This window comes from Microbacterium pollutisoli, assembly GCF_053586795.1.
The window spans coordinates 909,374-999,916 of sequence record NZ_JBNYWT010000001.1; the positions used below are offsets into that span (position 1 = coordinate 909,374).

87 protein-coding genes, 2 tRNA genes and 3 pseudogenes (1 of these 92 running past the window's edge) are annotated in these 90,543 nt (G+C 69.5%); 47 read left to right on the forward strand and 45 right to left on the reverse strand.

Annotated features, from left to right (window positions below):
- Together hutU and hutH are read right to left on the reverse strand one after the other, a co-directional pair.
- Positions 1 to 427, reverse strand: the beginning of a protein-coding gene (hutU, locus tag ACQ143_RS04380; RefSeq protein WP_449569472.1) for a urocanate hydratase. The gene continues 1,295 nt to the left of window position 1, outside the view; only the first 427 of its 1,722 coding nucleotides appear in the window; the start codon lies at positions 425 to 427; its stop codon lies beyond the left edge, outside the window.
- Positions 424 to 1,995 carry a histidine ammonia-lyase gene (gene hutH / locus ACQ143_RS04385; RefSeq protein WP_449569473.1) on the reverse strand — a complete coding sequence of 524 codons (1,572 nt, stop codon included), beginning with the start codon at positions 1,993 to 1,995 and terminating at the stop codon, positions 424 to 426. Before hutH ends, hutU begins: the two co-directional genes overlap by 4 nt.
- Positions 1,996 to 2,167: 172 nt before the next feature.
- Here hutH and ACQ143_RS04390 point away from each other — a divergent pair, with 172 nt between their 5' ends.
- Complete coding sequence (locus ACQ143_RS04390) at positions 2,168 to 2,911, forward strand: IclR family transcriptional regulator (RefSeq protein WP_449569594.1); 744 nt, start codon at positions 2,168 to 2,170, stop codon at positions 2,909 to 2,911.
- Between the two features lie 26 nt (positions 2,912 to 2,937).
- Here the strand turns inward: ACQ143_RS04390 and ACQ143_RS04395 are convergent, their stop codons facing one another.
- On the reverse strand, positions 2,938 to 3,570 hold the full coding sequence (locus tag ACQ143_RS04395; RefSeq protein ID WP_449569474.1) for a hypothetical protein: 633 nt from the start codon (positions 3,568 to 3,570) through the stop codon (positions 2,938 to 2,940).
- 569 nt (positions 3,571 to 4,139) lie between these two features.
- On the opposite strand from ACQ143_RS04395, the gene ACQ143_RS04400 reads away from it, so the two are divergent.
- Together ACQ143_RS04400 and ACQ143_RS04405 are read left to right on the forward strand one after the other, a co-directional pair.
- Positions 4,140 to 4,364 carry a hypothetical protein gene (locus ACQ143_RS04400; protein ID WP_449569475.1) on the forward strand — a complete coding sequence of 75 codons (225 nt, stop codon included), beginning with the start codon at positions 4,140 to 4,142 and terminating at the stop codon, positions 4,362 to 4,364.
- 70 nt (positions 4,365 to 4,434) lie between these two features.
- Positions 4,435 to 5,553 carry a baeRF11 domain-containing protein gene (locus ACQ143_RS04405; RefSeq protein WP_449569476.1) on the forward strand — a complete coding sequence of 373 codons (1,119 nt, stop codon included), beginning with the start codon at positions 4,435 to 4,437 and terminating at the stop codon, positions 5,551 to 5,553.
- 146 nt (positions 5,554 to 5,699) lie between these two features.
- Here the strand turns inward: ACQ143_RS04405 and ACQ143_RS04410 are convergent, their stop codons facing one another.
- Positions 5,700 to 6,185 carry a YbaK/EbsC family protein gene (locus ACQ143_RS04410; protein ID WP_449569477.1) on the reverse strand — a complete coding sequence of 162 codons (486 nt, stop codon included), beginning with the start codon at positions 6,183 to 6,185 and terminating at the stop codon, positions 5,700 to 5,702.
- An 86-nt stretch (positions 6,186 to 6,271) separates the two neighbouring features.
- Here ACQ143_RS04410 and ACQ143_RS04415 point away from each other — a divergent pair, with 86 nt between their 5' ends.
- Positions 6,272 to 7,336, forward strand: coding sequence for a Glu/Leu/Phe/Val dehydrogenase dimerization domain-containing protein (locus tag ACQ143_RS04415; RefSeq protein WP_449569478.1), 1,065 nt, complete (start codon positions 6,272 to 6,274; stop codon positions 7,334 to 7,336).
- A 127-nt stretch (positions 7,337 to 7,463) separates the two neighbouring features.
- Positions 7,464 to 9,059 (forward strand): AMP-binding protein, encoded by a 1,596-nt coding sequence (locus ACQ143_RS04420; RefSeq protein ID WP_449569479.1) that lies wholly within the window; start codon positions 7,464 to 7,466, stop codon positions 9,057 to 9,059.
- 30 nt (positions 9,060 to 9,089) lie between these two features.
- Here ACQ143_RS04420 and ACQ143_RS04425 read toward each other — a convergent pair whose 3' ends face one another.
- From ACQ143_RS04425 to ACQ143_RS04445, 5 genes are all read right to left on the reverse strand, one after another.
- Entirely contained in the window at positions 9,090 to 10,319 is a 1,230-nt protein-coding gene (locus tag ACQ143_RS04425; RefSeq protein ID WP_449569480.1) for an MFS transporter, read from the reverse strand.
- Complete coding sequence (locus ACQ143_RS04430; protein WP_449569481.1) at positions 10,316 to 10,927, reverse strand: helix-turn-helix domain-containing protein; 612 nt, start codon at positions 10,925 to 10,927, stop codon at positions 10,316 to 10,318. The genes ACQ143_RS04425 and ACQ143_RS04430 overlap by 4 nt, the downstream gene beginning before the upstream one ends.
- 71 nt (positions 10,928 to 10,998) lie before the next feature.
- Positions 10,999 to 12,675 carry an ABC transporter permease gene (locus tag ACQ143_RS04435; protein WP_449569482.1) on the reverse strand — a complete coding sequence of 559 codons (1,677 nt, stop codon included), beginning with the start codon at positions 12,673 to 12,675 and terminating at the stop codon, positions 10,999 to 11,001.
- Positions 12,672 to 13,601, reverse strand: a complete 930-nt coding sequence (locus tag ACQ143_RS04440) for an ATP-binding cassette domain-containing protein (protein ID WP_449569483.1) — start codon at positions 13,599 to 13,601, stop codon at positions 12,672 to 12,674. The genes ACQ143_RS04435 and ACQ143_RS04440 overlap by 4 nt, the downstream gene beginning before the upstream one ends.
- On the reverse strand, positions 13,598 to 14,305 hold the full coding sequence (locus tag ACQ143_RS04445; RefSeq protein WP_449569484.1) for a TetR/AcrR family transcriptional regulator: 708 nt from the start codon (positions 14,303 to 14,305) through the stop codon (positions 13,598 to 13,600). The genes ACQ143_RS04440 and ACQ143_RS04445 overlap by 4 nt, the downstream gene beginning before the upstream one ends.
- 313 nt (positions 14,306 to 14,618) lie before the next feature.
- Between ACQ143_RS04445 and ACQ143_RS04450 the strand changes: the two genes are divergently transcribed.
- Complete coding sequence (locus ACQ143_RS04450; RefSeq protein ID WP_449569485.1) at positions 14,619 to 14,966, forward strand: hypothetical protein; 348 nt, start codon at positions 14,619 to 14,621, stop codon at positions 14,964 to 14,966.
- Between the two features lie 295 nt (positions 14,967 to 15,261).
- Here the strand turns inward: ACQ143_RS04450 and ACQ143_RS04455 are convergent.
- Positions 15,262 to 15,750: pseudogene (locus tag ACQ143_RS04455) on the reverse strand (class 1b ribonucleoside-diphosphate reductase subunit alpha); the annotation flags it as partial.
- Between ACQ143_RS04455 and ACQ143_RS04460 the strand changes: the two are divergent.
- The 16 genes and pseudogenes from ACQ143_RS04460 to ACQ143_RS04535 all read left to right on the forward strand — a co-directional run.
- Positions 15,742 to 16,122 (forward strand): annotated as a pseudogene (locus ACQ143_RS04460) (Glu/Leu/Phe/Val dehydrogenase family protein); the annotation flags it as partial. The pseudogenes ACQ143_RS04455 and ACQ143_RS04460 overlap by 9 nt on opposite strands.
- 211 nt (positions 16,123 to 16,333) lie before the next feature.
- Positions 16,334 to 17,140, forward strand: a complete 807-nt coding sequence (locus ACQ143_RS04465; protein ID WP_449569486.1) for an IclR family transcriptional regulator — start codon at positions 16,334 to 16,336, stop codon at positions 17,138 to 17,140.
- Complete coding sequence (locus ACQ143_RS04470; RefSeq protein ID WP_449569487.1) at positions 17,137 to 18,036, forward strand: amidohydrolase family protein; 900 nt, start codon at positions 17,137 to 17,139, stop codon at positions 18,034 to 18,036. The genes ACQ143_RS04465 and ACQ143_RS04470 overlap by 4 nt, the downstream gene beginning before the upstream one ends.
- A complete protein-coding gene (locus ACQ143_RS04475; RefSeq protein WP_449569488.1) occupies positions 18,033 to 19,358 on the forward strand; it encodes an aspartate aminotransferase family protein in 1,326 nt (441 codons plus the stop codon). Before ACQ143_RS04470 ends, ACQ143_RS04475 begins: the two co-directional genes overlap by 4 nt.
- A 1-nt stretch (position 19,359) precedes the next feature.
- Positions 19,360 to 20,931 carry an N-acyl-D-amino-acid deacylase family protein gene (locus ACQ143_RS04480; RefSeq protein ID WP_449569489.1) on the forward strand — a complete coding sequence of 524 codons (1,572 nt, stop codon included), beginning with the start codon at positions 19,360 to 19,362 and terminating at the stop codon, positions 20,929 to 20,931.
- The gene (locus tag ACQ143_RS04485; protein ID WP_449569490.1) at positions 20,928 to 21,944 is read left to right on the forward strand and encodes a Gfo/Idh/MocA family protein; all 1,017 of its coding nucleotides are present in this window, start codon (positions 20,928 to 20,930) and stop codon (positions 21,942 to 21,944) included. The genes ACQ143_RS04480 and ACQ143_RS04485 overlap by 4 nt, the downstream gene beginning before the upstream one ends.
- Positions 21,941 to 22,459, forward strand: coding sequence for a hypothetical protein (locus ACQ143_RS04490; protein ID WP_447950046.1), 519 nt, complete (start codon positions 21,941 to 21,943; stop codon positions 22,457 to 22,459). The genes ACQ143_RS04485 and ACQ143_RS04490 overlap by 4 nt, the downstream gene beginning before the upstream one ends.
- Before the next feature lie 25 nt (positions 22,460 to 22,484).
- Positions 22,485 to 23,336, forward strand: a complete 852-nt coding sequence (locus tag ACQ143_RS04495) for a fumarylacetoacetate hydrolase family protein (RefSeq protein WP_447950047.1) — start codon at positions 22,485 to 22,487, stop codon at positions 23,334 to 23,336.
- 54 nt (positions 23,337 to 23,390) lie between these two features.
- Positions 23,391 to 24,995: an ABC transporter substrate-binding protein gene (locus ACQ143_RS04500; RefSeq protein ID WP_447950048.1), complete on the forward strand. Its 1,605-nt coding sequence runs from the start codon at positions 23,391 to 23,393 to the stop codon at positions 24,993 to 24,995.
- Positions 24,996 to 24,999: 4 nt separating this feature from the next.
- Positions 25,000 to 25,959, forward strand: coding sequence for an ABC transporter permease (locus ACQ143_RS04505; RefSeq protein ID WP_447950049.1), 960 nt, complete (start codon positions 25,000 to 25,002; stop codon positions 25,957 to 25,959).
- Positions 25,956 to 26,864, forward strand: a complete 909-nt coding sequence (gene opp4C / locus ACQ143_RS04510) for an oligopeptide ABC transporter permease (protein WP_447950050.1) — start codon at positions 25,956 to 25,958, stop codon at positions 26,862 to 26,864. The genes ACQ143_RS04505 and opp4C overlap by 4 nt, the downstream gene beginning before the upstream one ends.
- Before the next feature lies 1 nt (position 26,865).
- Complete coding sequence (locus ACQ143_RS04515; RefSeq protein WP_449569491.1) at positions 26,866 to 28,527, forward strand: ABC transporter ATP-binding protein; 1,662 nt, start codon at positions 26,866 to 26,868, stop codon at positions 28,525 to 28,527.
- A gap of 54 nt (positions 28,528 to 28,581) precedes the next feature.
- Complete coding sequence (locus tag ACQ143_RS04520) at positions 28,582 to 29,427, forward strand: PIG-L deacetylase family protein (protein WP_449569492.1); 846 nt, start codon at positions 28,582 to 28,584, stop codon at positions 29,425 to 29,427.
- A gap of 80 nt (positions 29,428 to 29,507) precedes the next feature.
- Positions 29,508 to 30,614, forward strand: a complete 1,107-nt coding sequence (locus ACQ143_RS04525) for an alanine racemase (protein WP_449569493.1) — start codon at positions 29,508 to 29,510, stop codon at positions 30,612 to 30,614.
- A 24-nt stretch (positions 30,615 to 30,638) separates the two neighbouring features.
- Positions 30,639 to 31,016, forward strand: coding sequence for a RidA family protein (locus ACQ143_RS04530; protein WP_449569494.1), 378 nt, complete (start codon positions 30,639 to 30,641; stop codon positions 31,014 to 31,016).
- A gap of 5 nt (positions 31,017 to 31,021) precedes the next feature.
- Positions 31,022 to 31,879: a fumarylacetoacetate hydrolase family protein gene (locus ACQ143_RS04535; RefSeq protein ID WP_449569495.1), complete on the forward strand. Its 858-nt coding sequence runs from the start codon at positions 31,022 to 31,024 to the stop codon at positions 31,877 to 31,879.
- A 112-nt stretch (positions 31,880 to 31,991) separates the two neighbouring features.
- Here the strand turns inward: ACQ143_RS04535 and ACQ143_RS04540 are convergent, their stop codons facing one another.
- Positions 31,992 to 32,342 (reverse strand): magnesium transporter, encoded by a 351-nt coding sequence (locus tag ACQ143_RS04540; protein ID WP_447950056.1) that lies wholly within the window; start codon positions 32,340 to 32,342, stop codon positions 31,992 to 31,994.
- 15 nt (positions 32,343 to 32,357) lie between these two features.
- Positions 32,358 to 32,924: a CBS domain-containing protein gene (locus tag ACQ143_RS04545; protein WP_449569496.1), complete on the reverse strand. Its 567-nt coding sequence runs from the start codon at positions 32,922 to 32,924 to the stop codon at positions 32,358 to 32,360.
- A gap of 71 nt (positions 32,925 to 32,995) precedes the next feature.
- On the opposite strand from ACQ143_RS04545, the gene ACQ143_RS04550 reads away from it, so the two are divergent.
- Positions 32,996 to 33,457 (forward strand): integrase core domain-containing protein, encoded by a 462-nt coding sequence (locus ACQ143_RS04550; protein WP_449569497.1) that lies wholly within the window; start codon positions 32,996 to 32,998, stop codon positions 33,455 to 33,457.
- On the opposite strand, the gene ACQ143_RS04555 is transcribed toward ACQ143_RS04550, so the two are convergent.
- The 5 genes from ACQ143_RS04555 to galU all read right to left on the reverse strand — a co-directional run bounded on the left by ACQ143_RS04555 (position 33,391) and on the right by galU (position 36,945).
- Entirely contained in the window at positions 33,391 to 33,852 is a 462-nt protein-coding gene (locus ACQ143_RS04555; RefSeq protein WP_449569498.1) for a hypothetical protein, read from the reverse strand. The two genes, ACQ143_RS04550 and ACQ143_RS04555, sit on opposite strands and share 67 nt — an antisense overlap.
- 250 nt (positions 33,853 to 34,102) lie before the next feature.
- Positions 34,103 to 34,178: transfer RNA gene (locus ACQ143_RS04560), tRNA-Ala, on the reverse strand.
- A gap of 85 nt (positions 34,179 to 34,263) precedes the next feature.
- The gene (locus tag ACQ143_RS04565) at positions 34,264 to 35,325 is read right to left on the reverse strand and encodes a large exoprotein (RefSeq protein WP_449569499.1); all 1,062 of its coding nucleotides are present in this window, start codon (positions 35,323 to 35,325) and stop codon (positions 34,264 to 34,266) included.
- A gap of 86 nt (positions 35,326 to 35,411) precedes the next feature.
- The gene (locus ACQ143_RS04570; protein WP_449569500.1) at positions 35,412 to 36,041 is read right to left on the reverse strand and encodes a GNAT family N-acetyltransferase; all 630 of its coding nucleotides are present in this window, start codon (positions 36,039 to 36,041) and stop codon (positions 35,412 to 35,414) included.
- 25 nt (positions 36,042 to 36,066) lie between these two features.
- Positions 36,067 to 36,945, reverse strand: a complete 879-nt coding sequence (gene galU / locus ACQ143_RS04575; RefSeq protein ID WP_449569501.1) for a UTP--glucose-1-phosphate uridylyltransferase GalU — start codon at positions 36,943 to 36,945, stop codon at positions 36,067 to 36,069.
- Between the two features lie 67 nt (positions 36,946 to 37,012).
- Between galU and ACQ143_RS04580 the strand changes: the two genes are divergently transcribed.
- From ACQ143_RS04580 to mscL, 3 genes are read left to right on the forward strand one after another with little or no spacing between them, the layout of a single operon-like run.
- Complete coding sequence (locus tag ACQ143_RS04580) at positions 37,013 to 37,600, forward strand: 5-formyltetrahydrofolate cyclo-ligase (RefSeq protein ID WP_449569502.1); 588 nt, start codon at positions 37,013 to 37,015, stop codon at positions 37,598 to 37,600.
- 16 nt (positions 37,601 to 37,616) lie between these two features.
- A complete protein-coding gene (locus tag ACQ143_RS04585) occupies positions 37,617 to 37,922 on the forward strand; it encodes an FmdB family zinc ribbon protein (RefSeq protein WP_449569503.1) in 306 nt (101 codons plus the stop codon).
- 34 nt (positions 37,923 to 37,956) lie between these two features.
- Positions 37,957 to 38,370 (forward strand): large conductance mechanosensitive channel protein MscL, encoded by a 414-nt coding sequence (mscL, locus tag ACQ143_RS04590; protein ID WP_449569504.1) that lies wholly within the window; start codon positions 37,957 to 37,959, stop codon positions 38,368 to 38,370.
- Between the two features lie 26 nt (positions 38,371 to 38,396).
- On the opposite strand, the gene ACQ143_RS04595 is transcribed toward mscL, so the two are convergent.
- Together ACQ143_RS04595 and ACQ143_RS04600 are read right to left on the reverse strand one after the other, a co-directional pair.
- The gene (locus tag ACQ143_RS04595) at positions 38,397 to 38,603 is read right to left on the reverse strand and encodes a hypothetical protein (RefSeq protein WP_449569505.1); all 207 of its coding nucleotides are present in this window, start codon (positions 38,601 to 38,603) and stop codon (positions 38,397 to 38,399) included.
- On the reverse strand, positions 38,590 to 42,318 hold the full coding sequence (locus ACQ143_RS04600; protein ID WP_449569506.1) for an AAA family ATPase: 3,729 nt from the start codon (positions 42,316 to 42,318) through the stop codon (positions 38,590 to 38,592). Before ACQ143_RS04600 ends, ACQ143_RS04595 begins: the two co-directional genes overlap by 14 nt.
- A gap of 170 nt (positions 42,319 to 42,488) precedes the next feature.
- Here ACQ143_RS04600 and ACQ143_RS04605 point away from each other — a divergent pair, with 170 nt between their 5' ends.
- From ACQ143_RS04605 to ACQ143_RS04615, 3 genes are all read left to right on the forward strand, one after another.
- A complete protein-coding gene (locus ACQ143_RS04605; protein WP_449569507.1) occupies positions 42,489 to 43,028 on the forward strand; it encodes a methylated-DNA--[protein]-cysteine S-methyltransferase in 540 nt (179 codons plus the stop codon).
- Between the two features lie 336 nt (positions 43,029 to 43,364).
- Positions 43,365 to 44,219, forward strand: a complete 855-nt coding sequence (locus tag ACQ143_RS04610; protein ID WP_449569508.1) for a helix-turn-helix transcriptional regulator — start codon at positions 43,365 to 43,367, stop codon at positions 44,217 to 44,219.
- 59 nt (positions 44,220 to 44,278) lie between these two features.
- Positions 44,279 to 44,632 carry a histone-like nucleoid-structuring protein Lsr2 gene (locus ACQ143_RS04615; protein ID WP_449569509.1) on the forward strand — a complete coding sequence of 118 codons (354 nt, stop codon included), beginning with the start codon at positions 44,279 to 44,281 and terminating at the stop codon, positions 44,630 to 44,632.
- 7 nt (positions 44,633 to 44,639) lie between these two features.
- On the opposite strand, the gene poxB is transcribed toward ACQ143_RS04615, so the two are convergent.
- From poxB to ACQ143_RS04630, 3 genes are all read right to left on the reverse strand, one after another.
- The gene (gene poxB / locus ACQ143_RS04620; protein ID WP_449569510.1) at positions 44,640 to 46,370 is read right to left on the reverse strand and encodes a ubiquinone-dependent pyruvate dehydrogenase; all 1,731 of its coding nucleotides are present in this window, start codon (positions 46,368 to 46,370) and stop codon (positions 44,640 to 44,642) included.
- 92 nt (positions 46,371 to 46,462) lie between these two features.
- Positions 46,463 to 47,830: a serine/threonine-protein kinase gene (locus ACQ143_RS04625; RefSeq protein ID WP_449569511.1), complete on the reverse strand. Its 1,368-nt coding sequence runs from the start codon at positions 47,828 to 47,830 to the stop codon at positions 46,463 to 46,465.
- Between the two features lie 366 nt (positions 47,831 to 48,196).
- Positions 48,197 to 48,589: a VOC family protein gene (locus ACQ143_RS04630; RefSeq protein ID WP_449569512.1), complete on the reverse strand. Its 393-nt coding sequence runs from the start codon at positions 48,587 to 48,589 to the stop codon at positions 48,197 to 48,199.
- A gap of 111 nt (positions 48,590 to 48,700) precedes the next feature.
- On the opposite strand from ACQ143_RS04630, the gene ACQ143_RS04635 reads away from it, so the two are divergent.
- The gene (locus ACQ143_RS04635; protein ID WP_449569513.1) at positions 48,701 to 48,865 is read left to right on the forward strand and encodes a hypothetical protein; all 165 of its coding nucleotides are present in this window, start codon (positions 48,701 to 48,703) and stop codon (positions 48,863 to 48,865) included.
- Between the two features lie 47 nt (positions 48,866 to 48,912).
- On the opposite strand, the gene ACQ143_RS04640 is transcribed toward ACQ143_RS04635, so the two are convergent.
- The 3 genes from ACQ143_RS04640 to ACQ143_RS04650 are packed head-to-tail and all read right to left on the reverse strand — an operon-like array spanning position 48,913 to position 50,621.
- Positions 48,913 to 49,470, reverse strand: a complete 558-nt coding sequence (locus ACQ143_RS04640; protein WP_449569514.1) for an alpha/beta fold hydrolase — start codon at positions 49,468 to 49,470, stop codon at positions 48,913 to 48,915.
- Between the two features lie 48 nt (positions 49,471 to 49,518).
- Positions 49,519 to 49,920, reverse strand: coding sequence for a PIN-like domain-containing protein (locus ACQ143_RS04645; protein ID WP_449569515.1), 402 nt, complete (start codon positions 49,918 to 49,920; stop codon positions 49,519 to 49,521).
- Between the two features lie 20 nt (positions 49,921 to 49,940).
- Complete coding sequence (locus ACQ143_RS04650) at positions 49,941 to 50,621, reverse strand: DUF433 domain-containing protein (protein WP_449569516.1); 681 nt, start codon at positions 50,619 to 50,621, stop codon at positions 49,941 to 49,943.
- Between the two features lie 150 nt (positions 50,622 to 50,771).
- Here ACQ143_RS04650 and ACQ143_RS04655 point away from each other — a divergent pair, with 150 nt between their 5' ends.
- The 6 genes from ACQ143_RS04655 (at position 50,772) to ACQ143_RS04680 (ending at position 56,942) form a co-directional block, all read left to right on the forward strand.
- Positions 50,772 to 51,737: a TIGR03885 family FMN-dependent LLM class oxidoreductase gene (locus ACQ143_RS04655; protein ID WP_449569517.1), complete on the forward strand. Its 966-nt coding sequence runs from the start codon at positions 50,772 to 50,774 to the stop codon at positions 51,735 to 51,737.
- Entirely contained in the window at positions 51,734 to 53,395 is a 1,662-nt protein-coding gene (locus tag ACQ143_RS04660) for an alpha-amylase family protein (protein WP_449569518.1), read from the forward strand. Before ACQ143_RS04655 ends, ACQ143_RS04660 begins: the two co-directional genes overlap by 4 nt.
- A 2-nt stretch (positions 53,396 to 53,397) precedes the next feature.
- Positions 53,398 to 54,183 carry a glycosyltransferase family 2 protein gene (locus tag ACQ143_RS04665; RefSeq protein ID WP_449569519.1) on the forward strand — a complete coding sequence of 262 codons (786 nt, stop codon included), beginning with the start codon at positions 53,398 to 53,400 and terminating at the stop codon, positions 54,181 to 54,183.
- Positions 54,180 to 54,998 carry an endonuclease/exonuclease/phosphatase family protein gene (locus ACQ143_RS04670; protein WP_449569520.1) on the forward strand — a complete coding sequence of 273 codons (819 nt, stop codon included), beginning with the start codon at positions 54,180 to 54,182 and terminating at the stop codon, positions 54,996 to 54,998. Before ACQ143_RS04665 ends, ACQ143_RS04670 begins: the two co-directional genes overlap by 4 nt.
- The gene (locus tag ACQ143_RS04675; RefSeq protein WP_449569521.1) at positions 54,995 to 55,570 is read left to right on the forward strand and encodes a hypothetical protein; all 576 of its coding nucleotides are present in this window, start codon (positions 54,995 to 54,997) and stop codon (positions 55,568 to 55,570) included. Before ACQ143_RS04670 ends, ACQ143_RS04675 begins: the two co-directional genes overlap by 4 nt.
- Positions 55,571 to 56,039: 469 nt before the next feature.
- Positions 56,040 to 56,942, forward strand: coding sequence for a GIY-YIG nuclease family protein (locus tag ACQ143_RS04680; RefSeq protein WP_449569522.1), 903 nt, complete (start codon positions 56,040 to 56,042; stop codon positions 56,940 to 56,942).
- A gap of 182 nt (positions 56,943 to 57,124) precedes the next feature.
- Here ACQ143_RS04680 and ACQ143_RS04685 read toward each other — a convergent pair whose 3' ends face one another.
- The gene (locus ACQ143_RS04685) at positions 57,125 to 57,973 is read right to left on the reverse strand and encodes a hypothetical protein (protein WP_449569523.1); all 849 of its coding nucleotides are present in this window, start codon (positions 57,971 to 57,973) and stop codon (positions 57,125 to 57,127) included.
- Between the two features lie 15 nt (positions 57,974 to 57,988).
- Entirely contained in the window at positions 57,989 to 58,234 is a 246-nt protein-coding gene (locus tag ACQ143_RS04690; RefSeq protein ID WP_449569524.1) for a hypothetical protein, read from the reverse strand.
- 41 nt (positions 58,235 to 58,275) lie between these two features.
- On the opposite strand from ACQ143_RS04690, the gene ACQ143_RS04695 reads away from it, so the two are divergent.
- From ACQ143_RS04695 to ACQ143_RS04710, 4 genes and pseudogenes are all read left to right on the forward strand, one after another.
- Positions 58,276 to 58,629 carry a hypothetical protein gene (locus tag ACQ143_RS04695; protein ID WP_449569525.1) on the forward strand — a complete coding sequence of 118 codons (354 nt, stop codon included), beginning with the start codon at positions 58,276 to 58,278 and terminating at the stop codon, positions 58,627 to 58,629.
- Positions 58,630 to 58,640: 11 nt separating this feature from the next.
- Positions 58,641 to 59,435 carry a nitroreductase family protein gene (locus tag ACQ143_RS04700; RefSeq protein ID WP_449569526.1) on the forward strand — a complete coding sequence of 265 codons (795 nt, stop codon included), beginning with the start codon at positions 58,641 to 58,643 and terminating at the stop codon, positions 59,433 to 59,435.
- A gap of 233 nt (positions 59,436 to 59,668) precedes the next feature.
- Positions 59,669 to 59,941: pseudogene (locus ACQ143_RS04705) on the forward strand (MrcB family domain-containing protein); the annotation flags it as partial.
- A 39-nt stretch (positions 59,942 to 59,980) separates the two neighbouring features.
- On the forward strand, positions 59,981 to 60,469 hold the full coding sequence (locus tag ACQ143_RS04710) for a protein NO VEIN domain-containing protein (protein WP_449569595.1): 489 nt from the start codon (positions 59,981 to 59,983) through the stop codon (positions 60,467 to 60,469).
- A 137-nt stretch (positions 60,470 to 60,606) separates the two neighbouring features.
- Here the strand turns inward: ACQ143_RS04710 and ACQ143_RS04715 are convergent, their stop codons facing one another.
- From ACQ143_RS04715 to ACQ143_RS04750, 8 genes are all read right to left on the reverse strand, one after another.
- Complete coding sequence (locus ACQ143_RS04715) at positions 60,607 to 61,032, reverse strand: very short patch repair endonuclease (RefSeq protein ID WP_449569527.1); 426 nt, start codon at positions 61,030 to 61,032, stop codon at positions 60,607 to 60,609.
- 30 nt (positions 61,033 to 61,062) lie between these two features.
- On the reverse strand, positions 61,063 to 61,791 hold the full coding sequence (locus ACQ143_RS04720; RefSeq protein WP_449569528.1) for a hypothetical protein: 729 nt from the start codon (positions 61,789 to 61,791) through the stop codon (positions 61,063 to 61,065).
- Positions 61,788 to 62,690: a hypothetical protein gene (locus tag ACQ143_RS04725; RefSeq protein WP_449569529.1), complete on the reverse strand. Its 903-nt coding sequence runs from the start codon at positions 62,688 to 62,690 to the stop codon at positions 61,788 to 61,790. Before ACQ143_RS04725 ends, ACQ143_RS04720 begins: the two co-directional genes overlap by 4 nt.
- On the reverse strand, positions 62,677 to 64,581 hold the full coding sequence (locus ACQ143_RS04730; RefSeq protein ID WP_449569530.1) for a hypothetical protein: 1,905 nt from the start codon (positions 64,579 to 64,581) through the stop codon (positions 62,677 to 62,679). Before ACQ143_RS04730 ends, ACQ143_RS04725 begins: the two co-directional genes overlap by 14 nt.
- Entirely contained in the window at positions 64,578 to 65,552 is a 975-nt protein-coding gene (locus ACQ143_RS04735; protein WP_449569531.1) for a PD-(D/E)XK motif protein, read from the reverse strand. The genes ACQ143_RS04730 and ACQ143_RS04735 overlap by 4 nt, the downstream gene beginning before the upstream one ends.
- Complete coding sequence (locus ACQ143_RS04740; protein WP_449569532.1) at positions 65,549 to 68,260, reverse strand: Z1 domain-containing protein; 2,712 nt, start codon at positions 68,258 to 68,260, stop codon at positions 65,549 to 65,551. The genes ACQ143_RS04735 and ACQ143_RS04740 overlap by 4 nt, the downstream gene beginning before the upstream one ends.
- 61 nt (positions 68,261 to 68,321) lie before the next feature.
- A complete protein-coding gene (locus ACQ143_RS04745) occupies positions 68,322 to 69,428 on the reverse strand; it encodes a DNA cytosine methyltransferase (protein WP_449569533.1) in 1,107 nt (368 codons plus the stop codon).
- A 565-nt stretch (positions 69,429 to 69,993) separates the two neighbouring features.
- Positions 69,994 to 70,065: transfer RNA gene (locus tag ACQ143_RS04750), tRNA-Arg, on the reverse strand.
- A 75-nt stretch (positions 70,066 to 70,140) separates the two neighbouring features.
- Between ACQ143_RS04750 and ACQ143_RS04755 the strand changes: the two genes are divergently transcribed.
- Positions 70,141 to 71,877: a DUF222 domain-containing protein gene (locus ACQ143_RS04755; protein ID WP_449569534.1), complete on the forward strand. Its 1,737-nt coding sequence runs from the start codon at positions 70,141 to 70,143 to the stop codon at positions 71,875 to 71,877.
- 164 nt (positions 71,878 to 72,041) lie between these two features.
- Entirely contained in the window at positions 72,042 to 72,986 is a 945-nt protein-coding gene (locus ACQ143_RS04760) for an endo alpha-1,4 polygalactosaminidase (RefSeq protein ID WP_449569535.1), read from the forward strand.
- A gap of 16 nt (positions 72,987 to 73,002) precedes the next feature.
- Here the strand turns inward: ACQ143_RS04760 and ACQ143_RS04765 are convergent, their stop codons facing one another.
- On the reverse strand, positions 73,003 to 73,962 hold the full coding sequence (locus ACQ143_RS04765) for an NAD(P)-dependent alcohol dehydrogenase (RefSeq protein WP_449569536.1): 960 nt from the start codon (positions 73,960 to 73,962) through the stop codon (positions 73,003 to 73,005).
- A 157-nt stretch (positions 73,963 to 74,119) separates the two neighbouring features.
- Between ACQ143_RS04765 and ACQ143_RS04770 the strand changes: the two genes are divergently transcribed.
- Positions 74,120 to 74,335 carry a hypothetical protein gene (locus ACQ143_RS04770; protein ID WP_449569537.1) on the forward strand — a complete coding sequence of 72 codons (216 nt, stop codon included), beginning with the start codon at positions 74,120 to 74,122 and terminating at the stop codon, positions 74,333 to 74,335.
- Between the two features lie 91 nt (positions 74,336 to 74,426).
- On the opposite strand, the gene ACQ143_RS04775 is transcribed toward ACQ143_RS04770, so the two are convergent.
- The 7 genes from ACQ143_RS04775 to ACQ143_RS04805 all read right to left on the reverse strand — a co-directional run bounded on the left by ACQ143_RS04775 (position 74,427) and on the right by ACQ143_RS04805 (position 83,705).
- Positions 74,427 to 74,984 carry a hypothetical protein gene (locus tag ACQ143_RS04775; RefSeq protein ID WP_449569538.1) on the reverse strand — a complete coding sequence of 186 codons (558 nt, stop codon included), beginning with the start codon at positions 74,982 to 74,984 and terminating at the stop codon, positions 74,427 to 74,429.
- Between the two features lie 169 nt (positions 74,985 to 75,153).
- A complete protein-coding gene (locus ACQ143_RS04780) occupies positions 75,154 to 78,549 on the reverse strand; it encodes an error-prone DNA polymerase (RefSeq protein WP_449569539.1) in 3,396 nt (1,131 codons plus the stop codon).
- The gene (locus tag ACQ143_RS04785) at positions 78,549 to 80,168 is read right to left on the reverse strand and encodes a DNA polymerase Y family protein (protein ID WP_449569540.1); all 1,620 of its coding nucleotides are present in this window, start codon (positions 80,166 to 80,168) and stop codon (positions 78,549 to 78,551) included. The genes ACQ143_RS04780 and ACQ143_RS04785 overlap by 1 nt, the downstream gene beginning before the upstream one ends.
- A gap of 1 nt (position 80,169) precedes the next feature.
- Positions 80,170 to 80,901 carry a hypothetical protein gene (locus tag ACQ143_RS04790; RefSeq protein WP_449569541.1) on the reverse strand — a complete coding sequence of 244 codons (732 nt, stop codon included), beginning with the start codon at positions 80,899 to 80,901 and terminating at the stop codon, positions 80,170 to 80,172.
- Between the two features lie 91 nt (positions 80,902 to 80,992).
- A complete protein-coding gene (locus tag ACQ143_RS04795) occupies positions 80,993 to 81,490 on the reverse strand; it encodes an HNH endonuclease (RefSeq protein ID WP_449569542.1) in 498 nt (165 codons plus the stop codon).
- 311 nt (positions 81,491 to 81,801) lie between these two features.
- The gene (locus ACQ143_RS04800; RefSeq protein WP_449569543.1) at positions 81,802 to 82,494 is read right to left on the reverse strand and encodes a M23 family metallopeptidase; all 693 of its coding nucleotides are present in this window, start codon (positions 82,492 to 82,494) and stop codon (positions 81,802 to 81,804) included.
- A gap of 503 nt (positions 82,495 to 82,997) precedes the next feature.
- On the reverse strand, positions 82,998 to 83,705 hold the full coding sequence (locus ACQ143_RS04805; protein ID WP_449569544.1) for an iron dependent repressor, metal binding and dimerization domain protein: 708 nt from the start codon (positions 83,703 to 83,705) through the stop codon (positions 82,998 to 83,000).
- 99 nt (positions 83,706 to 83,804) lie between these two features.
- Between ACQ143_RS04805 and serC the strand changes: the two genes are divergently transcribed.
- Positions 83,805 to 84,923, forward strand: a complete 1,119-nt coding sequence (gene serC, locus ACQ143_RS04810; RefSeq protein ID WP_449569545.1) for a phosphoserine transaminase — start codon at positions 83,805 to 83,807, stop codon at positions 84,921 to 84,923.
- A 36-nt stretch (positions 84,924 to 84,959) separates the two neighbouring features.
- On the opposite strand, the gene ACQ143_RS04815 is transcribed toward serC, so the two are convergent.
- Both ACQ143_RS04815 and ACQ143_RS04820 read right to left on the reverse strand, forming a co-directional pair.
- On the reverse strand, positions 84,960 to 86,072 hold the full coding sequence (locus ACQ143_RS04815) for a DUF3027 domain-containing protein (RefSeq protein WP_449569546.1): 1,113 nt from the start codon (positions 86,070 to 86,072) through the stop codon (positions 84,960 to 84,962).
- A complete protein-coding gene (locus ACQ143_RS04820) occupies positions 86,056 to 86,439 on the reverse strand; it encodes a cold-shock protein (RefSeq protein ID WP_449569547.1) in 384 nt (127 codons plus the stop codon). The genes ACQ143_RS04815 and ACQ143_RS04820 overlap by 17 nt, the downstream gene beginning before the upstream one ends.
- A gap of 104 nt (positions 86,440 to 86,543) precedes the next feature.
- Between ACQ143_RS04820 and ACQ143_RS04825 the strand changes: the two genes are divergently transcribed.
- The 3 genes from ACQ143_RS04825 (at position 86,544) to ACQ143_RS04835 (ending at position 90,342) form a co-directional block, all read left to right on the forward strand.
- Positions 86,544 to 86,819: a multidrug ABC transporter ATPase gene (locus ACQ143_RS04825; protein ID WP_449569548.1), complete on the forward strand. Its 276-nt coding sequence runs from the start codon at positions 86,544 to 86,546 to the stop codon at positions 86,817 to 86,819.
- 1 nt (position 86,820) lies between these two features.
- Positions 86,821 to 88,536: a helicase-associated domain-containing protein gene (locus ACQ143_RS04830; RefSeq protein WP_449569549.1), complete on the forward strand. Its 1,716-nt coding sequence runs from the start codon at positions 86,821 to 86,823 to the stop codon at positions 88,534 to 88,536.
- A gap of 162 nt (positions 88,537 to 88,698) precedes the next feature.
- Positions 88,699 to 90,342, forward strand: a complete 1,644-nt coding sequence (locus tag ACQ143_RS04835; RefSeq protein ID WP_449569550.1) for a DNA repair helicase XPB — start codon at positions 88,699 to 88,701, stop codon at positions 90,340 to 90,342.
- Positions 90,343 to 90,543 lie beyond the last annotated feature (201 nt).

A 90,543-nucleotide genomic window follows, 5' to 3' on the forward strand; every position in this document is an offset into this window, starting at 1 on the left:
CCTGCAGGATGCCCTGCGTGCCGATGTAGATCCACGACCCGGCGGTCATCTGCCCGTACATGGTCAGACCCAGCTGCTCCAGGCGGCGGAACTCGGGCCACGTCGCCCAGTCACCCACGAGGTTCGAGTTGGCGATGAGCACGCGCGGGGCCCACTCGTGCGTGCGGAACACGCCCACGGGCTTGCCGGACTGCACCAGCAGCGTCTCATCCGGCTCGAGCTCGTCGAGGGTGCGCACGATCGCGTCGTAGGCCTCCCACGACCGGGCGGCGCGGCCGGTGCCGCCGTACACCACGAGGTCTTCGGGGTGCTCGGCGACCTCGGGGTCGAGGTTGTTCATGAGCATGCGCTTGGCGGCCTCGGCGCCCCAGCTCTTCGCGGTGCGCTGGGGGCCGCGCGGAGCGCGGACGGTGCGGGGTTCGGTCACAGCATCCTCCTCGATGCGGAATCGGTGGTCGCGGCGGTGTCCAGCACCGTGCGCACCACCTCGGCGACGGCGCCCGCGGCCACGAGGCCGGTCACAGCCTCGATGTCGGGCGAGACGAAGCGGTCCGGTCCGGGCCCGCCGGCCGCGCTGCGCACGAGGTCGCGCACGGCGCCGGTGCCCGGTCCGGGTTGCAGGGGCGCGCGCAGGTCGAGGGCGCGGCATCCGGTGATCAGTTCGATCGCGAGCACCCGGGCCAGCCCGTCGATCGCCCGGCGCAGCTTCCGGGCGGCGGCCCAGCCCATCGACACGTGGTCCTCCTGCATGGCCGACGACGGGATCGAGTCGACGGACGCAGGCACGGCGAGGCGCTTGAGCTCCGAGACGATGCCGGCCGCCGCATACTGGGCGATCATGAGCCCCGAGTCGACGCCCACTTCGTCGGCAAGGAACGGCGGCAGCCCCTGGCTGCGGCTGCGGTCGAGCGCCCGGTCGGTGCGGCGTTCGGCGATGGAGGCGAGGTCGGCGACGGCGATCGCGAGGAAGTCGAGCACGTAGCCGACCGGCGCACCGTGGAAGTTGCCGTTGGATTCGACGCGGCCGTCGGGTGTGATGACGGGGTTGTCGACGGTGGATGCCAGTTCGCGCGCCGCGATGGTCCGCGCGTGGTCGACGGTGTCCCTCGCCGCTCCGTGCACCTGGGGCGAGCAGCGCAGTGAGTATGCGTCCTGCACCCGGGTGCACACCGCGGGGTCGCGGTGGCTGGCCACGATCGGCGAGTCGGCCAGCAGTGCGCGCAGGTGCGCGGCCGAGGCGGCCTGGCCCACCTGGGGGCGCAGGGCCATGAGGTCGGCGGCGAACACCGCGTCGGTGCCCAGCTGGGACTCGACCGAGATGGCCGCGGCGGCATCGGCGGTCAGCAGCAGCGCGTCGAGGTCGCTGACGGCCAGGGCCAGCATGCCGAGCATGCCGTCGGTGCCGTTGATGAGGGCCAGGCCCTCCTTCTCTTCGAGCACGAGCGGGGTGATGCCTGCGGCTGCGAGGGCTTCGGCGGCGTCCGCTTCTTCGCCGTCGCGGGTGCGGACGCGGCCCTCGCCCATCGCGGCCAGTGCGACGTGCGACAGGGGGGCGAGGTCGCCCGAGCAGCCCAGCGACCCGTACTCGCGCACGATCGGGGTGATGCCGGCGTTGAGCATCGCCGCATAGGTGTCGACGACGACGGGACGCACGCCGGTGCGGCCGGATGCCAGGGTCTGCAGTCGCAGCAACTGCAGCGCCCGCACGACCTCGGTCTCGATCTCGGGCCCGGTGCCGGCGGCGTGTGAGCGGATGAGACTCGCCTGCAGCTGCCGGCGGCGTTCGGGGGCGATGAACGTCGTCGCGAGTGCACCGAACCCGGTGGAGATGCCGTAGTGCGGCTGCGGGTCGTCGGCGAGCTGCTCGACGAGGGCGCGGGAGGCGGCGACGCGGTCCCGGGCTTCAGGGGCGATCTCGACCCGGGCGCCGTGCCGCGCGACGGCGACGACGTCGGCGATTGAGAGGATGCCGGCGCCGACGATGATGGTGGTCATGCTCTGATTCCACCCGGCGCGGATGCCGGAGGCCAGGCGTCCGTGGGATCCTGTGTCTGTGATCCCAGACAGTGGTGGTGGTGGAACATCGCTGCCGCCCGCGCAGGTGCCGGCCGCGCGCCCGCAGGTGCCCGCCGCTGATGCCTCGGCGACGCTGGCCGACCGCCCGCAGGTGCCCGCCGCCGATCAGACGCTGCGGATCCTGTCGTTCCTGGCGCGGCAGCGCGGACCGGTGGCCGCCCGGACGCTCGCGACGGCGTTGGGGATCCCCCGCTCGAGCGTCTACCACCTGCTGGGCGTGCTCGCCGCGCACGACTTCGTGGTGCATCTGCCCGGCGAGCAGCGCTGGGGGCTCGGCGCGGCCGCGTTCGAACTCGCGGGCGGCTATGCACGGCAGGAGCCCCTGGCCCGGCTGGGCCGCCCCCTCATCGCCGCGCTGGCCGACCAGGCCGGCGAGAGCGCGCACCTGGCGGTCATTACCGGCCGGGACGTGCTCTACATCGTCGAGGAGCGCGCACCGCGCCGCCCGGCGTTGGTGACCGACGTCGGCGTCCGGCTGCCCGCGCACCTGACCGCGTCCGGCCGCGCGATGCTGGCCGCGCTCCCCCGCGAGCAGGTGCGGGCGCTGTTCCCGGATGCCGCGGCTTTCGCCGACCGCACCGGCCGAGGTCCGCGCACCCCGGCGCAACTGCGCGAAGTGCTGCGCGCCACCCGGGCCGACGGCTTCGCGCGCGAAGACGGCGAGGTGACCATCGGGTTGCGCTCGGTCGGCGTGGTCGTGCGCGACCATGCCGGGTGGCCCGCGGCCGCCATCGCGCTCACCTGGCCGGGCGACCTCGAGCGCGACGAATCCCCGCTGGTCGCGCTCGCGGCATCCACCGCTGCCGAGCTCGAACGTCGTATCGGGCGGCGCTGACGCGGCCGACCTGTGCGGCCGTGATGTCACCGGCCCGCCCACCGCCGTCGGAGACCGCGCACCGCGCTCAGCGGCCGCTCGGGGTGCCAGAACAGGTCCTCGGCGATGGCGCGATACGTCACGTACCCCGACCGAGCGGCTTCCTGGTCACGGCGCCTGTCCTCCTTCTGCTGCCGCCAACTGCTGTGGTGGGCCTCGCTGTCGCACTCGATGATGAGCCAGCCGTCGACCAGGAAGTCGACGCGTCCGACGCCGGGGATGTTCCGCTGGATCTCGATGCGGCATCCGAGCCGGCGCAGCATCAGCCGCATCAGGCTCTCGGCACCCGACTCGCACCGGCCGTCGAGGTGGCCGCGGAGCACCCGGAAGCGACGCGGCAGCGCGGCGAACACCTCGTTCAGTTCCGCTTCACCGATCAGCCGGAGGTGCAACGCCGAGTCGAGCGTGGCGATCGCCGCGCGCACCGTCTGGCACTGCACAGCGGCCACGACGGCATCGACGATGTCGACGCTCGCCCAACCATCCGGTCGCCGGTGAGACCAGTGCCGCCGCACATCGCGCGGCGCCGTCCGCAGCCTGGACCGGTTGTGCGGCAGCTCCACGTGCAACCGATCGCACCCGTCGAGCACGAACACACCCCACCGCGCGAGCTCCGACACACAAGTGAGCCGACCACCGACCCTACAGGCAGCCACGCAGTCTGCGTCCGCGTCCTCCGGGAGGTAGACGTCCTCCCGCGCCTGCACGAGTCGGCCGTCGGCGACGTCGGCGCTGATCCGCCGCGCCGTCCATCCGCCGGCTCGCAGATCCGACCGCCGGCACGTCGCCCACCGGCGCGGAACCGGCTTCTTCTCCCGCCTGCGACGGTCCCGGTACCCCCGAGGCACCGGACGTGACCAGGCGCGGTCACCGACGGGAAACTCCATCCCCTGACCGTGGCACTGTCGCCGCCGGTGGATGCCGGATTCCCACCGAATGTGGACAGCTCGGCCCCGCACCCGTGCTGGGGAGGAACCAGTGGCACTCGACCCGTTCGGTTCGGTTCGGTGCGGTTCGGTGCGGTGCGGTGCGGTTCGCAGGAGAGTTTCCGCCGCACGGCGTGTCCAGGCCGCGACACGCCCGGGATCCGGAAAATCCCCTGCGAACCGAACATCACAACCCCAGAACACCGATGGATGCCGGGGCTCTGTGCCGCGCGCGGCCACCGACGGGTCAGCCGCGGGAGAGCATGGCCCGCGCCGGCCTCCTGGACGAAGCCGCGCACGTCGTCGACGGCCTGCTCCCCGCCGCCGAGGGCTTCGCGTTCCGGATGCCGGAGCTGCACAGCGGCGACCCGCGCGGCACCGGACCCGACGCGCGACCGGCGCCGGTCCCCTATCCGGCGGCATGCCGACCGCAGGCGTGGAGCGCGAGCGCCGCGATCACGTGCTTCGAGATCATGCGGCGACGCTGACGGCTAACCGACACCTCACCGGCATGCAACCCCCTCGGCAAGCCGGCCGCCGCATGCCTATGGTCGCCGCATGTTCCCCGCAGACATCCCCGACACCGAACAACTGCTCGCGCTCGTGGATCACCGCGACCCGGCGAGCGTGACCATCACGATCGAGTCGTCGCCGCTGCCGAGCGAGCACGAGCGCATCCGTATCAGCCTGCGCAACGCGATCGACGAGGCCGAGCGCCAACTCGGCGAGAAGGACCTGCCGCACGGCGCGGCACGCGCGGTCATCGAGCCGCTGCGCGGTCTCCTCGACGACGACGAGTTCTGGCAGCACCAGTCCCGCTCCCTGGTGGTGGTGGCCGCCCCGGACCGGCTCGAGGCGTTCCGCCTGCCGAGCGTGCTCACCGAGCACGTGGCCGTCGGCGACCGCTTCGACACCGGCTCGCTGCTGCGCGCGATCGCGTTCGACCACCGCGCGTTCGTTGTCGAGCTCACGCGCAGCGACGCGCGGCTCATCGAGTACGGCGCCGACCACCGCCCCATCGAACACGACCTCGCGCTGCCCGACGACCATGCGCTCATGCTCAAGCACACCACCACCGGCGGCCGCTTCGACCGGCACCGCGCCGATGGCGCCACCGGCGACCGGCCCGAACGGGAGAAGTACGCCCGCGTCGTACAGGACGAGGTGGTCCGGGTCGTGCCCGACGACGTGCCGCTCATCCTCGCCGCCTCGGCCGACCTCGACCCTGCCTACCGCGCCGTCAACACCCACCCGCTGCTGCTGGCCGACGGCCTCGAGCCGCACCCCGGTTCGCTGGACGACCAGCGGCGCACGGCCGCCGTCCGCGAACTCCTCGACGCGCACTACGCGGCCGAGGTCGACGCCTGGCGCGAACGCTTCGGATCACTCCGCGCCGAAGGCCTCGCGACCACCCGCCTCAAGGAGGTCGCCGCCGCGTCGGCGTCGGCCGGCATCGCGGAACTCTATTTCGACATGGATGCCACGGACGAAGGCGTCATCGACGAGTTCGGCGTCGTTTCCCGGGTCGACGAGCCCGGCCCCGACACCTACGCCGTCGTGGACGAGATCGCCGCCCGGGTGCTGCGCAGCGGCGGAACCGTGCGCGCCGTGCGCAACCGCGACCTGCTCGACGGGTCGCCGGTCGCGGCCGTGCTGCGGTTCCCGCTCCCGTCCTGACGCCCGGATGTGGGCACACAGCCGAACCGCGGGCACCCGCCGTTCCGTTCGCAGGAACTTTTTCGCACGCCCGGCGTGTCACCCTGGCGACACGCCCGGGATCGCGATTCCGTCCTGCGAACCGAACACCCGCACCAACCCGCCGCTCAATCGACCCGGGCGACCGTGCCGCCGGTGAGCGCGACCAGCTCGGCGAAGGTGAGCGGGAACACCGTGTGCGGCGTGCCGCCGGCGGCCCAGATCTCGGGGTAGGCGGCCAGCGCCTCGTCGACGATCGTGGTCAGCGGGGCCGGGTGCCCGGTGGGGGCGACGCCGCCGATGGCCTGACCGGTGGCATCCCGCACCTGCTCGGGCGTCGCCCGCTGGATCTTTCCGCGTCCCAGGCGCTCGGCGAGCGCCGCGGTGTCGACCCGGTGCGCACCGCTGGTCATCACGAGGAGCGGCTCGCCGTCCGACCAGAACACGAGGCTGTTGGCGATCGCGCCGACCTCGACACCGAGGGCGGCGGCCGCCAGCGGTGCGGTGGCGGCGGCGTCGGGCAGGACGACGATGTCTCCGGTGATGCCCGCGGCGCGCAGGGCGTCATGCACGAGGCGGCTGCGGGTGGGCAGGTGGGCGGCTTGCTCGGTCATGGCCCCAGCCTAGAATGAGGGGGGATGCCGCAACGCCGCGACGTCCCCAGCGCAGCGCCCACAAGGCCGGCCGAAAGAGGAACGCGATGACGCACCTGCCCCTGCCCGAGTTCACCCACGAGCGCGTGGAGGTGATCACCGGACCCCGCAGCGGTCTGTTCATCGCCGTCGCGCTCCACTCCTCCGTTCTCGGCTCCGCGCTCGGCGGCGCCCGCCTGTGGACGTATCCGCACTACAGCGACGCCCTCGGCGATGTGCTGCGCCTGTCGGAGGCCATGACGCTCAAGAACGCGGCGGCCGGTCTGGATGCCGGTGGCGGTAAGTCCGTCATCCGGCTCGAACCCGGTCAGACCCTCGAGGGCGACCGGCGCCGCGCCGCGTTCCTCGACCTGGGCGATGCCGTCGAGATGCTCGGCGGCCTGTACCGCACCGCCGAGGACGTCGGCTCGACGACCGAGGACATGCTCGTGGTCAGTGAGCGCACCGCGCACGTGGTCGGCCTGCCCGACACGGTCGGCGGTTCCGGCGAGCCGGCCGGTCCCACCAGCATGGGTGTCTACGCCGCGTTGCGCGCCACCCTGGAGCGCGTCACCGGGTCGCCTGAGGTCGCCGGGCGGCGCATCACGGTGTCCGGTCTCGGCCAGGTGGGCAGCCGGCTCGCAGTGCGCCTGTCGGCCGAAGGCGCGGTGCTCACCGTCACCGACGTCAACCCCAGCAAGCTGAGCCTGGCCGCCGACCTCGGCGCGCAGTGGGTCACGCCCGGCACCGAGCACCTCGTGCCGGCCGACGTGTTCGTGCCCGCGGGCATCGGCGGCGTGCTCACCGACGAGGTGATCGACGACCTCGCCGCCGCCGCGGTGTGCGGCCCCGCCAACAACCCCCTCGCCGACCACTCCGGCGCGCAGCGGCTCGCCGACCGCGGCATCCTCTACGCCCCGGACTTCGTCGTCAACGCGGGCGGCGTCGTCTATCTCGACCTGGTGGCCAAGCAGTGGGGCACCCGCGACGAGATCATGGCGCGCGTGGACGCGATCGGCGACACCGTGCGCACCGTGTTCGACACCGCCCACGCGCGCGGCATCACTCCACTGGCCGCCGCCGAGGCTCTCGCCGCCGAACGCCTCGAGGCCGGGCGCCGCGTGACCGCCTGACCGCGGCCGCACGACCCCGGTACCCAGTCCCCGACATCCTGACACTGGGTTCCGACCGTCCGGTATGTCATGATGGTCGCACTCGGCGATGACGCCGAGGTCCAGCGATTCAAGGGAGAAGCGCCTCGTGTTCCACAGCCCGTTTCCGGACATCGAGATTCCAGACGTCAGCATCTACGACGACCTGTTCGGCACCCTGACCGCCGAAGACGCCGCGCGCGTCGCCCTGGTCGACCCTGCGACCGGGGCCGAGACGACGTACGGCGCGCTCAAGGCGCAGGTCGACGCGTTCGCCGGTGCGCTGGCGGCCCGCGGGGTCGGAACCGACACGGTGCTGGGTCTGCTGTGCCCGAACGTGCCCGCGTTCGCGACCGTGTTCCACGGCATCCTGCGTGCCGGCGCGACGGTGACCACGATCAACTCCCTCTACACCCCCGGCGAGATCGAGAAGCAACTGCAGGATGCCGGTGCCTCCTGGCTCATCACCGTCAGCCCCCTGCTCCCCCAGGCCGCAGTCGCGGCGGCCGCCGTCGGCATCCCCGCCGACCGCCTGATCGTGCTCGACGGCGCCGAGGGGCACCCGAACCTGCGCGAGCTGCTCACTGAGCAGCGCACCCCGCCGGAGGTGACCTTCGACCCCGCGACCCACGTGGCCGTGCTGCCCTACTCGTCGGGGACCACCGGCATCCCCAAGGGCGTCATGCTCAGTCACCGCAACCTCGTGGCCAACGTCGCCCAGTGCCGCGTCAACATCGACCTGCGCGAGACCGACCGCGTGCTGGCGGTGCTGCCGTTCTTCCACATCTACGGCATGACCGTGCTGCTCAACCTCGCGCTCAAGCAGCGCGCGAGCCTCGTGACGATGCCGAAGTTCGACCTGGTCGAGTTCCTCACCATCATCCAGAAGTTCGGGTGCACCTACCTGTACATCGCCCCGCCGATCGCGGTCGCCCTGGCCAAGCACCCCGTCGTCGACCAGTTCGACATCTCGACGGTGCACACCGTGTTCTCCGGTGCGGCCCCGCTCGACGGCGAGACGGCCGAGATCGCCGGCCGGCGGTTGAACACCCGCATGATGCAGGGCTACGGCATGAGCGAGCTCAGCCCCGTGTCGCACGCGATGCCGTACACGCGCGACGACATCCCGGTCAGCTCGGTGGGCTGTGCGCTGCCGAACATCGTGTGCAAGCTCGTCGACACCGCCACCGGCGAGGAGATCACCGAGTACGACGAGGACGGCAAGACGCGCCCGGGCGAGCTGTGGGTCAAGGGCCCCAACGTCATGCTCGGCTATCTGAACCAGCCCGAGGCGACGGCCGAGACCCTCGACGCCGACGGATTCCTGCACACCGGTGACATCGCCGTCGCGCACCGCGGCGACTACTTCTCGATCGTCGACCGGGTCAAGGAGCTCATCAAGTACAAGGGCTACCAGATCGCCCCGGCCGAACTCGAGGCGCTGCTGCTCGGGCACCCGAAGGTGATGGATGCCGCCGTCATCGGCGTACTGGACGACGACAAGCAGGAGATCCCCAAGGCATTCGTCGTGCCGGTGCCCGATTCGGGGCTGACCGAAGACGAGGTCATGGCGTTCGTGGCCGAGAACGTCGCCCCCCACAAGAAGGTGCGCCGGGTGGAGTTCATCGACCAGATCCCGAAGTCGTCGGCGGGCAAGATCCTCCGCAAGGACCTGCGGAGCCGGGAGGTCGTGGCCGCCGGCTGACCGCCGGGCCGGCATCCCCTGCCGAGATGCTCAGACCTGCGCGGGCGTCGGGGCGTCGGCGCGGTGCCGGGCGCCCAGCGCGAACACGGCCCCCACGAGCACGGCCGCGACGGTGATCCAGATGAGCACGCGGTAGTCGGTGACGGCCAGGAACCCCGCCCCGACCACCGAGATGACCGTCTGCGGGAGGTTGATGCTCACGTTGCCGGCCGCGGCGGTGCGCCCCTGCAGCGCGTCGGGGGTCAGCCGCTGGCGCATCGTGGCGAAGTCCACCACCGTCACGGGGATGCCCAGCCCCGCCACCACCATGCCGACCGAGGCGAGCGTGAGGGATCCGAAGGTCAGCAGCGCCGACCCGGTCGCCAGCAGCACGAGGCCGAGTGCGGCGGCCCGTCCCTCGCCGAGCCGGGTGACGACGGTGGCCGAGAGGATGCCGCCGACGAGCGCCCCGGCGCCCTGCAGCGGGACGAGCCAGCCGATCGTGGCCGGGTCGACCTGCATGGCCTCCAGGGCCGGGAAGATGATGATGTTCAGCAGCCCGGTCGCGCCGAATGCGATCGCGATGGCGAGGGTGATGCGGCGCAGCGCGACGACGCGGAACAGATGCTCGAACCCGGCGACCAGCTCGCGCAGGTAGCCGCGGCCGTCGGCGGCCGCGGCCGGGGCGTCGGCGGCCGGCAGCCACAGCAGCACGACCGCGGCCACGGCGAAGCACGACGCCGTCAGGACCACCACGGCGTGGGCGCCCAGACCCACGTACAGCGCGGTGCCGATCAGCGGCGAGACCAGTCGCAGGCCGTTGTCGATGGTGGAGAGCACCCCGTTGCCGCTGGCGAGCTGGTCGTCGCGCAGCATCCCCCGGATGATGCCGGACTGCGCCGCCGCGGTGACGTAGCCGCCGGCGCTGTACAGGAAGATCACCGTGTAGACCAGCCACAGTTGCCCGGGCCCGTGCACGAGCAGCAGGGAGAGCACGAGCGGCACGAGCACGACGTTGTTGCCGACCAGCAGCGCCTTGCGCGAGACCCGGTCGGCCAGCATGCCGATGAACGGCGCCAGCAGTGCCGGCAGGCCGAGCGCGACGAACACGAACGCCGCCGCGACATCCGACCCGGTGAACTCCTTCACCCAGACCGCGACCATGAGATACAGCGCACTGTCCCCCAGGTTCGTGAACACCCAGGCGGCCGACAGGCGGCGGAAGCCGGGTGCCTCGAACGCGACGGGGCCGCGGCGGTGGCGCGGGGCGGCGGTGGTCATTTCGGGTCCTCGGTGGGCGCGGTGGCGGGCTCGGCATCCGGGCCGGCGGGGTCGGGGTGGGCGAAGGCGGTCATGCGGGAGTAGCGGGCACCCTCGGGGCGCAGCGACGGGTCTCTGTGGCGGCCGGCGAACCGGTCGGTGATCTGCTGCAGATCGCGGCTGAGCTCGGCCAGCTCCTCCGCGGTGGCCCAGAACGTCGACCGGGTGAACGTGCTCGCCTGCACCCACTCGTCGGGCTCGGCGCCGATGCGCTCGAAGTACGCGCGGATGCGGGCCGCGTCGAGGTCGAGCCCGAGCAGGGCGATCTCGGCGACGGCGGTGAGGGATGCCGGTTGGCCGGCCTCGGGGCGCATGTCCCACGACGGGGCGCTCAGGCGCCAGGGCTTCTCCCGCCCGCGGGCCGCAGCCCGCTCGATGAAGCCGTACTTCTCGAGCATGCGGAGGTGGAACGAGCAGCTGGCCGGTGACTCCCCCACCAGCTGCGCGCACTCGCTGGCCGTGAGCTCGTCGTGGTCGTTGAGCAGGTCGAACAGGCGGATGCGCAGCGGGTGCGCGAGCGCGCGCAGCCGGGCGGGATCGGTCACGCGTTGCGACGTCCGGTCGGTCATGCCGATGACGCTACGCTATGAAAGGTTCCTTTCGCAAGACTTCTTTCATTTCCCTTTCGATGCGGCCGCCCTCACGCCGTGATCAGGTCGCGCCGGCGGAACCCCGCGACGCCGAGGGCGACCAGCAGGCCCGCGACGACGGTGAGCGCACCGACCGCCGGCCACGCGATGTCCTCGGCCGGGTGCTGGCCGACGTGCCGGAAGACCGAGGTGGCGAGCACCCCGTCCTCCAGTTGCAGCATGTCACCGAACAGGCTCACGACCGCCCCGTACCCGAACACGATCCAGAGCAGTCCGATCAGCCGCGGCGCGGCACCGTAGAGCGCGGCGGTGCCGGCGAGCAGGACCCACACTGCGGGCGCGTGGACGAGGTGCCCCCACAGCACCGGGCCGAACAGGTCCCCGTCACCGGTCGCGAGCGCGGCGCCCAACCCGGTGCCGAGTCCGGCGAGGGTCAGCAGCCACACGGCGCCGACCCCGGACACCAGCACCCACGAGAGCAGCCAGCCGCTGCGTGACACGGCGGCGGCGAGCACGGGCTCGGTGCGCACCTCCTGCTCCTCCCCCCGCAGTGCCTGCACCGCGAGGATCGCCTGGACGGCGACCATCATCGCGAAGTACACGCCCATGAACCCGAGATACCCGTCGATCATGCCCTCGGCGCCGCCGAAGGCCTGCAGGAACACCTCCGGCATCCCCGCCGCGTTCTCGGCCATCGGCTGGACGAAGGCGCCGAAGGTCAGTCCCGCCACCAGGAGGGCCAGTGACCACCAGGCCAACGCGGCGCGCTGCAGCCGGAACGCGAGGGAGACCGGGCCCCGCAGCCAGGCCGGCGCGGCGGCTCCTCCGAGGCGATCGGGGAGGATGCCCGCGGCCAGATCGCGCCGCGACTGCAGCGCGAACCCGGCGGCGGCGAGCACGACGAACGCCGTGAGGGAGATCAGCAGCGGCCACCATCGGTCGAGTGTGAGCGGGGCCGTCTGCTGTGACCACCCGAACGGCGACAGCCACGACAGCCACGCCAGGTCCCCGTCCTGCACTCTCGACATGTCCCCGAGCCCGCGCACGAGGAAGGCTCCCGCAAGCACGGCGCCCGCGATCCCCGATGCCGCGCGGGAGAACGGCGAGAACTGGACGGTGACGGCGGCCACGCCCGCGAAGACGAGGCCGACTGCACCGATGCTGCAGGCGAACAGCACGCCGGACGACAGCGGTCCCGCCGCCGGGGACACCTGGAAGGTGACGGCCATGAGCCCGGTCATCACCACGTTCATGCCGACGACGAGCACCAGGGCGGCGGCCAGCGGTGCGTGCCGGCCCACGACGTTCGCGCGCACCAGCTCGGCCCGCCCGGTCTGCTCTTCGAGCCGGGTGTGCCGGGTCACGGTCATGATGCTCATCAGCGCCGCCCCGATCATGAGGAAAACGCCGTACAGCCCGACCAGGAATCTGCCGAGGGTGATGTCGTCGAACCCGTATCCGGGCCCGCCGATGAGAGCCATGACCGGGTTGGCTGCGAACGCGGCGAAGCTGCGCAGGGATTCGTCGTCGAGGACGAGCCCGAGGGCGTTGGCGAAGTAGGCGAGCAGCAGCGTCAGGCCGAGCACCCATGCGGGTAGCCGCACCCGGTCGCGTCGCAGCAGGAATCGCAGCAGCTCCCCCATGCCGGTGAGGGGTCCGCCGCCCGCACCGCCGGACGGGGAGGGGTGCGAGGATGCCCGCCGGGTGGCCGTCGCCATGGCGCTCATGAGGCGCTCCGGGTCAGGTCGTCCCCGTAGTGGCGCAGCAGCAGCTGCTCGAGGGTGGGCGGCGAGGCGGTGAGCGCCTGCACGTCGTGGGACGACAGTTCCCGCATGATCTCGGGCAGGTGGTGTGCATCGACGTCGAAGCGCAGCCGGCCGCCCTCCTGGCGCACGTCGTGCACACCGGCGCGCTCGGCCAGCCCGACGATGGGGACCGCGGTCGTCACGGTCACCGCGGTCCGCGAGAGGTGTCGCAGGTCGGTGAGGGTGCCCGATTCGACGACTCGTCCGTTGCGGACGATCGAGATGCGGTCGGCGAGCACCTCGACCTGGGCGAGGATGTGGCTGGACAGCAGCACGGTGCGCCCCTCGGCCTTGGCCTCGCGGATGCACTCCTGGAAGACGGCTTCCATGAGCGGATCGAGACCGGCCGTGGGCTCGTCGAGCAGCAGCAGGTCGCCATCGGATGCCAGCGCGGAGATGAGCGCGACCTTCTGCCGGTTGCCCTTGGAGTAGGTGCGCCCCTTCTTCCGGGGGTCGAGGTCGAAGCGCTCGATGAGCTCATCGCGCTTTCGGGTGTTCACGCCGCCGCGCAGCCGGGCGAACAGGTCGATGGCTTCGCCGCCGGTGAGGCCGGGCCACAGTTCGACGTCGCCGGGCACATAGGCGAGCCGGCGATGCAGAGCGACGGCGTCGTTCCACGGGTCGCCGCCCAGCACCCGCACGTGCCCTGCGTCGTGCCGCAGGATGCCGAGCAGGATACGGATGGTGGTCGATTTGCCGGCGCCGTTGGGGCCGAGCAGCCCGTGGACCTCGCCGGGTGCGACCTCGAGGTCCAGCCCGTCGAGGGCGCGCACCGCGCCGAAGCTCTTGTGGAGATCGCTGATGCTGAGGGCGGATGCCGGGGCATCGCCCGAACGTGCAGGGGTCATGATTCGCTTTCTGTCGTCGGGGGTGTTCCTTTCTGTTCTGCGGGCGCGGCGGGCGGGTCGTGCTGGCTTCCCGGTGTGGCCCGGGGGCCGGAGGCCACCTGGCCGTCGGGGACCGCCTCGATGAATCCGTGCTGATAGAGATCCGACAGGTAGGGCATGAGCCGGGCCATGGACTCGGGGAGGTCGCGGGTGCCCAGCGCGTGTCGGATGCGGGGCTCCAGCATCATCGGCGCCAGTCCCAGCATGGCGAGGGCGGCGGCCTGCGCCCGCCGGTCCTCTGCCCGCCGCAGCACGTATCCGGCGAAGCCGTCCTCGATGAGCTGCTCGGTCAGGTCGATGTAGTGGTCGAAGAAGCGCTGCCCTTGTTCCGAGGGATCGAGGAGGGACTTGACCAGGTAGTCGGCGTGCGTGCGCATCCGGTCGTCGTTGAAGATCGCGGCTGCGACGAGCGACGGGGCCTGGTCGGCGTTCTCGCGCTTCTTCCGGGTGAGCGAGTCGAACACGTAGTCGTCACACGCCGCCCGCAAGTCCTCTTTCGAGCCGAAGTGGTGGATCACCAACCCTGCGGAGACGCCGGCGGCGGCCGCGATGGTGCGGATGGTCGTGCGCTCGAAGCCCTGGGCGGCGAACGCCGCCACGGCCGCATCGCGAATGCGATCGGCGGTCTGCGGACCCGCCTGTGGGCGCCGTGCGGGTGAACTCACGTTCCGGATTAAACACCTGTTCAATCACGGGGTCAACACCCTCTGGGCTACGGCCGCCGCCCGCTCTCACGGGTGACGTCATATGCCCCACCACAGCCCGCGGCACACGTCCAGACACGAAAAATGCCCCGTCATCAGACTGGGCATTTATCGCGTTTCTCGATTGGTGGACCTCCGTAGAGAGTTTGAGAACCCCTGCCCACATCTGAGAACCTTGTCTTCGCGCAGGTCACGGGGCTTCTACAACCACGACCAGCGCTCCTCTGAGCCCACCGTTACCGACTCCAGGGGTCGAGTGGTGCGATCACTTGGGATGGCTCAAACCCTCCTTCGCCCGGAGCAGATCGACGATCTGGTGGCGCAGTACCGCGAGGGCGCGACGCTCGTGGAGCTGGCATCCGTGTTCGGCGTGAACCGCCGCACGGTCGCCACCCACCTCACCCCGCGGGAGGTGACGATCCGCCGTGGACGGTTCGATCCCTCCCGCATCCACGAAGCAGCCGACCTCTACCTCAGCGGGTTGACGCTGGTAGAGGTCGGCGTGAAGGTCGGGGCAGGGCCCCAGGCGGTCCGGCAAGCGCTCGCTTCACACGGTGTCGTGATCCGGCCGGGTGGGGGCCGTCGTTCGCGCATCACGGCAACCGCTGCCGTGGGCGGCTGAGCCTAGACATGAAGAGCTGGCTCACGGGGGCTTGCCTCGACGAGCGAGTCGTGGCGCTGGTGACGACGGATCGCGGACTCGCGCAGGCGCGCGCGAATGAGCAGAACGACGCTCACGGGTCCCATGAGGATGAACTTCAGTGCGTTCCAGCAGGCCCACAGGACGACGAGGTGGAGCCAACCGGGGCCGCCGTCGGCTGCCGAGCTAGAGCAGTGGCTGGCGATCAGGACGTAGGGAAGCGCGAGCATCGCGGGTATCCCCCACTTGAGTTCGCGACTGGTGCGGATGGCAGCAAGAGGTCCTCGTTGTAGGTGGTCGGCGTGTTGACCTGGAGGATCTCGGAGCACAGGTTCGACATGTTGATCCGACCCTTGATCGGGTTGGCCTTGTTCACCGTGTCCTCGAACATGATGTATGGATAGCCCGACTCGAACTGGATCTCAGCCAGCGTCTGGAAGAACTCGCGCGCGTTGATCTTCGACTTCTTGATGCGCGGGTCATCGACCATCTCGCGGTACTTCTCGGTGACCGAGATGTCACCGAAGGGCACCCCGTACACGCGCTCCACGTCGTAGGGCGAGAACAGATACATGTCCTCGCCGTTCTTGGCGAGCTCGAACGTGATGTCGGGCACGACGACGCCGAGCGAGAGCGTCTTGATGCGGATCTTCTCGTCCGCGTTCTCGCGCTTGGTGTCGAGGAACTTCATGATGTCGGGGTGGTGCGCCGATAGGTACACCGCACCGGCACCCTGCCGCGCCCCCAACTGGTTGGCGTAGCTGAAGACGTATTCGTTCCGGCGGGGATCGGCGGCATCCTGACCGACGAGGTCATCGACCAACTGGACGCGCGCGCGGTGTGCGGCCCCGCGAACAACCCGCTCGCGGACCATGACGGTGCCGACCGGCTCGCGGCGCGGGGCATCCTCTACGCCCCGGACTTCGTCGTCAACGCCGGCGGGGTCATCTACCTCGACCTGGAAGCCAAGCGCCTGGGCACGCGCCCCGAGATCATGCAGCGCGTCGCGGGGATCGGCCACACCGTGCGCCGGATCTTCAACGAGGCGCGGACGCGCGGAATCACGCCGCTCGCCGCCGCGGAGGGCCTGGCGGCTGAGCGCCTTTCGGGCGGGACGCGGACGCCCGCCCTGGTCTGAATCTGCGGCCGCGCGGGGCTGAACCGGCGGCCGCGCGGGGCTGAGCCGGCCTCCGCAGAGGCACGACTCTCGCTCACCCCGTTGCGCGGGTGCGCGAGGCAACACCGTGCCGCACCATCGCGCGGCACACATCCGGCGTTCCATGTCGCGTTACCCATTGTTTACATGGAACCCCTTTCCATGTTGAGACCGTTCACCTACAGTTGCCGACATGGAACAGCGTGCCACGTCGTACCACTCGCAGGGGCTCACCCGTGCAATGGCGACTCTCCGCCTCCTCGGCAAGGCGACCGCCCCGCTGGCGCTGGCCGCGATCTCGAGCCAGCTCGACGTGCCGAAGTCGACGGTGGTCCGCCTCCTGCTCGTGATGGAGGAAGAAGGATTCGTGCGCCGCTCCGGCGAGCCCCCGGCGTACTCGATCGGCCACACGATCCATGAGATCGCTGAGGGGTACCGGCCGCCGAGCATGGCGGAGATCACGGCGCCCGTCCTCAGCCGACTCGCCGACGACGTGGGCTTCACCGCGAACCTCGGCGTGCTGGAAGGGCCCTCCGTCCTCCACCTGCACGTCGCCGAACCGCAGCGCGCTCTGCGGTTCGCCACTGGCGGCATGCTCGACTTCGCCTACTGCACGGGACTGGGGAAGCTCCTCCTGTCGCTGCTGCCCGACGAGGCGATCGACGCTCATCTGCCGGACGTGGAGCCCTACCCCAGCTGGACCCCGCGCACCATCACGACGCGCGCGGGAATCGTCGCCGAGCTCGAACGCATCCGCGCGGCCGGGTTCAGCGTCGACGATGAAGAGCGCAACCGCGGCGTCACCTGCATGGCCGTCCTCCTGCCGACAGAGGATGCGCCCGCACTGGCGCTGTCGGTCTCCGCTCCCAGCGGCGAACTGGACGAGTCCGCCCGCGAGAGCCTGCTGCCCGTCCTGACCGCGGCTGCCGCCGAGCTCGCCGCCCTGCCGGACTTCGACGCCGCGCTCACGCCCCTGCGCACCCGGATGGCTCTCTCGTGATCGTCGACGTGCACAGCCACTGCCACCAGCCGGAGCACTGGGGTCACGAGCACGAGGACCACTGGCAGGGCGCGTACGGTGGCGAGCCGTACCCCGTCGTGACGCCGGAGTCGTACGACACGGTGATGCGGGATGCGGGAGTCGACGTCGCGATCGTGTTCGGCCTCGCCGCCTCACAGGCCGGTGTGCGCACGCCGAACGCCTTCGTCGCCGACTTCGTCTCGAAGATGCAGACACCCGCGATTCCGTTCTGCTCGATCGATCCACTCGACGCGGACTGGCGCGACCAGCTCGACGAGGCGATCACGCTCGGATTCCAGGGAGTGAAGCTCTATCCCGTCCTCTCGCTGTTCGATCCGCTCGCACCCGAGTTCGACGACTTCTACACGACGCTCACGGCGCACGGCATGGTCGCGCTCTGGCACATGGGCGCGACCCCCAGCCCCATCGGCCGGCTCGCCGTCAGCCAGCCGCTCGTGATCGATGAGGTCGCCCGGCGACACCCCGACCTGACCCAGGTGATGGCCCACATGGGTCACCCGTGGCAGCGGGACACGAACGTGGTGCTGCGCAAGAACCGGCGGGTCTTCGCCGACGTGTCGGGTGTCCCTTCGCGACCGATGGATGCGTTCTTCGCGCTCGTCGGGGCCCAGGAGTGGCACACGGTCGACAAGCTCGTCTTCGGCTCCGACTACCCGCTGTGGACCCCCGTCGAGGCGATCGCGAACCTCCGCTCGATCGCGCGCTTCCGAGCCGGAAACCTGCCGTTCGTGGCCGACGAGACGATCGAGCGGATCATCCACTGCGACGCGCTGCGGATGCTCGAACTCGCCGACCCCCGTGTCGGAACCCCTCCCGTTGACCCACCCTCATCGCACCAAAGGAGCACCACGTGACATCCGTCTCCCGCCGCCTCGCCGAGGCGGCAGAGCGCATCATTCCGGGCGGAGTGAACTCCGCAACCCGCAGCATCGGGTCCCCCTGGGCGTGGAAGTCGGCCCACGGGGCGACCATCACCGACATGGACGGCGTCGCCTACACGGACTATCACGCGGCGTTCGGGGCGATCCTGCTCGGGCACACCGATGAGCGCGTCAACGACGCCGTCACGCGCGCGATCGCCGACATCGACCTCGTGGGTCTGGGCACGACCGAGCTCGAGGTGCAGGCCGCACAGCTGATGGTGGATGCGATTCCGAGCGCCGACATGGTCATCACGACCATGAGCGGATCGGAGGCGACGTTCCAGGCGGTCCGACTGGCGCGCGGGACCACGAGTCGCCCCTACATCCTGAAGTTCCAGGGCTGCTTCCACGGTTCCTATGACGCGCTCGCCCGCAACGTCATCTCGACACCCGATCGTGCGTGGCGCCGCGACCCCAACTCGTCCGGCATCCTGGACGATGCCGTCGACCACACCCTCATCGCGGAGTTCAACGACCTCGCCTCGGTGGAAGAGCTGTTCGCGCAGTATCCCGACCAGATCGCCGCCGTGATCCTCGAGCCGGTGCCGCACAACGTCGGCGCCCTGCTCCCCGAGCAGTCGTTCCTGCAGGGTCTGCGCGACATCACGCGCGCGCACGGCTCCGTCCTCATCTTCGACGAGGTGATCACGGGCTTCCGGCACGCGCTCGGCGGTTATCAGGAGGTCTGCGGCGTGATGCCCGACCTCACCACCTTCGGTAAGGCGATGGGCAACGGCTTCCCGGTTGCGGGCCTGGCCGGTACCGCCGAACTCATGACGAATTTCACGCCCGCGGGCGGTTCCGTCATGCTCGCGGGCACGTTCAACGGCAACGCGGCCTCGATGGCGGCGGCGATCGCGACGATCACGGTGCTCAAGGATCCCGCGGTCGACTTCTACGGTCACGTGTATCGCCTCGGCGACCGAATGCGCACGGGACTTCAGGCGATCGCCGACGAGCACGGCATCGCCGCCCGCATGACCGGACTCGGGTCGGTGTTCATCCCCTACTTCCTCGACGGGGAGGTCCGCGGGTACCGCGATCTGCTGCGCAACAACGACGTGGCGTACGCCACGTTCCACCGCCGCATGATCGACAAGGGCTCGTTCATGTACCCGATGGCGCTCAAGCGGAACCACATCTCGCTCGCGCACACGGAGGCCGACATCGATCGGACGCTCGCGCAGGCGGCGGACGTGCTTCCCGCGATGGCGCGCGAGGGACTCTTCGAGACCGCGAAGGCCGCCGTCTGACATGTCGACGATCTCCCGGACCGTACTGCGCGGAGGCCTTGTCGCCGACGGGCTCGGCGGTGAGCCGTTTCTCGGCGATGTGATCATCGCCGAGCAGACGATCGCCGCCGTCGTTCGCGCCGAGGAACGGCCCGGCGGCGGGTACGACGCGGAGATCATCGACTGCACGGGCCGCATCGTCGCGCCGGGATTCGTGGACATCCACTGCCACTCCGACCTCAGCCTCCTCGAATACCCGGAGAACGAGAGCCGCATCACGCAGGGCATCACGACCGAGGTCGTCGGCAACTGCGGCATGACGCCGGCTCCGGACGGGCACGATGCCGCGGGGCTCGCGCGCGTCATCAGCACGATCGACGTCACCCCGGATCTGGGGTGGACCTGGACCGATGTCGCGGGATGGATGCGGGCGCTCGACGACTGCCCCACGACCACGAACGTCGCCGCCCACATCGGGCACGGTTCGGCCCGGTTCGCCGCCGCCGGCACGCGCACCGAACGCCTCGACGACGACCAGTTGGCGCGGCTCGAGCGCGAGATGGAGGACGCGTTCGCGGCGGGGGTCGTGGGCGCGAGCGTCGGACTGATGTATGCGCCCGGAGAGTCGGCGGATGCTCGGGAGCTGGCACGGGTCGCGCGCGTCGTCGCCGCGCACGACGGCGTCCTGTCGGCGCACCTGCGCGACTATCGCACGAGCGCCCTGCGCGCCTCGATCGACGAACTGGCCGACGCCCTCGGCGACGAGGGACCGCGCCTGCAGATCTCCCACCTGCGCGGACTGAGTTCCGGCTCGGGCGAGGGGGACCGCTTCACGGATGTGCTCGCGCACCTGGAGGCGCTGCGGACGTCGAAGGACATCGCCGCCGACGCCTACCCGTACGTGCACGGGCACACGACGCTGATCCAACTGCTGTCTCCCGAACTGCGTGCCGCGGGCCCCGACGCCGTTGTGGCCGCTTGCCTCACCGACCCGACCGCGGTCGCGGGACTCCTCCGTTCCGCCGGCTACTCCCCCGACCAGATCATCGTGATGAAGGCCGCGCGCACTCCTGACGCGGTGGGCCGCGATCTCACTGCCGACGCCGGCGACCCGTGGATGCGGCTTGTCGACCTACTCATCGCGAACGGCGGTCTCGTCGATGTCGCGGTCGAAAGCGGCCGGTGGAGCGACGTCGAGCTGACGCTGGCAACGCCCTGGATCAGCATCGCCTCCGACGGCACTGCCTTGAACCGCAGCCACAGCGCATCCGCCGCCCACCCCCGTTCCTGGGGCGCCTTCTCCTCCGGATACCGGCGACTGCGCGGGCACGGTACGCCCCTCGGCGAGACCGTCCGGCGCCTGACCACCGCACCGGCTGCTCGCGTCGGGCTTGCCAGCGGCCTCGTCCCCGGACACCGCGCCGACGTGATCGTGCTCGACGACCGCACGTTCGATTCGCCGGCGACGTTCTCGCGGCCGGCGCAGCCTTCCGTCGGACTCGACCACGTCTACGTCAACGGCTCCGCCGTCATCGCCTCCGGGCGCCCCACCGCGGCGCGTCCGGGACGGCTCATCAGAAAGGGACAGCAGTGACTGAGCATGGAACGCCTCTGGGCGTCGGAATCGTGGGGGTCGGCGGCATCGCACTCTCGCACATGGCCGCACTGCGCACCATGACGAGCGCGACGCTCGTCGCCGTGTGCGATGTCGCCGCCGACCACGCCGCCGAGGTCGCCCACCTCGAACGATGCGCGGGCTACGGCAGCGTGGAGGAGCTGCTGGACGACGACGAGGTCGAGGCCGTGATCGTCTGCACTCCGAACATGACGCACGAGCAGCTCGGCCTGCAGGTGCTCGCGGCCGGAAAGCACCTGCTGATGGAGAAGCCCCTCGCCTTGACCGGCGCGGGTGCACGCTCCCTTGCGGCGGAGGCAACGGCGCGCGGTCTCGCCCTGGCGGTCGGTCACACCCACCGCTTCACCGATCAGAGCCTGGCCATCCGCCGCGTCATCGATCGCGGCGACATCGGCGTCCCGCGCTTCGTCCGCATCGTCATCAACGGCGGTTGGATCTGGCCGGGATGGCAGTCCTGGGTACTGAACCCCGAGCTGTCGGGAGGACACTCCCTGCACAACGGCGTCCACCTCGTCGACCTCGCGACGTGGTGGATCGGCGAGCCCGCCACGAGCGTCTTCTCCGCCGGGCAGCACGCCACGAGCGAAGCGCTCGACATCTACGACTACCTCGTCATGGAACTCGGCTTCGACGGCGGCGCAGCCGCCGTGTGCGAGATCAGCCGCGGGGAGCGACCCCGGAGCGCCGGCTACCTCGAGCTCACCGTTGTCGGCACCGAGGGCGTGGTCTCGCGCACGTGGGACGCCGAGGGCGTGCTCGCCTGGACCGACACAGGTCTCACGGCGTGGGGCGTCGACGGCGCCGGTGACCGCGCGTTCGTCCGCGAACTCGAGGCGTTCGTCGCCGCGATCCGTGGTGACGGCGAGGTGGTTCCCCCGCTGTCGGCGGCGATCCACGCGGTCGACATCGCCGTGGCGTCCGAGGAGTCGCTGCGCGAGTCCCGCACGATCCGGATCGGAGCATCGGCATGAACCTCGCCGCCCACCCCGGACTGTCTCGCGCCCTCACCGCGGTGCGCGGCGCCGAGATCGGCCTACTGCGCTCCGTGGCAGTGGACCTCGTCGTCGCCGACACGTCGGCGGGCGGCGGAGACGCACTCGGCATGGTCGGACCCACCGCCATCGACATCCTGCGGCGGGCGACGGGTCCCGCATCCGTCGACCTCCAGTCACACGCGACGGCCGACGGCGGGGCCGTCACCTTCCTCGGACGAACCGAGCGGACCGTCGTCGTGAACGCCCACGTGTCGGTCGTCGCCGGTGCGCACCGCGAATACGTGCGGGCAACGGCCCGCTTCGTCGGCACGCACGGCTCCGTGTTCGTCGACCTCCTGCGACCAGCGCTCGACGTGCGCACCGCCACCGGGACGACCCGCGTTCCCTTCGGTGTTCCCGGGCCGGATGTCGCGCCCGGCGAGACCGCCGCGATCCTTTCCGCGATCGCCGACTCCGCGCGATCCGCACAGACCGTATCGACCACCTGGTGACGGAGGACTCAACAGCATGAAGTGGATGACATTCGACGACGACGGCACCGTGCGCCACGGATACGTCGCGGGCGATGACGTGATCGTGACCGGCGACGGCGACCTGATGGGGGTGGTGCGGGGCGAGGCCGCAACCGCCGAGGTCGGCCGCCGCCCGCTCGCGGGTGCGCGCATCCTCGCTCCGCTCCTGGCGCCCGGAAAAGTCATCGCGGTCGCCGCGAACTATCAGGAGCACGTCAAGGAAGCCGGTCACGCCTCCCGTGACCAGAAGACCGCGACGCCGCGCCTGTTCTTGAAACCGGATACCGCGATCACCGGGCCCGATGCGCCCGTCGCGCTCAACCCGATCACGCAGCAGCTCGACTGGGAGGTCGAGATCTCGGTCGTGATCGGTCGGCAGGCGCGGGATGTGACGGTGGATGCGGCGCTGGACCACGTCTTCGGCTATGCCACGAGCAACGACATCTCGGCGCGAAGCCTCGACCTGGGCATCGAACGCGACGGCGAGGCCTGGACGGGATTTTTCGACTGGCTGGAAGGCAAGTGGCTGGACGGATCGGCGCCGATCGGCCCGTATCTCGTCACCGCCGACGAAGTGCCCGACCCGCAGAATCTCGAACTCACGCTCGAGGTCAACGGCGAGATCATGCAGCGCGGCAGCTCGACCGACATGGTGCACACCATTGCCGAGCTCGTCTCCTTCAGCTCGCGACTGATGACCCTCAACCCCGGCGACGTGATCATGACCGGCACGCCGTCCGGTGTCGGTGCCACCACCGGCGTCTTCCTCAAGCCCGGTGACCGCATGGTCGCCGAAGTCCAGGGACTTGGTTCCCTGGTCACCCCGATCGTGGCGGCCGACAGCCGCCCGGAATAGCAACACCGCATCACAACAAAGCAATCACCCACATCGCAATCACGAGGAGCAACCATGCGAACCCGTATCGCCGCAGGCGCAGTCGCGCTCGGCCTGACCACGGCCCTGCTGGCCGGCTGCACCAGTGGCAGCACCAATGAGAGCGAAGGACCCGTCGACGACCCGACGTCGGCGAGCCTCTACCTCTACCAGAAGCCGGTCCAGTTCAACCCGCTGGCGCCGGGCCAAGGTGCCGAGCAGCTCACGATGTCGCTCGTCTACAACGGGCTGTTCAACGTCGGCCCCGACTTCGAACCGGTTCCGCGGCTCGCCGAGTCGTGGGACATGTCGGACGACGCCAAGACGTACACCTTCCACCTGCGCGACGGGCTCCAGTGGAGCGACGGCGAACCGCTTACGGCAGAGGACGTCGTCTTCACGTACAACCTGTTCGCCAACCCCGAGGTCGCCAGCGCCAACACGGCGCCGTTCCGCGGCGTCGTGGGATTCGAGGACGTGCAGTCAGGTGCCGCGGACACCGTTTCGGGCATCGTCGCGACCGATGATCAGACCGTCACGATCGAGCTGACGGACGCGACACCTGGATTCCTCGCCTTGTTCGGCGGCGGTTACGGGATCCTCCCCGAGCACGTGCTCGGCGAGGTCGCCCCCGGCGCGATCATGGAGGACGAGTTCTTCAAGCTGCCGACAGTCAGCTCCGGGCCGTACATCATGAAGGAGTTCAACGTCGACGAGAACGTCATTCTCGAGGCGAACCCCAACTACTGGTCCGAAGTGGGCATCGATACGCTCTACCTGCAGATGCTGACGAGCGACGTCGCCACGGCCCAGTTGGCGACCGGCGAGATCGATCTCGTCCAGATCTCACCGCAAGACCTCGGCACGGTCGAAGCGCTCGACGGCGTCTCGGTCACGTCGGCTCCCTCGCCAGGCTTCCTGCGCCTTCTCGTGAACTTCGAGAAGTTCCCGGATGAGCGCATCCGTCAGGCGTTCCTCTACGCGATCGACCGCGACGGCATCATCGCCGGCGTCCTGGGCGGAAACGGTGACGCGATCAACAGCACGATCATGACCCCCTGGGCTCTCCCGAATGACCTCGAGAAGTACGAGTACAACCCCGAGAAGGCTGCCGAACTCCTCGCCGAGGCCGGATTCGACATGTCTCAGGAGCTCAAGATCAGCTGGATCCCGGGCACCGCGGATCGCGATGCGGCCGTTGCAGTCGTCCTCGAGAACCTGAAGACGGCGGGCATCAACGCCGTCGCCAACCAGATCGAGAGCGCGAACCAGTTGGGCATGATCGAGAACGCGGAATACGACCTGATGATCTCGGGTGGCGGAACCTACACGCCCGATCCCACGGTGTCTGCCAACGCGCTGCTCTGCGACCGCGTCTACCCCGCGGGAGGCAACACGTCGCTGTTCTGCAACCCGGAGCTCGACGCGCTGCTGAACGAGGGCGCGATCACTGCCGATCCGGACGAGCGCGCCGCGATCTACCAGGATGCGGCACGCCTCGACAACGAGCAGGTTCCTTACCTGTGGCTCTACGTGCCCTCCACACTGTGGGCCGCCAGTGACCGTCTGCAGGGGTTTGAACCGCACGGCGACTTCGCCAACGGGTTCTGGAACGCCGCAGACTGGACGGTGACGGACTGATCCCATGCTGAGGTCCCTCATCACACGTCTTCTCTCGAGCGTGGCCGTCTTCCTGCTCATCGCGGTGGGACTGTTCGCCCTCGTTCGCCTCGCCCCCGGCGACCCCGTCGAAATGATGGTGCCTCCGGACGTGCTGGGTGAGGATCGAGAGGCTTACACCGCGGCGGTCCGTGAACGGCTCGGTCTCGACCAGCCGATCGCGGTGCAGTTCGTCCGGTGGTTCGGCGCGCTGATGTCGGGTGACCTCGGCTATTCCTACACGAACGGCCGGCCGGTCGGCGAGCTTCTCGCCGACCGGCTGGGCCCGACGGTCCTGCTGATGGGGAGCGCGCTCCTCATCGGGCTCATCATCGCGGTGCCCGCCGGGGTGATCGCGGCCGTGCGCCGCAACACGGTGGCCGACTACGCGATCAGCACGGTCAGCGTCATCGCGATCGCCGTTCCGAGCTTCTTCCTCGGAATGCTCGCGATCTATGTCTTCGCCGTCAAGCTCCACTGGCTGCCCTCCTCGGGAATGCACAGTGTGGGCAAAGACGGCCTCGGCGACCTGATACTCCACATGATCATGCCCGTGGGGCTGCTCGCCCTCGCGATCTCGGCCTCATTCATTCGCTATGTGCGCAGCGGCGTTCTGGAAGAGCTCGGCAAGGACTACGTCCGCACGATCATCGCGAAGGGCGGAACACCCGCCCGCGCGCTGCGCCACGCGCTCCGCAACAGTCTCATGTCGCTGATCACGGTGCTCGCGATGACGATCCCGGTCACGCTGTCGGGCGCGGTCGTGCTCGAGCAGATCTTCGCGTGGCCCGGCATGGGGCAACTCGCGATCTACGCCCTGACCAACCGCGACTACCCCATCCTCATCGGGTTCGGCCTCTACATCGCCGTGCTCGTCCTGGTCTGCAACCTGATCGCCGACCTGTCCTACTCGTTCATCGACCCGAGGGTGAGGACGGCACGATGATGAAACGCCCCAGTCTCCTGTCCACCTCGACGGTCAACCTCGTCGAGGTCGCCGAGACGACCTCTCCCGACAAGCTCGCGGTCCGGCGGTTCCTCCGCAACCCGACCGCCGTCGTCGGGCTGGTCATCCTGCTGATCACGGTGATCGTGAGCGTGCTCGCGCCGTGGATCAGCCCCTACTCCCCCACGGCGATCGACCTGACCGCAGTCCGCCAGCCGCCCTCGCCCGAGCACTGGCTCGGCACGGACTCGACCGGGCGCGACGTGCTCAGCCGACTTCTCGCCGGCGGGCAGATCTCGCTGCTCGTCGGATTCTCGGCGGCCCTCATGGCCGTCGTGATCGGAACCCTCGCGGGCGTCGCCGCCGGGTGGTTCGGTGGAGCGATCGACACGATCCTCAGCCGCCTCATCGACATCATGCTGTCGGTGCCCGCCGTCCTCGTGATCATCGTCCTCGCGGGCGTTATCGGACCGAGCGTGCCCATGCTGATCCTGGTGATCGCGTTGCTCGCGTGGGGGTCACCCGCGCGCATCGCCCGCAGTGTCGTCCTGAGCCTGCGCGAGGAGGAGTTCGTGCAGGCCGCGCGCGCCTTCGGGTCGCGCACCGGCTTCATCTTCTTCCGGCACCTCGTGCCGGGCGTGCTCCCCCCCATCGTGGTCTCGGCGACCCTGCTCGTGGCGGAAGCCGTCCTGCTGGAGTCCTCGTTGTCGTTCCTGGGCGCCGGCGTCCAACCGCCGCAGTCCAGCTGGGGAAACATGCTCAACGAAGCGCAGTCGCTGACCGTTCTGTCCTCGATGCCGTGGCTGTGGGTGCCGCCGGGCGTCATGATCGCCGTCACCGTCCTGTCTGCGATGGCGGTCGGCGACGGCATCCGCGACGCGATCGATCCTCGGAAGAACAACTGACATGACGAACGAGACTTCCCCCGCGCTGCTCGCCGTGCGCGACATCACCCTGGACATCTCGACCCCGCAGGGAACGGTGCGCATCCTCGAGGATGTCGCGCTCGAGATCCATCCGGGCGAGATCGTCGGCGTCGTCGGCGAGTCCGGCTCCGGCAAGAGCATGACCGCGCTCAGCGTGTTGCGCATCCTCCCTTCCGGCGCCCGCATCGTCAGCGGCAGCATCGAGTTCGAAGGCGTCGACCTGGCGTCGCTCGCGCCGAGCAAGATGCGCAGCATCCGCGGCCGCCGGATCGCCATGGTCTTCCAGGACCATATGACGACGCTTGACCCCGTCGCCTCGATCGGAAAGCAGATCGAGGAGGCCTACCTCATACACCACCCGCGTGCTTCGAGTGCAGAGGCGCGCGCGAAGGTGGTCGAGACCCTGACGCAGGTCGGTGTCCTCGACGCCTCGGAGCGGGCGAAGCAGTACCCGCACCAGTGGTCGGGCGGAATGCGCCAGCGCGCCGTGATCGCGATGGCCCTTGTCAACGACCCCGACCTCATCATCGCCGACGAGCCGACCACGGCCCTCGACGTCACCATCCAGGCCGAAATCCTCGCGCTGCTGCGCGAACTGCGCGATCGGCGGAGCCTGTCCATCATGCTGATCACCCACGACATGGGAGTCATCGCCGACATGGCCGACCGTGTGGTCGTGATGAAGGACGGACAGGTCATGGAGACCGCCGAGACGCACGCCCTGTTCGCCGCCCCCGAGCATCCGTACACGCGCAAACTGCTGGACGCCGTCCCGCAGCCGTCGGGCACGACGTCCGAACGTGTTCCCGTGACCGAAGACGTCCCCGCCGCGCTCGAGGTGCAAGACCTCGTCGTGCAGTACAACAAGGGGTGGCGTCGCGCGGGATTCACCGCAGTGAACGGAGTCAGCTTCACCGTGCCCGCGGGCACGGTTGTCGGCCTCGTCGGCGAGTCGGGCTCGGGGAAGTCCACGATCGGGAAGGCCGTCGTCGGGCTCGCGCCGATCACCTCGGGCAGCATCCGGGTCGGCGGTGTCGCCCTGCAGGAACTGCGCGGGGCCGCCGCGCGCGCCGCACGCGAGACGTACGGCATGGTGTTCCAGGACCCCGCCTCCTCGCTGAACCCGAGGATGACGATCGGCGAGTGCATCGCCGAACCTCTCGTGGCGCACCGTCAGTCGATGTCGCGCGCGGCGCGACGCGCGCGCGTCGTCGAACTACTCGAACAGGTGGAGCTGCCCGCCTCGTGGCGAACCCGGTTCCCCAACGAACTGTCGGGAGGCCAGCGGCAGCGCGTCGGCATCGCGCGGGCACTCGCCCTCGAACCCGAACTGCTCATCGCCGACGAACCCACCTCGGCACTGGACGTCTCGGTCCAGGCCGCCGTGCTGGACGTGTTCCAGGGTCTGCAGCAGCGCCTCGGGTTCTCGTGCCTGTTCATCAGTCACGACCTCGCCGTCGTCGAACTGCTCGCGGAGAACGTCGTCGTGTTGCAACACGGCGAGATCGTCGAGCAGGGCGACGCCCGGACGGTGCTCAACGCGCCGCAGACCGACTACACGCGCCGCCTCGTCGCCGCCGCGCCGCTCCCCGACCCCGTACGTCAGCGGGCCCGCCACCTCACGAAGGTCACCACCGTCTAGCACGTCCCTCACCCATCACCCGACCGAAGACCCACCAACCCAGGAGAAAACGCAATGCGCATCATGACCGTCTACGCCCATCCCGCCGACACGATCACCAACTGCGGTGGCACGCTGGCACTGCACGCGGATGCGGGTGACGAGATCGTCGCCGTGATCCTCACGCACGGCGGACGCATCCACCCCAACGTGTACGCCGAGGAAGCCCGCAAAAAGGACGCGGACCCGGCCCTCGTCGCCGCGGGACGAGCGGAGATCATCGAGAACAAGAAGGGCGAACTGCGCCGCGCGGCCGACATCATCGGCATCGGCACGATCGAGTTCCTTGACCACGACGACGCGATCAGCGTCGTGCGCGAAGACATGGTGGATCAGGTCGCCGAACTGATCGCGAAGCACCGCCCCGACGTGATCATCGCCGACTACCCGCAGAACCCCGTCGTGACCAACTCGGCGCACACGATCGCGACGATGACGCTGATCGCCGCGCTCGACCGCGCCGCCCAGTTCCTGAAGAACCTGGACGGGAGGGAAGAGGTCAACGTCAAGCAGGTTTTCCTGGGCGGGCTTCCCGTGCTCACGAACGATGCGCTGTCCACGTACGGCGTCCGCAACGACCTCCTCATCGACATCACCTCGGTGGTCGGTCGGAAGATCGCGGCGATGGACTGCTTCGTCAGCCAGGGCTACGGCGGACCGTTCGCCCGCAAGCTCATCGAGGCGAGCAACGGTGAGTTCGGCCGTTGGGCGGGCGTCGCGCTCGCCGAGCCGTACGTCCGATTCCGCAGCGAGACCCGGGCGCTGCTTCCGGTGACCGAGTATGCGGAGGCGGCCGATCCGCTCACCCGCCACGTCACTTACTCGCAGTTCGACGTGCGGCGCGAGTTCCCGCTCGCCTGATCGCAGCCTCATCCGATGCGGGGTCCGCTCGCCTGATCGCCGCGGACCCCGCATCCACCTACCCCGTCTGGAGAAACCTCGTGACCGCCGCCTCGGACTTCATCGGCCGCCCGATCGAGCAACTGCCGACACCGGCTGTGTTGATCGACGTGCCGACCGTGCGTCGCAACATCGCGCGGATGGCCGACCTCGCGCAGGGCTTCGGCGTCGAGCTGCGCCCGCATTGGAAAACGAGCAAGAGCGCGCAGATCGCGCGGATGCAGGTCGACGCCGGCGCCGTCGGACTGACGGCCGCCACGGGCGCCGAGGTCGAGGCACTCGTCGCGGCGGGGTTCACGGACATCTTCTGGGCCTATCCGCCCGTGGGCCCGCACCGCGTCGCGACCGCGATGCGAGTCGCCCAGCAGGCCCGACTGATCGTCGGGGTCGACTCCGTCGCATCCGCCGCACCACTCTCCGCGGCCGCCGCGAGCGCCGGGATCGAGATCGAGGCCCGCCTCGAAGTCGACTCCGGGCTGGGACGCACGGGCGTAGACCCCGCCGACGCCGTCACGGCCGCGCGGGCGATCGCCGCGTTGCCGGGGCTGCGGTTGGAGGGCGTGTTCACACACGAGGGCCAGGTCCAGGGCGTGGGTGCGGATCCCGAACGCCGCACGGCGGTGGGGACGGCCGCGGGTTCAGTCCTCGCCGAGACCGCGGCGCGCATCCGTGCGGACGGACTCGAGCTGACGAGCGTCTCGGTGGGTTCGACGGCCGGCGCGCGTTCTGCCCCGGCCGTTCCCGGGATCACCGAGGCCCGCCCCGGGACGTATGTGTACGGGGACGAGAACCAGGTCGCGATCGGCACGATCGATCCGGCCGACACCGCCATGACCGTGCTCAGTCGCGTGATCAGCACCGAGCGCGGCGAGCCCGTGCTCATCGACGCCGGGATCAAGGCCATGAGCTCCGACGGCTCCATGCACGGCGATGGCCGCTTCGGCACCGTCGTCTCCCCCGGCGGGGGCGTGCTCGCCACCGGGCACGAGGAGCACGGGTTCATCCGCGGTTCGTCGCACCTGCGGGTCGGCGACCTCATCCGCATCCGACCCAACCATGCCTGCGGGCTCACCAACATGCACTCGCGCGTCTTCGCCATCGAGGACGACGTCGTTGCCGACATCTGGCCCGTCCTGGGTCGCCACTAGCGTCACCACGAGAAAGGAACTGCTGTGCAGCAGATCACCGCATCCACCGCCCCGGCCCCGGCCGGGACCTACTCCTCCGGAATCGTCAGCGGGGGTTTCCTGTTCCTCGCCGGACAGGGCCCGTTCAACCCCGACGCCTTCATCGTCGGCGAGACGTTCGCCGATCAAGTGCGGCAGACGTTCGCGAATCTCGAGGCCGTTGCCGCGGCGGCGGGCACGTCGATGCGCAACGCCGTCCGCATCGGCGTGTACCTCAATGACATGTCCGACTGGGCCGAATTCAACGAGGTATCGAAGGAGTTCCTCGGCACGCCGTACCCCGCGCGCACCTCGATCCAGGCCGACCTGAACGGGTTCCTCGTCGAGGTCGACGCGATCGTCGCCCTGCCCACGGAGGTCTGACGGACGTGGAGTTCCTGCGTGTCGGGACGGCGGGCGAGGAACGCGCCGTCGTCCGCGAGGGCGGCGTGGCCTATGCCCTCGACGGTCTTGCTGCGGACATCGACGGCGCGTTCCTCGCGGGCGGTGGAATCGACCGTGTCCGGCGAGCACTCGTCGCGGGAGAGCTGCCCGCCACGAGCATCGAGGGCGAACGGATCGGCGCCCCCATCGCGCGCCCCACGGCGGTGATCTGCATCGGCCAGAACTACGCGGCGCACGCGGCGGAGTCGGGTGCGGAGCCGCCGAGCGAACTGATCGTGTTCTTCAAACACCCCAACACCGTCGTCGGGCCGTTCGACGACGTCATCCTCCCCCCGGGCGCCGCGAAGCTCGATTGGGAGGTCGAACTCGGCGTCGTCATCGGCTCCGTCGCGAACCGTCTCGCCTCACGCGAGGAAGCGGAGGCGGCCATCGCCGGATATGTCGTCACGAACGACGTCTCGGAGCGCGAGCACCAGCTCGTCACGTCTCTCGGGCAGTGGTCCAAAGGCAAGAGCGCGCCGACGTTCTGCCCCGTCGGTCCTGCGCTCGTCCCCGCTGCCGAGGTTGATCCGGGCAACCTGCGCCTGTGGTCCACGGTGAACGGCGACGCCCGCCAGGACTCGACGACCGCGGACCTCATCTTCGACGTGCCCACGATCGTGCAGAACCTGTCGCAGTACATGCAGCTCGAGCCCGGCGACCTCGTCTGCACGGGCACGCCGCAGGGTGTCGCGCTGTCAGGTCGCTTCCCGTACCTCGCCGTCGGTGACGTGATCGAGATGGGAGTGTCGGGACTGGGCGCGCAGCGCTCCCGGGTCGTGGCGACCGCCGGTTACCGGTGATCGAGTAGCGCGCAGCGCGTCCCACCGGTGATCGAGTAGCGCCCGCAGGGCGCGTATCGAGATCCCGACCACCGACGACGCACGCACCCGGGACGGCCGGCTCCGGTGTTGGTCACAACCCCGCAAGTTCGGGCAGCAGCGCCTTGGCGATCAGGAAGTAGATGATCAGTCCCGTGCCGTCGACGATCGTGGCGATCATCGGCGCCGACGCGACCGCGGGGTCGACGCGCGTCTTCATGAGCACGAGCGGCAGGATCGAGGCGATGAACGCCGCCCACAGCACGATCGCGACGATCGTCAGGATCACGGTGGCGATGACGGCCCAGCCGACGCCGAGCGTGAACGCCCGCACGAGCCCGGCGACCGCCATGGTGAGGGCGACCAGCGTCGCCGACGTCATCTCTTTGCCGAGCACGCGGCCGATGTCCCGCATCCGCACCTGACCGGTCGCGATCGCGCGCACGAGTGTCGTGGTGATCTAGGTACCCGTGTTGCCGCCGGTGCCGATGAGCAGCGGGATGAAGAAGGCGAGCGCGACGACGGCTTCGAGTTCGTCCTCGAAGAGCTGCATGACGGTCGCGGTGTAGGCGGATGCGACGAACAACACGAGCAGCCACACGATGCGCTTGCGCCACAGCAGCCACGGCGACGCGCGGAGGTACGGAGTGTCCAGCGGCTGGGATCCGCCCTGGAGCTCAGCGTCCTCCGTCGCTTCCTCCCGCGCGATGTCGGCCGCCGCGTCGGCGATGATGATGCCCAGCAGCCGCCGTTCGGTGTCGATGACGGGCACCGCGAGCAGCCGCTGATCGAGCACGGTGCGCGCCGCCTGCTCGGGGTCATCCAGCGGGGCGACGCTGATGACGTCGTCGTCCATGAGGTCGGCGACGAGGGTGCCGGCGGGCGCGAGCACGAGCGCACGGAACGCGACGACGCCGACGAGACGCTCGCGCCCATCGACGACGTAGACGTAGCCGCCGGACTGCGCGTCGGCGCGCAGCTGCGCCGCACTCGCGCGAACCGACGTGATCGCTTCCGCGGCGGTCACGTCGGCAGCGACGGTGAGGGGACTACTGGGCGAAGTACGAGTTCGACGCGCACGTGTCCCCGACCGCGAACATGCACGACGCCATCACCGCGGTCGAACTCGCCGTCGCCGAAGCCGAGAGGCTGCTCGGCCACCCGCTGATCGATGACTGTCAGGTCGACGAGGCAACCGGGGAATTCCTGCCGGTCTTGACGATCATCACGGACAACGGCGGCCCGTTCCGCTCGTTCACGTTCGAAGCGTTCATCGCGCTCCACCCCGAGCTGCGGCACGTCCGCACGAGGGTCCGCACGCCCGGTCAGAACGGGTCACGCGAACGCGGTTTCGGGACGATGAAGTACGAGTGGCTGTTCCGGGAAGAGATCGACGACGGCCTCCAACTCGTCGAGCACGTGAACGCCTACCGGCAGGACTACAACCACGTCCGACCACACGAAGCGATCGCTTGGAACCGGCCCGCCGACGTCTACGCCGGCACCGCCGACCCCACCATCCCCAACTTCGAAATCGAAGAAACCCTGCCAACTACTTGACGCGGGACAGCCTCAGCCCCGCGTTCGTCACCGCCGTGCGTAACCACATCGAAGCCGCGCTCAACGACCAGGTCGCCGCGCAGCAACTGCTCCGCAAGAACCTCGAAGACCAACTCGCACAGCTCACCGTCAAAGAAGACAACCTCCTCGACCTCGCCGCCGATAGCTCGCTCCCGCAAGAACGCATCCGCCAGCGCCTGCGCGACATCGCCCGTGACCGGCGGCGCGTGACCGAGCAACTCAGCGAGGTACACGGCGACCTCTCCAGCGGCCGAGCGTTCCTCGACGCCCACCTCGATCTGCTCGAGAACCCCTACGAGCTGTATCTCCACGCCAGTGAAGCGACCCGACGCAAGCTCAACCAGGCGGTCTTCGCCCACGTCTACGTCGCCCACGACGAAGTCGTCGGCGACGACATCCGCTCTCCGTTACGGGAACTTCTCGCCGCCGAACGCGGCTGGGAAGCCCTCACAGCGGGCGCAACACCCGAGGCCGCCCGCGCCGCCACTCTGGCCGCGACAGCGCGCCACAGCGGCCCAGAAACGCCAAAAGCCGCCCCGAAGGGCGGCCTGGCCGAACTAACAAACCTCTGGCTTGACCTGCCTGGCGGCGTTTACGAGGACGCCGATTGCAGTAAGCCTCTTATGGTGGACCTGAGGGGATTCGAACCCCTGACCTCTTCATTGCGAACGAAGCGCGCTACCAACTGCGCCACAGGCCCAAGAACCTGAAGTAGATTATCACGCTCGCGGGCACCCGATTGACCGCGTGCCGCGTCCACATGGTGGAGGCAGCGTGAACCCCGCCTACTGGCCGGCGGCGCGGCGCTCGAGCAGCGACCGCACGTGCGCTTCGATCTGCGCGTCGTCGGCGGGGCCGGTGAAGGTCTCGGCGGCAGGGCGGGCACGGCGTGCGGTGTCGATCGACGGCGGCGCGGCCTGCGCGGCCCGTTCGCGGATCGCGTCGTCGACCGCGGCCCGGCGCACGGCGTCGCGGGCGGCGGCCCCGTCGAGCACGGCGGCGGCGCGCGAGCCCGCCGACGCGGTGAGCGGCCGCGGAAGCTCCCGCGGCGTCCACGAGGGCGTCTCGGGGTCCATGATCCGGCCGGGGGCCGATGCCACGGTGCGGCCGACCTCGACCGGCGCCACGCGGGCGACGGCACGGCGCTGCACGGCCGCCATCTGCCGGAGCACGAGCGCGCACGCGGTCAGGAGGGCCACGCCGGCCCAGAGCAGCAGCTGCCCGGCACCGGCGATCACCTGTGCGATGCCCCAGCCGGTCAGCGCGACGGCCGCCACGGCCAGGACGGTCGTCGCCAGGCGGACGCGGCGGCGGGCCTGGGCACGGCGCAGAGCGGGCTCGGCCAGCGCCGCGGCGGCCTCACGGCGGGCACGCTCACGGGCGGCGGCGATCTGGGCGCGCGTGGCCGCGGATTCGGCCTTGGCCTGCTCGCGGGCCGCGACCGCTTCGGCCTTCGCCCGTTCCCGGGCGGCGAGCGCCTCCGCACGGGCGCGTTCCCGCGAGACGGCAGATTCGGCGCGGGCCCGTTCACTGGCGACGGCGGCTTCGGCACGTGCGGCACGCAGCTGGGCGCGGGCGACGTCGAGCTCGGCCTGCTCGCGTTCGGTCTGGGCGCGCTTGGCCAGCTTCTGCTGTGCGGCGGCGGTGCGGGCGTTCAGCTCGAGCCGCACCTCTTCGGGGGTCTCGCTGGTCTCCGCCAGCACCCGCAGCGCGCGGTTCAGTCGCAGGGCGTTGCGCTCGGCCGCGTCGTACTGGTGCCGGCCGTGCCACGACGGCAGCAGGTAGATCAGCCACAGCCCGACCGCCACCAACGCGATCACCCCGCCACCGAGAACCTGCCCACCCATGTGGTCAAAGGTAAGCGGATCAGGCCCTGCGAGCCCGGCGCCACACCGCGTGTCTGAGGTTCGAGTTCAACTCGAAGGTTCCCGTGTCACGAGGGCAGCCGGTCGGCAGGCGGCACGGCGGCCTGTTCCGTCGGCGCCCGACCCGAGATCCAGCGCTGCAGCACGCCCTCGGGCACTTCTTCCCGCACGAGCGCGAACGCGTAGTGGTCGCGCCAGTCCCCGTCGATGTGGATGTACCGGCGCCGCAGCCCCTCATAGCGGAAACCGAGCTTCTCGACGACGCGGAGGCTGGCCCGGTTCTCCGGCCGGATGCAGATCTCCATCCGGTGCAGGTTCAGCTCCGTGAAGCACAGGTCGGTGGCCAGTGCGACGCTGGTGGGGGTAATGTCGCGGCCGGCGAACCGCTCGCTGACCCAGTAGCCGATGGTGGCCGACGCCAGGGACCCGCGCGCGATGCCCCACACGTTCAGCTGCCCGGCGATCTGGCCGTGGTACTCCATGACCAGCGGCACTCCCCCGCCGTCACGGTACTGCTGCAGCAGCCGGCGGATGCCCACGCGCATGTCGAACGACACCGGCCCGTCGGGGCTCGTCGCCTCCCACGGCCGCAGCCACGACCGGTTGCCCAGCAGTTCGTCCTGCAGGGTGCGCGCATCGCGCTGCCGTACGAGGCGGATCGCGATCGGTCCGTGCTGGCGGGGTGTCGTCAGATCCACCCGCGTACTCCTCGACGAGGCGGCGTCAGATCTGCGCCGCGAATTCCTTCAGCCACGGGCGGATGTCGGGGCCGAGGTCGTCTCGATCCGCGGCGATCTGCACGATGGCCTTGATGTAGTCCACCCTATCGCCGGTGTCGTAGCGGCGGCCGCGGAACACGACGCCGAGCACGCCGTCGGTGACCGCCAGCTCCTGCAGCGCGTCGGTCAGCTGGATCTCGCCGCCCTTGCCCGGCGGGGTGCGCTCGAGGATCTCGAACACCTTCGGCGGCAGCACGTAGCGGCCGATGATGGCGTAGTTCGACGGCGCGTCCTCTTTCTTCGGCTTCTCGACCAGGCCGGTGACCTTCACGATGCGCTCGTCGTCGGTGGCCTCGACGGCGGCGGCGCCGTACATGTGGATCTGGTCGGGGTCGACCTCCATGAGCGCGACGACCGTGAGCCCGGTGCGCTCGTGAGCATCGAGCATGGTGGTCAGCAGCTCATCGCGCTCGTCGATCAGGTCGTCACCGAGCAGGACCGCGAACGAGGCATCGCCGACGTGGGCCCGCGCCCGTGACACGGCGTGGCCGAGACCCTTGGGCTCACCTTGGCGCACATAGTGGATGTCGGCCAGCGCCGTCGACTTCTGCACCCGCGTGAGCCGGTCGTGGTCGCCCTTGTTCTGCAGCACCGCCTCGAGCTCGGGCATCGCGTCGAAGTGGTTGGAGATGTTGTTCTTGTTGCGGCCGAGGATGATCAGCACGTCGTCGATACCGGCCGCGGCCGCCTCTTCGACCACGTACTGGATGGCCGGCTTGTCGACCACCGGCAGCATCTCCTTGGGCATGGCCTTCGTCGCCGGCAGGAAGCGGGTGCCGAGGCCGGCGGCAGGGATGACGGCTTTGATGCGGTTGGCAGACATGATGCACACTCTAGCGATCCGCGGCGACGCCGCCCGGCATCCCGTGTCCCCCATTTATGATCGGAGGATGGGTGACGGCATCGACGACGCGAAGCGCGCCATGCGCGCCGACCTGCGCGAGCGCCGTCAGCAGCGCTCCGAGCAGGCGAACGAGGCCGCCGCCGCCGGCATCCGCGAGCAGCTCGACGCCCTCGTGGAGCGGTTCGACGTCACGACGATGTCCTGCTACCTGTCGACCACGATCGAGCCCGGCACCCGCGAGTTCATCTCCGCCGCGGTGGAACGGGGCATCCGCGTGCTGCTGCCGCTGACCCGCGCCGACGGGCTTCTGGACTGGACCGTCGCCGATCCCGAGGCGGAGATCGTCGAGGCCGCGTTCGGCGTGCCCGAGCCCGTGTCCGAGGTGCTCAGCCCGCTCGCGGTGCACGAGGTCGACCTCATGGTGATCCCCGCGGCCGCCGTCGACATGCACGGCACGCGTCTGGGCTGGGGTCGCGGCTACTTCGACAAGACCCTCGGCTCGATGGAGCGCCGCCCACCCGTCTACGCCGTCGTCTTCGACTCCGAACTGGTCGACGAGGTCCCCCGGGACCTGCACGACCAGCCTGTCACCGGGGTCGTCACCCCCACCCGCACCGTCACTTTGACCGACTGATATCCACCGAGGATCCATGCCCACCTACGCCTACGCCTGCACGCAGTGCAGCCACACCTTCGACGCCGTCCAGTCCTTCTCCGAGCCTTCGCTCACCGACTGCCCGCAGTGCCAGGGCGCGCTGCGCAAGCAGTACGGGTCGATCGGGGTCACCTTCAACGGATCGGGCTTCTACCGCACCGATTCGCGCTCCGGCTCCTCCACGGCGAAGGACTCGGCGCCGGCGAAGAGCTCGTCCGAGGCCGGCAGTGGCGCGAAGAGCACGACTTCGACATCATCGAAGACCGAGGCAAAAGCTTCGCCCGCTCCGTCGGGTTCCTGACCTCGGCCGTCGGCCGCTCACTGAAAGCACGCACATGATCCAGGGATTCAAAGAGTTCATCCTGCGCGGAAACGTCATCGACCTGGCCGTCGCCGTGGTCATCGGTGCCGCCTTCACGGGCATCGTGAACGCCGCCGTCGACGGACTGATCAACCCGCTCATCGCGTTCTTCTTCTCCGCCGAGAGCCTGTACGCGCTGACGTGGACGGTCACGAACCTGCAGGGCGGCGTGACGACGTTCGGCTACGGCGCGATCCTGGGCGCCATCGTCAACTTCCTCGCCGTGGCCGTGGTGGTCTACTTCGCGTTCGTCATGCCGATGAACAAGCTCAAGGAGCGTCAGGCCGCGAAGGCGGGCGTCACCGAGGAGCCCGAGCTGCCCACCGAGCAGGAGCTGCTCGTCCAGATCCGCGATCTGCTCGAGAAGAACCAGACCCCGCGCGTCTGACGCGCCGGCAGCGCGGGAGCCGTCGCTCAATAGTGCGGCGGCACGTCCCGTCGCAGCCGCTCATCGTTGGGCCCGGGGGTGGATGCCGGGGGCCCACCGGCCTGTCCGGCATCCGACGCGTCGGCGGCGACCGGCTCCGCGCTCGTGCCGGGCGCCGGGGTCAGTCGCACACGCCGGCCACCGGCGACCCGCACGATGCGCTGCCGGTCGGGCTGCGGCTCACTCTCCGACATCGATCGGCTGGGTCGTGGTGTCGGCCGACGGTGTCTCCGGCTCGACCCCGAGGATCGCCGCCACCCGCGTCGCCACCCCGGCCGGATCGCTGTACAGGTCGAAGGCGTGCACGCGCACGTAGTGCCAGCCGAGCCGGCGCAGGATCTGGGGGCGCAGCCGCAACGCCTCCCGCAGCGACTCCCCGATCGTCTCGGGGTCGCATTCGGCGACGACGGCCTTGCCGCGGTACTGCGCGACCAGGGGCAGCAGCCCACGGTAGTCGACGTCGACGGAGACCCCGAGACTGCGCAGCTTCTCCGCCAGGGTGAGCGTGAGCGGGTCGGCGAGGTCTTCGAGCCGCGACTCGCGGGCCCGGGCGGCGATGCCGCCGAGGATGGACATCAGCGTCGCCGCCCCGTATTCGAGCCGGCCCTCGTCGAACGCGGACGGCCGGATCGACGAGACGATCACCATCGAGCGCCGGGCGCGGGTCATCCCCACCGTGAGCAGCCGCTCCCCGTCGGGGCGCGACAGGTCACCGAAGTCGGTGAGCACGCGGCCGTGGCGGGTCAGGCCGAATCCGAGGGAGAAGATGACGCGATCGCGGCTCTCGGCCACCGACTCCTCGAGGCCGAGCACGGCGAACGGCTCGGCGGTGTCGCGGCCGACGAAGTCGGCGACGTCGGAGCGGCCGGCGAACGCGGTCTCGACGGCGGCGCGCACGCGTTCGGCGTGCCGCGTCGAGGCGGTCACGACCATGAGCGACTCGGTGGGGCGGTTGACGGCGTGCTCGACCACGAGGTTCACCACACGGGCGACCTCGGCATCGGGGCTCTCCACGGCGCCGGTGATCGGGTCGGGAGCGCCGGTGCCGCCCTCCACATAGTCGACGCTCAGGCTGCCGCGACCCAGGTACGAGCCGGCCCACGGCAGCGACACGATCTCGCCGCCGTAGTAGGCGTCATTGACCAGGGCGGCGAGGTCCTCCCCGCCGGCGCGGTAGCTGTGCGTGAGCTTCTCGACCGGCAGCAGCTCGGCCAGGCGCTCGAACACGCTGCGCTCGTCGAACTCGACCTCGGGCTCTTCCTCGTCCTCGAGCCCGAACCCGGCCGCGAGGTGGAAGCGGGTGGGCTTCTGCGTGACCGGGTCGCCGAACAGCACGACCTGGCGGGCGCGGCGCAGCGCAGGCGCCGCCTCGGCCACGCACAGGGCGGCGGCGTCGGCGATGATGACGACGTCGAACTCCGGCCGGTCCGGGATCGCGGGCACCTCGTAGGGGGATGCCAGCCACACCGGCGCCAGGGTGCGCATCAGCGTGGGTGCGGCGGCGACGAGCTCGCGCGGCGTGGCCGTGCGGGCGCGCAGCGCCGTCTTGAGTGCTTCGGCCTCGGCGGCCTCGTCGACGATCGCGACCTTCCAGCGGGTGGCCAGGTCGGCGGCCAGCAGCGGACCGGACGACGCGGCGTGCGCCTCGTCGACGAGGCGGAAGTCGCGCTCGAGCCGTTCCACCACCGAGGTGTTGGCGCCCAGCAGTGCCCGGTCGGTGCGCAGCATGGCCTCCAGGGCCGACTGCCACCAGGCGAACTCGAACTCGTGGGCGACGCGCTCTTCGGGCACGTGCTTGACCGACAGCTCGGTGAGCAGCGGCTCCAGGCCCAGCGCCGCCAGCTCCCCGCGCAGGGTGGCGCGCTCGACCAGGTTGTCGAACACGTCCGATTCGGCGGCGAGGCCGGCCAGGGTGCGCAGCAGCTGCGGGATCGGCAGCGACGCGAGCGGGGTGCTGCGGCCGAGCGCGGCGTCGAGCTCGGACAGGTGCGCGTCCACCCGCTGCCAGCCGGTGGCGACGTCGTCGAGGCCGAGCGGGATCTCCGGGGTGACCCCGGCATCCACCAGTTCCTGCCATTGGGCACGCTGCTGCTGCACCCGCACGAGCGCCTCGTGCATGTCGGTGATGTGCATGCCCGGCCGCACGTACTCGCGTGACAGGCGGCGCAGCCGGCGCCGGTTCGCGCCGGACATGGTGCGGGCCCCGCGCGCGGAGTGAGCTTCGATGAGCTCGCCCAGCGGCCGCTCGAACACGGTGAGGCTGAACCGGTCGAGGGAGGCGCGGATGCCCTGCAGCAGCCGGATGTAAGCGCCCATCTCGGCGACCGTCGTGAACGGCCGCATGCGGGTCTGCCCGATCAGCTCATACCCGCGCTCGAGGATCGCGGGCACCTCGGTGCGGTACAGACGTGTCGCGAGCGCGTGGGCCGAGGTGGCCTGCTCGTGGGTGTCGAAGGTGACGCCGTACCAGGGCGAGTCGTTCGGGCCGAACCGGAACTCGCCCAGCCGTGCCGCGGTGGCCAGCGCCGACGCCGCTTCGGCGCGGCGGGTCGACAGGGTCTGCAGCGTGCGCAGGTCGAAGCGGGTGGTGACCACGGGGGCCGGGCCGTTCTGCGTGAGCACCGACAGGGTGCGCAGCGCCTCGAGCGCGGAGACGCCGATCTGCGGGTGCACGCCGCTGAGGGCCTGTCGGTAGTCGCGCAGCACCGTGCGCAGCCGCACCAGGGCGTCGTCGACCTCGGCGACCTTGGGCTGGGTGGCCTTCTCGTTGCGGCTGATGGCGCGGATGAGGTCGCGGTGCAGGTACCGGGGCGAGACGGCCAGGCCCGGCAGCCCGATGCCGGTCAGACGGTGCGCGACGCCCTCGAGCGTGGAGCGGCGGGCGCTGACGACGAGTACCCGCTTGCCCGCGCGCACGAGTTCGCCGACGGCGTTGATCACCGTCTGGGTCCCGCCGGTGCCCGGCAGGGTGTGCACCGCCAGCGACTGCCCCGCGATGATGCGGGCGAGCACCCGCTCCTGCTCACCGTCGGCGTCCAGCAGCAGGCGATCGGATGCCGGCGGACGGTCGTCCGGATCGGTCGGGGTCGGGACGGGGCGCCGGAGGCTGAGCTCCTGGCGGGCTGCGTCGTGGCCGGCGAGGGCGTTGAGCACGAGGTGATCCAGGTCGGCGGCGTCGCGCTCCATGTCGGCGGCGACGTCGGCGAAGGTCGACACGACCAGGCGCGGTTTGACGGTGAAGGTCGCCACGTGCGCGGTCAGCGCGCGCAGGTGGTCGATCACCGGTTGCGGCTTGAAGACCCCGTCGTCGTAGGCGAGGGGTGCCAGGGCGCGGCCGTCGAGGGAGATGCCGAAGTGCGTGCGCGCGGCCTCGACCAGCTCGGGGTTGACGGTGAAGGTGCCGTGCAGCTTCAGGTCGAAGTCGTTGTGGTGCCGGCGGATGGCGAGCGGGCGCAGCAGCACCGGCGCGGTGCAGCTGATGCCGCCGATGCGCCAACTGGCCATGCCGACGGCCAGGTGCACCGTGTCCAGTCCGCGGGTGGTGCGCAGCTCCACGTCCTTGGCGGCGATGCGCTCGGCCGCCTGGCGGGCGGTGTGCAGGCCCACCTCGTCGCGGAACAGGTTCGACAGCAGCGTCGACCGCCCGGTGATGAACTGCGGCAGGCTGCCGGGGTGGGCGCGGGTGATGTCGATGCCGGCGTCGGTGTCGTCGGCGAAATGCAGCAATGTCGACCGGCCGCCCAGCTGCGCCGCCTCTTCGCGCAGACGGGCGCGTTCGGGCTCGGCGACATGGGTCACGACGACCTCCGGATCGGACAGGCCGAGGTCCGACGGGGTCACCGCATCAGCGTGCTCGGCCCCGCTGTCGCCGCGCACGGCTCCGCCCTCTGCTCGCCACACACGACACACCCTAAGCGCGGCACGGGTCTTCGGGCCGCAGGTGCCGCGAGTTTCGTGCTATTTCCCGGCTCCGCGCCGCGCCGGTCAGCGGTTCCTCCCCAGCCGGGAGGCAGCCGGCATCCCTCCACAGATCGGGCGCCCGGCCTGCGGGCGTCGGCGCCGCGCTTCATGATGGACCCATGACCAGCACAGCGCTCTCGGCGCACCCGACGCCGATCGGCCAGGCCCTCATCGTCGTCAGCGACGAGGGCCTGGTCGCCCTCCACGTGCGTGACGACCCCCGCGACGGCGCCCTGGCCGCCCTCGGGCTGCGGCTGGGCTCGGTGCCGCGCGAGTCGGCCGCCGCGACCGAGACCGTGACCACGCAGCTCGACGAGTACTTCGCCGGCGAGCGCCGGGCGTTCGACCTGGCGCTCGACTGGCGCCTGGTGTCCGGCTTCACGCAGGCCGCCCTGCAGGCGGTGTGCGAGATCCCCTACGGGGAGACTGCCTCGTACGGTGAGATCGCGATCCGCGCCGGCTCCCCCGGCGCCCACCGCGCCGTGGGCACCGCCTGCGCGCGCACGCCGATGTCGATCGTGGTGCCCGCCCACCGCGTCGTGCGCAGCGACGGGTCGATCGGCGACTACGGCGCGCACCCCGACCGCAAGCGGTTCCTCATCGATCTCGAAGACCGGGTGGCCGCCGGCCTGCCGGCGGAGTCCGCCCATCCGCGCTGACGCCACCCGATCGTCCGGACCGTGCCCGGCGCGTAGGCCGCCCGGCACATGACGACGCGGCCCCGGAGCCCACCCGCCGGGGCCGCGTCGCCCTCACGCTGTGCGTCGTGCGCGGCTCAGTGCTGCACCGCCTTCTCGGCGCCGTAGCCGGTGAGGGTTGTTCAGCGGCCAGATCGCCGTGCCCACGTTGCGGAACACGCTCGTGTCGGTGCCCCAGAACACGGGCGACAGGACGATCAGCACGATGGCGGCGCCCGCCGACGGCGACAGACCGCGTGGTATCGTCGACGCTACGAAGACGGCAGAGTCGCCGTCACCCCCGAAAGTAGGTAGCGCGTGGGATCACCGGTCGACATCGACAGTGATGCCCGACTGGTCGCACCGGCCGTCGCCGATCTGGCGAGCCACACGCAATTTCCGGTGATCTTCGCCGGCCTCGAGCACAACGGCGCCGTGCATGTGTCGGCGATCGCCGGCGCTCGCACCCACAGCATCGACGGCCTCGTCGTCGAGCGCGGCCGGGGCCTGGGCGGCGCGGCCATGGTCGAGAAGCGCCCCCGCCTCGCGCTGGAGTACCGCAACGCCCGCTCCATCACCCACCACTACGACCGGGCGATCCTGGGGGAAGGGATCTCGACGCTCGTGGCCGTGCCGGTCGTGGTCGGCGGTCGCCCGCGCGGCATGATCTACTGCGGCTCGTGGACACGGCAACCGGTCGGCGATCTGGTCGCCGGCCCCGTGTTCCGCGCCGCTGAGGCGATCTCGACCGAACTGCGGGTGCACGACGAGGTCGAGCGGCGGCTGGCGGCCGTGCCGCGCACCGAGCCCATCGCGACCCTGCCGGCATCCGCGCAGGAGGATCTGCGCGAGAGCTTCGCCGAACTGCGCACCATCGCCGCCTCGGTCACCGACGAGAGCCTGCGCCAGCGCCTGGCCGCCGTCGAGCGCCGCCTGGCCGCGATCGCGCAGGACCGTCCCGATCACCTGCCGCTGGAAGTGCCGATCTCGCCGCGCGAGCTCGACGTGCTGGCCTGCGCGGCGCTGGGCTCGACCAACGCCGAGATCGCCGCGGCGCTGAACCTCCGCGAGGGCACGGTCAAGTCCTACCTGCAGTCGGCGATGGCCAAGCTCGACGCGTCGACGCGTCACGCGGCGGTCGCCCGCGCCCGGCGGGCGGGCCTGCTGCCCTGATCCCGCGTGTCGGGCCGCGGCTCTGTCGCCCCGGCATCCACCCTCGATAGGCTCAGCCCATGGCCCGACGAATCGTGCACCAGCTCGTAGACGACCTGGACGGCACCGTGCTCGAGGTGGGTGAGGGCGAGACCGTGCTGTTCTCGCTCGACGGCACCGCCTACGAGATCGACCTCACCGACAGCAACGCCGCCGCCCTGCGCGAGGCGCTGGCCCCCTACGTCGCCGCGGCGCGCGCGGTCTCGGCCCGGTCCGCGGCCCCCTCCACCGGCGGCCGCCGCCGGCAGCAAAAGCGGGCGGGGCAGCGCGACTACGCGCCCATCCGCGCGTGGGCGGTTGAGAACGGCTACACCGTCTCCGAGCGGGGCCGGGTGCCGGCCGCCGTGCTCGAGGCGTACGACGCGGCGCACTGACCGGCGGCTACCCGAACAGCCGCCGCCACACGTTGGTGTCGGCCAGATCGATCAGCTCGTCGCCGCGGCCGGACATGACGGTGCGCAGCGCCCACAGCGTGAACCCCTTCGCCTGGGCGAAGGTGATCGCCGGCGGGATCGACAGCTCGTCGCGCGCCGTGACGACGTCCACCAGCGCGGGCCCCTCGATCGCGAGCGCCGTCGCCAGCCCGTCGCGCAGGTGCTCGCCCTGCTCGACGCGGATGCCGGTGATGCCCATCGACTCGGCGACCGCGGCGAAGTCGGGGTTGTCCAGCTCGGTACCGTAGGTGAGGATGCCGGCGGCTTTCATCTCGAGTTCGACGAAGTTCAGCGACGAGTTGTTGAACACGACGATCTTGACCGGCAGGTTGTTCTGCCGGATCGACAACAGGTCGCCCATCAGCATCGACAGGCCGCCGTCACCGGCGAGGGCGACGACCTGCCGTGACCGGTCAGCCGCCTGCGCGCCGAGCGCCTGGGGCAGGGCGCCTGCCATCGAGCCGTGGATGAACGATCCGAGCAGGCGGCGGTGCCCGTTCATGGTGAGGTAGCGCGCGGCCCAGATGACGGGGCTGCCGACATCGGCGGTGAAGACGGCGTCCGGCGCCGCGAGCTCGTCGATGAGCCGGGCGACGTACTGCGGGTGCAGCGGGGACTTGCCGTCGTCGACGGCGAGGTCGTCCAGCTGGGTGCGGGTCTTGCGGTAGTGCTCGACGCTCTCGGTCAGGTGCTGGCCGTTGCGCCCGGCCTCGATGAACGGCAGCAGCGCCGTGACCGTCTCGCGCACCCCGCCGACCAAGCCGACGTCGATCGGCGTGCGCCGGCCCAGCTGCTCGCCGCGGATGTCCACCTGCACGACCTTCGCCCGCTCGGGGAAGAACTGACGGTACGGGAAGTCCGTGCCCAGCATCAGCAGCGCGTCGCAGCGTTCCATGGCGCGGTAGCCGGACGCGAAGCCCAGCAGGCCGGTCATGCCGACGTCGTGCGGGTTGTCCCACTCGATGTGCTCCTTGCCGCGCAGGGCGTGCACGATCGGCGCCTGCAGCGCGTCGGCCAGCGCGATCACCTCGTCGTGCGCCCCGGCCACGCCGGCGCCGGCGAGGATGGTGACCTTCTTCGCGTCGTTGAGCACGTCGGCCGCGCCGCGCAGCTCGGTCTCGATCGGCACGACACGGCTGAGGGCGCGGCGGATCGGCGCCGAGGCGCGACGGTCGGGCGCGTCGCGGAAGAACACGTCGCCGGGCACTACGACCACCGCGACACCGCGCTTCTCGACGGCGCTGCGCATCGCGATCTCCAGCACCCACGGCAGCTGCGACGGGTCGCCGACCATCTCGCAGTACACGCTGCACTCACGGAACAGCTCCTGCGGGTGGGTCTCCTGGAAGTACCCGCCCCCGATCTCGGACGACGGGATGTGCGAGGCAATCGCCAGCACCGGCACCCGGTTGCGGTGAGCGTCGAACAGCCCGTTGATGAAGTGCAGGTTACCCGGCCCGCACGACCCGGCGACCACGGCGAGGTCGCCGGTCAGCTCGGCGTCGGCGCCGGCGGCGAACGCGGCGGCCTCTTCGTGGCGCATGTGCAGCCACTCGATGCGGCCGTCGCGGCGCAGCGCGTCGGTGAGGGCGTTGAGCGAATCGCCCGCCAGCCCCCAGATGCGCTCGACGCCCGCGCCGGTCAAGGTCTCGACGAAGTATTCAGCGACGTTGGCCATGGCGCACACCGTACCCGCGACGCCGCCGGCTTCCCACCCCCTTGCGCGTCCGCACTCCACTCATCAATGGCGTGCGAAGTGTCACCGCTGCGTCAGGATCCGCGGCCGTTGCCGCTGTTCCCGTTGGCGCCGCCGTTGCCGTTGCCGCTGTTGCCGGCGCCGCCGCTACCGCTGTTCCCGCTGCCGCTGTTCCCGTTCCCGCTGTTGTTGCCCGGCCCCTTGTTCGGGTTGTCGGCCGGCTGCTCGCCGCCGGTGTCGGCGCCGTCGTCCTGCACCACCGGTGCGACCTCCTCTGCCGGCGGGGTGGTCGGATCGACGGGCGCCTCGACGGCCACCGTCTCCTCGTCGATGGGCGACACCGGCGCCTCCCGACCGGCGCCGGGGGTGGCCAGCGCGAGTGCCGCGATGAGGGCGGCGCCCGTCAGCGCGACGAGGGCACCCGCCGACCAGGCGACACCGCGCCGCCGCGTGCGCGCGGGGGCCGCGTGTGCGGGCATCGCCGCGGTGGGCACGGGGGCGGCCACCGCGGCCGGGGTCACCGGCGGCAGCGGCTGGGTCTGACCCACTTCATACGCGGCGGTCGCCTGCTCGGCCCGAAGCGCGGCCAGCTCGCCCGGGGTCCCGAGGGCGGCGGCGCGCGCGGCGACCTCGGCGGCGGTGGGGCGCGCGGCCGGTTCGTGGGCGGTCATGGCGGTCAGCAGCGCGGCCCAGTCGGCGGCGAGTGCGGGCGGCATATCGGGCTGCCGGGCGAGGCGCGCGAGGATCGTCGCCTGCACGGAGTGGTTCCCGAACGGATGCCGGCCGGTGAGCGCTTCGAGGACGACCAGGCCCAGCGCGTAGACGTCCGAGGCGGGCAGCGGCGGCTCCCCCCGCACCTGTTCGGGCGCGAGGTAGGCGGCGGTGCCGATGACGGTGCCCGGTGAGGTGAGGCGGGCGGCGTCGATGAAGTGCGCGACGCCGAAGTCGGCGAGCACGGTCTGGGTCGCGGTGCCGTCCGGGGTCGGGCGCAGCAGCACGTTGGAGGGCTTGACATCGCGGTGCACGACTCCCCCGGCGTGCACGGTCGCCAACGCCGCGGCGAGCTCGGAGAGCACGGCGCGGATCTGGTCGCCGTCGAGGTCGCCGGCATCCATGCGTTCGCGCAGCGTCGGCCCGTCGACGAACTCCATGACCAGGAAGGCGGTCTCGCCGGATTCGACGTGTGCGTCGTACAGGGTCACGAGCGACGGGTGGCTGAGCGCGGCGAGGACCTTCGCCTCGGCCGCACGGCGCAGGGTGTCCGGACTGTGCTGCGCGCCGTCGGCGGGGAAGAGCTTGACGGCGACGTCACGGCCCAGCAGCTCGTCGCGGGCACGGTAGACGCGGGCCATGCCGCCGGTGCCGACGCGTTCGATGAGCCGGTAGCGGCCGGCGAGCAGTTCGCCGGTGCGGGGTGAGGCCACGCTGAGGAGGTCGGACATCGCAGAGCCGGGTGGGCCGCCCGGTCACCTCCTTCGGGATGAGGACGTCGATGCCGGCTCGGGTCGCCGACAAGTGACGCGTGCGACGCTACGGTGCCGACGCGGCGGCGGGCAGGGTCTGGCAATCTCGACGCTCACGCGGCATAATGCCCCCGCGCCGCTGCGGCGGGAGCTCCCCCGGTCGCGACCGCGGCGTCACCGCACGGCGTTGTCGCGCGACTCCCGCGTCGACCACCATGCCCACGCGACGAGCACGGGCTGGAAGAACAGCCGCGCGAACCGCTTCTTGTCGGTATCGAGTCCGAAGCCGTCACGACGGTTCGCCCACTGGCTGATGTTGCCCGGGAACAGCTCCGAAGCGGGCCGTCAGTCGGCCGTGTCGGGCCAGGCTGCGATGTCGACGCCGTGGTTCTCGGGAGAGGCGAGCAACCACCAGGAGGGGGCGTGGGTGTCGTCGACGAGCCGGCCGCCGGCGGCGAGCGCGGCATCCACTCGCGCCTGTGCCTGGTCGGCCGGCACGTACACGTCGAAGTGGGTGCGCCCGCGCCCCGGCGCGTCGCCCGAGATCGGATTGAACGCGAGCGGGGGTCCACAGCGCAGCGGGTCGATGGCATCGGTGTCGCCGAGCGGCGCATAGCCCAGAGCGGCCATGAAGAACGGGCGCACGTCGGCGCCGGAGTGCTGGGCGACGTAGATGCCGATCGACTGCGCGCGCGACGGGTCGGCGGGCAGCTGCAGCTCGGCGGCGGCCTGAGACACGGCGGCGGCGAACTCGGGCGCCGCCGCCGGAATGCCGCCGGAATGCCGCCGGGGTCGCGGTACGGAACGCGCACGACGACGCCTTCGGGTCGCAGGTCGATGTCGGGGTGGATGCCGAAGCTCTCACCCGCGGCCACGATCGGCGCCACGAGGGCGACGGCCTGGCTCAGCGACGTGGCGGTGAACACCGCCTGCGGGCCGGCGGCGGCGATCCGCCAGTCGGCGACCCCCGGCGCCTGGTGGAACGCGGCCGTCGAGATCGCGTCCGAGCCGTGAATCGATTCGTGCATGGCAATCCCCCTCGATCATCGGCAGAGGTGGGCTTACTCCGCCTCTGCCACTCCCGCAGCTACCGCCCGGATGTCGGCTGCCACCGCGGACAGGTCATCGCCCAGCTGGTGCCCGCCGGTCACGGTGCGCACCACCGCGCCGGGGATGGCCGCCGCGTACAGGTCCCGGTGCGCGAACGGGACGATGTCGTCGTCTTCGGCCGCGTAGAGGAAGACCGGAACCGATGGCAGAGCCCGGCCGAACCCCGCAGCGAGCTCGAAGCCCTCGAACGTCCAGTCGGGGTCGCCACCGGGGTACGGCGTCGCGATGAGGAAGAGTCCCGCGACCGCGACCGACGGCCCGGCCGCCAGGTGCTTGACCGCAAGATACCCGCCGATCGAGTGCGCGACCACGAACACCGGCGTCCGCGGCCGCTCGAGGGCGTGACCGATCGTGCGCAGCCACGGTTCCTCGCCGGGTTCCTCTTCGGGCAGCCGCGGGTAGTCGATGGTGTCATCGCCGCCCAGGCGCCGCGCGAGGTCGGCCACCATGCGCGCGTCCTCGTCGTACGCGCCCGCGCCGGCGCCGTGCAGAAAGATGATGTTCGCCATCGGTGCCACCCGTTCCCACGCGGCGCCTGTGCCGTCGCGTGACGGATGCTACCCGACCTCCCGCAGTTTCACTTGCCTCAGCCCGGACGACGTCAGCATGAGCGCCCAGGGCCCGGACCCCAGCTTGACTACCTCCCTGCCGAGCCGCGGTTCATGCTTCGTGAAGAGGTCGAATTGGTCCCGAGGCCCCAGGTCTCGCTTTCCACCAATCCAAACGGCGCGAATGCCGTACTCGCGATACGCCGCGAGCTCAGCGGGTCGCGTTCGGATGCGTTTGTCGCGTGTGAGGACGATGAACTGTCGGCTTGCAACGACGGGCATCCACTCAAGGTCAGGCGTGCCTAGCGGCACTTCCGGAAGCTTCGGATGACCGGGGAACACAACATCGTCGCGTCCACTTCTGAGCAGGAGTTTGCCTAGGCCTAGGGCGTTCTCGTCGGCGAAGTACACCGGAGTCCACCCTCGGCCCGTCAGGCCGCGCGCTCGCTGCTCGCTATGAGTTCGAATCGGAGCGCTGCGTCGACCTGAGCAGTCGTCAGGTCGTAGAGGTCGGCCAGGTCTTCACGGGAGGTTCCCGCTCGGAAGTCCTCGGCCAGCGACTCCGTCCGGACATTGCGAATCGCCGGCTGCCCGAACGAGTGCGCCGGGTCTATCACTACCTCGGGAGTGCGCGGGTCGGGCCACAGCCGCCTCACGACACCTGCATCGTATTCGACGGCGGCGTTGAACCGCTCCGTGGCCTCGGTGAGCATCAGTTGGCCGCTGCGGACGACGACGAGGCGCAGAGACCGGTCCAGCCCGACCTCATCCTGAACGACGCGCACCAACTCGCGGCCTTCAACATCCAAGAATGGGCGCGCATGAGCGAGTGGGTAGCGTCCGAACTCAGCGCGGAGACGAACGATCGCGGGCCGCAGCTTCTGCACAGGGACGTGTTTGCTGCGGAACTCTGCAAGGAAGCGCGCCTCGACCATCTCGCCCCAGGTCACGACATCACCGCCGGTGGGCTCATCGCGGAGCACCGGATCGTAGTACTTGCCCGCGCGCGTGTACCCCTCGAGCCAGCGCCGTGACGTACCGGAGTGCAGACCGACGATGCGATCCACGTCCGAGTACGAGTAGATCGCGCGATCCAGCAGGGTGTCCGCCATAGCTCCCATCATGACACCTGCCTCCGACGGCGGTGCGGCGAGTGGCCGTCGAGTCGTCGCTCACTTCCCTGACCGAGCCCCCTTTTGCGCATCCGCGGGGAGAACGCAAGGTGCTGTTGCCGCGCGGCGGCAGCGGCCAGACTCACGGCCATGGTGTTCATCGGTTATCACGCCTCGCACGAGCAGGCACCGCCCAGCCGGCTATTGGATGCCGTGGTCTTGGCCGAGCGGGTCGGGTTCGACGGGGCGATGTGCTCCGACCATCTCGCGCCGTGGGGTGTCGCCCAGGGTGAGTCCGGTCACGCATGGAGCTGGCTGGGCGCCGCCCTGGCATCCACCTCGTTCAGCATCGGGGTCGTGACCGCTCCCGGCCAGCGCTACCACCCCGCCATCACCGCGCAGGCGATCGCGACGCTCGAAGAGATGCACCCGGGCCGGTTCTGGGCCGCGCTCGGCAGCGGCGAGGCCGTCAACGAGCATGTCACCGGCGAAACGTGGCCGGCCAAGTCGCACCGCAACGAGCGTCTGCGACAGAGCGCCGAGGTGATCCGGGAGCTGCTCGACGGGCGCGAAGTCACCCGTGACGGCCCTGTCCGGGTACACCGCGCGCGGGTGTGGTCGCGCCCCGCCGCTCCCCCGCCGCTGCTCGGCGCCGCGGTGACCGCCGAGACCGCCGGGTGGCTCGCCGGCTGGGCCGACGGCCTGGCGACGGTGGCGCAGCCGCCGGACGTGCTCGCCGAGGTGCTGGCCGCATACCGGAACGCCGGCGGCGACGGCCCGTGCGTGCTGCAGGTGCACGTGGCGTGGGAGGCCACCGAGCGGGAGGCGCTGGACGTGCTGCGCGCGCAGTGGCGGCACGCCGCGATCTCCGGGGTCTCGCTGTGGGACATCGAGCAGCCCGAGGACTTCGACGCCCTCGCCGGCGACCCGACCGACGACGAGCTGCGCCAGGGGGCCCTGGTGGCGACGGATGCCGGTGACCTCGCCGCGCAGATCGCGCACCTGGTGCACCTCGGCTTCGACCGGGTCTACGTGCACCCGGTCAACCCCGACCAGCGCACGTTCCTGACCCGCGCCGAACACGAACTGCTGCCGGCTCTGAGGAGGGCGCTGTGAAGATCACCGACACCAGTGACCTGTGGTGGAAGACGGCCGTCATCTACTGCCTGGACGTCGAGACCTACATGGACGACGACGGCGACGGCACCGGCGACTTCGCCGGGCTTGCCCACCGCATCGACTACCTCGCGGACCTCGGCATCACGTGCCTGTGGCTCATGCCGTTCTACCCGACGCCCGACCGCGACGACGGGTACGACGTCACCGACCATTACGGCGTCGACCGGCGCCTGGGCAATCACGGCGACTTCGTCGAGGTGATCCGCACGGCCGCCGACCGTGGCATCCGCGTCATCGTCGACCTGGTCGCCAACCACACGTCCGACAAGCATCCCTGGTTCGTGGCGGCGCGGCGCAGCAAGACCTCGCCGTACCGCGACTTCTACGTGTGGCGGGACACCCCGCCGAAGAAGCAGCAGCCGACGGTGTTCCCCGGCGAAGAGGCGAGCGTGTGGGAGCTCGACGAGCGCACCGGTCAGTACTTCCAGCACGTGTTCTACGCGCACCAGCCCGATCTGAACATCGCGAACCCGCGGGTACGCGACGAGATCGCCAAGACCATGGGGTTCTGGCTGGCGCTGGGGGTCACCGGGTTCCGCATCGACGCCGTCCCGTTCCTCATCGACCCGCCGGAGGGCGTCGACCTGGGCGACCCGCACGAGTTCCTCCGCGACCTCAAGCGGTTCCTGCAGCGCCGGGCGGGGTCGGCCGCGCTGCTGGGCGAGGTGAACCTGCCGTTCGACCAGCAGATCGACTTCTTCGGCGGTGAGCGCGGCGGTGAACTCGACCTGCAGTTCGACTTCGTGTCGATGCAGGCACTGTATCTGTCGCTGGCCCGCAGCGACCCCGCGCCTCTCATCGAGTCGCTGACGTCCCGGCCGGCGGTGCCGCCCGAGGCGGCGTGGGCGAACTTCGTGCGCAATCACGACGAGCTCACCCTCGACAAGCTGAGCGACGCCGAGCGGGAGGAGGTGTTCGAGGCGTTCGCGCCCGACGAGTCCCAGCGGGTCTACGGGCGCGGCATCACGCGCCGGCTGCCGCCGATGCTGGGCGGCGACCCGCGCCGCGTGCGCATGGTCTACAGCCTGCTGTTCGCCCTGCCTGGCACCCCCGTGCTGTTCTACGGCGAAGAGATCGGCATGGGCGAGAACATCGAGGTGCCCGGCCGCCAATCGGTGCGCACACCCATGCAGTGGACCAGCGGCAAGAACGGCGGGTTCTCGACCGCCGCGCCCAGCCGCCTGGTGGCCCCGCCGCCCGGTGACGGCTACGCGCCCGTGCATGTGAACGTGCAGCAGCAGCGCAACGACGACGCGTCGCTGCTGCAGTTCATCCGGCAGCTGATCACCCGGTACCGGTCCTCCCCCGAGATCGGGTGGGGCACTCTCGAGATCCTCGACCACGACGGCGCCGGCGTGCTCGCCCACGCCGTGCGGGCCGACGTCGGCCACTTCATGGCACTGCACAACTTCACCGATGTGCCGGTGTCGCTGACCGTCGATGTGGGCGAGGTCGAGCCGGACTGCATGCTGCTCGATCTGTTCAGCCCCGAGACGATCGCGCTGGAGGACGGCCGGAAGGCGACCTTCGAGCTGGCGCCCTATGGATACCGGTGGCTGCGCGTCTCGGCTCCCGGCGACACCCGCATCGCGTGACCATGTCCGACTCGCCCTTGGTCGTGTCCGTCGTCATCCCGGTGAAGGATGACGCGGAAGCTCTCGAGCGCTGCTTGCGCGCACTGCGGCTGCAGCGCCGCCGCCCCGACGAGATCGTCGTGGTCGACAACGGGTCGATCGATGGATCGGCGCAGGTGGCCCGCGCGGCCGGCGCGCGCGTCATCCGGTGCGACGAGCCCGGCATCCCGGCGGCGGCGACGGCCGGCTATGACGCCGCAACGGGCGATGTGATCCTGCGATTGGATGCCGATTGTGTGCCGAGCCGGGACTGGGTGCACGTCATGGCGTCGGCCTTCGAGCGGCGACCCGATGTGGCGGTGTTCACGGGCGGCGCCCGTTTCGCCGATGGGCCGCGGGCGCTGCGGACGTCCCTGGCCGCGGTGTACCTCGGCGCGTACACCGTCGCGACCGTGCCGGCGCTCGGCCATCTGCCGGTGTTCGGGTCGAACCTGGCCTTCCGGCGCGCGGCGTGGCGCAGTGTGCGCCGGCACGTGCACCGGCACGACCCCGAGCTGCACGACGACCTCGACCTCGCGTACCACTTCGGTGAGCGCCACCGCATCCGGTATCTGCCCGCCGCGGCGATGGGCATGTCGATGCGCCCGTTCGCGCCCGGCGCGGCGTTCGGCCGACGCGTGGTGCGCGGCTTCCGCACCGTCGTGGTGCACTGGCCCGATGACTTCCCGCCGGTGCGGTGGCAGCGGCTGCTGTTGCGCCGTGCACTGCACCGCCGCGGGGTGCCGACGAGACGGCGGTCGCTGCGATGAGTGTGGACCCCCTCATCGGGCCGGTGCAGCCGCCCGCGCTGCACGTGATGACGTACAACATCCGCCGCCGCGCGTCGGGTCCGTTCGTGCGCCCGGCCGACCGGTTGCAGGCACGCCGGCCCCGTCTGGCGGCACTGCTGCGCGCCGAGCAGCCGACGCTGCTGGGTGTGCAGGAGGCCCTGCCCGATCAGGCCATCACCGTGCGCGACGCGCTCGGCGCCCAGTACCGGTTCGTCGGGCACGGGCGTGACGCGGAGGGCCGGGGCGAGGGGTGTCCCCTGTTCTTCGACGCCGAGCGCCTCGAGCTGCTCGGGTGGCGGCAGCTTGCACTGTCGACACGGCCCGAGACGCCGGGGGCACGGTCGTGGGGCGCGCCGTTCCCTCGCGTCGCGGTAGCAGCCACGTTCCGCGACCGCGCGACCGACCGCCGGTTCTTCGTGGTCAACACCCACCTCGATGTGCTCTCGCCGTGGGCGCGGCGGGTCGGAGCGCGAGTGATTCGGGAACGGGTGGAGGCGCAGCCGTGGCCGGCGATCGTCACCGGCGACTTCAACGCGGGGCCGGGCTCGGCGCCCCTCCGCGAGCTGCGCAGCGGTGGGCTGGTGGATGCCTGGGTGACCGCCGACGACCGGGTGACGAGGGAGTGGGACACCTTGACCCGGTATCGTCACCCGCATGCGCGCGGACGGCGGATCGACGGGATCATCGTGTCACCGGACGTGCGCGTGAGCCGCGCGGCGATCGATGCGCGCCAGGTCGACGGCGGGTGGCCGTCGGACCACCTGCCCGTGCACGCCGTGGTGCAGCTGGCATGACGCGCCCCATGGTCGACAACTTCCTGCGTCGCCCGCACGGCGTGGCGGAGATCGTCGCGGACCTGGTGCGGGTGGCGGGGGTGTTGAGCGTGGTCGCGGGTGCGATCTGGGGCTCGGTGACGGATGCCGGCATCCTCGCCCTCGCGCTGCCCGCGCTGCTGGCGCCGCGGTTCGTGGGGGTGCGGCCCGGGTTCGACATCGTGTTCGGGCTGTCGGTGCTCATCGCCGCGTGGAGCAACGTGATCGATCTGTACCGCACCGTGCCCGGCTGGGACCTGGTTGTGCACGTGATCGCGACCGGCCTGATCGCCGCGCTGGTCTACCTCGCGCTCGCGCGGTGGGACATCGTGCCGCGCCCGCCGCGCTCGCGCCGATTGGCCGTGATCTTCACGACGTCGATCGGCCTGGCCGCGAGCGCGGTGTGGGAGATGATCGAGTGGCTCGGCAAGACCTTCATCACCGACGAGATCTTCGTCACCTACACCGACACCATCGGCGACATGGCCGTCGGCGGCCTCGGCGCGCTCATCGCCGGGATCGTGGCCGCGCGGGTGCGGCTGCTGCGGGGGTGAGTGAACGCTCCGACGTTATGCCGCGTCGAGCCGCGTCCTCCGGCCTACTACAGCGCTGCAATGCCACCTTCGAGCCCCACGATTCGGACACTGATGCCTCCCAAGCAAGCGCTGATTGAACGGTCGGATTGCCCCACCATACCGATGGGTGTCGGCGAGATTCGGTATTCTGCCGCGCGCGGCGACCGTGCGGGCTTGCGCCGCGAGCTGTTCGACTGCACGAACGCGAATGATCGCGGCATCCCCCTCGACGTGGCCGCGACTTCGACGTAGACGCGCTCACTCAGATGGGCGATTCAAACGTCGGTGATGGCGACCTCCGCCTCCACTTGCAGTTATTCGCACTTGCAGTTATTCGTGTTCGCAGCCACAGCGGCACATCGATTGTGCGGGCGTCTCGCCCCACCTGACCGGCTCCGCGGCGTGCGCTGCTTGACCTACCAAACGCTCGATCCGATAGGAATGTTGTATGACGATTTCTGGCGGTCCGATCGAGCCCCCCGCGGCTGATTTCGGCAGGGGTGCTGACGACCCCGAAGGCGGAGCCGATCCGACTCCGTCCGTCGAACCAGTACGCGAGCCGACGGCTCGTGAGGAAATTGCCTCGTTGCTCGAGGAGGATGAGTCGCGCCTGGGCGATGTGTACCGACTCCACGTAATTGAAGGGCTTTCACCGCAGGAAGTCGCTGACCGCCTTAACGTCGCGACGATCGGGTTCGTGTACGGATATCGGGCACGCATCGATGCCATATTGGACGGAAGAGTGACTGCAGGTGTAACCCTGCAGTCTCAAGTGACCGCCGCGGTCCGGTCCTTTGTGAAACGCAATCGAACTCAGGTCAGCGTGGCTGCAGCCCAGCTATTGGTAAGCAATCTGGCGTTGGCAGAGCAGGCCCTAGTCGAACTCACTTCATCTGAGACCAACGTAGAGGAGCCGGCGCGGGGTGACGACGCTGACGTCGACACCGGTCACCTCGATGGCACGCCCGGCATCTACGCGTTCTCGTACGGGTGGTACCTGGAGAAACCGGTCGACGAGAAGTCAGGAAACACTCTCATAAAGGTCGGTCAGACGACGGACGTTGGGAGCCGTATACGGCAGCACCGCGGCGGCGCGCGAGCTCATATGCCTGAGCCACTAGTAGTTGTCCGTGTCTATACCGCAGGCAACGCGGATCCGGTCACCGTCGAGAAACAGTTCCATCGCTTGCTATCAACAGCCGGTCATACTAACCCGCGCCGCGCTTCCACTCGCCGCGCGAACGAGGTTGGCCAAGAGTGGTTTCTCACGAACGAGGCCTTCTTAGATGCGATCGCTAGCGTGCTCGGATTGAGGACCGAGTACATCGGCCGATCAGCGTTCGTTGAATGATTTCTTCCTCCATCATGTGCCGCTAACGCGACTTTAGACGCAGCAACAACCGTGGATGCTGTATCGACGGCGCCCAGGATCGCTGCAAGTGGGGGTGTCCCGTCCTGTGGGACGCGTTCTTGGACAGCATCTCTTCCCGGAGTACTAGGAAACCCGGCCTCCTATCAGTACGCCGGTGTCTACTACCCCGCCCGGTCCAGAAACACTCCGACCCGCTCGCCGTCGAACACGAACTGCAGGGCGTCGCCGTCGGCGAACTGCGAGCGCAGTTCCTCGGGCACGCGTTCGTCGATCCTGAGTTCCACGGTGGACGGGAAGTTGCCGACGCCGCAGCCGCCCCAATAGCTCCCGTCAATGGACCACGTGTCGGTGCTCTGGTCCACATCCGGTAGCTGGTCCTTCGCGACGATGGTGAAGCAATCGTCCGTGCCGGGCACGTTCATCCCGTAGCTCGCCTCGAAGATCGCCAGCCCGTGGTACTCGAACGTCAGCGAGCTCGCCCCGGCACCGAACCAACCGGTGGGAACCTCGATGGTGCGCGAGGGCTCGAGCGAGGCGATCTGCTCCGCGCCACTCGAGACAGAGACGGGTGTCAGATACGTCACCGCGTAGGTGATGCTCGCCGCGATGGCTGCGGCCGCGACCACCGTGAACGCCCACAGCAGCTTCACCCGCGTGCCCAACCGGCGCGGCGGAGCCGCCTCCGGCGTCGGCTGCGCGTCGACCACGTCGGCACGCCGGTCGAGACCAGGCTCAACGTCCGCACGCCGGTCGAGACCAGATTCGACGTCGGCACGCCGGTCACCATCGGGCTCGACGTCGGCCGGCGGTGCGGCCACCGGCTCGGATTCCTCCACCGTCACGTCAACTTCGTCAGAAACGGCGTCCTCCGAAACCGCCACGGGCGCACCGCGTAGGGCCTCTAGCTCCTCCAACCGGCGCAGCGCAGCGGGATCGTCATGGATGTCGGCCGACGGACCGTAGGCCCGCGCGCGCAGCGCGCGCAACTCGTCGAGGCTCCCGGCATCCATCGCGCGCACCCGATGCTAGGCGACCGGCTGCTTTCGCGTCCGCGGATGCCCCGCGACGAACCAGGCGACAGCGCCGAAGACGGGCAGCGCGAGAATGATGACGAACCACACGAAGGTCTGGATGCCGGTAAGCGCACCGCTCGCACGCACCAGCGACACGATCGCGCTGACCACGAACGCGATCAGCATCAGGGCGACGATGCTCCAGGCGATGTCGTACCCGGTGGGGATCAACGGGTTCGTGGCCTCGAGTATGCGCATGTTGTCATTATGCCGAAGTCGCGCGTATAGGGTCGGGGACAATGAGAGTACGCAGACCTCGCACCCCCGCGGGCCTCTTCGTCGCAGCCGCCGGCTGCTACGGGGCCAACTGCGCGCTCGGCACCGCGGTCGCGCTGCGGCTCGTCGACAGCAGCCGGTTCCGGTGGGTGCATCACGCCCTCTACATCGCGACCACGACGGTCACGGCTCTCGCACTGAGCACCGCACTGTGGGGCCGGCCGCGCACGCAGAGCCAGCGTGCGGCACTGGCGACGGCGCCCGCGATGGTGCCCCTCGCGGTGATTCCGTTCGCCGGCACGCGCACCATCCGGCATCCACTCGTCGCGCTGGCGCCCGCGCCGTTTCTGGTCGCCGGCATCATCCGATCGATCTGACAGGAGCACGCATGGAGTTTCTCGATGTCATCCGCCGCCGCAAGACGACGAACGGGCCGTTTCTGCCCGATCCGGTGTCGGTCGAGCATCAGCAGCTGCTGCTGGAGGCAGCCGGGCGCGCACCGTCGCAGCTGAACAGCCAACCGTGGCGGTTCGTCGTGATCGAGAACCGCGACACGATCGAGACGATCGCGCGGATCTCGGGCGAGAGCATGACCGAGGTGATGTCGAACGGCACGTTCTTCGAACGGTACAAGCCGTACTTCCGGTTCAGCGAGGCCGAGATGGAGCGCACGCGCAGCGGGATGCTGTTCGACAAGCTCCCGGCGCCGCTGCGGCCGTTCACGAGTCAGGTGTTCACCAAGCGCGGTCAGTCGCTGATGAATGCGCTCGGGGTGCCGAAGACCCTGGGGTCGGAGAACCGCAAGCTCGTCGCCGGGTCGCCGCTGCTGCTGGGCGTGATGCTCGACCGCAGCGAATACCGCCCGGGCGAACCGTCGTCGTTCTACTCCGTCTTCAGCATGGGCGCGGCGATGGAGAACGTGTGGCTGACCACGGTGGAGCTCGGCATGGGCATCCAGTTCATCTCCTTCCCGATGGAGGCGCCCGGCCGGTGGCAGGAGATCGTCGACCTGCTGCGCGTGCCCGATGACCTCGAACTGATGGCGGTGTACCGGCTCGGCTACCTGCCGCCGGAGCAACGACGCCCCGCGATCGACTGGTCGAGCGCGCAGCGCAAGCGCCCGTCGCAGTACATCTTCCGCGAGACCTGCGACGCCCCGCAGGCGGGGTGGGACGGGGACTGAGCGTCAGGATTGCTCACGTAGATCCGTGCGGGCTTCGCCGCCGGTATGTACGCTGCGGCGTAGCCCATGGCCGCGACACTGCGTCGCGCGACAACGACGTCGAGGATCCACGTGGTCTCCGAAACGGTCAATGAGGACGCCGCAGCCGGGCCCCACGCCGACGCCGCCAGCGGCTCGACGATGCGCGCGTGGGAGGATAGGCCTGCCCAGTAGCCCCTGCACGTCAGCGGTGCTACCTGTGTGTGATGCACGGTAGCACCGTCTGGCGTGACGGCGATTTCAAGCCGAGGCGAGCGCACGAGATCGCACCGCTCATTGAATGGGGCACCAGCGTCATCGTAGGACGCCGTGACCCGCGCGAAATCTCAAAGATAGAACTCAACGCGCTCCCGTCCAGCGCAGCTCGACACTATTGGAAGACGACTCTGACGGCATTCGAATACGGGCGTGACGAGGTCCCCGACGATGAGGTGTTGATGAGCGATCTTCAGCACATGCTCGAACATCTTGCGTCTCTGTACGCGCGTGTGGAATCCGACCCGTTGATGCCTGGCGTCGAGTCTGCCGAGATCACGCTCGCGATTGAGGCGATCGCCGAGGCGCAGGGGCGAGACTCTCCGCTTCACCACGGACAAGGATTCCGCATTAACAAGCTCGAACAACGCGCCGTCGAACGCCACGCGGTCGACCTTGCGACTGCGCATTGGCAGAGTCTCGGCTGGACCGTACACGACGTGGGTGCGACAAAGTCATACGACCTGCACTGCACGCGTGGCGATGCAGTCCTCTATGTCGAAGTCAAAGGCACTACTTCGACCGGAGACAAAATCTTGCTGACGCGCAACGAGGTCGCACTCCACCGCGACACGTACCCTGACAACGCTCTCGTTGTCGTGTCGCAGATCAGTCTGAATCGAGACGCCGAGGCACCGAGCGCGAGCGGTGGCCAGATCCACGTGCTCGCACCGTGGGAGCTCGATACCGAGCGGTTGTCGCCGATTGCCTACGAGTTCACGGTCGGACGTATATCCTAGGCCGGCGGTAAATCCGTCCCTCGATTCGACCTGATCTGATGCGCTGACGCGAAGCGTTGCGGACCTTTCCACGCCCTCGCGGGCCACGCCTCCGAAGAGTCCGCCGAGACAAGAACTCCGTAAGTGTGCGCTCCGCGTCACCGCCGATTCATAGCCATGAGCCGCTTCTCGATGATGACACGGGCGACATCCTCGGGCGGCTCGTGTTCCCAGAAACGGAGAACCTCCCAGCCGCTCTCTTTCAGCCTCTTCGACACCTCTGTGTCTCGCGCCCGGTTGCGTGCGAGCTTCGGCCCCCAATAGTCGCCGTTCGACTTCGGAGCGACTGCATGGGTCGGACAGCCGTGCCAGAAGCATCCGTCGATGAAGACCGCGATGCGTTGCCTCGTGAAGACGATGTCCGCACGAGACCGTAGCCCGCGTAACGGTGCAACATCAACGCGGTAGCGAAGGCCCGCCGCATGGAGGAGTCGACGCACTCGCAACTCCGGTTGCGTGTCGCGTCCCCGATTGGCGACCATCGTACGCCGCGCATTCTCGCTCGACGCCCAAGAACTCGTCACGCGACCGACCTCACAACGGACTGACGTGGGTCAGGTCGCAGGCTGAAACATGCTGCTGAGGAGCGATCGAAGGGCGTCATCGTTCAAGGATGATACGTCCGTTACGCGCAACTCGAACTGCAATGTCTTGAATGCGTTCCGAACCGGCTCCCTCCTGTTCTGCGTGCGATCAAGGTTCCTGATCTGCTCGCTGACCATTCGCGCCAGTCGGTGGTCGGAGGAGAGATTTCGATCGACGAGGCCGACGAGTTCGTCTTCGAACAGAGGCAACTCGGGGTCGCTCAACAGGTCGCCCAAGATCCACGATCGGAGATAGAGCCGCTGAAAGACGTTCCGACGTCCAGCGGCGAACCGATCGTGCGGCAGCTTGCCTGACGCATCCGGTCCGAATCGTTGCACAGCGAGGTCGGGAAGGACGACCAACGTGATGTACGGCCAGATGTCAGGATGTGCTGCTTGGCTCCGTCCATCGTCCTCAAACCACGACGCGAGCACATTTCCGACGGTGATGTCGAAGAGCCTGTCGCGATCGGCGCGCCGCCGCGCATCCAGGGCTCGCACCGAGTCAAAGGCTATGGCGTGCAGTTCGCGAAGCCGAGCCACCGCGACGGGCACACCGACGGCTGGAAAAATCGCGCCCGGATGGTGTCCGCCGTCAGGGAACGCCTGAGCGACGCCGCCGGATCTCATAGTGCGCTCGAGTCGATCAATCTCACTCGCGACGTCCGAGCGGCTTAGCCGCGGGTATACGATGCTCACGCAGCCCCGACCTTTCCGTAGTACTCGACAGACTCACGCGATCGAGTGGCGAGGCCTAGAGGGTCTTCGATTGCGAGACGGCATGCCTCATCCAAGGTGAGACCGAGGGTGAGTGCGATATTTGCGCCCATCGCTGCGAGACATCCGTGATCGTCATCAGCGGTCGCCTGGAGCGCCGCGCCATTGATGGAATCTCGCCATGAGCCGATCTGGTGCAGGACGGCGAGGTGGATGTCGCAGGTGATCGCAGAGTACACATCTTCGCTCGCGGTTCCCTCGACGATCGAGTGACAGATCTCGAGATCAGTGTTCACGTACAGGCGCACCGACCCGCTAATGCTCCAGCCCGGCTCCGAGTCGGCTGCAATCTCCACCGACCACGGGACCGCGCGACGTCCGGTCCCAGAGAACGATACGGCGGATGTGGGGAAGCCGGCGCTTGCGCGCTCCAGCGGGATCCACATCAGTGAATCACGTTGCCAGAGCTTTGCCGCCTGGTGTACTGCGTGAGCGGCGCTGGAACTTCCAGTGCGCCCAGGGCCTACGACCCACACGTCCGCGGTGAGTTCGACTGCGATCTCGCCCCCGTCCACGACAAGCTCCAGCTCCGCCCGCCAGACACCGTCCACTGCCTCAAAGGGCACTTGCGCGCGCCAACGCGCGCGGGCGGGAGTGCATGCCACGATGAGGACTAGCGAGACTTCTTCGTCCTTATCTATCAAGGTCTCCGCCCAGAATGAGTCTTGGAGGGAAGCGACGCATCGGAAGGTGAGGTCATCGCCAGGTACCCAGTCTTCGGCGATTCGCTCCAAGTCCAGGCCCTCCGGGACAAGCGAGATCCTCGCCTCGACCGAGCTGGCAACGGGCGTGAGAAAGGGTCTGGACTCAATGATCGCCACGATGTTCCTCCGCGCTCATCTCGATGCGAAGTGCCCGACGAGCCACGCCCGTGAATTCCACTGATGCAGGTTGGCCGCTTTCTACTAGGGCCTTGCCAGCGTCGAGCGCAACTGCTGCGTCGCGCCACTCTGGATCGAGCTGGCCAACGTTCAGAGACTCGTGCGCGCCCTCATCCCCGATGACGCTTACGCTCAGCGTCACGAGGGACGCCGACGCACCGGCGACGATGAAGCTGACACACTGACGCTGGCGACCATCCTCATACGTCTTGACGAGTCGTGGCGCTGAAACCTGAAGACGGATTCGACTCGTAGCCTGGCCGCGTTGTCTGCCGGAGCCGGCCCCGGACTTCCCTGCAGTTGATGGTGGCACTGCGGGCGACGGGACTAGGAATCCAAAACGACGGGACAGCGTCCCCGTGCGAACGGGACGATGTTCGGGCTCAACGACGACCGGTTCGGGATACATCTCGTCGCGAATCGCTTTGGTGACCCGCTGCTTGGTTGCTTTTACCACGAGCCCCGGCTCTCCGCCGGAGCTACTGACCCATGCGTCGTGCGCTGGCGGTTCCGCCCGGGCATAGATGGCGTCCCAATCGTCGGTTGACTTGTATACCGCCAGCCAATCCATGCCTTCCAGCGGCGACTGGGCGACCCAATCAACGGTGGCGACGACCAGTTCAGGCTGGCCGCGCATCAGAGCAATTCGCGCGACGGTTGGATTCTGCAGGGGATCCAGGTCGTCATGATTCGGGGGACTTTCCAGCGCGAGAATTCGTCGCACGATAGCGAGATGCCCGATCGTCTGCTGGAGCCGCGTCACTGCCAAGACGTTGACAGGCAACCCTTGTGGGGTCGTGATTGACACGGTGCTGTTCTGGCGTACGGACCTAATCGCATTCAGTCCGGCACCCCATAGGTCGATCGCACCCGGCTTCTCGTCGACCAGTGGCACCGTAATATCGTCGGCTTCGAGCGAAATGTCCATCGGCGATTCGACGGCACCCGGTGGGGCGATGAGTTTAGGCCACAGGTGTCGGCGTATCGCGCTCCGCGCACGTGCGGCGAACTCACCCATAACGTCGTCGTCTTCGTTAGTCAACGGCAATTCATCGGCGGGCGTCGAACCGAGACTCTCTGGCGTGAGCGCGGGCTCGATGATCAGCATCGATGTGCCGGTCTCCTCCGCTGCGAAGCCCCGCTTGAACAGGCGATTGCCGAGTGCTTCCGCTTCTGGGCCGATAACGGGAAGAATGTTCTCGCCGTCACGACGACCCCACCAGTGTCGACCGGTGTACTGGACACCAGACTCTTGATACGCGTCTCGAAATGCGGAGGCGATAAGGCGGTGTTCAAGCCGCCCCTCTTCATTCCTGCAGCGCGTCCAGTAGACGACCGTTCCGCGGCTGCTGAACGCATACGAGGCTGTCTTGCCGAAACCATACGTGCCTCCACCCTTACCGTCGTCTCTGGGTACTCCCACCTTGAGAATCAGGTCTTGGAAGTTGCAGGGCAAACCTTTCTGGACTGGTATCAACGTGACCGGCCCATCCAGGCCACATGTCCCGCGGTCGAAGACCTCGAGCACGTAGGGACAGTCGTATGCGAGTGCCCCAACTGGAGTCGCTCGGTGCTGTTCGGGAAGCAGCCGAGCTAGGTCTCCGCGGAAACGGAAGTCCGCGCGCCGCAGGCTGACCCCGTACGTGGGACGCATGTCGTCTAGCCTCGCATCCCAGCTGTTCTGGGCGGTCTCGCGAATCAACACCTCGAGGGGCGACAGCTCCGTGCGGCCGAGCAGGCGCTCACCACCCGTCGCATCCATGTCGCCGGGCGTGAACTTCTTCGGATACCAATCGAGCGACTCGATAGGGGTTTGAGCAGCGGGGATCAAAGGCTCTCCAAGACGACGGGGAGAAGATCAGCGTCGATACTGCCAGGGCAGGCATCGAGCAACAGTGAATAACGAAGCCTGGAGACTGCGGTGAGCGCTTCCGTGCCGAGAACGGACGCGCGCACACCTGGGAACCCCGAGGTGACGTGGAACAGTCGTTCTTCGGCGATGGCGAAGGCGACCGTGTCGTCCGCTACGACGGGCGATTCATCGGTGGAACGTTCAAAGAGCAGGCCCTTTGGCAGACCGAGTGCGTCGATGCGGTTGATTAGCTCCGCTATTGTCTCCCCTTCAGGACTCTCTTCGAGACGCAATGTCAGTAGATGGAGAGACCCGCCGATTGGCGGATCCAGCTGATGCGCGCCATGAATCTCGACTGTCGGCGAATCAGTGCCCGTGTATGCCTTCACCTCGAGCGCGTTGCTGAGGAAGAAGTCATGTCGGTACCCCGCTTGGCCGCGCCACGCAGATCTCGCCCGGGAAGGATCCTTTTCGGCGAGGCGTGCCAGAACCGTCAGCTCCCCGAAGAGTCCGATCAGTCGCTGGCGAGACAGCGCGCGCTTCTCCCGCGAAAGGGCCTCCCGCCAGGAGCTGAGCACCCGCATGAGTTCGTCAATGCAGGGATCATTAGTCTCGTCGACGCGGGAGAGCATCTCGCCCACAAGCGAGAGGAAAGTCGGCGTGAGGCTGGGATCGGTGCTCGCCACGTCCAGCGAGGTCTTGACACCGTCTTCGAAGTCTTCATCGAGCCACGTCGCGGGGAGCACGTCGCCGAGAGGAGGTGCGAATCGACTGCGACCAGAAGGCAGAGTGACGATCAAATGAACTATGCCGAGGTGATCCTTGGCCAGCCGTGCTTCGTGGATGTCTCGATCAGGACCGATCGATGCGGCGACTGCTTCGCCGACCCGCGGACGACGGTTCCCGAGAATCTTCAGCGCGTGCTCAACGCGGGCATACCCCGTGCTCATTCATCCTCCGCGTGGGCATAGTCACCTTCGGTGTCCTGCCAGCCTGTGGTCTCTGACGGCTCATCATCTACGACCGGGGGCTGAACATCGGCGGCGACGAATTCACCCTGCTCCTCGGATTCCGCGTGTGGGAAGATCACGCCAAGGCCGATCAGATGCTCGGGCGCCTCCATTGCGCGACGGGTCTTCGACTTCGCGAGTGGCTGGGAGTCTCTGTCGACGGCATAGAGGAGGATCGTCCCGATGTCGGGGGCGAGCGCTTTTCTCGTCGCACGGACGCTTTCGATGCGGCTGGTATCGGTGGCTTGAAGCAACTCGTTTGGATCGACGAGCGCATCATTGGCCGCGAGGATCTCGAGGTCAAGAATCGAGTCGGTGCCCGACATGAGCGCACGGATATTAACGACGTCGGACCCTTCTGGCAGCTCGCCGTCAAGGCGCTCCGGCTTCCAGTATTTCTCCTGGAGAGGAGCACGACTGACGAGCCCGACCTCTACGCCGGGAGCATATGCGAAGGTTCCTCGCTTTCGTGGCCCAGACACGAGGACCACGTTCCACGTGACGTTCGTGCCGTGCTTTTCAAGCCAGGTGGCCATCATGTCAGCCTGCAACCACGGGTCTGAAACGACCCAGTAGTGACGCAGGAAATCGACCACGTCGTCGTTCGTCAGCCCCACGAAGATCTGAGAGTCGCGGGAGCTTTTCCCAAGCGGGTCATGCACGAGATGAGTCGCGCCTCGGGACCGTGCCGCCTCGATGAGCCTTCGAGCAGCCATCTGCGAGTTCCTCGCACCTTCGGCCGACCGATCGAGATAGATCGTCTGCCGCCGGCTCCCGCCAAGCCCAGCGTGAACGATCATTGCATTCGTCATCTTGCCGGGCGATGTGATCTGCAGGCGGCCGGGGTGAGTTCGAACTCGGATCGCGAGCTCGCGAGGCGTCTTTCCCTCCGCCTCGAGGACCGCCACCTCGGCACGGATTTCCCGCTCGACTCGTGCGAGATGAGAGTAGTCCTCGAGAAGCCCCGGGCCGACCCACACGCGAGCGAGATCCTGGTAGCGCGGCCTGAAGCCGAACCAGCGACCCATTTGGAGAAGCGTGTCATAGGTGTTGGAGGTTCGGAGGAAGTACGAGACGACCAGCCCCTCAAGTGTCAGACCCCTTGAGAGAGTGCCACCGCCGATTGCGATGACGAACTGGGGAGAATCATCCGGGTAGACGAGTCGATCATCCGACTGTCCGTTGTCGATCTTCACCGTCAGCCGGCCGATGATTTCGCGCACCTGATCCCAGACCGCGGTCCATTCCGGCATCTGCTCCTGGCCCCGCAGATGTGCCGCACGTCCAGCCTCGTTCACGAAGACCGATCTGAACGCTTGCTCCTCCGCGTCACGACGCAACGCGAGATCCTCCGTGAAAGAGGCCACAGCATCCTTGAGCCGCTGGTGGGCTGTCACTCGGTGCGATGTATGTAGAAGCATGGAGGAGTGACTGATCTTGCCAGTCCGAATCTGGCGGATGGCTGTCGCAAGGATGAACCAGCGGATGGCGTCATCGAGCGACGGTGTGATTTCCGGGTGGAAGTCGTCGATGTCCTTCCCGGGCACCAAGGCCTGTGCTTCAGCGAGATCGATCACGTGCGAGAGCGCATAAATGGGTTCGTCTTCATCGTGGTCAGCGTCCTGGTCGACATCGAAGAAGCTATCCGCGCCCATGTAGCCGTCGGGTCGAGGCAGTACCATCGCGAAGTCTTCGGGGTAGAGGTCCTCGGGATCGTTCGGGTCTATGAACATATTTGCGAACGGGGTGGCGGTATACGCGACGTATGTTCCCGTGGGCACCTCCTTCCAGATGTCCCGCACGCGCTTGTTGATCGTGGAGATCAGCTCCCGATCGCTCAGCGTGTTGGGCGTCGCTTGATCCGACTCGTCGTCGACGATCAGTACCGCCCGGCTGCGCAGTGTTTCGTCGGGAATGTCGCGAAGGAAGCGCGCGACGTTTGCGAGACGCTTCTCATGCTTCTTCACGACCATGATGGCGACGTTGGTTGAACTGGACATGAAACCGACGCTGTTGCTTGGCGCGATATCGGTGTCTCGGCCCGTTAGCAACGACCACGCCACGCCGTTCTTATCCTTGGCGTCATTGACGTTGAGGTCCGCCTCCAGACGAAGCTGCGTTTGCGCTCGGAGGTTTGTGTACATGCCAGCGAGGACGATGATGATCCGGTACCCGGCGTCTACCGCCTTCGCGATAAGACCTGCATAATTCGCGGTCTTACCTGACTGCACGTATCCGATCACCAGTCCTTTGCGGCGATCCCCTGGTTCCTTGGGATTCGCGCATCGCGAGAGAATTCGCGTGGTCGACTCGTCGACCCCGCGCACGCCGGCCTCGGGCAACTTGGTGCTCAGGACCTTCTTGTACTGCGGCCATTCGCCGGTGGCGATCCGCGGCCCGCTGTACCAAGATGTGTATCCGCCATCGTTCTTGACGAGATTCCCGAGTTTGATGGTCTCGACGATATCTCGTTGATCGGCGAGGTACTGGTCGAGCGCGAGCCCAAATCCGGGCATCATGCTTTCCATGACCTTGCGGGCCTCGGCTTCTGCGGCGGAGGCCGAGCGGCCCAATTGGCCAGCGAGGATTCCCTCGAATGCGAGCAATCCGTTGCGAAACAATTCAGCTGAGAGCGGCGTCTGCGACATGAGATCCTGTCAACGAGAATAGGGCGATGAGGGTAGCGTCAGGGCGAATCCGCTATCAGCTTTACGGCAATGCGTTGACGAGAAGTTCACGATCCACCGGCGTCCCATCGACGTGGAGGTTTGCGCGGACAAACTCGTAAGGCTCACCCTGGAAGGAGCGGAACAGAGCGCGGAAGATATGAAAAGCGCCGCGCGGGGGAACAGCCATTCCGACCTGCTTTCGGACACTTTCCTTCGGCCCGATGAACTTGAAGTGATCGGGAAAAGTCTGAAGGCGCGCGCGTTCACGATTTGTGAGCGCACGCGGTTCTGACCAGTGGTACCCATGGGTGCCCCCGCCGCCGGAGCCCGTGATTGTGTAGGAGGGCCGCTCGGGGTGAAGGCGCTTGTAGATCTGGCTCAGTGTTGCCCCCTTCACGTTGAGCCGAAGCTCGTCCGTCATCCGACGCGCGTTGAACGCGTTCTCGCCGGGCTCGATCAGTTCGAGACGTCGGACGACGGTCGGCGACTGACGCGTCATCTCTTGATTCGGTGCGTCCGCGGGGATGTTCTCGAGTGCGGATGACGCGGATTTCCAGTTCTTGCTCCCGAGGTGTGTCGGCGCCGGAACGCGGAATGTGACCGGTAGGTCTTCGCGAACCCCGACGACGATGATGCGGTGCCGGCGTTGAGGGACGCCGTAGTCCTCGAACCGATACAGATGCGGGGTGAGCCGGTAACCGCGTCCGGCCGTCCGCAACGACTCGAGAATGTGCGCGAAGTCGCTGCCACCATTCGAGCTTCGGAGACCGCTGACATTCTCGGCGACGAACCATTCCGGCTGATGATGCGCAAGCACGTTCACGCCGTATGCGAAAAGCGGACCAAATTCCCCTTTCAGCCCCCGGTTCTCTCCGACCAGGCTGTAGTCGTTGCAGGGAAACCCAAACGCGAATCCATCGATGGGAGGCAGAGACTCGATGTCAAGCGACCGCACGTCGCAACAGATCACAGAGTCTTCGGACGCGCCCTTGATGTTCTCGATATATGTCTTCACGGTGTTCTGGTCATAGTCATTGGCCCACCCATGCCGGAGACCGACGCCCACCGCTCGCGCAGCCTTGTGGGCGCCAAGCGCCATACCGCCGGGTCCTGAGAAAAGTTCTCCAAGTGTGTATTCGGGCACCACTCGTCTGTCTCCTCTGTCGCCACGCTCAGCCCCAAGCTCTGAGTTCGGGGCAAGCTTACTTAGCCCCGCCGACACTGCACCGCCAGCACGCCGACCCTACCGATGTCGCTCCGGCAATCGGCTGACGAAGCGACGAGGCACCGTGCAAGACTCGCACAGGCGGCACACTGCCGCGTCGCTCGCGATCAGCTCGGGCGCGGTTGTAATGGTCATGCAGCGCATGCTCTTATAGCGTCTGGCGACGTCGCTGGAGACGTGGGCCGATATCTTCGACGACGATCTGGATGCCGTCGCAGCACGACTGAACGACCGGGTGCCGTTGGGGCGCAGCCGCCAGCGCCGCAAACCCGCGACACACGACTCAGTAACGGCCGGAAGCAGATTTGCTCAGGTCTTCGACGAGTAGATTCCGCTTGAAACACTCGCTATCGGCGTTTTCAGACGCCACGCGCAGATTGTGCGGACAGACGCCTTCGATCCGTCAAGTCCTCTGGACGGGGCAGAGAACGGACGAATTTCCTGACCCGACCCGACAGAAAGTACTGGTCAGAACTAGAAGAAAAAGTGCCCCTGGAGGGACTCGAACCCCCAACCGTTTGCTTAGGACGCAACTGCTCTTCCATTGAGCTACAGAGGCTGGCGGGTTCAGTCTATCTGGCCGCGCTCTCGAATATTTCTCCCAATGTCGGAGGTGCGTGGGTAGAATATCTGTATGGACTTCGTAACGACGAACCGGGATCCGATGGCGGAGTTGTACGCCGATCCGGAGTTCGTCGACGCGTACCTGAAGGTCCTGTCGGCCGAGTATGAATCCCGCGAATATGCAGGCGACTTCGCGGAGTACGAGGATGCCACCGCCGCCCGAGGCACAGACCTGTCGGTGCTCGATGAGGCACCTCTCCCCGGCCTCGAGCTGGAGGAGGTGGTCCGGTACACCCGGGTCGCCGCAGCACGGCGCGACGAGCGATTCCACAACATACTCACCGCCGCCGCACGAGACGCGGAACGGTGGGTCGACATCGAAGGCAGGCTGCCGGCCCTCGTCGGCGCTCGAGGAATGAGCGCCAGCCAAGCCGTGGCGCACTGTCGCGACATCGCCGTGGATGCCGCAGTCCTCGACATCGCGGCCCGCACCCAGATGACCGATGGGCAGGTGCACGCGCACGCCCATCGCGCACAAGTGCTCCACGAGCGGTGCCCCAAGCTGTGGGCCGCCTACCTCGCCGGCGACGTCCCCGAGCAGAACGCCGCCAAAGCCGCCACCGTCGTCGACAGCCTCCCGGTCGACCCCGATGCATGGGCGGCCTTCGACGAGCAGATCGTCGAGGCAGCCACCCGCCTCACCACCGGCAAGTTCGACCGCCGTGCCCGGCAGATCCGCGAGCGCGTGCACCCCGAATCCATCGAGGAGCGCCACGCGCGCGCCGCCGAAGACCGCGACGTGTGGACCACGCCCGAGCTCGACGGCATGGGCATGCTGAGCGCCCGGATCACCGCCGTCGACCTCCACATCATCGACGAGAACCTCGACCAGGCGGCCCGCGCACTCCGGGCCCTCCCCGGCGAGACCCGCACGCTCGCGCAGCTGCGCGCCGATGTCTTTGCCGATATCCTTCGCAATCCCAGCCAGTACGCCTTCCTCCAGCCTGCATCCGAAGAAAGCGACCGCGCCGGCGCGTGCGAAAAGATGGATGCCGGCGAGCGCCCCACCGGTGAAGACGAAGACGTTGAGGCCACGAGCCTCGCCGATTGCACCGCTGACCTCGACGCCGTGGAAACTGTCAACGGCGAGGCCGGGACGGAGAAGCACCGCGACGTGCTCCCCCTCCTGAAGGGCATCACGCCCGTGGTGCGAATCACCATTCCCGCCCTCAGCATCCTCGGCCTGTCGGATGAACCCGCGACACTCGACGGGTACGGCCCCATCGACATGAACACCGCGAAGCGCCTCGCCGCCGGCGCCACCTCGTGGATCCGGGTGGTCACCCACCCGATCACCGGCACCGTGCTCGACGTGGACCGCAAGGTGTACCGCGTACCGACCGACCTGAGACGCTGGCTCGACGCGCAGCACACCACCTGCATCGGGCCCGGGTGCAACAGACCGGCCCGCCTCTGTGACATCGATCATCGACAACGCTGGGCTGACGGCGGAAAGACCAGTTCCGACAATCTCGGCCCGCTCTGCGAACGACATCACAAGATCAAAGACGAATCGCGCTGGCAGCTGATCCGTGAGGCGTCTGGAGCGTTGTGCTGGCGGAGCCCGACCGGGCACACCACCTGCGTCGACCCGCCGGTGCGCGCACGGCCCGTTGACCCGACGCTGCTCCACACGATCTTCGATCCGGCCGAGTCCGAAGAGGACGCCCGGCGCGCGGCCGCCGTCGCCGCCGTCACCGCGCAGGCCGCCTCCACCGCGAAGTACGACGGCCCGCCACCGTTCTGACCTACTCGCGGACCATGCCCCGTCGCGTTGCCGAACAGTCCGGCGACAGGCCACGACCACCGATGCTCTGGTCCCATCGGGGAACCACCGTCACGCGGACGCTCCGCACCTCTCCACGGGCACATGTCTTGAGGCCCCGCCGCCCGGGCGCCCGGACACCCGTTATGCGCGCGCTGCGGTCCATCTCACGTGTCGCCCTTCCGATCACGCTGACCCTCCTGACCGCACTCGCCCTCGCAGGATGCGCCTCGATCACCGGCGGAACGGACGCGCCAGGTGACCAGAGCCCGACACCGACGGGCCGCGGCGCCACCCCGCTCGAGGCGGGCAACGGCCCGACCGGCGAACCCGACCCCGCCGTCGAACTGTTCCCTGCCGGTGCGGCGTTCGACTACCAACTCGGCGGTGCGTACGAACCCCGTGCCGGCGTGGCGGTTGTCGTCCGCGACCGGCTCGCGCCTCCGGCCGACGGCGTCTACTCCATCTGCTACCTCAACGCCTTCCAGACCCAGCCGGGCGAGCTCGACGCGTGGCCGGACGACCTGCTGCTGCACGACGCCGACGACGCGCTCGTCCACGACCCCGACTGGCCCGACGAAGCACTCGTCGACACCCGCGAAACAGACGAGGTCGTCGCGATCGTCGCGCCGTGGATCACCGCGTGCGCCGACGCCGGATACAACGCCGTCGAGTTCGACAACCTTGACACCTACACCCGCGCCGACGGGCTCCTCACCCGCGCCGACAACCTCACACTCGCCACCGCGCTCGTCGACCTCGCCCACGACGCCGGGCTCGCCGCCGCACAGAAGAATGCGGCCGAAGACGCCGCGCTGATGCGCGCCGAGGCGGGGTTCGACTTCGCCATCGCCGAGGAGTGCATCGCCTACGACGAATGCGACGCCTACACCCAGGTATACGGCGACCATGTGCTCGCGATCGAGTACACCGACACCGGCAGCACGTCGGCCGACGACGACGCCGCCTTCGCGGCATCCCTCACAGAGATCTGCGCCCACCCGGGCCGACCCGCGTCGCTCATGCTTCGCGACCGCGCACTCGCCACGCCCACCGACCCCGGCTACGTCCTCGCCGTCTGCCCCGACTGACCAGCCGGGACGCCGCCTACTCGTCGCGCACCCTCACCACCACCTTGCCGAGCGCACGGCCCTCGCCGTGGAACGCCAGCGCATCGGCCGCCCGGTCGAGCGGGAGCGAGCGATCGATGCGGACCTGCACCTCCCCGGCCAGGCACCGCTCGACCAACGGCGCGAAGTGCTCCGGGCCCTGCCGCACCGCCAGCACACCCAGGCGCGTGCCGGTCAGCCACCCCAGCACCGTGCCGACCGTCAACGCGCGCAGCAGCGCCCGCATCGTGCCGCCGACAAGGTAGAACCGTCCGCCGGGCGCGAGCACACGCCGGTACGCGAACATCGAGCGCCGCGCGACGAGGTCGACCACCAGGTCGTACGGTCCGGTGCGGGTGAAGTCCTGCGCCCGGTAGTCGATCACCTCATCCGCGCCCAGCTCCCGCATGAACGCGAGCTTGCCGGCGTTGTCCACGCCCGTCACATGCATGCCGGCCGCCTTGGCGAGCTGGATCGCGAACATGCCACTGCCGCCACCGGCGCCGACGAGCAGCACCCTCGTGCCTGCTCCCCCGCGCGCGACCGCCTGCAGCGCGATCGCCCCGGCCTGCGGCAGCGTCGACGCCTCGGCGAACGACAGCTCCGCGGGCTTGTGCGCCAGGGCCCGCGCGGGTGCGATCGCGTATTCGGCGAAGCCGCCCTTGTGGTCGAGGTTGTCGCCGAACACCTCGTCGCCTACGGCGAACTGCGTCACGCCCTCGCCCACCGCCGCGACCCGGCCCGCGAGGTCCGATCCCAGCACCCGGCGCTTGGGCCGCCACAGGCCGCCGATCCGCGCGTACGCCGGCCGGCCGTGCAGCCCCTCCCAGTCGGAGAGGTTCACGCTCGTCGCGACGACCTCGACGAGCACCTCGCCCGGCCCCGGCGTCGGCACGGGGACGTCGGCCACCCGCAGCTGCTCGATAGTGCCGTACCGGTCGTAGACGAGCGCCTTCACCGCACCAGTGTGGCGGTGCGGCGCAACCAGGGTCAACGGAATCCGGCGGGAGGCGTGCGGGCGGCGCTGTCAACCCCGTCGTCGGCAGATCCATCCGCCGTTAGCGTCGGCACTCCCCGGCGCTTCGTGCACCGGCATCCCCGAGAAAGGCGAACCCATGTCGAATCCCATTCCCCCGCTTCCGGTCGGCGACGGCGACGCCGACGACACCCCCGACCCGGACGTGCTCGTCACCGACGCCGACGGCATCGCCGACAACGACCGCGCCGACGGCATCATCGACGACGAAGAGGTGCTCGACCCCGACCTGAACGACGACATGATCAACAGCGCCGAGGCCGACCGCCGCGCCGCCGGCGGCGACGACGTCTGAGCCGTCCCCGCGCGTGGGTGCTCCGGCATCCACACACACAGACTGATCGTCCCGGCGGTTTCGGGTCCGCCGGGACGATCTCTTCACTGACTCACCAGAGCCAGGTCTTGTCGCGGACGATGGCCCGCCAGGTGGGTGCGAAGCTCAGCCGCTGATCGGCGACCGCGAAGAACACGATGGCCATGATGCCCATGTCGATGAGGTGGCTGTCCAGCAGCGGGTTGGTCGCGCCGGTCAGCGTCAGCGGGAACTGCGCCAGGTACATGAGGAACAGCATGGCCGCGCCGGCGATCGCCCCCAGACGCACCCCCACACCGAGGATCAGCGCGGCGCCGACCCCGAACAGGCCCAGCATGAACAGCCAGTCGACGACGGGGTTGCCGGCGATCGCTGTGAACACACCGGCGAACGGGCTCTCGGCCGTCGCGTTCGTGAGGAACCCGGTCGTGGGGCTGCCGCCGTTGATCCAGGCGCGCTCGGCCGGAGTGGCGAAGCCGAGCCCGAACACCTTGTCGAAGAAGGCCCACAGGAAGTAGAAGCCCATCATGATGCGGGTGACCGCGATCGCGAGGGGAAGGGCGGAGGGTGCCGCGACCGGTTCTTCGGCGCGGGCGCCAGACAGAGCAACGGTGGCGGTGGGGATGGCCATGTCAGGACCTTTCTTGGGTTCAGAGGTCGGGATCTCCGACGCGGTTTCTGATGGCTCAAGTCTTCGCCGATCCGCCCGCGGTGGCGGAAAGTCGGTGCTCACCCTCCATGTGGTCTGACCACAGGTGGGCGCGTGTTGTAGGGAACCTACGAACGGGGTGCCGGACGGATCAGCGGAAGTCGCGCGAGCGGTGCTGCACACCGACCCGCAGGTCGTCGAACCGGTCGGCGAGGAGGTTCGTGACGCCCTCGGGTGAGCGTTCGAGCAGCCCCCGCGCGATGAGCGCCGGCGAATCGCGCAGCACGCGGCGGTACTTGTTCCACACCCCCACCGAGCAGATGACGTTGACGAGCCCGTGCTCGTCTTCGAGGTTGAGGAAGGTGATGCCCGACGCCGTGGCCGGCCGCTGCCGGTGCGTCACGAGCCCGGCCACCTCGACCCGGCGGCCCGTCTCGTGCCCGCGCAGCTCGGCCGAGGTGAGCACGCCCCGCGCATCCAGCTGCGCCCGGTAATGGACCAGTGGATGGTCGTCGGTCGAGATGCCCGTCGCCCACAGGTCGGCCGCCAGCACGTCATAGCTCGACGGGTCGCCGAACAGCGGCGGCTGCACCGACACCAGCGAGCCCTCGAGGAACTCGATGCGGTCCTGCGCGGCGTCGCCGGCCAGCCAGATGCCCTCGCGCCGGCTGATCCCCAGGCTCTCGAACGCCCCGGCGGTGGCCAGTGCCTCCAGCTGCGCCGTCGTGGTGCCGGTGCGGCGCGTCAAGTCGCGCAGGTCGCGGAACGGACCGTGCGCGTCGCGCTCGGCGACGATGCGTTCGGCGAGGGGTTTCCCGATGCCGGTGACCGCGGCCAGCCCCAGTCGCACCGCGAACGCGCCGTCGCGGCGATGCGCGGCCGACTCGTCGGGGGCGTCGATGTCGAACGGGGGCACCGGCGGCTGGTGCCGGTGGGTGCACGCGTCGCGGCCGGTGGCCCCGGCATCCCCTCCCGCCTCGACCGGCTCGAGCCCTGCCTCGACCCCGGAGGCGTGCAGGTCGGGGCGGCGCACCTGCACCCCGTGGCGGCGGGCGTCGGCGACCAGAGACGCGGGCGAGTAGAAGCCCATCGGCTGCGCGCGCAGCAGCGCCGCCAGGAACGCGGCCGGGTAGTGCAGCTTCAGCCACGACGACGCGTACACCAGCAGCGCGAACGACAGTGAGTGGCTCTCGGCGAACCCGAAGTTCGCGAACGCCTGGATCTTCGCGTAGATGTCGTCGGCCACGGCGCCGGTCAACCCGTTCTCGGCCATGCCCTCATACAGTTTCTGGCGCAGCGACTCGATGCGCTCGATGCCACGCTTGGAGCCCATCGCGCGGCGCAGTAGATCGGCATCCTCCCCCGTCAGTCCGCCGACGGCCATGCCCATCTGCATGAGCTGCTCCTGGAACACCGGGATGCCCAGCGTCCGCTCGAGCACGGGCTTCAGCTTCGGGTGCGCGTACGTCACCTTCTCGCGCCCCAGCTTGCGCCGCACATACGGGTGCACCGCCCCGCCCTGGATGGGCCCGGGCCGGATCATCGCGATCTCGATCACCAGGTCGTAGAACCGGCGCGGCTGCAGCCGCGGCAGCAGCCCCATCTGCGCCCGCGACTCGACCTGGAACACCCCGATCGAATCGGCCCGGCACAGCATGTCGTAGACGGCGGCCTCCTCCTTCGGGATCGTCGCCAGCTCCCACCGCTCCCCGGTGGCGTCGGCGATCATGTCGAAGCAGTACTGCAGCGCGGCGAGCATGCCCAGCCCCAGCAGGTCGAACTTCACCAGGCCCATCCAGGCCGCGTCGTCCTTGTCCCACTGGATGACCGTGCGGTTCTCCATGCGCGCATGCTCGATGGGCACCACCTCGCCCACCGGCCGCTCGGTGAGCACCATGCCCCCCGAATGGATGCCGAGATGCCGCGGCGCCTTCAGCAGCTCACCGGCGTACTCCAGCACCCGATCCGGGATGTCGTGGTCGGCGGTCTCGAACTGCCCGTCCCACCGTTCGATCTGCTTCGACCAGGCATCCTGCTGGCCCGGCGAATGCCCCAGCGCCCGCGCCATGTCGCGCACCGCGTTCTTGGGCCGGTACTGGATGACGTTGGCCACCTGCGCCGCGCGCTCGCGCCCGTAGGTCTGGTACACCCACTGGATGATCTCCTCCCGCCGGTCGGAGTCGAAATCCACGTCGATGTCGGGCTCCTCCTCGCGCAGCGCCGACAGGAACCGCTCGAACGGCAGCCCGTAGAAGATCGAGTCGACCGCCGTGATGTCCAGCAGATAGCAGACGGCACTGTTGGCCGCCGATCCCCGCCCCTGACACAGGATGCCGCGCCGCCGCGCCTCCTGCACGATTCCATGCACGATGAGGAAGTACCCCGGGAAGTCCTTCTGCTCGATCACGTCGAGCTCCCGCTCGATGCGGGCGCGGCCGGCATCGTCGAGGTCGGGATACTTGCGCGGCACCGCCTGCCACACCAGCTGCCGCAGGTGCGACATCGGCGTGTGCCCGTCGGGCACCGGGAGCTTGGGCAGCGCGGGCTTGACCCGCCGCAGCGGGAAGGCCAGCTCGTCGGCGAGGGTCACGGTGCGGGCGATCGCGCCGGGGTATCGGCGGAACCGGCGCTGCATCTCCTCCCCTGACCGCAGGTGCGCGCTCGCGTGCGCGGGCAGCCACCCGTCGAGCTCGTCGAGCCCGCGGCCGGCGCGCACGGCGGCGACGGCGGCGGCCAGGTGCACCCGCTCGGGCACCGCGTAGTGCACGTTGTTGGTCGCCAGCACCGGCAGGCCGCGGTCGCGGGCGAGGGATGCCAGCAGGTCGTTGTCGCGGGAATCGGTGGGGTTGCCGTGGTCGGTCAGCTCGACGTTGACCGCATCGGGGCCGAACAGTCCGACGAGCCGGTCGAGTTCTTCGGCGGCGGCCTGCGGGCCCCGGTCGCGCAGCGCCTGCCGGACCGCGCCCTTGCGGCAGCCGGTGAGGATCGCCCAGTGCCCGTCGGCCTGCGCGGCGAGCGCGTCGAGGTCGTACACCGGGCGGCCCTTTTCGCCCCCGGCCAGCTGCGCGTGGGTGATCGCCGAGGCGAGCCGGTGGTAGCCCTCCTCGCCGCGGGCGAGCACGAGCAGGTGCGAGCCGACCGGGTCGGGCTGCCCGTTCTGCGGCGCGGGCAGGTCGAGCGACAGCTCGGCGCCGAACACGGTCTTCACCTGCAGCTTCTCGGCCGCCTCGGCGAACCGGACGATGCCGTAGAACCCGTCGTGGTCGCTGATGGCCAGGGCGTGCAGGCCGAGCCGTTCGGCCTCTTCGGCCAGCTCTTCGGGCGAGGAGGCCCCGTCGAGGAACGAGAACGACGAGTGCGCGTGCAGTTCGGCGTACGGCACGACATCGGCGGGGCGGGTGATCTCGGGTGGCGTGTACTTTCCGCGCTTGCGCGACCAGGCCGGGCTGTCGCCGCCGTTCGCGCCGGGCGGGGCGGACGGGGGCCGGCGGTCGCTGAGCAGCCGCTCCATCTGCGCCCACGACACCGACGGGTTGTTGAAGCCCATCAGTCGTACCTCCCCTCCACGTGCCAGACGCCCTCTTCGCACACGAGCAGCCACGCCGTCTGCCCGGCATCCACCATCTGGAACCGGTGCGCCCGCCGCGCGCGCGTGGGGTCCCACCCCCGCTCGAACACCGGCCAGGGCCCGGCCCACGTCTCGATCCGCCGTGACCGGCCGCCGTGCAGCAGGCTCGCCGGCGGTGCCGTGAGCTCGCCGCGGTGGTCGACGGCGACCATGTCCCCCTCGGCGTCGACCACGTCGATCGCGAGCGGGTCGGCGAACACGGTCGACGGCAGCGGGTCGGGCAGGCTCCCCGGCCACGGCCGCTCGCGCGACCGGGTGACGGCCCGGTCGCCCCACGGCACCATCACCTGCCGTTCGGCCAGCCACCGGCCCCCGCCGATGGCGGGGGTCACCACGCCCCGGTGCCCGAGCATGGCCTGCACCCGCGAGAGCGCATGGTGCACGCGCTCTTCGGGGCCGGAGCCGAACAAGGTCGCGACGTGGTGCGCGGCGGCGTCGACGGCCTCGGGCTCGATGCGCACCCGCGCGACGGCGCTGCGCAGCCGGGTCGGACCTGACAGGCCCTGCTCGGCCAGCTGCCACCGCACCCGGTCGACGATCGCGGGCGCGTCGAACGTGCCGGGATGCAGCCACACCCGTTCACTGTGGTCGCCGCGGTCGCCGGTGAGCACGACCCGCAACTCGGTGCACACGAGGTCCACGGCGCCGAGTGCGGCGATGAACTCGTCGGCGGTGCGGCGCATGCCGAACGCGACCTGGTCGGCCAGCTCGAGGGGCGGCTCGAACGCGACCTCGCGGTGCAGCTCAGGCGGCGGGGTGCGCGGCGACACTGGGCGCGAGTCCCGCCCGGCGGCCAGGGCGTGCAGGCGGGCGCCGCGCGGGCCGAACCGTTCGACGAGGCGCTGCGGGTCCATCTCGGCCACCTGGCCCAGGGTCTGGATGCCCAGCCGCGCGAACAGCTCGACCACCTCGTCGTCGAGCGCCGTCACCGGCAGCGGGGCCAGGAACGCGGCCGACTGCCCGGCCGGCACCACCCGCACGGGGTCTTCGCGCCGGGTGCCCACGCGGGCGGCCTGCTCGGCCGAGAACGGACCGTCGGCGATGCCGACCCGCACATCGGGGGCTTCGAGGCCGGGCCCTGCGAGACCGGCGTCGGTGGGGCCGGCGGGCCAGGGCGCCGGCAGCGCATCGACCAGGGCGTCGCGCAGCACGATGGCGGCGGCGGCCTCACCGCCGTAGTAGCGGGCCGGGCCGCGGGCGTGCACGGCGCACAGGCCGGGCCGCACGAGCTGCACGCCCGGCGCGTGTTCTTCGAGCCGGGCGACCAGCGGCGCGAACACCCGCTGGTCGCGCACCGGGTCGGCGTCGGCGACGATCAGCTGCGGGCACCGGGCCTGCGCGTCACGGCGCCGCTGACCCCGGCGCACGCCCTCGGCGCGGGCGGCCGGCGAGCATGCGGTCACGGCGCCCTTCTCGAACACCGCGATCGGTTCGTTCGCATCGGGCGGGTCGTCGCCGTCGCGCGTGACGGCCACGACCGGCCAATCCGGCACCCACACCACGAGGCTGCGGGTGGGTGCGGCCTCGAGGGTGCTCATCTCACCCCACCGCCCGCATCCGCGTACGCTCCGGCGCGTAGGCCGGGGCGCCGCGCTCCGGCATCCACTCGCTCGCCTGTTCGAGCGTGCCGTCGGGGGCCGGCAACAGCATGCGGCCTGTGCGCGGCATCGGGAACCGGCGGCTGGACACGGTGACGGTGAGCTCGCGTTCGGACAGCAGGCCGTAGCCGTCGCCGAGCCCCGACCAGTGCGGGTCGGCGACGTCGATCATCGCCTCGGTCTGCGGCCACGGGCCCTGCACGAGCAGCACCGAGCCCCGCTCGCGCATGCGGGCCGCCAGGCGCGAGACCTCCCCGTCTTTCGCCCGCTCGGGCGGACGCACCGCCACCACCGGCAGGGCGTCGGCGATGGTCGCCGCCACGGCCAGCCAGCGCGGCCCGGGCTCGGGGATGAGCACGAGGCGCGACAGGTCGACCCCGGCCTTCTCGGCCGCCTCGGCGCCGAAGCCGGGCATGCCGATCACGCCGCACCACGAGCCGTTCTGCGACGGCTGGGCCAGCAGGGCGAACAGCAGCGACATCGACCGGCCCAGCGAATACGACGATCCGGGGCGCAGCCCCCGGCCCGGCAGCAGCTGGGCGAGCACCGGGTGGGTCGGCAGCACCGGGGCGTCCATGCGGCGCCCCTGCACGCGCTCGAGCTGGGCGCGCAGCCGCTGCACCTCTTGCAGAGTGGAACTCTGCGCAGTGGCATCCCGCACGATCGACCTCATCCAGACAGGATAGAACTGATGTTCTATATCCTCAATATGACGAGTTCGAAGATACGCTCGGGGTCCGACATCGGTCCCGCGGCGGCGGAGCTCAGGCGGCGAGGGCCAGGTACGGCTCCCACACCGGGTCGGTGCGCTCGGTGCCCCGCACGGTCCACTGCACGCCGCGCGGCGGTAGCGGGGTGATGCGCAGGGCCCACCGCATCTCCTGCGGGGTGCGGTCACCCTTGAGGTTGTTGCAGCGCAGGCAGCACGCGACGAGGTTCTCCCACGAGTCGGCTCCCCCGCGCGAACGCGGCAGCACGTGATCGATCGTGGTCGCGCCCGACCCGCAGTACGCGCAGCGGTGTCCGTCGCGGCGCAGCACCCCGCGCCGGGTGACCGGCACCCGACGCGCCCCGGGAATGCGGACGTAACGGGTCAGCAGGATCACGGCCGGGCGGTCGTACACGTCGCGCGCGCCCCACACCGGGTCGTCCTCGACCCGTTCGATGACGGTGGCCTTGTCGTTCATCACGAGCACCAGTGCCCGTCTGAACGACACGACGGCCAGGGGTTCGTATCCTGCATTCAGCACCAGAGTGCGCATCGTTTCCTCTCGAACTGCCGTGACGGCTTCAGCGGTTGTTCGGTTCGACGCACGCGCTCAGCGAGCGGGAGTGGGGACGGAAAAAGGCGCTGTCACACGGACAGCGCCTTGATTCCACGACGAAGCACGTCGCTTCCACGATGCCGAAGGACGTGTCGACCGAGCGCATTCACGGTTCGAATGCGTGGTAGAACATCCATCGGCTTCCCCCTCGACTTCACGCGAGCGTCGGGTTCAGGGTAATGCATGCCCCGGACAACGAGGGCCGAACGGCAGGTGAAGGATGCCGCGTGTCGGCGCCGCGGGCCGGGTCAGCCGGCGTTGGCCTGCAGCCAGCGCTCGGCGTTCTGGTACGCGCCGCCCACGACGATCTCGAGGTGGAGGTGCGTGCCGTAGGCGCGACCGGAGTCGCCGACCTGGCCGATGAGCTGGCCGGCCGAGACCGACTGGCCGACGGTCACCCGGCGGGTGCCGTAGCTCATGTGCGCGTAGAGCGAGGTGACGCTCTTGCCGCCGATGTTGTGGGCGATCTTGACGTACACGCCCCAGCCCGGGCCGCTCTCGCTCGAGGAGACGACGACGCCGTCGGCGATCGCGTAGATCGGGGTGCCGCGGCCGGCCATGTAGTCGGTGCCCTTGTGGCCGGCGTACGGGGTGCCGAAGTTGTTGAACGAGGCGAGCGGACGCACGACGTCGCCCGAGGCGGCGATCGTCAGCGGCACGGCCATGTTGACCGAGGCGGAGCTGGCGCGCGAGGAGATCCGGGCGGCGAGGGCGGCCTTGGCGGCCTCCTCCTGCTTCTTCTTCTTGATCTCTTCGGGCGTGGTGGCCGAGTAGCTGTCACGCTGCAGGGCCTCGGGGGTGGCCTCACTGGCGACGACGAGCGACTGGGCGTTCTCGGCGGCGACCTGCTGCACGGTGATCGGGTCGGCCGAGGCGCTGCCGTCGGCGGCGACGACGGCCGGGATCGCGACGGTGGCGACCAGGCCGGCGACGGCGGTCACGGTCAGGAAGCTGCGCACGGGGTGCGGGCGGGCGCCACGGGCGGTTCGCGATGCCGAACGGCGGGCGGGGGTCTTCGCCGCGGGGCGACGGATGAGACGGCGGGCACGCTCGCGTCGGGCGAGACTCGTCGTATCGGTTTCGGGTTCGTCGATAGACGAATCGTTCACTTCAGCCAAAAGGTCCTCCGGCGCCTCCGCGCCCGAAGGCACTGGTTCGTCGTACTCGGTGTCGGGCACAGATGTACGGGCTTCACCACACGAATGACGAACCGATGAGGCAACTCGTGCGGCGGTCCTGCGGCGGGCTTCTCGCCTTCGGACCATCCGAGGCTACCCGAAAGTAACGAATCTGTCACGCTACCCAGGTATCACCCGGCGTGTTCGCACCTCTTTGTACGGTCGCGCGCGGGCGCGCTGGCACGGTCACGCGCGGGCGCGCGGAGGACGCGCGCGGGCGCGCTGGGCACGGTTGTGCGCGGGCGCGCACGAGGACGCGCGCGGGGTCAGACGCGTTCGCGGGCCTCGACGAGGAACAGGTGCCCGGCGATCTCGACCGGCAGCTCGAGCGCCTCGTCATTGCCGTCCATCTGCACGAGCACGTAGCCCTCGCTGAAGCGGAACTCGCCCGTCGCGCCGGGGACGACTCCCGCGCCGCGCAGCTGGGACAGCAGCTCGGGGTCGACTTGCACGGGCTCGGCCAGGCGCCGCAGCGTGCCGGTGATGGGGCCGTCGGCGGCCTCGAGCGCCCGCACCAGGCCCACGACACCCTCGTCGAACGTGCGCGCGGGCACATCGCCGAGCTGGTCCAGGCCCGGGATCGGGTTGCCGTACGGCGACTCGGTCGGGTGGTCGAGCAACTCGAGCAGGCGGCGCTCGACGAGCTCGCTCATCACGTGCTCCCAGCGGCAGGCCTCTTCGTGCACGTACGCCCAGTCCAGTCCGATGACATCGCTGAGCAGGCGCTCGGCCAGACGGTGCTTGCGCATCACGTCCACCGCCTTCTGGCGACCGGCATCCGTCAATTCGAGCGTGCGGTCGACGCTGACGACGACCAGTCCGTCGCGCTCCATGCGGCCGATGGTCTGCGACACCGTCGGGCCGGAGTGGCCCAGACGCTCGGAGATGCGCGCACGCAGGGGGACGATGCCCTCCTCCTCGAGTTCGAGGATGGTGCGCAGGTACATCTCGGTGGTGTCGATCAGATCGGTCATATCGTGCCTCGATGCGCAGGTGAACAGTGGTTCTCAAGCCTATCGGCTCACTGTGACATGAGGATCGGCGGGCTCCGGCGGGCGTCCTAGAATCGAACAATGGCCCACGTGACGCTGCCCCGAGAGATCCTGCCCGCCGACGGACGATTCGGCTGCGGACCCTCGAAGGTCCGCGCCGAGCAGCTGGAGTCGCTGGCCGGCCCCGGCTCGGTGCTGATGGGCACCTCGCACCGCCAGTCGCCGATCAAGACCCTCGTCGGCCAGGTGCGCGCGGGCCTGTCCGACCTGCTGCGGCTGCCCAACGGGTACGAGATCATCCTCGGCAACGGCGGTTCGACCGCGTTCTGGGACGCCGCTGCGTTCGGCCTCATCGAGAACCGTGCGCAGAACCTCGTGTTCGGCGAGTTCGGCGGCAAGTTCGCCAAGGCCGCCGCCGCGCCGTGGCTGACCGCGCCCGACGTGCGCAAGGCCGAGCCCGGCTCGAGCGTCGCCGCCGAGCCGGTCGAGGGCGTCGACGTGTACGCGTGGCCGCACAACGAGACCTCCACGGGTGTGGCCACCGGCATCCGCCGCGTCGCCGGTGACCCCGGCGCGCTGACCGTCATCGATGCGACCAGCGCCGCCGGCGGCATCAACTTCCAGGTGTCCGAGGCCGACGTCTACTACTTCGCGCCGCAGAAGAACCTCGGCTCGGACGGCGGGCTGTGGTTCGCGGCCGTCTCCCCCGCCGCGATCGAGCGCATCGAACGGATCGCCGCGTCGGGCCGCTACATCCCCGAGTTCCTCAGCCTGAAGAACGCGGTCGACAACTCGCGCCTGAACCAGACGCTGAACACGCCGGCGGTGGCGACGCTGCACCTGCTCGACAAGCAGCTCGAGTGGATCAACGGCAACGGCGGCCTCGCCTGGGCCGACGCGCGCACCACCGAATCGTCGAGTGCGCTGTACACCTGGGCCGAGGAGCGTGCGTTCGCGACGCCGTTCGTCGCCGACCCCGCCGACCGTTCGCCGGTCGTGGTCACCATCGACTTCGATGAGAGCGTGGATGCCGCGGCCGTGGCATCCAGCCTGCGCGCCAACGGGATCGTCGACACCGAGCCGTACCGCAAGCTCGGCCGCAACCAGCTGCGCATCGCCACGTTCGTGTCGATCGAGCCGGACGACGTGCGCAAGCTCATCGAGTGCATCGACTACACGGTCGAGGGGCTCAAGGGCTGAGCGGACGGGGCCGAGGGCGCTGCTCAGCAGCGCTGGTCAGCCACGGGCGCGACGGCTGAACCGGCCGAGGAAGCCGCGGCGCCCGGACTGCCGGGTGCCCTCGTCGCGCGCACCCGACGGCTCGGTGGACTGGTCGCCGTCGGAGCTGTCGTCGTCAGAGTCGTCGTCGTCCGAGTCCTCATCGTCGTCATCGTCCGAGTCGGAATCGTCGTCGTCGGAGTCGTCGTCCTCGTCGGCGTCGTCATCGTCGGAGTCATCGTCGTCCGAGTCGTCATCGTCGTCCGAGTCGTCGTCGTCGTCCGAGTCGTCGTCGTCGTCCGAGTCGTCATCGTCGTCCGAGTCGTCATCGTCGTCCGAGTCGTCATCGTCGTCCGAGTCGTCATCATCCGACTCGTCGTCCGAGTCGGCATCGTCGTCGTCATCGGAATCGTCGAGCACGTCGATGTCGACGCCGTCGACGTCGCCGGCGTGCAGGATCGACGAGCCGTCCTCGTCGAAGTCCGACGCGTCGAGGTCGTCGAGGTCGTCGAGCTCCTCGGAGTCGTCGTCCGCGTCGTCCGCGCCACCGGTGCCGGCCTCGGCCTGGGCGGCCTGGGCCGCCTGGTACTCCGCCAGGCGCACGGCCCACGGCACCCACTCGGGGGCCAGCAGCGCATCCTCGCCCGGCAGCAGTTCCACCTCGAGCACGGTGGGCTCGGCATCCTCGACCACCGCCAGACTCACGGTCCAGAACCACCCCGGGTAGCCGTCGAGCTTGTTGTGGAAGCGCAGCGACACGACGCCGTCGTCCTCGACCGTGTAGCCGGCGGGCTCGCCCACGGTCGCGACGGGCGTCACCTCGTGCAGCGCCGCGCGCGCCAGATCGTGCGCGTTCAGCAGCCGCTCGTCCGGAACGACGGTCGCCTGCGCATCCGCAGCATCCGATGCCGCACCCTGCTCGTCCGCGGCCGTGTCGGCGGGCTCACCGGCGTCGAGTGCCTCGGTCGCCTCGACAGACTCGGGCTGGTCGACCGACTCGGTCGTCTCGGTCGCCGCGACAGACTCGGTCGCCTCGACAGCTTCCGGCTGCTCGACAGACGCGGTCGCGTCGACGGCCTCAGTCGCCTCGACAGGCTCGGGCTGGTCGGCGGACTCAGGCGTCGAGGTCATCGGCAACCTTGCGCAGGATCGCGGCGACCTTCTTGCCCTGTGCTCCGCTCGGGTAGCGCCCGTGGCGCAGGTCGCCGCCGATGCCGTCGAGCAGCTTCACGAGGTCTTCGACCACGACGGCCATGTCATCGGCCTTCATGCGCGTCTTCTTCGCGAGGCTCACGGGAGCATCGAGCAGCCGCACCGAGAGCGCCTGCAGTCCACGACGGCCGTCGGCGACACCGAACTCGAGCCGCGTGCCGGTCTTCACCGTGGTGGTGCCGGCGGGAAGGGCGGTGGCGTGCAGAAAGACATCCTGGCCGTCATCGCTCGTGATGAAGCCGAAACCCTTCTCTTCGTCGTAGAACCTGACCTTGCCGGTGGGCATCTGAACCTCGCTGCTATGACCCGCGTGCGGGCGCTGTCGTACCGGAGCCGATTAGCCCCACCTCCAAGACTACGGCACGCCACGGACGCACTAGGCTGGAGCGGATGAGCAAGAAGCCTGCGGGTGTGGACGTCCCCGTACGACGCGTCGACCGCATCCTGGCCGCGATGGCCCTCGGGTTCATGATCCTCTCGGTCATCTGTTTCGCCGCGATCATCATTGGCTCGGCCACCGGCATGGACCACGTCGACTTCGGGCAGGGCATCTGGCCCGTCGTCGGCACCCTCGTCTACATCGCCCCCGTCGTCGGGTTCGTGCTTCTCATGATCGTCCTCATCTCGACCTTCGTGCGAAAGGCGCGAGCCAACAAGGGCCGCTGACGTGGCCGCCTCCGACGCCCGGGCGCTGGCAGGTCACCTTGCCGCCCTCGACGACGAGGCCCTGCAGCGCCTGTTCACCGAGCGGCGCGTCGCCGGCAGCGTGAACTGGGCCGACTGGTTCGACGCTGCCGACGCCCTGCTGCAGTCCCCCCTGCTCGACCGCGGCTTCGCGACCCTGACCGCCGCCGAGGTCGCCGCGTTGCAGCGTGCGATCGACGACGACGCGCCCGTGCCTGCGCCGCTGCGCGACACCCTGCGCGACCGCGGCTTCGTTGCCGACGACGGCCGGCCCTTCCGCGCTGTCGCCGACGCCTGGCCCGCGCCGGTCACTCCGTCCGGCGCCGCCGAGCCCGCGGCATCCACCCCCGAATCCGACGAGGCCGCCGCCGAGCGCGTGTTCTCGACCACGGCCGCCCTCGCCGACATCCTGCAGCTGACGGTCACCGTGCCACTGGGACGCATCGGGTCGGGCGCAGTGTCGGCCGCCGATCGCCGTCGCCTGGTGGATGCCGGGGCCGCCACCGACCCGGACGAGGCCGACGGGCTGATCAGCATCGCCGCCACGGCGGGCCTGCTGGCACCCGCCGACCGGGCGTGGCTGGTCACCGAAGCCACCCACGACTGGCTCGTCTCCGACACCGTCGCCCGCTGGCAGAGCGTCGCGGCCGCGTTGCGCGCGGCGCTGCCCGCCGGCATCCGCGCGTCCGACGGTGGGTGGACCGACCCGCGGGACTGGCCCGGGGCGCATCCGTTCGACCCGGCCTGGCCCGAGCAGGCCGCACGCCTGCGGGCACTGCTGCGACGCTGGACGATGATCGGGCCCGACGGCGTGCCGGCCGGGTGGGCGGCACCGGTGGCGCACGGCGGCGAGGTGGATGCCGCGGCGCTGCGTGCCCTGCTGCCGCCCGAGGTCGACCGTGTCTACCTTCAAAACGACCTCACCGCCATCGCCCCCGGCCCGCTCGCCCCACCGCTCGACCTGCGCCTGCGGTCGATGACCCGCCGCGAATCCCGCGCCCAGGCGTCGACCTACCGGTTCACCGCCGAGTCGATCGACGCCGCGCTTACCGGCGGGGAGACCGCGCAGTCACTGCGCGCGTTCCTCGAAGAGCTGTCGCTGACCGGCGTGCCGCAGCCGCTGGCCTACGAGATCGAGCGCGCCGCCGCCCGGCACGGCACGCTGCGCGTCGGACCCGACTGGACCGGCCGCACCCGTGTCTCCAGCGACGATGAGGCCATGCTGCGCACGGTCGCCGTCGACCAGACGCTGCGCGCGGTCGGCCTCGTGCCCGACGACGCGGGACTGACCAGCCGGAGCAGTCCCGAGACCGTGTACTGGATGCTCGCCGATGCGCGCTACCCGGTCGTCGCCGTGGATGCTGACGGCCGGCCCCGACGGTTGAATCGCCACCGCATCGCCCCGACCCCGGATGCCGGTGACGCCGCGCCCTACGCGCCCCTGATCGCCCGACTGCGGGCCGCGCACGCCGAGGACGCCGACGCGGCGTGGCTGGGCCGCGAGCTCGAGCAGGCTGTCCGCGAGCGCGGGATCATCCAGATCGTGGTGCGGCTGCCGGACGGCTCGACCCGCGAGGTCACCCTCGAGGCGACGGGGCTCGGCGGCGGCCGCCTGCGCGGGCTCGACCGCTCCGTCGACGTCGAGCGCACGCTGCCGGTCTCGAGCATCACCGAGGTGCGCCACCTCGACGGCACTTGACCGGGGGGGGTTTGAGGCGCCGAGTTCGGGCTTCGACGACGAAACACACGGGGTGCGCAGGGGTCTCGGCGCAGAATCCCGGACTCGGCGAAAGTGCCGCCGCAGGGCGTGGATGCGGGCGGTCGAGGCCGGGTGGCCGTCGCCCCGGTAGAATGGTCCGTTATGGCTGACGGCCCCCTCATCGTCCAAAGCGACCGCACCGTCCTGCTCGAGGTCGCCCACCCGCAGGCCGAAGACGCGCGCCACGAGCTGGCGATCTTCGCCGAACTGGAGCGCGCGCCCGAGCACATCCACACCTATCGCATCACGCGGCTGGGGCTGTGGAACGCCCGCGCGGCCGGCCACGAGGCCGAGGACATGCTGGCCACACTCGACCGCTGGAGCCGCTTCCCGGTGCCGCCGTCGGTGGCGATGGACATCCGCGAGACGGTCGGCCGCTACGGGCGCCTGGTCATCGAGCGCAACGCCGATGGCGAGCTCGTGCTGCGCTCCACCGATCCCGCCGTGCTCGCCGAGGTCGCGCGCAACAAGCGCATCCAGCCGCTGCTGGTCGGCCACCCGACCCCCGACACGCACCTGATCGACGCGTGGGCGCGCGGGCAGATCAAGCAGGAACTGCTCAAGATCGGCTGGCCGGCCGAAGACCACGCCGGCTTCACCCCCGGCACGCCGCACGAGATCGAGCTGCACGAAGACGGCTGGACCCTGCGGCCCTACCAGCGCAAGGCCGTCGACATCTTCAGCGAGGGCGGCTCGGGCGTCGTCGTACTGCCGTGCGGCGCGGGCAAGACCCTCGTGGGCGCCGCGGCCATGGCCGAGACGAAGACCACGACGCTCATCCTCGTCACCAACACGGTCAGCGCCCGGCAGTGGCGCGACGAGCTGCTCAAGCGCACGTCGCTGACGCCCGAGGAGATCGGCGAGTACTCCGGCCAGGCCAAGGAGGTCAAGCCGGTCACGATCGCGACCTACCAGATCCTCACCGCCAAGCGGAAGGGCCAGTACGCACACCTGGCGCTGCTCGACGCGCTCGACTGGGGCCTGATCGTCTACGACGAGGTGCATCTTCTCCCCGCCCCCGTGTTCAAGCTGACCGCCGACCTGCAGGCGCGCCGCCGCCTGGGACTGACCGCGACGCTCGTGCGCGAGGACGGCCGCGAGGGCGACGTGTTCAGCCTCATCGGGCCCAAGCGCTTCGATGCGCCGTGGAAGGAGATCGAGGCTCAGGGCTTCATCTCCCCCGCCGTCTGCTACGAGGTGCGGGTGGACCTGCCGGCATCCGATCGTCTGGAGTACGCCGCGGCCGCCGACGACGAGCGATACCGGCTGGCCGCCACCGCGCACGCGAAGATCGATGTCGTCCGCGACCTCGTGGCCCGGCACGCCGGAGAGCAGATCCTCGTGATCGGGCAGTACCTCGACCAGATCGAGGTGCTCGCAGAGGCTTTGGATGCCCCGCAGATCACCGGCGCGACGCCTGTGGACGAGCGTGAGGAGCTGTACAGCGCGTTCCGCGAGGGGCGCATTCCGGTGCTGGTCGTCTCGAAGGTCGCGAACTTCTCGATCGACCTGCCCGAGGCGTCGGTGGCGATCCAGGTGTCGGGCTCGTTCGGGTCCCGGCAGGAGGAGGCCCAACGCCTCGGCCGCCTGCTGCGCCCGAAGACCAGCGGCCACACCGCCAGCTTCTACACGCTCATCGCCCGCGACACCGTCGACCAGGACTTCGCCCAGAACCGCCAGCGGTTCCTCGCTGAGCAGGGCTACAGCTACACGATCCTCGACGCCGACGAGCTGCGCGCCGCCTGACGCTGGGCCACGCGGAGTGCCGCGCGCGGCGCGGCACGCGGGCGCAACTTGGCGCGTATGAGGATATGACCACCGGCGGTCTCAAGTGGTCAGTGCAACACGCGCTATGTGTGAGTTCAGTGTTTCAGATGGGGTGTGGAAGCCGAGGACGGCGCGGGGGCGGATGTTGAGGAGACGCTGGGTTTCGGCGAGGTCGGCGTC

Bases quoted from the DNA above. Each gene is read 5' to 3' on its own strand.
- hutH (WP_449569473.1), bottom strand. From the start codon at position 1,995: ATGACCACCATCATCGTCGGCGCCGGCATCCTCTCAATCGCCGACGTC.
- ACQ143_RS04400 (WP_449569475.1), top strand. From the start codon at position 4,140: ATGGCCCGCGCCGGCCTCCTGGACGAAGCCGCGCACGTCGTCGACGGC.
- ACQ143_RS04405 (WP_449569476.1), top strand. From the start codon at position 4,435: ATGTTCCCCGCAGACATCCCCGACACCGAACAACTGCTCGCGCTCGTG.
- ACQ143_RS04410 (WP_449569477.1), bottom strand. From the start codon at position 6,185: ATGACCGAGCAAGCCGCCCACCTGCCCACCCGCAGCCGCCTCGTGCAT.
- ACQ143_RS04415 (WP_449569478.1), top strand. From the start codon at position 6,272: ATGACGCACCTGCCCCTGCCCGAGTTCACCCACGAGCGCGTGGAGGTG.
- ACQ143_RS04425 (WP_449569480.1), bottom strand. From the start codon at position 10,319: ATGACCACCGCCGCCCCGCGCCACCGCCGCGGCCCCGTCGCGTTCGAG.
- ACQ143_RS04430 (WP_449569481.1), bottom strand. From the start codon at position 10,927: ATGACCGACCGGACGTCGCAACGCGTGACCGATCCCGCCCGGCTGCGC.
- ACQ143_RS04435 (WP_449569482.1), bottom strand. From the start codon at position 12,675: ATGAGCGCCATGGCGACGGCCACCCGGCGGGCATCCTCGCACCCCTCC.
- ACQ143_RS04440 (WP_449569483.1), bottom strand. From the start codon at position 13,601: ATGACCCCTGCACGTTCGGGCGATGCCCCGGCATCCGCCCTCAGCATC.
- ACQ143_RS04450 (WP_449569485.1), top strand. From the start codon at position 14,619: ATGGCTCAAACCCTCCTTCGCCCGGAGCAGATCGACGATCTGGTGGCG.
- ACQ143_RS04465 (WP_449569486.1), top strand. From the start codon at position 16,334: ATGGAACAGCGTGCCACGTCGTACCACTCGCAGGGGCTCACCCGTGCA.
- ACQ143_RS04480 (WP_449569489.1), top strand. From the start codon at position 19,360: ATGTCGACGATCTCCCGGACCGTACTGCGCGGAGGCCTTGTCGCCGAC.
- ACQ143_RS04490 (WP_447950046.1), top strand. From the start codon at position 21,941: ATGAACCTCGCCGCCCACCCCGGACTGTCTCGCGCCCTCACCGCGGTG.
- ACQ143_RS04495 (WP_447950047.1), top strand. From the start codon at position 22,485: ATGACATTCGACGACGACGGCACCGTGCGCCACGGATACGTCGCGGGC.
- ACQ143_RS04500 (WP_447950048.1), top strand. From the start codon at position 23,391: ATGCGAACCCGTATCGCCGCAGGCGCAGTCGCGCTCGGCCTGACCACG.
- ACQ143_RS04505 (WP_447950049.1), top strand. From the start codon at position 25,000: ATGCTGAGGTCCCTCATCACACGTCTTCTCTCGAGCGTGGCCGTCTTC.
- opp4C (WP_447950050.1), top strand. From the start codon at position 25,956: ATGATGAAACGCCCCAGTCTCCTGTCCACCTCGACGGTCAACCTCGTC.
- ACQ143_RS04515 (WP_449569491.1), top strand. From the start codon at position 26,866: ATGACGAACGAGACTTCCCCCGCGCTGCTCGCCGTGCGCGACATCACC.
- ACQ143_RS04520 (WP_449569492.1), top strand. From the start codon at position 28,582: ATGCGCATCATGACCGTCTACGCCCATCCCGCCGACACGATCACCAAC.
- ACQ143_RS04550 (WP_449569497.1), top strand. From the start codon at position 32,996: ATGCACGACGCCATCACCGCGGTCGAACTCGCCGTCGCCGAAGCCGAG.
- ACQ143_RS04565 (WP_449569499.1), bottom strand. From the start codon at position 35,325: ATGGGTGGGCAGGTTCTCGGTGGCGGGGTGATCGCGTTGGTGGCGGTC.
- galU (WP_449569501.1), bottom strand. From the start codon at position 36,945: ATGTCTGCCAACCGCATCAAAGCCGTCATCCCTGCCGCCGGCCTCGGC.
- ACQ143_RS04580 (WP_449569502.1), top strand. From the start codon at position 37,013: ATGGGTGACGGCATCGACGACGCGAAGCGCGCCATGCGCGCCGACCTG.
- ACQ143_RS04585 (WP_449569503.1), top strand. From the start codon at position 37,617: ATGCCCACCTACGCCTACGCCTGCACGCAGTGCAGCCACACCTTCGAC.
- mscL (WP_449569504.1), top strand. From the start codon at position 37,957: ATGATCCAGGGATTCAAAGAGTTCATCCTGCGCGGAAACGTCATCGAC.
- ACQ143_RS04595 (WP_449569505.1), bottom strand. From the start codon at position 38,603: ATGTCGGAGAGTGAGCCGCAGCCCGACCGGCAGCGCATCGTGCGGGTC.
- ACQ143_RS04605 (WP_449569507.1), top strand. From the start codon at position 42,489: ATGACCAGCACAGCGCTCTCGGCGCACCCGACGCCGATCGGCCAGGCC.
- ACQ143_RS04615 (WP_449569509.1), top strand. From the start codon at position 44,279: ATGGCCCGACGAATCGTGCACCAGCTCGTAGACGACCTGGACGGCACC.
- poxB (WP_449569510.1), bottom strand. From the start codon at position 46,370: ATGGCCAACGTCGCTGAATACTTCGTCGAGACCTTGACCGGCGCGGGC.
- ACQ143_RS04625 (WP_449569511.1), bottom strand. From the start codon at position 47,830: ATGTCCGACCTCCTCAGCGTGGCCTCACCCCGCACCGGCGAACTGCTC.
- ACQ143_RS04635 (WP_449569513.1), top strand. From the start codon at position 48,701: ATGCCGAAGCTCTCACCCGCGGCCACGATCGGCGCCACGAGGGCGACG.
- ACQ143_RS04640 (WP_449569514.1), bottom strand. From the start codon at position 49,470: ATGGCGAACATCATCTTTCTGCACGGCGCCGGCGCGGGCGCGTACGAC.
- ACQ143_RS04650 (WP_449569516.1), bottom strand. From the start codon at position 50,621: ATGGCGGACACCCTGCTGGATCGCGCGATCTACTCGTACTCGGACGTG.
- ACQ143_RS04655 (WP_449569517.1), top strand. From the start codon at position 50,772: ATGGTGTTCATCGGTTATCACGCCTCGCACGAGCAGGCACCGCCCAGC.
- ACQ143_RS04665 (WP_449569519.1), top strand. From the start codon at position 53,398: ATGTCCGACTCGCCCTTGGTCGTGTCCGTCGTCATCCCGGTGAAGGAT.
- ACQ143_RS04670 (WP_449569520.1), top strand. From the start codon at position 54,180: ATGAGTGTGGACCCCCTCATCGGGCCGGTGCAGCCGCCCGCGCTGCAC.
- ACQ143_RS04675 (WP_449569521.1), top strand. From the start codon at position 54,995: ATGACGCGCCCCATGGTCGACAACTTCCTGCGTCGCCCGCACGGCGTG.
- ACQ143_RS04680 (WP_449569522.1), top strand. From the start codon at position 56,040: ATGACGATTTCTGGCGGTCCGATCGAGCCCCCCGCGGCTGATTTCGGC.
- ACQ143_RS04685 (WP_449569523.1), bottom strand. From the start codon at position 57,973: ATGGATGCCGGGAGCCTCGACGAGTTGCGCGCGCTGCGCGCGCGGGCC.
- ACQ143_RS04690 (WP_449569524.1), bottom strand. From the start codon at position 58,234: ATGCGCATACTCGAGGCCACGAACCCGTTGATCCCCACCGGGTACGAC.
- ACQ143_RS04695 (WP_449569525.1), top strand. From the start codon at position 58,276: ATGAGAGTACGCAGACCTCGCACCCCCGCGGGCCTCTTCGTCGCAGCC.
- ACQ143_RS04700 (WP_449569526.1), top strand. From the start codon at position 58,641: ATGGAGTTTCTCGATGTCATCCGCCGCCGCAAGACGACGAACGGGCCG.
- ACQ143_RS04710 (WP_449569595.1), top strand. From the start codon at position 59,981: ATGCCTGGCGTCGAGTCTGCCGAGATCACGCTCGCGATTGAGGCGATC.
- ACQ143_RS04735 (WP_449569531.1), bottom strand. From the start codon at position 65,552: ATGAGCACGGGGTATGCCCGCGTTGAGCACGCGCTGAAGATTCTCGGG.
- ACQ143_RS04740 (WP_449569532.1), bottom strand. From the start codon at position 68,260: ATGTCGCAGACGCCGCTCTCAGCTGAATTGTTTCGCAACGGATTGCTC.
- ACQ143_RS04755 (WP_449569534.1), top strand. From the start codon at position 70,141: ATGGACTTCGTAACGACGAACCGGGATCCGATGGCGGAGTTGTACGCC.
- ACQ143_RS04760 (WP_449569535.1), top strand. From the start codon at position 72,042: ATGCGCGCGCTGCGGTCCATCTCACGTGTCGCCCTTCCGATCACGCTG.
- ACQ143_RS04770 (WP_449569537.1), top strand. From the start codon at position 74,120: ATGTCGAATCCCATTCCCCCGCTTCCGGTCGGCGACGGCGACGCCGAC.
- ACQ143_RS04775 (WP_449569538.1), bottom strand. From the start codon at position 74,984: ATGGCCATCCCCACCGCCACCGTTGCTCTGTCTGGCGCCCGCGCCGAA.
- ACQ143_RS04780 (WP_449569539.1), bottom strand. From the start codon at position 78,549: ATGGGCTTCAACAACCCGTCGGTGTCGTGGGCGCAGATGGAGCGGCTG.
- ACQ143_RS04785 (WP_449569540.1), bottom strand. From the start codon at position 80,168: ATGAGCACCCTCGAGGCCGCACCCACCCGCAGCCTCGTGGTGTGGGTG.
- ACQ143_RS04790 (WP_449569541.1), bottom strand. From the start codon at position 80,901: ATGAGGTCGATCGTGCGGGATGCCACTGCGCAGAGTTCCACTCTGCAA.
- ACQ143_RS04795 (WP_449569542.1), bottom strand. From the start codon at position 81,490: ATGCGCACTCTGGTGCTGAATGCAGGATACGAACCCCTGGCCGTCGTG.
- ACQ143_RS04805 (WP_449569544.1), bottom strand. From the start codon at position 83,705: ATGACCGATCTGATCGACACCACCGAGATGTACCTGCGCACCATCCTC.
- serC (WP_449569545.1), top strand. From the start codon at position 83,805: ATGGCCCACGTGACGCTGCCCCGAGAGATCCTGCCCGCCGACGGACGA.
- ACQ143_RS04815 (WP_449569546.1), bottom strand. From the start codon at position 86,072: ATGACCTCGACGCCTGAGTCCGCCGACCAGCCCGAGCCTGTCGAGGCG.
- ACQ143_RS04820 (WP_449569547.1), bottom strand. From the start codon at position 86,439: ATGCCCACCGGCAAGGTCAGGTTCTACGACGAAGAGAAGGGTTTCGGC.
- ACQ143_RS04825 (WP_449569548.1), top strand. From the start codon at position 86,544: ATGAGCAAGAAGCCTGCGGGTGTGGACGTCCCCGTACGACGCGTCGAC.
- ACQ143_RS04835 (WP_449569550.1), top strand. From the start codon at position 88,699: ATGGCTGACGGCCCCCTCATCGTCCAAAGCGACCGCACCGTCCTGCTC.